Raw genomic sequence first — 106,853 nt, forward strand, 5'->3', positions numbered from 1 at the left:
TATATTCGCACATAATAAAAGCGCAAAGCGACAACAATGAAAATAATATTTAATTTAGATCATTGATAATTTAATCGGCTGAAAGTCATGTCTATATATTCGAATTATAAGAGTGGATATATAGTGTTTAGCATTAAAGAGGATGCAGAAGGTTATTTCATTATTAGCCATGACAGCAATATATATTCGGTTCGCTCTCTACGAACCGGTGAAGTATATTACCATCACAGTGATTATTGAATGCCAGCAGAGTTCGAACCAAAGAAATGGGGATTTATGAAAGTGGCTGATAAAGACTTTGTAAATACTGAGCTATTCATTCATAATCAAGTGTAATTAACCGGATACGAAGAAGGAGGAGTAAAGTAGGATGTAGAGGGTGAAAAAGAATATTGGGAGCTTGACGGAGTGATAGTATTTAGCCATTTCGGTTATCAAGTAAGAAAAGCTGATAGCGAAGAGTGGATAATAGACGGCTCTGAAACCAATGAAGATGGATGCCTAACTGCTTTACAATATGTTCATGAATACCAAAATTTATATTCTGCCGAATTTCCAAACAAAACGCTTAACCTAATGCCAATAACAACGAAACTTACGAAATAATATATGTGCTATCATACCAAATTAACGGCAGATGTCGGCCAGATTGAACTGGCACTTAAAGCCCAATTTATAGAGCGCGATACTTTTACGCCAAAGCAAGAATTCAACGGCTTTCAAAATCCGTTTTATCCGGTTGTCCGATGGGATGAACGCCAGATTATACAATATTATGAGTGGGGGCTGCTAGCTGACTATCTTACATACAAAGGATTCGGCAAGACTACGAAAGATGCAATCAAGGCAAGAAATAATTGCCTGAATGCGCGGGTAGAAGAACTCACCGAAAAGGTCTCTTTCAAAACAAAGATTAATAACCGTTGCCTGATTCCAATGGATGGTATGTATGAGTGGCAATGGGCTGATGTTAATAATCCAAAATGTAAAAAGACAAAGTATCTGGTGACAAAACCCGATGATTCAGTCTTCTGCTGCGCGGGACTTTTTAATGAGTGGAAGGATCCTCTTACCGGATTTACAACTTATTGCTATACGATCTGCACTACAGAGGGTAATGAGCTAATGAAGCAGATTAAAAACGAGGGCGAAAGGATGCTTATCGTATTGAGCCCAGAGGAACACGAAGCCTGGTTAAATCCCAAAGTTTCAGTAATGGAATTTACGGACCGCTCCCACATCGAACTGAAAGCAGTGCCAACAGAGCCAATTCAAGCAACTCTTTTTTAAGATGAACGAATTATTCGGAAATGTTTTTATCGGACTGAAGCCCTTATTCTGGGAAATGGAGGTTTCAACGAACGAAAATTACAACGTTTGGGGGCCCGGCTCTGCGTCTGGCAGGTTGCAGATTATCAACGGGGTGCCTGTAATTGCTTTTTATTTTCAGAATCAGCAGGAAAACTTCTTTATACATATCAACTATCCGTCATACTCCGCGGCTTCTGACGCATGGATGAGCGGTAAAGGCGTTTATTTTCTATTGAAATTGGTTAATGCTGTTACCGATGATCTGCTTGAATCACAAATGATCAGTTTATCGAACGATGAAAGCCGGAAGTTTATTGAGGCTTGTAGGGGACAGATTGGCAAAGACCCGGAAATTATTCAGGCTTCGATAGATTTTCTCTATGATAATGATTTTAGTTCGTACCATTGGCTTAAAAATCGTTGATTAATATTTATTACTATGAGTGAAACAAACCCTTACATACTTGGTGAGCCTGTGTTTCAAACACCGGGTTACTTTCTTGAATTTTTCTGGGAGGAAGGAGATAATAATGTCGAAGTGGAAATGATGAATGATTACTCCCGACTTATCCAGAAATATGTACGTAATCCTTTCCTGTTTATGGTGGATAACGAAAGAGGCGACATTGGGATAACTTACAAACACTTAGTTCAAAGTTATAAATACGTGTTACAGTGCCTGCTTGGCCGAACCCAAACGGATGATACCCGCTACCTGATTGTTCATTACGATTTCCTTTTTAACCAGTATGGAGCAATACTTGAGCGTAAGGGTGTAGATAGTGTTGTCGTATCTACGGAGCGGGTTCTTCAGGACCTGTACTACTTTTTTAAAAACGGTGATAGGTTTGGCTTTCATTACATTTTAGGCACTCCTCAGGAAGTCCTGGACTTATATTCTGCATTTAAACAGCTTTATTTTGGCGATCCGAAGGCATACCTGGATTTGATACCAAAATACTTGTAGGTGCTTTAATGATCCATGAATCATGATAAAATCGACAATATCTACACGGGCAGCCAGTGATCATTGTAAAAGGATGGAGTATGGAAGAAGCTGACATAAAACAGGAATTGGCTGCCCCGATCCTGAATGATATGATTGCTGCAAAGGAAGTGGATGTTATTATTCTGGAAATGCCTGAAACCGGAGTGTATATGTATCAAGTTCTTAATGACGATCCGGATCATGTACATTCGACGCATGCGCTCATAATTGAGCCGGGTTAGATTGCGACGACTTTTTTTCTAGCTGGCGGAAAAATTCAAGAAAACAGATCGGATATAAGTCTGAGGAAATAGAACAATTTCATCCTTGTCACAAATTCAGACTGGCACCATATTTTTATAGGTCGTAATCATCAAACTAAAAGAATATGTCTAAAAAAGATGAATTATACCCTGACCATCAATTATGGAGGGACGGTACGCGCCAGGAATTAATTGCAGATCCGGGAGAAGGCTTATATGAAGCTATCGAATTCATGAAGAATGCGTTAAGGTTCTTTGGCCATAAGGATTTGACCTTTTATAAAAATGAAGTAACGTCACAGGGTAATAAATACTATTTTACCTTACGCGCAACTGATCCCAAGAGAAACAGGCTGTTTAAAGAAGCTACTGATAAAGTCTTGGCTTAATTAGAAGGGTTTAGATTGTATTACTTTTAGCCTGCTAAGAGAATTCGAAATCATATGGTCGACTCGTCCGAATTCTCGAGTAACTATTAGAATCTTTTCCGTATTTACCTAGGTAAGACCAAAGCCTAGGTCAATTTTTAAAATTATATGCAAAATAATACTGAAGAGCGATGATAACTACGAACTTCGATTCTTGACATCGGCCAATTATGTATTTGGGATTCATCGTGCTTTTATTAAATATATGAATTGTATATTTGTGGCATTCATTCATCAATAAACTAACTTGAATTTTGGCGAACCAATTTAAAGTGCTCGTAGTAGATGATGATCCTGATGATCAGCTTTTGATTGAGGAAGCTTTTCAAACCGGAGAAATGCATTGTGAAATGCAATTTGCCAGTGACGGGCGCCAGGCCTTGTCGATACTGGACAAAGGTGAATCCTACATTCCTGATCTAATCGTTTTGGATCTGAATATGCCAGGAATGAATGGTTTTGAAGTGTTAAGTCAGCTACAGGCAACAGATTTATTCCCAAGAATTCCCGTCGTAGTATTAACAACTTCGTCGGAGGCTGATTACATTGATAAATCCTACGACCTTGGTGCAAAAAGCTTTATCGTAAAACCAAAAAGTTTTAGAGAGTTGGAGAACATTGCAAATAATCTGAAGGTTTACTGGTTTAAGACGGTCAGCCTGGCAAGAATTCCTTTTCAAGCCAAGTAATTTATGGCCTTCACTTGGCTTGTAATATCATTAGTTGTATTCAAAGTATAATTCTTCGCTAGCTGGTTTAAATCATCAATTAACATCTTTGCACTAGGCCGTTGGAAGCCTTTCGAATTACTAAATCTATTTAAACCTTACCATGTGAGTTTTACTTGATGCAAGAGCGAAAATCGTTACGATCTCCGCGCACGATTTTGCCATACCAGATGACAAATGTAACATGGACACGGATGTCAGGTATTTTTACATGGCAAAAAAAATTTAACCATCAACTGAATCCCTTAACAATGACTACTGCTTGACTGATTAACGGTATCTATAAATTGGATTTTGATACTGTTTTTTGGCAATTGTTTTAAATGTTATCTTTTGGACGTATACGATATTTATTAACGTCGGAATAGTATTTTTTATCCTGATAAGTTCTGCTTTGTCATTCGTCCTATTGAAGGGGTGATTGTAATCTGGGATATTTTGGTATTGCTATCAAAAATCTTTTCGAATGAGTAAGCGATTAGACCCATCGGGATCCTTACTACCGGTTTCCCAAAGATTCGTTTTACAGGGACAACGCCGGCGTCAAACGGCAGATTGATAAACCTTTATCCAGTTTATCTTTTTACCAGCTTATTGAACTTGTACTGGTAAAGCTGGAAGACGGGCATACGGACCTGGCAATGCCCTTATCTGAATTTTATACGTTGTATCCCAACCCGTTCAGGATACCGGTCAGGCTGAAATTTTCAATTAAAAAACCTTATATTTCTTATCAGGGGCCTATACTGCCTGATCTGGATATCGCCATACCGGTAAATGGAGAGATATTGTTAATAAACAACATCGCGTCCAAAACAATAATAAATGATATCATGAAGATGACCTCGGGAGAAAGTCAGGAGTTTCGCCTTGCCTTTGGGAGCTCATTTTTTCAATTTCATCTAAAACTATTGTATAACATCGATAGCAGCTACACAATTACCTATGCTTCCGGACAGGGAATAAAGAAAATTGCACTTGCTGGTATCAGCGGCAAGGAATTTAAAGCGCGTAAGCCAAAAAAAAGTCAAGCATCACCTAGTCAGGCACCTTATAGTCTGAGACTGGTGGACAGTCTGAATGCGGCCATGATAGACTTCCGAAGTTTTGAAGAGAAACCCTCTTTTCTGCGTTTTGCAGATTCGACGTTTTCTTTGCTTAAACAACAAAAAGTAGACAAACTCATCATTGATTTAAGGTCTAATCTGGGAGGAGACTCGGAAATTGGCGATGAATTTTTACAATATTTTGTCAAATCTGACTTCAACCGGTACGCGAAAGTGGTTACAAAATATAGCCGTCTGCAAAGAGAGAGGTATAAAAACAATGCAAATAAGGATAAGAGCAGCAGTTCGTATGAAGTGATGATCAGTAAAAGAAATGGCAGTATCGAAGTGGAAGAATATCCATTTATTAAAAGAAAGAACCTTTCCAACCAGTTTGATGGCCAGCTCTTTGTACTGACAAGCCCTTTTACATTTTCTTCCGCTGCTGATTTTACGCAGGCGATTCATCACTACAAACTCGGGAAAGTAGTCGGGCAGCAGACAGGCGGACTGATTGTAAGCTTTGGAGATATCATCACCACACACCTTGCGGTAACAAATATGGAGGTTACCATATCGCACAATTTATATTATAACATGGGCGCCAAAGAGACCGATTTCAGAGGGGTGATTCCGGATATTTTGTGGAATACCGGGAGGCTTTAAAGTTTACAATGGATTTAATAAAAAAAACAGCAAATCGTAAAAAGTAAATAATCAACCATTTGTCTGATTATTTTACAACTTTTTGCATTTACCTGTACATTCTAAAAAAGCTGTACAGCTTAGTTTTATCCGGTAAGTTATCTATTTTTACATGTCACCAAGAAATTACTAAACCTTTTATACCTATGAACATGATAGACGAGTACGTTAACAGTTTTAGTAACAGGATACTAACGATAGGTTTATTGGCTTCAATGCTTTCTTTTTCCTGCTCCAAATCTGTAAAGGTGGAACCACAGGAAATGCCTATAGCAGAATATGTCATTCAGGATATTCGCTATTTTATGACTACGGACGATAAAATTGACACAGCAAAAGTAGTATTAAAAGACACCACTTTTTATAATTTCGGCAATGATTTAAAGGTCGGGAAGTTTACAGGAAATCTTAATAAATTAAACAAAACATCACGTTTTCAGCTAACCAATTTAGATGCCTTACCTGATGATGTAAAACTGGATGATTTGTCTGTAAATGTCCCACAAAATTGGAATTCAGGTAACTACTTTGATTTGTTTCCCGAAAAATTCCCGTTAAACCAACTGGGTAACCAAAGACCGTACAATTTAGCATCCCGCAGTACGGAAAACATAACTGTCAATGTTCCCCCACGATCCAAAATTTCAGTTACTTATAGTATAGAGGCCTATTATATGACCTGTTCTTTCAGTGCCGTTTTACAAAACAACACAACCGGAGAGCGTTATCCGCTCACCGGTACCTGGAAAGGCCTTTTGCGTTATGACAATTCACAGACAAAATTAGCAGAGCAGCCGTTGTAATTTCTTAAGGTTTATAAAACTTTTGGCCGAAATTTCCTCATACAAACTTTTTCTCCGATTTATTGATATTTCGGGTTAACATATACGCAACAAAAATATTCGGGATCTAGCACAGTCATGCCACAAGAACATAGGCTTTGATAAAATCCCCGTAAATAAAAATCAGCATGGGTAGCCAGCTAGGCAGTGTTACGGCAGCAAAACATGCTGAGTAACTGTAAACCATCAAACTCTGGTGGCTGATTATCCGCCCCTTTACAATGCTGGCGTATCACATCAGCGTGCCGGTAAACCAGACAGTTGTAAGGCATAGAAATCCTGCTGCAGCGACCTTGCCACCTGCTCCATGAAGCGGCAGATACGCCGCAGCAATAGAACTGCAAAGAGCCAATAACAGATACAATTTTTCCAAGGTTGCGGTGCAGGGGCGGAGTAGTATTCTGTTCCTTTGGTTAAACTGAACCCAGCCCAGATGGAAGGCTAGCCCGCCGGCAGTAATGTGCGTGTAGAAAGCTGAGCTCCACAGCACACTTGCCGGTAACGCACTGTTTTATTGCCCAATACTGGCTAAATTTGTTGATCGGTATAAAAACAGACGTTATCACGAGTCTCTCAATGACCTTACGCCGGCAGACATCTGTTTTGGAAGAGGTAATTTAATCTTATCAAGAAAAGATTAAAAAACAGACCTTGAAACAAAGAAGAAATCAGTATTTAAACCAAAAATTATTAGCATTATAAAACGGAAAATACTCTCCAAGCGTTTGCTCGGCTGGTTAAAAGACTTATAGTATCTCCTTTGAAAAGTCAGGTCTCAAATACAGAAAGATACCTTCATTACTTTAATGCAATGCTATTTACACACCAACCCTTGTTTTACAAAATTTTAAGCCTCAAAGAGAAATATTCTTCTAAATTGATGCAACCCCCTGTTCGCTTTATTGTGTCATGACAACCAGCAGCACATCAGATACAGTAGGATTGCCTAAATCCACAACCACTTTACCAGTGTGCCAGAAAAATTTTATCAGCTAAATTTTAAAGTATGGAACTACGTAAAATAATTTTTTCAGCACTACTGGTGAGTCTATTAATGGTTTCCTGTCATCAGGAATCGATCGATGAAAAAGAAATTCAGCCAGAAGGCAAGCTTCTGCCATCTACGATAGATTATAATGAACATTTTGGCACGCTTTCCCACCTTATCTACCGCGCTAATTTTAAATATAATGCATCGAATCAGCTGGAGTCAGTGACCGATTCCTTATTAACATCTGCGGTACCTGCATCAGGTAAGGCTTTACCTTGGGTCAATTTTTATTATCAGGATGATAGATTAACAGAGATTGTCCTGAGATCCAATGATACCCACGGGAAATATTATGATCCAAAGACGGATCCAAAATCGTCCCGTTTTTATTTTACTTATGGAATTGATTCTGTCAATACAATCCATATGGTCGGTGAGCAGCAAAAAGGTATGTTTAATTTCAAAACGGATGAGAATGGATTTCCTGTTAAGAAGAATGTGAATTATGGATCAACATTTCTGGATGGAACCGGCCACATTGACTTTGTAGCTGAAAACAAAGCAGAGAAGGCACGGAACCCACTTGGCTCACGGGAAATTCTCGAACTGACATATGACCGCAACCAGAATATTTTTTCAAACAGTAAAGAGTTTCAAATATTGGGTGTGTTGCTGGCTGCTTATAATTGTAATATAAACACAAGCCTTGTTCCTGATCTGGGCATACTTTCCTCCAACAATGAGTTAAGCAGAATCCATCGATATTGCAGCATTAAGGAAGGCTGCCGCGATACCGTGACGGATTTAAGTCAAACCTTATCTGTCAATGCCCAAGCACTTCCAACTCGTCGCCTTACGCAGGTTGGTGCAATGGGACGTTATCAATTCATTATTCAATACCGGAGAAACTAGCCACTTTCTATCAATCAAAAGTGCATTCTGTATATGAAAGCTCTTCTTACTTTGTTGGCCGTATCCGCCATCTTACTGGGTTGTAACGCAATCACAGACCCTGGGCCTGAGGATCCTTTGGTTCCTGACAGCGTCTTACAACTTGTTGAAAACAAATATGACAATCCCCAAAATATAATTTTCACCGAAATCCTTGAAAAAAGGATATGGAATGTTGAGTTTGAATCCAGAGCAAAACGATACAGCTCGATAGTAAGCCCGGACAATATCAAAGTCTCTTACTGGCTTGTTGGGCCACATACACCCGACAGCCTGAAAGCCATGATGAATACAAGTGCTGTGGAAGGCGGCACTTTTTCGAACTTTAAAGAGGAAGAATATATTTCATTCAGGAATTTCAGTTACGAAAAGGCCTACCTGGCTGACTATATCTGGAAAGAAAAATCTTATCTGTTGAAGTGGGTAGCTAGTTTCCGAGGTGGTCAAAAGCTGATTTACGACCTTGAGATGTCATCATCTATCTTACAGTTTCCCACTGCTGATCTGGTCGATTTGCCACCAGCCTTAAAGCAATACTTTCAGAAAAAGGAATTCAATTTTTTACGTGCTACTGTCTGTATCGACTCTCATTCCGAGAAATCGTATCAGGTTTGGTTAAGCAAAAACAACTATGATTTCCTGCTGATATTTGACAAAGACTGCAATTTAGTAGCTGGCTCAGACCAACCTGTCCGCATAGATGACGCCCGCGAGCTGCCGGAAAATATAAAGGCATTTATTAATAATGGCAATCAAAACAAAGATTTTGGTTTTGAGGTTAAAATTGGTGGCATTGGTATGAGTGAACTGGATGGTGTAAAAAGTTATGCTGTTACACTTCAGAAACTAAATGCACCATCAGATAACACAGATACCTGGTACATCTTATTTGATCAAAATGCAAAACCCCTACTGAGCAACTATTATTGCACGCTCCGATAGATATTTTTAAGCAGTGTGAAAGGTCAACGGACCAGAATTCAATAAGCCCCTAATGAGATTATTTAAATGGCGTCATTACGCCTCCTTGACCGAGCTTGTGGAAGGATGCCAGCGCCAAGAGCGGAGGGCGCAGAACATATTTTATGACAGGTATAAAAATAGCTTAAAAGGAGTTTGCATCAGGTATGCCAAAACAGAGGCAGAAGCAGACGATATCCTGCAGGAAGCGTTCATTAAGATTTTTAAAAGCATACAACAGGTCTCCCAGCCTGAAATGGTGGACAAATGGGTAAAGTCGGTTGTTGTCAGAACGGCTATCAACTATTACCATAGGATCACTAAAAAAGAGTTACTACATTCATCTATTGAAAGCTCTGAGGCTACAATGGATGTGAGTAATTCCTTCAGAATTATAGAGCAGTTAGATACAGCTCTTTTGCTTTCCGTTATCAGCAGCCTGCCGGATGGTTACCGGACCATTATAAACATGCATTTGATTGATGGCTATTCTCACGCAGAAATTGCTCAGATACTCTCAGTTACAGAAGGCACCTCCAAATCCCAGCTAAATCGGGGACGCACATTATTAATAAAGAAGTTACAGGATATAGGCATTGAATCTCATGAAATCACTGGAAGAAGAAGCTAATCAAGAGCTTGGAAAAAGGCTGCGCGAGAAGTTGGAAGGATACAAAGCACCGGTGAAAGACCAGGTGCGGTCAAACATTTTTGCAGGTCTTGACAGATCAACTTATCGATTTTACTGGGTCATAGGGATTGGTTCGCTTCTTTTAATAACCGGGTATTTTCTTGGTGATCGATTACTGGACCATAAATTTCATGATAAAGCAGTCTTATTTGATTCGGGCAAAACCGAGGCAGCAAGCAAGAAAGGAGATCATACCAAACCGGGTTCAGAAAGCATAGGTACTACAAAGAATCAAACCGATCGTTCATATCTGGAAAAAGAACCGATCGGAGCCATCACATCCGGGGTATTGGAAAAGAAAATGGTGATGCAAAGATCAGCGGTGGATAACGTACATAATAAAAAACGTGATGGGGATAGATCTGCTTCACGGCTAAAATTTAAATCCCTTGTTAATCCCAAAACAGATCTTTTGAACCATATAAAAGAATCTACGGAAAAAGAGGTAGTTAAATTCGATGCTGAAACCAACATAAAAAGTGAAACTGTATTAGTTAGAAGCTCTATGCCTGTTAACCTGATAGCTTCTATCAATCGGATTGCGTTTAGTAACTCTTTAAAAATACCTACGATACCACAGGTTATACAAAGCAATTTGAGGGAAGTCGTGAAAATACCGGGAATAATGGACGGAGTTAAAGCTGTTTTTTCTGCTGCCACAATGCAAACATTCCAACGGATAAACTTGAGCCAGTCTGGTTCTGAACGCATTCAAAATTTTCAGTTCACTCCTTTGTTATCGTCTAAATCTCTATCCTATAAATTTACAGCTGGCCTGGAAAAAAAACATACTCAACTTTTATTGAATTATCAGTATCTGAGAAGCTGGAATGAGTTTGAGATAGGTACTAATCAGGTGATTGCCGAGCAGACCAGCACAAATCAATACACTATGAAAAGGATTGGGGAAAAGCATATAGAAGATGACCGCTCCCATTTGATTGGAATTGGACTTCGGCAAAGTTTTATGCTCCCACAACAAATTTTGCCAAATTCCAACTTTAATTTAGGTATAGACTATACGCGTATACTGCCGATTAGCCAGGATTTGGTTTGGGGTAATCTTGGCATCTGTAAACAAATTTACCAATCAGGCAAAAACCAACTGGAGATTGGGCCTTATTTTCAATACAGCTTCGTTCAACTCAGGGTAGCAGGACAATCGTGGAAATACAGACCGTATCAATTTGGCATTTCAGTGAACTTGAAAGTAAAATGATGTTATCAAGATTGGCTATTGCGGCGACAAACTATACAGATCTTTTGCTTATAAGTCAAAAGCGAAAAATTCGTTGAAACCGACCGTGTCAATACGGTCTTGATGAAAATTCGCAGGATCAAAAGTGATGCTGAGTTTTGTCTGACGGAATAGCGTTGTGCAACAGCCGCATGAGCGTCTGAGAATGGCAGAATGTTGATGACCTGACAAAATTCTCTGGCAGATAAGACATAGCGCTTCGGTCTGATGAACTGTTCTCAAAGTTCGTTTATAAACAGGGAAAGCTGACTTTCTATTTTGGCCAGGAAAAGCTAATCCTAAGCAAGCAGAAGGAAATGGGAGATTTTTTAATATATACTTCGCGCCTAGTTCCAATACAACATCCGGCAAATAATAAACCTTATGATGGAGTCTGTCGATGTGTCGTTCCGTTTTAGAAGCAGAATATTATCTGCAGATAATGGTCAGTCGATCTAAAGAAGCTTACATCCAAACACATTACTATACGTTAGATTCAGAAAAAAGCAAATAATGCGTCCAGGGTACATCCATTTGCGACTACGCCAAGTCTTTCTGATTTGTTCTTTCATTCAAGAAAGGGACGAAAACGCTGCTAGGCTATCTGAATGAAAGAAAATGAACATGAAGTTGAAAACCGGCGCGAGTTTTTTGCAACAGATATTTCTACCGCATATGCAACCGGGACCAGCAAAAACCTGTCTAATGCTTGGGAACGACTCCATTTGCGAAAATCAATTCGTCATTCTGATAAATTCCCGTCTCACAAGTTTCAACATTTAACTTTTTGTAAAATGCACATTCATCGATTCACTATTTGCCTTATGCTGTTGGCGGCCTGGGGATGCCAGACCGACTCCGAAACGATCCTGCCCGGCGAGGCATCTTCTGCTAATGGCCCTCAGGGAGCTACCGAAATTCCCGCGACAAATCTGCGCATTAAACAAATGCTGGTCACCGGCAACAACGGAGGTCTTGGCCCCATGTTCGTAAACACTTATTTTACTTACGCAAAGGGGCGGGAGCTGGAAAACGTGACCATTCCGACGGACACTTACGCTGGCCTGAACACCCGTTTGTATACCTACGACGAGCAGGGCCGCATCACTGTCAGCAGGTCTCTGCGCGAAAATCCCACTAATAACGGAATCAGAGGTTACCAGACGAATTATCATTATACCGACAGCACGATCGTCCAAACAGATTTTCAGGTGGATATCGAAGGAAACTTATCAGTCAACCCTCAGGCACCGAATTATAAGGTCACTTACCGTCTGAATAACGAAGGACTTGTTTATGAAGAATTTGAGGAAGGGACTATCATCTGGGGAAGTGAAACCACTGAACTTCGCAGGCATACGTACGAAAATGGAAATATTGTTAAAACAACAACACTGGATGCATTTGGACAGGTGGTTAGTACCTTCTATTATGAATATGATAATAAAGTTAATCCGTTTTACAAGTGGTCACACATGTATAGCCCAACACTTACTTGCAGCCGTAATAATGTCATTGGCTGGCGGACCGGTAAAAGTGAGCCTCAGCGGAACGAATACACTTATAATGAGCACGGGCTACCGCTAACTAAAAAAAATGTTACGCAAGGAGCAGTACTTACTTATGATTACGAAACGTTTGAGAATTAGTTATTAACACATAATTCAAAATAAAATGCCGTCCAGAATAATCGGGATGGCATTTTATTTCATTGATGGACATATTTATTTCTTCATGATGCAATTGCAACCTTTTCACATCCCAAAGCCTAAATAAACGCACGTCGATCCGCCTCCATGTTATGTCGCTAGTCTTTTCTTGCATTTTGAATCAGTTAAAATTGTGTATGGATAGCTTAAGCCAAGGACTTAATCATGCTTGAAGTGGAGAATTCGGAGCCACTGATCACCCCAATTTGAAAATTGAGGGCAGGCTGTTTGGATTGGAATTGACCAGTGTAAGTAAATAATTATTAATTATTTATCATACGGTGAGTAATAGTCTTTTTATGGTCAATCTGCCACGTAATCATATGCTTAACTCGTCCGAATTCTCCACATTTATCACCTATTCTTTATAAACCCTTTAACACTAACTCCAGCGTATTTTAAAATCTGTAAAGTGTAGGTTGGCTTTTTATTTTGAACATCTCTCTAATTTCATCGGTACTCCGGCTGTTCTTTTTATAAATATCTTTGACTTCCGGAGCAATTTTACGGCAACGCTCGCTTAAGGCTTCCGGTCTGCCTACGGATCTGCCCCGCGCACGAGCTGATTCCAGACCTGCTTTTGTTCGTTCCCTAATGATGTTTCGCTCAGCACACTCGTAAATTGAAAAAACAGATTACCGGTTGTTTTCCTGGAATCAATAGACTCAGATAGTGATTTAAGATTTATTCCTTTATTTTTCAATCAACTCGATGAGCTTAATGGTACTTCTTCCAAGCCGAAACGCGCGCGCGTTTCAGGCTTTTTACGTCGGTTCGGCACGGGGCACAATATCAAAAGTGAAACCCGATGCTAAGCCGAAATTCTCTTGGCGCAAATGGGGTATAAGCGAAAAGGCCAGCAGGCCTGGTCCAGCTGCTTCCGTAATTAAAACGGTTTGAAATATTGTTAACCAATCCCTGGATAAACAAGTGGCTATTGGCCCAGCCTATTCCTGCGTCCGCACGAAACAAATTGGCAATTGGGCTCTGGATATCCTGCGGATACCTACCATTTCGTCCTGCCTGAAACTGATAGCCCGCCGAAACTGAAAATCCGCTGACTTTTTTAAAAGGCAGCCTGTAATGAAGCCAGCTGTTTTGAATATGTTTTACAAGAAAAGGCGATGCGATGCCCACCAGGCGCTCGTCGGCATCCCGGGAGATATAGGAATCCGTGTAAGCATAATTGATAACCAGATTCATCCCGGTAAAAACTTCACCTTTCAGATCAACTTCAATGCCCTTTGATTTGGTCTGACCGATCTGCGATATAACATTGCGGTTGACTGGATCGCTGACAAGAATATTGTCCCGAGTAATGTCGTATACCGACAGTGTAGTGCTTAATTTTCCTGCACGCCAGTCTTTTTTAAGACCTGCCTCAAGGTTATTACCCTTTAGGGGCTTGAAAATCCCACCGCTTGTATTCAAGCCGCTTTGCGGCGTGAATGTTTGATCGAAAAGGCCATAAAAGTAGAAGTTTTTTCGTATCTGGTAGTTAAGGCCGATTCGGGGAGTCAAGACTGCATCGGACACACTGGTTTGTCTGGGTTTTAAAATGCTGCTTTTTGAAGCGGTAAACCGGCCAGCCAGCGATAGGCGTAACCTGCCACCAGCCAGGGCAAGTTCATCCTGCAGGTATGCCGAAAAATACCGGATCCGGTGCTGATTGGTAGCAATATCGGAAAGCTTCCCTTCTTTTTTCTGGGCACTTATGGGGATTCCATAGACTGGGTTTGACAGGTCAAGAAGATAGACTGTAGTACCAGCGGCCGGATCATTGTAACCTGCATACCCCAGAAAGTTTTTACGGTTATAGTCAAGGCTGGAAAGAATACGGTGCTCAATTCGCCCGGTTTTAAAGCTGCCGTTTACAAAGGCCTGAGCTGCCAGCACGCCGGAATTGAATTTTTCATATGTGAGCCGCCTGGGCAGAAGGTTAGGTTTTGCAGGATTATACGAAGAAACCAGAAAGTAATTTCCATCCATATGGTTTTGGGCGCCGCTGGCCTTCGCAGTAAGTGCCCAGTGGCTGCTCATTTGCAGGCGGTAGGTGAGAAAGTAATTGCTTTCCCGCGCGCGGGCAGGAATTTTATTTGGATCACTGATGCTGAAAGAGCGTGGCAGTGAAGCGAAGCCATCCGGCGAGAAGACCGTGGCCAGATACTGCTGAAAGCTTTGCCGGTTGTATTGGTATTCGGCAGTAAGGGTGGATCTGCTATTAATTTGGTAACGGATTACAGGCTGGGCGATGAGTTTGTCCTGAAAGGCAAATTTTTGGAAGGACTTTGCTTTTTGCGCGGCCAGGTTTAGTCTGAAGAGCCATTTTTTGCTTTTATCCAGGTTCCCGTCGAAATCACCGCTTAACCGGTATTGATTAAAGCTGCCGGCCGTCAAGCGGATCTGATTACGGCGAGTGCCCGTGGGACTTTTAGTGACTATATTATATAAGCCTGCAGGATCACCGATGGGACTAAGAAAACCCGCCGGTCCTTTGACAAATTCGATCCGCTCGATGATAGCCGCATCTTCGGGCATCGGCCCGTAATAGGACATTCCCAGATCGATTCCGTTTCGAAGCGTTCCGATCGCAGCTCCCCGCATCATGATCATTGGCCCATACAAATCTGCAACATTACTACGGGTCGCGCCGCTTACGTTCCGGGTCAGGCTTTCGTTTACATTGATGGCCTGCTGGTCACTGATCAGGGTTTTGTCAATTTCCTGAATGTTCTGCGGCACCTGCAGCAGTTTCTGCGCCAGTTTTAGGCTTGCCGAAATACTATCAGTGTGGTAATGGTTAAGACTGGTACTGATTGTCACTTCGCGAAGATTCCTGCCTGCGCTTTCTTGCTGTTCATTGCTTAAATCGTCTTGCGCCAGTACGCTTTTGGAAAGCATTACAGTCACTGCCAGTGGTAAAAGTAATTTCATTAATTGTATAAGGGTAAGTTTAAGTGAGTCAAATCCTTGCGACCGAAACATATAGATGCAAGGCAATGTTTTTTGCAAAAGTAATAAACGATCCGGCCGGATCGGGCATATTCTTTACATAGGGTGGTAAATACATCCCGGGTGATGATTAACTGGCTTTTAATCTTGTTGTATCTCGTTGTTTTGACAACAAATAAGTTTTCTGGTAGTTTAGAAGGATCAGAGTTTTTCCTTTGGTTGCCCGGATGATTTATGATGATCCGCTCATGCGCACAAAATGTATCCCAAAAAGGCCTGATAACCAATTGTATCATAGTTATAGTCGGTCTGCGATTCAGAGGAATTTTTTGAAAGTGACTTTAGCCTTGTTTTCCGTCTTTAAGGTTTTTTTTAGGAAAATTACATATGTATTAGCGTTGTGTTTTTTGATCCAGGATTTATGTCGCGCCAACACAACAGGTCCGAAGTGAATAGCATTATCCAGCGGACCGGGATTAAACCAACGGTTTCAACAGAAAAAGCACAGCGGCAATGCCGCTGCCCTTTTCGTAAAATCCCTCGCTTATGATTAGTTCGTGTGTATAGTAATTGGACGCGGCCTTCCCTGAAACGTCACGCCAGTACTGAGAAATTTTTTCAGGAATTCATGTAATGGACTGACGTACTTATATTTGGCTGAAGTCATCTGCGATCTAAACACTTGATAAATCAGATCGATGGTGCCGCGATACCGAAAAAATATATAAATCATTCTGTTTACTTTGTTTTTCATGTGGCATTATAATATAGGGGCATGCGAGAAAATTTAGGTCATATACCTTCCTCGCTTGAAATTCGTGTGCAAGGCAGCAAATACCTGCTGCTGCGTTTTAGAAGATGATGAAAAGAAGATAGCTCGACTTCGAAGGGATAGTAAGCATGCCTCGGGTTCGGCGCGTGAAAAATATGGCAAGCTCTAGGAAATTTAACTTATTATGCTGCAATGGAATACATCGAAGGTTTAATTTTGGGGAAAATCGCTACGCATTGGTCTTTGGAATATCTCGCGGTGCCGTCAAGACTTGATTATCAAATCTGGTTCTTGGCCTTTAAGCAATAAGCTGAATTTCATGAGCCGGCGCGGTTTGGTATAAACCGGTTATACACCTACTTGAAAAATACGCACCGCTCACCTCAGTATTTGACGCTGCTGTAAAATATCTGTTTTGACGCGGATCAGCTCGATGCACATCACGTTATTTCAGATATGAAGGCCTATATTCACTGGAAAAATTTTGAAAGCCTTTTAGACGCCCTTTTTTTGAAAAGGATGCCCTGAAGGCGGCTAAATACCCAACGGTGGGCTTTGCAAAGTAATTCCGGATTTTTATAGAGCCGGCTGCAAGAGCTGTTTAATCCTTGGCAAAAAGAATGAGTTCGCGTTTGATAATCGATTAAAGAACATAGGGTAATTGTTCGGCTAAGGGATCGAGCCTTACAATTATTTGGAAATGTCGTTAATGAAGAGTAGATCTTTTACCAATAATGCCAGAGCTTATAATTTTAAGCGCCACCTCAGCCGGCCCTTTCTTTTTTATCACCTGAAATGATACACCTCCAATGATAATAAAAGGCCTGATTTAAAGGGTTTGATTCTTGCTTTTTCGGGGGGAGTATTTTCTCTTGATTTTACAGTGTATGAGTTGATCTGCGGATGCGGTCAGGAAAGCTGCACAACCAGAAGGCAAGATTCGTATTTGCGATCCGTATAGGCCGAATCAATTCTAACACAGTGCCAACAAAGTTCGACGTTGTATTCTGTTCAAACGAACTAGATTTGCTCAGTGCAATCTAATTCTGGATAACCCTGTATTCATATGATTTTTCTTTCAGATAGTGCCTACACCAAAGACCAAAAACATACCCGGCAAAAAGCAAATGCCAAACTGTGAAGCTGGCCAGACATCGACGCCCTTAATGATGTGCCTTTCTTTGGCATCGCGTGAATATACCATGGACTATATCGTAATACCCTGAGGTAGTAACAGCTGCGTTTGACAGAACTGCGTACCCTACCTGAATCGTATCGGATTTAATGACTATGCCCATGAAAAAATATGGCCCGGTAAAAAGCTTAGAGGACAAAAAAGCCCCAAGACTCCTGGAGCTGGATGCATTACGCGGACTTGCCGCTTTGGGTGTATTGCTTTTTCATTACAGTTACAATCAACCGGGAATTAAGCCTGACGCACAGTTCCGGGCCGGTGCGGCAAGCGTGGATTTATTTTTTATGATTAGTGGTTTTGTAACCCTCTTTAGCACAAAGTACAGCATGCGGCCAAAAGATTACCTGCTCAACCGCTTTTCAAGGCTTTTTCCAACTTATTGGTTGTGTGTTGGTTGTACGAGTGTAGTAATGGTTTTCAACGAGCCAGCCAGGTTTGATCTCTTGAACAGTTTGGCTAACATGAGTATGCTGCAGACCTTTATGGGCGTTGAAGACCTGGATGGTTCTTACTGGACCCTGCAGATTGAGCTCCTTTTCTATGTTTGGATTTTGAGTATGTGTTATTTAGGCATAATTAAAAATATTGAAAGGGCCGGATTAGTTACCCTGGTAGGAATTGTGTTGTTTCACATGATGCGCCACTCATATCCTGGGGTTTACAGCTTTGTTCAGCATAAGTTTTCGATCACCAACCACTTTCCACTCTTTTTGTCAGGGATACTGTTTTACCAAATCCATCAAAAAGGGTACTCATTTAAATATTCGTTTTTGCTTCTGATGTCTCTGGGCGCTGCCCTGTATTGTCACGACAAGGGAGGCAGAACGATGTATTTGCTATCTTTTGAACAGCACGCGCTAATCATTGTAACATTTCACCTAATTTTCGCTCTGATGCTCAAAGGGAAATTGGCTTTCCTGAAAGAGTCATGGCTGATTTCTCTTGGGCACATTTCTTACAGTCTTTACCTTCTGCATCAATATATCGGTCTATCTATCATCCGTTTGCTGCGTTCTGGCACGGTTATTCCGGTGTGGCTTGCAATCCTATTGGCGTCAGGCTGCATAGTCTTTCTGGCTTATTTGGTGACAGTCTATGTGGAAGTGCCCATTTTGAAACTACTCCGCTACCGGCTTCGAAGTCCGATACGCGCCGACCTTTCACCTAATAATATTAAACCCGAAATAGGTGAGCTGTTGTAATGTACCTGGATTTTGCGTTCCGTAAATAATTAACAATGATTGGTTTACTTCTTTTTTTTTCGGCAGTATGAATGGCCAAAAGGACACTTACCGGTCCCTAAATGATTACGGTCAGCGTTCCCTGTTCTAACTTAAACTTTAATCGTGTGAAGCAATTTGTTTTACCTAACTTTATACTGTGCGATTAACTGCTTTTAAGAAATTGGCACATGCGAGTTTTGTTATGGTCTTCCAATTTGACCGACTTGTATTTAAAATCTCAGTTACCGATGGAGGTTGTATAGCTACCGTTAACTAAAAAAGTTCTGATTCCCTTGCATTTTAAGTGAAATCTACGTCACGATAAAAATGTAGAGCATTAGAATTCATTCGATTTTTGTAGTTTTTTCTCTACTGATAATTTTCAAATTATCCTGTAGTTTTCAAAGTAATAATATTTAGGTTTGCATAAAGGACAATTATGCAAATGAAACCAGTGGATTAAACCCGGAAAACGTAATTGGCAAATTCGACAGCCTTTTTGTCGTTTTTCTAACGGTTCATTGAATAGTGAAGCACTACTGTTCCATACGATACGTTAACCCTCATTCATACATATTGGAAACCTTTTACCACCACAAAAATGCATAACTCAATTTTTTTTCAGATGGAATCCGGCATTAGATGCTACGGGTCGCCAAATTTGAAATCTTCGTCTTTTCTGCTCGATCAGGCGGTCATTGCTCCACCTAAATCCCAAATGTTCGTTTTGGAAAATGCATAGCGTTAGCGGTGCCTATTGATGGACTAAGAAACTTTCCATACAATTCTTTTTCAGGGATTCCAGGGTCTGGCCTAATTGTTGTTAAGCCGGTTTGCCGTGGATACAGAAAACCCATGTTAGTACAAAAATGTTATGTATCGAATCAGTCAGAAAGCCTTTTTTGATATGAGATATGGCTGTACGCAAGGTTTTTGTAATTTTCTTTTGACCGTGGCAGGTTCAGAGAAATGGGAAATTTCGATTTATCCGAAATTTCGGTTTGATAACTATTTACATCGAGTCAACATTGAGCAGCATGAACTTTGAAATGTTTTATAAAGTGAAAGTTTTTTTTCTGAGGCACAAACAAATAGTTTTCCGTGGACTGCTGGTCGCCATCGCAATGCCACTGCTGGTATTGCCTTCAAGAATTGAAAGGCCCGAATTTGAGACGTCCTACAATTTGGTAGGCTCGGAAATTGCCATATTTTTGGCTGGTCTTGGCATGTGGACGGTAAGTGTTCTGCTACTGGCCAAAAAGAGTAAATCCCGGATTGTCCGGATCATGATTTGTGTAGTAGTATGTATGGGACTGTCGACACTCATTTACGAGCTATCACCCTTTGAGGATTATCCTATCTATGCTTTAAAGAGCAGAGAATGGACGTACCGCGTTACGCGTATGATGCTCAGAGGGTTATTCATGGCTGGTTTTGTGATTCCAGCCTATTATTACTTTGAAAACCGGGATCGGCGTAAGAAGGCGCTGCTGGACATCGAGCGCTTAAAGCAAGAGAATCTTGCTATCCAGCTCACGGCCCTTCGGCAACAAATCAATCCTCATTTTCTTTTCAATGCGCTGAACGTTTTAAAATCCGGTGCACAGGAGCCGTGGGTTAAAAATTATGTGATCAAACTTTCAGATATTTACCGGTATATCCTTACACATCAGAATAATCGGAATTTGGTCGGCGTGTCAACTGAGCTCGAATTCATTGAAGCCTATAATTTCGTGCTGCAGGAGCGCTTCGGTGAAGCGCTCGTAATTGAAACGGATCTGGCCTATGAGGTTGAAGATAAGCAGATCCCAATCCTGGCTTTGCAGGTATTGGTAGAGAATGCAGTGAAACATAATATTGTATCGGTCAAAAAACCACTGAGAATACAGATTTATAATGATGAAGACTACATCACGGTCAGAAACAATCTTCAGCCCAGAAAAAGAGGATGGGAACAGACCGAAAGTCTGGGAACAGGCCTTCTTAACCTGCAGGATCGCTACGAATTACTTAGCCAAATGGGCATCTCGGTAAGCGAAGATGCAAACTATTTTACCGTGAAAATCCCGATGATTTATGATAAATGTGTTGTTGCTTGAAGATGAATTCCGGGCTGCTCAGGAAACAAAATACCTTTTGGAGTCCATCAGTACGCAGATACGTGTATGCGCCACACTTCAAACCGTGCAGGAAGCCATAAAGTGGTTCAGCAAAAACGAGATGCCGCATCTGATCCTGTCCGATATACAGCTCGGTGATGGCTTGTGTTTTGATATATTCAGACAGGTGCAAATCACCGCGCCTATCATCTTTTGCACTGCGTACGATGAGTTTGCGCTTAAAGCCTTTGAAAACAACGGGATCGATTATATTCTAAAACCGGTAAAAATGGAAAATCTTGAGAAAAGTTTCAGCAAGCTTCAGCAGTACAGCAGGCTTTGGTCTTTGCCTGAACATGCAAACCGCTTCAATAATATGCTCCAGTCGTTTAGACCTGTATACAAAACGGTGCTTTCCGTTTACCAGGGCGACAGGATAGTTCCCATACCGGTTGCTGAGATTAATTTTGTATATACCAACAAGAGTGTCTGGGTGTACAGACAGCAGCAAGCCTTCGAGATCAGGACAACCTTGGAACGGTTAGCTGATCAGCTAGACCCTGACCTTTTTTACCGTGCGAACCGGCAATTCATAATTGCTAAACACGACATTGAAGCAGTGAAATACATTGATGCGCGAAAACTGGAAGTGGTATTGAAATCACATACTCCGGAAAAGATTATTATCAGTAAATCAAAGTCATCTCATTTTATCAAGTGGCTTAAGTAAGTCAATAAGAAAAAAGTAGGGCCCGTTGCGGAATGCAGCGCTGGCCCTACTTTCTTGTATCCTATTGCCTGTGTAAAACATTTACCCAAGATCGGCTTCGAGGAAAGGATTAGTACTTATGTGTGTATACGTTTATGATTTTAATAAGTTATTCCGCACATACTGTTTAGATTTCAATTTGAAACGGCTCAATCTTTTTTATTAGCTCGATCACATTTTTTACCTGGACCTTTTCCAGAATGCGGGCTTTATGTGTACTAACCGTGGAAATTTTCAGATCAAGGTCATGAGCGATCTGTTTGGTCCACTTTCCAAGCATGAGCTGTGAGAGTATCTGCTTCTCCCGGGAGGTGAGTAGCTCGATGGGGTTATTGATAACAGCAGTATTATTGACAAAATTATCAACAATCTTTTGCTGCACTTCTTTTTTGATGTATTTTTTATTGTTTAATACCAGGTCCACAGCTGTTTCAAATTCGCTGATGGATGCGTCCTTATGTAGGTAGCCATTTGCACCTCCGGCCATGTAAACCGGGGCGTTACTCATCTCATCCCTGCCACTGTAGATTAGAATTCGAGCTTCGTTTTGAAGGGTCCTGAGAATGGAAATCATTTCAATACCCTCTCCTTCGGGAATGCTCAGATCCAATATTACCAGATCCATCCAGTGTGAGCGGAGCATTTCCTTGGCTTCTTTAAAAGTCCCAACTGGGTAGATCCTGCATTGGTTAATCATTCTAAGCAGATTACTTTCTATGGCTAATCGAATCATTGGATGATCGTCGACGATCAATATATTTTTCATAGAATTTGTGGTTGGTTCGTATTGCAAAATTACACCGGTGAGAAAACCTATCCTAGTTATCAATGCCCGTCTTACTTTCGATTTTGCCCGTTTTGTCTTGTAACCTTCTAAAAACAAGTAGGCATTGTCCTAGTTTTGCCGATGAATAAGGTGGAGGATGCCCTTGAATAACTTCGATGCCTGTTCATAGAATTTTAATGCCAATTCTCAATGGCCATTTTTTAAAGCGGCGTTTTCTGACGGTGGTAAGGTGAGGTGCAACTTTCTAAGGCAGATATCTCTAATCTTTAAACGCAGCACTTAAAGAAAGTAGAATACGGGTTTGTTATACTGATCAGCATTTTAATTAATACCTTAATATAGTTATTGTTATGATACAAAAATACACCTTCGCCCTTTTTTGCTTGCTTTTAAATGTTTATGCTCCCTTAAAGCTGAGCATGACCTTAAAAAATCAGATATTATTTACCAACAGACTGCTTGTAGATAGGCAGTCGAAAATGTGGCATAATTCAGGTGAGTCGGGCCAAAATCAGCAAGGCGCTCTGAACATACGAAGGATTGGGCCCCATCTTTTGGCAGAGATTCCTTTGGGTTTGACTGGTTTTAAAAAGCTAAAACGTTTTTTTAACTTGACTGTTCAACAAGGCAGGACCGGGTATGTGTGCCTATCCGGCGAGCAGGAAGTGCTTGGTTTGTCTGGGCTTGCTTCCCAGCCTTTGGCGGCTGAAAATGATAACTCGATACCTTACCATAAAGGTTACGGTCAGTTGCTTGCAATCCGCAGACCATGGAGCAGGTACGGCTGGACCTATTTTTGGACAGGTATTTGCCTTCTTTTATTGCTGTGGGCAGGAGCCTGGCTGTACGGGGACTTTGAAAAAAGAAGATACAGTAACTGGCAGGCCCGGCAGCAGATCGAAAACCTGAAACATGCCATTCAGGCTCTTCATACCGTTAAGGGCCGCCTCGAACAAAAGCTATGGATACAATCGCATCTTCTTGCTTCTATTTCTCATGATATCAGAACCCCGATAGGTTTTGTGAGCCTAAGTGCCAAAGAGATCAAATTGTTGGTAGACACTGGCCAAAAGGAAGCTGCCGCGGAGTTTGCAGAAATGATTGCTCTGAGCTCCGATGAAATCATCGCGCATGTGCAGCATATGACAGCTTTTATCAAAATCAGCTTGCACGAGGATCAAATCCGATTTTCAGATGTTGTCCTCAGGGAACTGTTGCTGCAAAAAAAGAAGCTCTTTGAGCAGGCTATACGCTTTCAAAAAGCTGCACTGTCTATTGAGATTGAAACTGATTTGACGGTTAGAACCAATCCTGAGCTTCTGGGAGTACTGATCCATAACCTGATCGATAATGCACTGAAAGTCAAACAAGGGAACGAAATTAAAATCCTTTCCAGGACTATTTCAGGCAAGCTTCATCTTTTTATCCGTGATAGCGGCCCGGGCATGTCAACGTCTTTGATAAAGTGGTTATGTGATGATCCGCTCCAAAGAGGGTTCTCCAAGGGGGAAGAGCCCAACGTAGGGCTGGGCCTTATCATGGTCAAAGAGATCTCGCGGGTTCTGAGCATTAAAGTTCGGGCTCAAAATGATTCCGGCGCAAATATTTGCCTGATCTTTGAAGGGTGATAATGGCAAATTCAACGCTGTTTGGTCCATTAAAGTGCCCCTTTGTTCTTGAAAGGAGAGTAGGCCTTCACAGCAAAACACATCCGGTTTTTCCGATCACAGAATTGTTTATCCCGTACCTATCCCGTTGATATTGTGTATGTTTATCGAATTTATCCTGCTGCTGATCTCGACAAAATTCGATAATATTAACCACTTTAAAATTCTACATTTGTATCATAGTCCTGCAAATTAGTACGACAAGTGGTAATGCATTACCGGTACAGGTTTTAGCACCGTTCGGGGACGGCTGCTGCAAACAACGCACTATACACACACTACAAACCGGTAACGCTAGGTAGTTCATTCTGCTTTGGACATGGTTCCAAAGCAGATTGTTTTTTACAGAGTGCTGGCATCCTTTAAGAAAATCCTACGTATCAGAAATAAGCTTGCATGACTTTGCCATTTAAGTTTTGTTGATGGTTGTTATTCAGGAAGATTAACCTTGTAATACTGTATTATAAAAAAGGGAAAGTTCCATTGTCAATATTGCGTCATGACAATGAAACTTTTGAATGTAACTGGCGTGTAGAGAAACTCCTGGATGTGTTTTGATATTAAAAAAAAGTCAGATTAAAAATCGAAAAGAAAACAGCACCATCATCAGAAAGGAAATTCTGAAAACGCATCTAGGAGTTCTGTAACACTTTTTACATTTAGTTTTCTGAAAATATTGTGCTTTATGGAGCTTACCGTGGAAGCTTTCCGGCCCAGCATGGCTGAAATCTGGGAGGTTTTCATCCCTTGGGCGATATAGCTCGCTATTTCAATTTCTCTGCGCGTCAAAATAGGTCTCCGCTTCGGTGTTTTCTCTCCATAATTATGGCTCAACGAGTCTAGCAGATGCTCAGTTAGTATAGGCGATAAGTATTTCTTTTGATTTAAAATGGTCTCTATACAAGGTATCATTTCTTCAGCAGTATTTTGACGGAGTATATAACCACTTATCCCTATACGAAAATAGGAGATGGTCAGGTTCCGCATTAAATGTTCGTCATAAATAATCAATGGAAGGTCAGGATTTAATTTTTTTAATTGACGGGCAACTGCCAGGCATTTCTCCTCATCGTTGGAATTATTTCCCAGGATGATCATATCCGGCGTGTGATGACCAAATAATATGTTATACTCCTGAACATTGTTTGCTTCAAGCAGCATGACATCTTGATAATAATTGTTTAAAAGAATAGAAAGGCCAAGACGTGAAATCATAAAGTTGTCGATTAATCCAATAGTAAGCATAATAAGAAAGGTTAGTAGCCAGCGTCGGCTGTCAGCAAAAGTTATTGTTAGTTTGAAGATGATTCCAGGTAGCTTTCTGTTGTTTTTAGTCTTGTAAGCCAAAGTAAGCTCACAAACTGTGGTCAAATAGTTTTAAATAAGGGGTTTTATCAATTTCTTTTTTGCTTGAAACACTCTTTAGTTCGGTGCAGGAAAAAGTATCACGCAGGTGGATTACACTTGCCAGAAATTACAGGCAATTACCGGTATCGTATCGTTGTAATCGAGAGTTCAACTCCGTAAAGAACCGATCACCTGCCTATCCGAATTTAACAGATAAGTTTTTGAAGTGCTGGTGCCTCCCCTTGAAGAGGCATCCTTCCAGCATAAACGTTGTGTAAAGGAGAAGATAATATCCGTTAAATTCAGTCTGCTCAGCAGAGGTGGGTTGTCTATACAAAAGTTATATCAATATTCGGATCAAATGCCGCTAAATGCTTTATCCGCGTTATTCACTAAGATTGCCCTACCTGGACTTACCAGAAAAAAGCTGCGAAGACGCGGCAAGTAGGCTGAGTTATGTCTGACAGCGGCCGGGGAATTTAACGCCGTTCTTAGACTGAATGTCAAACTTTCTATTTTATAGTGTGTATGCATCGCAATGATGTTTTGGTAAATCGGTGCCGAACTATATTCCAGATCCGAGCAACTTAAAGTATTCTCCGCAAAAATAGCAATAGGGGAAAGATATATGTTCGTATTACTGCATCGTGTTTTATCGAATAAATTCGCTTTTCTGAATAAACCATGTAAGCAGTTTTTTGAACACTGTTCCTTAAGTTATCTTTATCATTTGCAGTAACTGTCATTAACAAAAAGCCCTAGTCATGAATGTGTTAATCATCGAAGATCATCCCATTGTAGCTTTCACACTTTCGAGGATCGTTAGGCAGCGTATCGCTAATGCTGAGATAATTCTGGCAGAGTTGTTCTTGGAGGGATTGTCGCTCATGAAGCAAGGTATGGATGTTGGACTTGTGATTCTGGACGTTAATCTGCCTGATACGGAGTTACACCACATGGTCGCTGCTTTGAGAGATATTCAGCAAAATGTGCCGATACTGGTTTTTACCGGAAACGAGCAGCATACAACAGCGCTTGGATTTTTGAATGCCGGAGTGAACGGATACCTGACAAAGAACCAACCTATCCGCGAGGTTGGTATTGCTATCCAGGCCGTTTTAAGCGGGCAGCGGTATATTACCCCAGACGTAAAGAAGATATTTGGTACTGAATTTTTTGCTTTTTTGGGGCTAAACCATGCACCGTTAAAAATTGAGCTTTCGCCCCGGGAAAAAGAGGTGCTTGCAATGCTTTTGGACGGAAAGGCTACCAAACAGATTTCTCTGGATCTGAATCTGAAACTTACCACAGTGAGCGCACACAAGACAAGGATTTTTGATAAATTTCAGGTCAACAACATTATCGAGCTATATAAAAAAATAAAGTTGAACTGAATTTTATTGTGTGAGAAAATAACAATTTGGGTCCTTATATGTTTAATGTTAAGGGGAGTCAGCGGCAAAGCTGACTCCCCTTCATCATTAAACCACTAGATAAAAAGTTTAGCTGGTTGTTAATACAGGATACTACGGTATTTAAGGTAAGTAGGTAATATTTAAACTGGACTGATACACATTGGCATTGGTTGTACTGCTGAATGAAAAGTGTGCATAGATAAGATCCCCAACATTGTAATAGGCGGTTTCAACCAGTGACCGTACACCTCTGTTTCCTGTCCGAAAAGATTCGCTCGATACAGGCCCCAGTTTTCCTCTAAGCATCAAATCAACACGGCCGCCGGTAGCATTGGTACTGATGCTGAACGACGAAACAAGCTCCGCAGGGTAATACCTGGCAACCGGTAGCACATAAGCCTTATTTAAAGCATCCCAGTTGATGGCGTAGGCCGCCACAGGAGTCATTGGTACCCGTGAATCAACGCCGCCATTTGCATCAGCTACCAGCACTGCTCCGGCTGTATGATTTCCGATAAACACCGTAGAGGGTACCTTTGCTTCGCTGAAACTGCGCCAGCTGGCATTTCCGCTCGCGTCCGAAGTCAGCACCTTGTCTGTGCCCTGTGTTCCGTCCTGAATCCTGACCTGGCCGTTGGTTTTGTTTACAATGTTCTTGTTACCGTTAACAGCTTCTATCTCCATGGCACTATTGGTTTCTATGGAAGTAGGATTCGCACCAATTTTGACATGTGCAAATGATATATTTTTAATCCCGACTGTGATCGGTAGGAGAGCGGCTAATCTGAACGAGTTTATTTTCATATAACGTTATAAATAAATCTAAAATGAAATGTATTTAAAAGGAATGAACCAGTGTTATCGATGCCAGTAAACCGCTGACAGCTTCTGATTGTAGTGTTTCAGGAGTTTAGGGAATGTAGGTAATGTTCAAATTGCTGCCATAAATATGGCTGGTTCCCATAGAGCTGGACCACATGTGGGCATATACCTGGTCTCCTGCATTGTAATAGGCGGTCTCCATCAGTGTTTTTACACCGGGTGAAGCTGTTGTGAATGGTTCGTTTACAGAAGGACTTAATTTGGTTCGCAGCATCATGATTGCCGAGCCATCGGCAGCCGAGGAAGTGCTGCACCGTGATACAAATTCTGTTTTGTAATAGCCGGCTACCGGTACTGTCCATGCCTTTGTCGCCGCGTTCCAGTTGGCTGCATAGCCTGGGGCAGGTACGACGGGGGCCCTGGAAGTAACCGCGCCATTACCCGCGGCAGTAACCACAGTTAGCACATCAGAGTTTCCTACAAAAACGACGGTAGGTACCTTGACTTCAGACAGGTTTTTCCAGTTTGCGTTTCCGTCGGCATCAGAAGTGAGGACTTTACCAACTCCCTGCGTGCCATCCAGAATGGTAACCTGCCCATTATTTTTATCGATGCTAAACTTGTTCCCGTTGGTAGCTTCTATTTCTAGTGCACTATTGGCGCCGAGTGCAGTGGGATTCGCTCCGATTTTTACCTGGGCAATTGCAAAATTAACCCTACGCCAGCAACAATAGAGATAAGAATAAAATTTTATTAAAAAAGAATTTCATAGCACGTCCTGAGATTTTGAATTGAACGAATGGGTTGAGTTTATTTGAATAGACATATTGCGCTGAATAGTCTACGCTTCAACAGAAATATGCAGCCGCGCATACTTCTGTTGAAGCGTAGACACACTACTGCGCTTACACTCTTGTTAAATGTTCTGTATATGAATTGATTTCTAACATACCCAAGTATATTAATGTCAAAAGAGCATGGATTAAAGCTCTTGAGATATCAACTATTTTATTGTATTTCCTCCAAAAACACAGACACCGCAGATGCTGCAGCAAATATCCCTCCATTTGCAGGCATATTGCCATTCGCAACTAGTGAATATCTGTATAATTTTTGTGAATTGTAAAGAGCGATATTACCATTTGCAAAATCTCGAAGATCAGCATTGGCCCCAGCCGAAGTGGTCACCCAAGTATCTTGAGCTGCTTGCAAATTATTGTTATAGACAGTACAAGGATTACAACCACCACCACCGTAAATTAATGTGGTATAACCTACAAAAGACCCTCCGGCAGTACTTACTTTTATTTGTAACTGCCCCCCAGTAGCTGATGTGGGAAGATATCGTACACAAAGATCTCCAAGACAAACTGTGGTTTCATTGACTGTATTTGCACTGATAGGAGATGACTTAGCAACCGCATAGGCTAATGCCTTGCTACCTCCCAGCGTTGCTTGGATGGCAGCCCAGCTTTGTCCGTTCCAGGTATACATGGTGTTGGCCGTAACTTTTGTAGCACCTGTTCCAGCATTGGCCGTATTATAGACTAGTAACCCTACAGCCGGCGAGGGAATAGTTGTAATATCAGTGGTACTTGTCAGGGCTATTCGCGGCGGCAGAAAACCTTTATTTGTAGTTTCTATTTCCAAAGCAGCAGAAGGATTAATAAAAGTAGGATTATTACCCACTTTTACCTGTGCATTAGAAATACCAACAGCTCCGAATAAAAAGGCTGCAGCGATGATTGATTTTTTAAATATGGATTTCATGATATTTTATTGATTAATTTTGAAACAAAATAAATAGACAATGGGATAATTTGCCGGCAATACTACTTTTTATGGCGCATTGAGCTTAGCTCGTTAAGCCTCTTCTTCTTATTCACTGACTCGAATCAGTTGCTCATTTTATAAAAGCTGACGGCCATTGGATACGGTGCCAAAACATTGTTAGCGGATGCAGTTGTGATTCTTAAAGTATAGTTCACACCGGCATTGAGCCTGAATAGCCCGGAAATCGTAGCTGTTCCTCCCGCCAGTATTGCACCACTTGGTCCGGTTGTCCTCGAGCATACAGATTGAGCACTTTGACCATCAGCATAAAAGAAAAGGCACACATCATTTTGGGTAGTATTCGCCTGCGTTGCTCCCGTCACCGAAGCTGACATAAAGTATACTCCTGCTGCTGAAGGTGATGTAATTGAAACTACACCGGTAGCAGGTGTGTAGGTTATCCCTCCGTTTACCAGGGAAGTATTATGGTTTATTGCAATGGTAGGATTAGAAGGTACGTTTGTATAAGTCCAGAAGTCACCTTCAAACCTCAAATGAGGAGCCGAGGGAACTGCATTATTAGATATGGTTATCACCTTTCCGGTTGGATCAACACCTATTGCTTTATCAGCAGTGTTGGTCGAAGCTGGAGTATTTTCTATTGTAAAAGTTCCGTCTGTTTTATCAATATAGACTTTTTGACCACCACCGGCTTCCACCTCAAGGTTTCGGTTGGCACCAATAGTCGTAGGACTAGAGCCAATTTTCACTTGTGCGTTTGAAAGATGGGAAGCTCCGAATAAAAAAGCTGCAACGATGATTGATTTTTTAAATATAGATTTCATGATATAGTCTGATTAAGAATAAATGTTTTTTGAATTAAAAAGAACGCCCTGGGAAACCATATTTCTTTCCGGAGGTACGGATGCTACATCCTTAGAAACCTGCCATTTATGTTGTGTTACAGGAAGATATTGCTGCTGCATTGTCGATGTAGATAGCTTGTCTGCCTTGTAAAAATTTGTCAGAATAGCTTTTGCAGCAAAATTAACTGATGGATGTTTTCCGCTTTGCCTGGGTAAGTCAGCAATTCGGGTATCACCCTGAAGAACGGCCCCGTTGAGCAGTCTGACTTTCGTACTGTCGGACACATGCAGTTTTCCGGCTGACAGATCAAGAATGCCGGACTGTACACTCAATGAATGGTTTACCCTTAATTCGCCTTCCAGCCTTAATATGCCATGGGTAATAATTTCAAGGTTGTTTACCTCGCTATGGTCTGATATAATCTTGCTCTGGCTTTCACCCTGTACTACAAGATTCCCTTTACCTAGTACATGCGCCTGGTTCAGGTATACATTGCCATGAATACTAAGAGATGTGTTATTCGCAATAAAAAGGGTGTCGAATATGCTAATCCCGGTCGTCTCCGGCCCATCGGCACCAAAACAGGTGGTCAATACAGCACACCAGCCCAACACAGCACCATAAATCATACGTCTGAGTAAAGTATGTGCCATAGAATAGATTTGATGTGAGGTAGGTATCTTGTAATAATGTGTGCATGATGATTAAATCACTTGGAATAATCCTGAGAAAGCACTGCCTGACTAGCGCAGGCTTTCCCAAGATTATGAAACAGATTTATCGTAGTATAATAAACCTTTTTTATGCTATTCAAACCCTTCTTTTTTCTGTATGAACAGAGTATAATGCTGGTATCAGATTGCAGACGCTTATGCCTTGAAGTATATAAAGCATTAATACATGGATTTACGCATCTATACATATTTATAATACTAGCAAAGTATACACCAATGCAAAGGCGATAAGGTTTGAAAGCGCATCCAGGTAACCTTGTATCGGGGTAGTAACTTTCCAGAGATACGTCGGAAAGGTGCTATGACCGAAATTATCATTTTTATTTTCCTACAACAATCTTCTGAGAAGACGTAAGTCCGTTTGAGCGGTTAACGCGTACCAAGTATATACCTGAGGCCAGATTGCGTACGCTGATCTCTCCGGTGTTGCTTACACCCGATTCAATAACTGCTCTTCCGTTCATATCATAGATCAAAACTTTTGTTACCTGGCTAAAATCGCGGATTTTTAATACATCCACCGTTGGGTTTGGATAGACTGACAGGTCGCCTTCGGTTAGTCCTGCAAATTTTGCACTTTGAATACGGCTGTAAGCAAAGGTCTGGTCTTTGTCTACCATTTTCAGGCGGTACAGGTTTTCTCCATTTAATGGATTTCCGTGATTGAATGTATAATTTTTTAGTGAAGAACTTTCACCACTTGAAGCGACCTGACCTATCTTTGCCCATTCTTTACCGCTTACGCTATGCTGGATCTCAAAATAATCGCTGTTGGTTTCCTCGGTGGTGGCCCATTTAAGTTGTGCAGTTTGTCCTTCTTTTTGAACAGTAAAAGAAACCAGCGTTACAGGCAGTACAGTATTGGTATAAAACGATACCGCATCATCAACTGCTTCGCTCGCCAGCAAATCGCCTGGAGGTGTCAGGTTGGCAATGAAACCTGTATTATTGGATGCGCTGACTTGAATAGTAGGCAGATTTGTAATATTAATTTCAAGAGGGATATCAGCTGGCATAGTCACATCTTTTGAAGACCCTCTGTAGCTGTTTAGAACGGGATCGTACGTCCAGTTAAAAAGATCAGCACCAGGACCCGTAGGCAGGTTCGCTGCACTACCTTGTAAATTGCTGAGTGATATAGAAATAGTTGCGTAACTGATACCCAGGTCATCACTGCTCAAAGGCTGATCCAGGATTTCTGCAATGACTTTGAAACTGATATTGCTAGCTCCGGGATAAACCCCTGGCGAAGGATTAACCGTAGCGGTTTGTAAGGCCATATCAATTGCTTGCGCGTTGGCTTTGAAAGCCACTGATGCAAACAAAAAGGCTGTCAGAAAAATGGTTAGAACGTTTTTCATGATAATATATTATTTGGTTTTTAGTTAGCAAAAAACTGAATTATATCTGTGTCCTGGTTGTTAAGAAGGTTTACTTCGCCGCCACCCTGGCCGGCAGGAATGGTAACCGGCAATGGGAAACTTCCGTCTCCACCACCTGGATTCATCGTTAGATAGAAAACAAGCCTTCTCTGGCTGGCTCTTGGAATGGATGTAGTAGTAGTGAAAATATAATAATTAGCATCCTGTGAAGAAGTCCAGATGTTGTTCTGCACGGAAATATTACCATTGGAAGGTGCAGTAGTCTGGGCCTGGTTCCAGATAAAATTAGAAAGCAGTGGACTTTTGGCTACTCTAACGGTAATCTGTCCGGTACTCGCTACAACAGAACCTACTTCCTGTACTGCTACCAGTACTTCCAAAACTTGGATACCATGTGTACTACCTGGGACTACCGTAATACGTGGTGTAAGATCGGGGCCAAGACCGGCCAGTGTATAAGCAAGGTATGTATCCGGCACAATAGGAGCAGTGGTCGTAATCGATCCACTGTTTACAGCGCTGGTCCCACCCAGTATAGAAGTAGCATCCACGGTCGAAGGGATTCGTACCCAGGCTTGTCCGTTCCAGCCTACGATCGTTAAGGAAGACAGCACACTTGCGGTCAGGGTAGCCACATTGCTGCCTGCATCCCAGGTAAGCGTAATAGGCGTGGCATTAGCGCCGTCGATGTCCCAGTATTCAACGTTACTTACCGCTTTGATTCCTGGCCCTCTGGTTGTCATACCTGTTGGGAAAGGCCCTCCACTAGGAAGTACCGGATAATTGCCGCCTGTGAAGAGATTGCTTGTTATAGCAGTTGCTGGATTGGCACGAAAATATGCTCCCATAGTTCCATCTGCTGATGCTGCAAACGGACCGTCATTTCCATTGTCACCTACTGGGAAGATGAATTGTCCCGCGCCGTATTTTTTTACATAACCATCTACATATCCCGTGTTCGAGATTCCTGTGGAAGTCAGATTATCACCTGAAAAGCTGAGAATTCCAAAATTACCAGTAGCACGCTCGGTAAGTATTACACCTGGCTGCGCGCCACCACCACCTGTTACAAAATTATGATTGCCAAAAAAGGTCATTTGAGCGCCGCCGAAGACAGTGGTGTTACCTTGGGTTCCTTCCTGGGCGCGTAATTGGGTGGCCAATCCCAGCAAGATGGCTAGGATACTGATCTGAATCCAGTCCTTTCTTCTGGAGCTGGGTGTGTATTTGTGTTTCATTTGGATACCTATTTGTAATTGTGTGTATTATTTAGTAAAATCAATTGGTTGTCATGGCTAACTGAGTATTTGCCATTAATTTGAAAGTTTAACAATTGAGCAGTTTGCATCGACAGACATTGTAACATTTGAATTAGCACGGAAACTTAAAGTTTCTCCCTGATTAAGGAAAATCATAAAAGATCCACTTCCCAGGTGAAAAGTATTTGGAATGGCATTACCATTTTGATACAGTACTTGTGCCGAAGTACTACCTTTATATAAGTAGATACCTATTTGATTAGTGACATTGATTGGTAAGAAGGTAACACTAGCCGAAGCAAGATAAAGGCCTGGAGATGGCGCTGTAAAGACGCTTGTTGATACATTGAAATTCCCACCTCTATTAAGAGTAACATTTGGAAACAACAAAGTGGTAAGAGCTCCTGCTTGGAGAACCATATGGTCGTTTATTACTGATGTAGCAACGACCGCTGTTGGAATATTCGGAAGCCAGCTACCAACCCCATTAGCATCCGAAGTGAAAATATTGCCACTGGCTTGTGTTCCATCAGCAATAGTCACTTTCCCTGTTGTTTTATTGATACTTACTTTGTTGCCAGCCGTAGAAGATTCTACCTCCAGATTGTTGGCTGGGTCAATTACCGTTGGATTCGTTCCTACCTTCACCTGCGCGAAAGCTGTAGAGGTGCCGAAAAGCAAAGCAGTTGTAAATAATGCTGTTTTCAGCAATTGTAATGGTTTCTGAATCATATTTATTGTTATGGTTTAAAAATGGATAATTGAATTTATATCATTAGCAATGATCCTTGATCATTCGTTTGTTTTACCCGGGTGTGCTACCATAGAAGAACCAATCGATTACTTTTCTCAAAAGAGTCAATCAAGCGGTTATGCGTTCCATAATGCGCATCCGAAGAAAACAGGTTATTTTAGGATTGACAGATTTTCATACGGTTTTTCAGTAGTATATTGATAATTGGTCACTTCTTATCAATATACTTTGTACATGCTCACCAGATATTCCCAGGTATGATAATAGCCCTGAGTAGAAGCGGTACCTATTCCAACTTTAATTTTATCTCCTGCATTAAGTGAAAACACATCAGAGTTTGATACGGCAACAGTAGATACATCAGGGCTTGCGCTGCAAACCTGACTCTGTTGTACAACATTCACAGCGATATAGGAACAGTGTCGAGAATAGTTTAAATATTGTTCCTGAGAGCATGTGGAAAAGGAAGTAATTTGATACATTCCAGGCTTTGCAATCGTCATTTTTCCCGTGGCAGGAGTGTAGCTAATATTCTCTTGTTGTTGCACAGACTCTTTGGTAATATAGCTTACCGATGTAGCTTGCTGTGACCAGGCAGTAATTGTTCCCCGGGATTTTATGTACGGATTCGCTTTTGCACTACTTTGCATAGCACTAATGTTTCTTCTTCTGACATTTCCGTTCGCATCTATTGTCATAATGCTATCCGCAGGCGCTCCAGAGGGCGTATTTTCGATTACTACGCTACCATTGTCTTTATGGGCAATCACTTTTTTGCCATTGGTAGCTTCCACTTCCAGATTTGAATTGGCTTCAATCATTGTGGGGATTGTACCTATCTTCACCTGAGCGAAAAGATTTGGGCTAAATAGCATGGATCCCACAAGAATAGCTGGTGCAAATACTGTTGCTAATTGTTTTACTTTTTTCATGATAATTTACAGTTGATGAAATAATCCTTCTGTCTGTGCTGGTTAAATTGCTTCAATTACTGGCTTCGAGAAAGCCAGGTATTGTATTTACCCGCTTCGGGTCAGACCTGTGGTGTAGATTTTATTTTTGGCGGGTATATACGATAGTTTTTTTAATTGATTACGCTGTAGCAAAGTTTTCTTTGGACATAATCTTTTTAATAATTTTTAAGTATCGTTAGTTGTGTATAGTGTAAAACAATTTGTTTCAACGCAACTTAGATAGTTTCCATGTTGCTTAAAGGGAAAAAATAACTTCCCGGACATGGGTCATGCAAAGCTGCAGGTTTTCCATAGCAATTACACTGATCCATGACTGGTTTGCGCATAAGACTTCATGCTAACACTTGTCTATATACGTATCAGCGAATGACTAGTTGCTGGAAACAAAAGCTATGGCCTCAGGCCGGTAACACAAGAGTTATTTTGGAGAAGCTTTTTGCATGCGAAGGAATTAGGCAAAAGCTGTATAGTAAGATTGTAATGTTTTTTCATAATAGTGAATGTATGTGTTAGTTGAAAGTTGAAAGCAAGTTTACAAGGAGTTGATTGTCACCTATTAATTTGCTACGACACAAATATAATTCATTTTAAAACCAGACGTTGTAGGAATAATTCATTTTGTTAATAGAGTTATAGTGAGCGAGATGAACCGAATTTTATTAATTCTATGGACGAATTTGTAGTAAGTGGTAAATCTTTGGAGTCATCTTGTCGTATTTGGCTGTTGACTGACTATTTTCAACGATTCGGGCGTGTTGAGTGTATCAAACCCAACAACAAAAGGGTGACCAAAATTTATGACATTTTTATTCTCAAACGCTTCAGTGGCTAAATCGTTTAACAATAAACAAGTTAGTTGACATTTGGTTTTTTTGTGAACTTTGAAGCCTAACGCGAATAAACTCCATAATGATTGCTTCGTATTGGTGTGTAAATATGTCTGGATCCATTCATGACACGACTATTGCGGAAGTTCTTTTAGTTTACAGGATGCGCTGTTTCTGGCTCATTACGATTTTGGTGCAGCGAAATCTTCGCAGCCAGGTCTACAATATTATCTACCCCCATCTTTTTATAGATATTTAATTTGGTTGTGCTTACAGTAGAGACAGCGATATCGAGCTTTTTTGCAATATCGGCAGTGCGAAGCCCTTTGATTAGCAAATTGGCAAGCTGAGATTCCCTAAATGTTAGTTTGCTGATCCTGGGGTGGTCAGCCAAACCGGTTAATAGAAATTCAGCAACCGAGGGGTCCAAAAACTTTTTACCGAGCAGTACGGTGGAATAAGCATGTCGGAAATCATTTTCGCTGATTGACTTCGGGAATACCCCTTCTATTCCTATCTTCAAAAATAAAAGCGTTAGCGGATTGTCTCCGGTTTCAGCCAACAGTATCATTTTCAAGTTCAGATATTTGCTACGGATTTTCTTAAAATCCGCTGCATCGCCAGCGTTACAAGTAGCGCCGTCAATGAAAAGTACATCAACTGAACTCAACATCAAATGTGCTTGAAGTTTTTCCCATGAAGATACCCTGACGATGTTTGCTTCACTGTCTGTACTTTTTATAGTAGTGGCAACGCCCAGACTCAGCAGCTCATTCGTGATCAATATTGCTATTTTGGTCATTGGTTAATTAGGTCAGAAAAACGGTTTAGGATTTGGTGAACCGGCCGGCAAACGCTTATAATCATCTTCATTCGAATGATCTTGCTAAGGGCGGGAAAAATTATTCAAATCTAGAATATCCATTATTGAAAAGTAATAGCAGTTTAACTTGAATTCCATAGAATTATGACGATAGTCGCTCAGGATTACCTTTATTGCTGTTTACATTACCATCTTCGTACATTTTGATGAGATGAGCATGAGGCCTTACTGAAACTGGGGCTTCGCAGCTCTTCATTGCATCCATTCAATGATTCTCCCAGGCTCCAGTTTATACCGAAATCCAATGCCTTATGACTACCTTTTATTTGTTATCAAGGAAAGAAGGAAGCCTGCAAGGTTGTTCATTTTTTTCATTCAAGCTAAGAAAGGCTCGGAAGGGTTAAGGCCCAGCTTGAAAAGCAAAAGCGAAGGGTGCGCTCGGCCGGCTGGGCAGAGTATGATGCATGAGATCTTCAATGGCTCTATAAAATTATTCTCGTATGGCGTACAGATCTTTAGCATTTTTGTAATAGACCACATCGGTCACTTTATCTTCTTACCGTTCAGAAGCTCCTAAATGTCATTGCCATCGAAAGGTTTTCCTGTAAATTGAATAATGCCAGACGATTAAAGAGTTATTGGTATAGGTCCATGCAGGTTGCTAACCACCGAAGACACCTGGTTTGCTTTCAAGGTTCCCGGCATGCATGCTATGTCGGAAACAGGCTTACCTTCCTAATAGATGGAAACTTCCGCTTCGTAAGGCTAACCGGAAGGTGCTCTTTTAATAGATCACCGATTTGATCAGACATTGGCAATTTCTCCTGAAAAGGTAAAGAACCTGTTCTCATCCAGTTTAACCTCTTGGAGTTTAATGAGCACCTGGCCGATCCTGTCTTCGAATTTTCTGCCGAGTCTGCTTTGGCGATACGTTTAGTTTGCTGGCAAATCTGCCGATGCGTAAAAAGGCTTGCGCAACCAATAACAGTGGTTCATTTCCGTTCTTTGTGATCAAATCCGTAGCCGCAGTGATAAATCGTTTGATTGAAAAATCTGGTCAGGCTGGGATTTCAGCACCTTGCTGATTTGGAAAATGGTGAGGACAGGGGCTGCTGTTACGACAGGCGTGCAATCTTTTGGCAGCATGAACCATTCTCTCCACATATAATTCGGTTAATGGATCCCAAGGTAGAAATCACGCCGAAACGGAAGTGGAAACTTCCTTTGCGACCAGTCAGCAAACAATAACAATTGATCTTTTCCTGCTTTTAAATTATTGTTTATTAATACTAATTGAACGCCTAAACTGTTTTGCCGGGTCACATGTATTTTCGCCGATTACGGTTTGTAATTGGACGGAGACTGTGCGCGGGGCTTTGAAATCTCAACTTTTCCAGCCAGCTCAACAACATTATTTACGCACATTTTGCGGTAAATATTGAATTTGATCGTACTTACGGTGGAAACAGCCAGATTTAATTGTTTAGCAATGTCAGCTGTACGGAGGCCCTGGACGAGCAGCGTCGTGATCTGTGATTCCCTTGCAGAAAGTGTTCCAATCCGGCTTTCAACCGCCAGATCCGTTAACAGATATTCTGCCATGTTGTGATCAAGATACTTTTTCCCTTGCATGATCGTGGCATATGCATGTAAAAAATCATGCTGCGTAATTGATTTCATGCAAACGCCTTCTACGCCTTTTTTTAAAAATTCCAGCATCACAGGGTTTCGGTCCTCATCGCCCAGCACGATTGTTTTTAGCGACGGGAACTTTCGGCGTATCCGGTGTAGCGTCGTGACATTTGTGAAATCAGAAATATTGCTATCTATAATCAGAAGATTAAAGTCTGCCTGCGTTAGCATGGTTTGCAGATTGTCCCAGGTATCTGCGTGATAAAAATCTGCGTCCTGTACTTTGGCCTGAAGGCAAGAAACGACGCCCAAACTTAGAAGATCATTTTTTATCAACATCAAAATTTTTGTCATATGTTAAATGGTTGGGTAGGTAAGACAACTTTTCCATGATCCAGACTGAGGCATTGATGTCCGTAGCGCCGCGGCGCTACGGACATCAATGCCTCAGTCTTCGGACCTAAAGAATAATTATTCAAATCTAGAATAATAGTCTTTAAAAACAGGCTACAACATTTCAAAAATGTAGTAGAATTATGACGACAAAAAATCCAAACAATGTTTAAGTAAATACGATCTATCCTGTGTGAATTTTTAACGATATTGACCGGTTTGTCCTTAAGCCGGATAGGTACCGGGTGCTTGTGGTAATTATCAGTAAATGCAATGTAGTTTTCAAAACTGCCGGACCTACTGCGTAAAGGCTTTTTTATTCAAAAATTTAATCCAGGCATGCATTTAAAATTAAGCAATTTCGCCCTTGGGCTAACCGACCCGTGCAATACTTCAAAACCAATACAAAAAAGGATTAGAAAATCTTTCCAATCCTTTATGCATTATCCACACACACTGGTCGCAAACATGCGACAGTTCTTTTAAGACAGAGAAAGCTCGGTTTTGTCACTGACTAGCGCCCGCCTCTGTTGTACAAACGCCATATTTTGAATGATAAGTCAAAAATAATAAAAGCCTTTGAGTCTGTACCCACAAGGCAGGTGCTCGGCTGGGTAAGCATGATAAAAATTTACGTAGAACGAAAAAATAAGGCGGATTCAAATATGTGAATGTAAACCAATACGTTGTGAGCTGTTTGGTGCAGTATGATCCGGAAGGGTCTGCTTTTGCTCAGGTAAAAAAGTAGCTTCCAAAAATGTCCCAGCCAGGCTAAAAAGTTTGAAACCCAAAGATGCGGGGTGCAAACACTCTTTCATTGGCTAGTTTACGTTTTCTTATTTTTCGATCGGGAGATATCGTCAAAATTCTAGGCGTTGTTCGACATCATTCTAACGTGCTTTGAATTTGTAAAAAGACCAATTGAGTAATTTTGTAACTGCAAGTCAATCAGATTGCAGGGGGCGCTGACTTATGCTTTATATATTCCATTATACCTTCCTTTGTTACCATGAAGAAGTCAAATATTTTCGTGCATATTGAGCTTTCCAAATTCGCCCGTGAGTTATCAGCCGACTCTAGCGCAATGAAAGATAGTCTGAAAGCTCAGGCCGGGTATTTTAATATCATCACTTCGAAATACTTTTCTGATATGCTTTCAACCGAGTGGGAAGACATAGCAAGAGAGGTAAAAATCAAAGGTCCTAAAACCGATGAACAGGGCCGCGTGATCGCTAATGCAGTCATTCACACCATTGACCAGATGTCGCAGCAGCAGTGCAGGAGGCTGGTTGAACGGATAACCTCCCTTCAAAAGAAGGTCCAAAAAGAGTTTGACTAATACTGCGGCGTAAGGTACTTGCAGAAAGCAGCCTGAAAGTGAGCTGCACGCTATGGCAGCACTTTAATGCCATCATAGAATACATGAATCGGATAGCATGCAAACAAAAGTAACCGTTTCAAAACTTTAAACGATTATTTACCAACGATTCAACTTAATGCTTCATGGAAGAAGGACTTTTTGACCTGGTAAAATTTCGGAAGTTACTGTCGTTTTGAGTTCTACTGACAGTCAAGCAATTATTCTCATTGTGGTTCTTTAAGACCAGCTTGGTTCTGTCTCGTTTACTTGGGCGTCGACAGGAAGGCTATTGGTAGTTTTGAGCGTGAAAAGGTCCGTGCATTTATGCAGACCCTTTTTGTGATTTTCAATTCCCATTAAAACAGTAATGAATCAGATCATCCATGAAGATTTATATACTAATTGCCCGGATTTTACTGCCGGGCCGATGCATCGACACTTTTGTATTCATACAACCAATTCAATGTCTAATTTATACAGCTGCATTTTTCACACAGAGGAAATAAGATATTTATGGTTTTCTTTAATCGGAAAACAGATCCCCTCAATTTTAGAACCCTTTCCCGACATTACCGTCGATGAAATCGGAGAGTAGCATTTGCGTGTCCTGGCCAGCGGAGATGGAGAAATTTACAGCACGATTAGCAACTTTCAGCTCAGGCCTCGGGTATCCCCGGATCAGTGCATCTGGCATTATAAACCTTAAGAACTAAAAAGAAAGGTATGGAAAGTTTTTACGATTGACGATACATGCGCAGCGCTTCCGGGCATGCTAGAGCCCACCATCGGAAAATTCCGTGCAACTTCTCTGAAACAGCCACTAAGATCGCTTCTTACATTCGTACAACTATTTGTCTTGAAATTAAACAAATATTTCCGCTCACAAGTATCCTCCTGAATTAGCTTAGAGTTCTCATAAGATCACGAAAATTTTAGCATTTCTAAATCCTGTCTTTTTCTTATAAAATAGTTAGTTTAACAGTTTACTAGTCCGTTAACCGTATGGCAGAAAAGAGTTTATCCGTTAGCCTTCGTTCTTTAGTAATAATTTCCGCAGAACCCATAAGTCCATTTCTATAAGGAAGTTTTCTACCTCGCACCGTAATTAGACCATTCGAGAAGGTGACATAACCCCCATACAGACTACCTTGTCTGGGATCATTGGAAATCTGAGTCAGTTGAGCTTTTACAACACTATACTCCCGGTATGGATATCACTCAAGTTTTACGGTCACAGACTGGCTTTTATTTATTTTACCAAGATTTTTCTATGGAACTTTTATTAAACCCCGATAAATAACACTCATTGGCTCGACACTCATTATTTCACGGACGACTTTAAGATACTGATTTTGCTGCTGAGGTTTGGAAAAAGAAACGGTTCCGTTCACTGGTGTGAAGAATTCGGAGCCACTGATCACCCCAATTTGAAAATTGAGGGCAGGCCGTTTTGGTTGGAATTAACCAGTGGAAGTAAATGATATGGTGAACGCGTCCGAATTCTCCAGACCGGATTGCAAAAATTCAGCAAAAGGTCAAAAAACAATTCGAATGATGTTACTTAATTTATCAGTGGATAGTAATTTTTAACCGCTGCGCATATTTAGGGCAGTGCTTATTCTTAACTTAGGATATACTCAAACCAATAATAATTGGAGTATAAGCACGAAAAAATAGCCGTTTAAAATTTTCAAACGACCAGATAATGCCAAGCCGCATAAAACTAAGCCATTGAAAAATTGGTCTTTATACAGAGGATTGTATTAACGTTACTATTGTCATAGAATCTTTACAACCGTTAGTCAGACGGGTCCGATTTGGGCATATGCGGCCCTTGAAGCGGGCTTCTATGTGACCATTCATACTTATCCTCGTACAAAGGACTTCTATTGGTAGCATAGATGCTTAAAGGTTCACACGTTTGCGCGGATCTTTTTTGTCATTCTAAATCTTGCTAGCTACGGCAGCTAATTCTAACATTTTTTCGATTATCAGCGTTTGACCTTTTGTTATAACCTTTAACATTTTAAAGATCATGAAATGCTAAATTTATATACTTGCATCTCGCACACTGAGGAAATAGGCCTTTTATGGTATGCGCTGATTGGAAAACAGATACCCGTTATTTTAGATCATTTTCCGGACATTAGGGTGGATGAAATCGGTGACGAGCATTTCCGTATACTAGCTGACGGTGATGGAGAGATTTACGTAACGATTCGCGATTATGAAATCAGGCTGCGCGTGCCCCATGACCACTGGAGCTGGCATTAGGAAGGTGAAATCGGAGCCAGGATTTGACCTGCTCGATTAGCATAAACAGGATTATGACATGAAAATAGCAGAATGCTTAGAAGCACGTATTTTCCAAAAGTTCAGACCAGAGCTGCTTTTCGACTTGTTTTACATAGGTACTTTTAATAGGGCCACTGGAATTAATTCCCAATTAAAATATTTACGTAATGCTATTTCAGCCAGAATCTGGGACACGTTTTGACGAATATGGGTTGAATCAAATGTATAAAAAGACGGCATCCAATCAAGCGAACGCAGGTAAGCTAAATTACAATTGATGGTGATGGTAGTGATATTGGCCACATTAATAACAGCCATGAAGATTGTTGAAATGTTTTTCCCCAAATAACAACTCAAAAAGAATAGCGAAACTAGCGGCCCGGTTTCTAATGCTTTTGAAAGGGTGCCAAAAGTGTTCGGCATAATGACGGCATTTAATCATTTCAGTTTTTAGCCAGGTGTTGCCGTCAACCCTTCGGGTACTTATTCCGCTTCCTTGTTGGCTTTGGAGCGGGCCGCTTACCGTGGGCTTTCTTTTTTTCTTGTTTTTTTCTTTGGGGAAAAACAATGTTGTTTTTGATTAAGTCAGACAGGACAGAAAGAGAAATGAAAATAATTTTTTCACCCATTTTAATCTTTAATACGATGTCTCACAACCTTCATTTCAACGAAAGTACAGGTAACCACAGTTTTTTTTCAGTAAAGGAAAAAGCCTGGCACGGGCTGGGTCAAATTGTTGAGGCTGCCCCAACAAGCGGGGAGGCGATCGGTCTGGCAGGACTGGACTACCAGGTCGTTAAAACACCAGTCAAAACTGCGCCATTTGACCTGCGTATAGAGCATATCGGTGTAGGTGTCACTGTGCAAGAAATGGTAGTGCCCAATCACTTTGCCACGGTCAGAACAGATTCTATGCAGCCGCTGGGTATTGTTGGTAAAGATTATCATATCGTTCAAAACAAGGAAGCTTTTTCTTTTTTTGACTCGGTCGCTCAGCAGCACCAGATTTCCTATGAAACAGCCGGAGCGCTGGGCCGCGGGGAGCGGATTTTTATAACCGCCAAACTTCCCGGTCACATCCGAGTAGGCAATGATGATCTGATCGAAAAATATATCTTTCTTACCAATTCTCACGACGGGTCAGGCAGTATCACTGCCGCTTTCACACCGGTACGTATCGTTTGTCAGAACACGCTAAATGCCGCCATGGGTAATCTAACTGGTGCTGTAAGAATCCGCCATACCGCCAACGCCAAAGAAAGACTTCTGCAGGCGCATAAAATTATGGGTCTGGCAGGTAAGATAGCCCAGCAGAAGGAAGAACTTTTTAATCACTGGGCTAAAACCCGTATCACTGACAAAGAACTAAAAAGGCTCATTGAAATGGCTATGGCTTCTAACAGCGAAACGCTGGGCAATGTGCTGGACGGAAAAACAGAGCTTTTATCTTCCCAGTATCTGAACACGGTAGACGATGTTTATGAGTACGCGCTCTCAGATCCTTCGCAAAACCTTATTACCACGGCCGGAACTGTTTTTGGCGCTTACAACGCTGTTACCGGTTATTTTCAAAACAGAAGAAAATACGATGATGACGAGGCGAAAGTAAAATCTGTGCTTTTTGGAGGCACGGCCCAGCTTCGTGGACAGCGTGCTTTTGACCTTTGTGATGGTTTCTCTCTAAACGGAAACGGCATATTTCAGCTAAACTAATCATGTCAGGGGAGGGGGCGCTCTCCTCCCCAAAACCCTGAAATGATGAACCGGTATACAGACCTATCCAATACGAGTAAAGCAAGTATACTTTGCCGGCTTTTTCCTTCTGAAATCCCGGCAGTGCTTGAGTTTATAGCGCAGCAGAACGAGGCGCTGCTGGCAGATCCAGCCCGTTTCAAAATGCAGCATGATACACGCCTGTTTAGTTTTGAACGCCTTGTGGACCTTTCCAAAGAGGTGAAAGCATGTTTGAAAAATGCGAGGCGCAAAGATGCAGCCGGCCTTTTTATCTCACTCTTTGATGGTTACAGGGCTTGTTATACCGGACAGCTTTTGATCCGGTATTTAGCTGAAATAAAACCGAAACATGAAATGTTTGCTCTCGCAGTCAGCATGCTCTTTATGATCCAGCAGCCATTCCGGCAGCAAAAACCTTAACGGGCTGCTAATAAATTAATCAAAGGCAATCTGGCAGCTGCCAGACAGTTGGGCATTAAACTTTTTTACCATGATAATTTTAGGAAAGCCATCATACAGTGACCTGCTTTGTCTTCTCTTTGTTTTTCTTGGTTTTACGCTTCGTTTCTGGGTAGCCGAAAGGCGCTTTAAAAGAAAAAACGATGTTCGAAGCCAGCAGTTTAAAAGTTATATTCATGCCGTGGTGATTCTTTTTGCAGAGCTTATCTTAATGCTTATCAGCCTTGTCATGATCGTAGGCTCACTGCTTTAGGTTTTGTGCATCTGATTTATATCTGTCTTCGTGCCGGTTGAAGCGGGCCCAGACTATGCAGGAAGTTTCCTCTGTGATGCTTTAGATTATCATAAACATCTACTTTCAGCAGTCTTCCGCTCGCCGGACTGCTGAGACAATAAAATTGTTGCGGTGAAAGTAGCCAAAACCGTAAAACTGCTGAAAATTGACGCGGCCCTGACCGTGGCCAGGCTGCCTTGGGTAGGATCTGCTGACGGTTTGAAAGCGCATATTTTCAAAGACGCAGCGGCGTCCACAGGTTTCCAGAAGCTGCCAGCGATATTTGTTTTCATGCCGAGGCATGAGCGCTGAAATCTCTTGCCAGTTAGGAAGGTAAAGATCTAGTCTTCGCCCTTGTCTGTTGGGCCAGAGGCACTTAACGAAATCGTAAAGTTCTTCGTGTCTGTAACACATCAGAATTCAGCTGCTGATTGAAAAGGCGATTAAACAAAATATAGCTACGTCGCAAAAGCCTTGGGGAAATCTATGTCTTTTATGTGGATCAAAGCAGTATCACGGGTATAAATAATATTCAGGTGATCGCACACATCGTATAAAAAACTGTAGTATTTCCCAAATCCACGACATTTTAAAAACGAGGGCAATTGCAGCTCTTTGACAAGCACCAGATAGAGCTTTTAACCTCGCTTTTTAACCGTACAGCGGGTAGATTTTTATCTTCTATTTTTATCAGTCCACTTCTTTGGTTTTAATCCAAAGTGCTTTTCAAATAACCTTCCAAAATAACTCAAATTGCTAAATCCTAATTGATAGCCGACTTCTGAAACGGAAAGGTCTTCTTGCTTTAATAATCTTGCCGCCTTTTGCATACGCAGATGATTATAATATTCGTAAATCCCTTTGCCAAAAACTTGTGTAAATATTCTTCTTAGTTTTAACTCATTCATACCACCTAGTTTTACCAGTTCATCTTTTGTGAGTGGTTTTTCCAGATTTGATTCTATCGTATTTCGAACCAAATAAACTGCATCAATTTCAGCATTGCTAAGATGCTGGTGTTCTGTTTTTTCTCTTTTTAATAAATTGCTGAAAAGCAGATAAATAAGTTCAAGTGCCTTTAACCGATAAAAGGCTTCCGATAAAATGTTTTCTGTTGAAAGATTAGCCAATTGAGCAACCAAATCAGTCATTTCAGGAGACATAAATTCTTCTATCCAAAAGGTTTTTTCTACAACAAAAAGATAAGACAATTTATCTGCATCATTCCCTACAAAACGTTTCAGGTATTCCAGTTCGACTAGAATGGTGATTTGCTGTATGTGAACATCTCTGGGAAATAGCACTTCGCTTTCTAAATGCGAAGGCATAATGCGAACATGTGGCTGATTGTTCAAGGCTCTTTTACCAATTGCTTTACCCGTTTCTTCCGTAAGAAAAATATTTTGAAACGAAATGAACAGTCCCTTTTCTATCACCCCGATTGGTTTTCTTTTATAAGCAAAAGTCTGAGTGCTAATTAAGGAGCGGACCATTAGTAACATCTCGGGCATCAAGTCCACAATGTTCAATCGGTTGAAATGCAAAAGTTTTACTTCTTCTTCAATAGAAGTTAGGGAGATGCCGAGTTTTTCAGCAAGTTGTCTCATTTTACGCTTTTCATCAAGCATAATTTATCGGACTATTATTGATTTAATATGGGCTATTTTATCTCTAAATGTAAAATGATATTTGCAGTATAAAAACTAAAACCAATGAAAAAAAATATTGTGATTTCAGGAGGAGGCATCGCCGGATTAACTGCTGCAAAGCTATTAAGCAAACAAGGTCATAACGTTACTATTTTGGAACGAGCTGCATCATTCAGTAAATCTGGATTTCTTATTTCGCTCAAGAGCTTTGGGGTTCGTATTATGGACGAATTAGGATTAGCAGAAAAATTGCAACAAGCATCATCGCCATCAGAATTTGTAAATTTCAGGGAATCAAACGGTACAATTATACAAGGTCTCAGCTACAAGAAAATGAACGAGAACATTGAACGTTCCGTATTGATAACACGAGGCGGATTGCATCAAGTTTTATACAACGACCTAAAGGATGAAGTGGATATTCTTTTTTCATCTTCTGTTGAAGAAATAACGCATGATGAAAACAAAGTCAAAATCTTACTCAACAACGGAACCGTGTTGGAAGCCGACCTGCTTATCGTTTCAGAAGGATTACGCTCTACAACAAGACAGAATTATTTTCCGGAAAGTACGCTTGAGGATTTTAATGTGCTTTATGTAGGCGGACGATTGAAAGGGCATCATTCTTATCAGGTCGGCAAATTCAATATTTATATTGATATGAATAAGATGCTGTCTATTTATCCCATTGCTTCCGATGAAATAGCCATTCAGTGCTATATACATGACACAGGAGATTTAGCATCCATTCAAAACAAAGCCAATGAAATACTCAAAACATCCTTTAACGGGTATAATGAAGATGTACAGCATTTGTTAGATCGTTTCGTGGATAATGGCCTTATGTTTATTGATAAAATGGGCATGATAAATTCATCCACTTTAGTAAACCGCAAGATGGTTTTATTGGGAGATGCGGGCTATTGTCCTACAGCACTATCGGGAATGGGTGCATCGTTATCCATTTACGGAGCAAAAGCCTTGGCTCATTTTATCCACGAAAATCCAAATGATTTAAAAACGGCTTTTGCCCACTATGATACCATCATGCAACCTATGATAAAGAAATTTCAGGGAAATGCAAAAAATAATTCGGCATCATTTATCCCTGATAGTGAAGAAAAATTAAACCGGTTTGTCCATTCATTCAGAGCTGCATCTGATGCCGATGTACAAAAAGTAATGATCGATCCAATTGTATTGACCCAAGACCAGTTGAATTTTAAAATCAGTTAAATAATGAATTACAGAAAGATACTTTCCGTCATAGTGGGATTCGGAACGATAGGAATATTGAGTTCTCTTTTTGCCAGGATCCAAGGGTGGTTGTTTGCGTCATCTTTGGAAATATTTATCAATCAGCAATTAGCTGCCACCAATATTTCTCAATTTGTCATCAAACTTTTTTGTGTCTGGGTTAGCTGTTTTTTGGGTGGGATAGCTACCACAAGGATTGGGGGAAAGGCAAGAGAAAATCTGATAGTTGGCGGCTTAATAATGCTGGTTGTGGGTTGGCTATGGTTGTCGGCTGGGAATCCTGTATGGTTTTGGCTATTATTGGTTTTAGGTATTTTACCTTGCGTATTTTTAGGATATAAAGTAAATTATGACATGTCTAAAACATAAAAATTATTTTAACTAATTATTAAATGGAGAATAAAGCGCATCGTTTGTTTCTAATGCAGCAGCATTAGAAATTATAACTATACCCGCTGTGCGTTTAGATTTTGGCTATCTAAATGGGAGATATAAGTTTGTACATGTAGCTGAAATTCAGCATTTTAAGTTTGATACAACAGGTAGAATCGACAGCACAATTTGGAAACGAATCTCTACAAAATTTCGGCAATCGCCAGAGATTTGCTGGCAAAAAGGTTAAATAAATTTGAGAATCTAGTTTACTACCGGCAAAAGCCGAAGATGTCGGACTTGGTCATCATGGCGTTGAGTATTTCAGCAGAGGCATTAGGTATAGACTCGGAGAATTACTTTTATAGCAAATTAAAATCGGACTATACTGCGCTGTTTTCCCGGCTGCCGCATCGCACAAATCGCCGGAATTCTAAGATAAAAACAAATTTTGAGATATAATTTTTTAAGAAACCTAATTTCTGGCTTCGTAAGAACTTCACATTTTTTATCACAACCCCTCCATGATTATTGGGAGGGGATTTGAATAAAAAATGTTCAAGGAATATAATTAATTCGGATTTATATTTCATGCTGCTCGGCTATACCGAGAATTCAAAGCCGCAGATCAGCCTAATTCGGAAATTAAGGGCAGGTTGTTTCGGTTGGATTAACAGCTTAAGCCATTGGTTGATAGTTAGGTTAGCAGATTGTCAGCAATAGTCTGCCGATGGTCAATCCGCTACGGAACCATATGGTCAACGCGTCCGGATTCTTCGGTGAATATACATTTCAATTGGAAAACTTGTATTTCAATGAGAGCATCCCCTGAAAATAGCCAGTGAATGGATCTGATTGAGCAGAGCCTGCGCCTGGCCAGTAATTACGAACCCTTCTCCCCAGGTAATTGTTTTCTCGAAGAACAAACGATTTTTGGACACTCCAATCCAGTATAGGAGATTTAGTTAAGTTATGCTGGAATCCAACAGTGGCAGCAGGAAATATGATCGTTCCTTTTCTCGAAACGGGGTTATAGATGTTCGAAAACTCCAAATCTTCCGATAGCTCCCGCTGCAAAGCTATTTGCTGATATTGTGAAAGATCAAGTACGCACCTATGAAAAAATGGTTTCTTTTCTGCTTTCCCGAAATCGTTGCTAGGTAGAGCCTTGCTCCAGCTTTTAGGAAAGTTCCGGATGTTCGTCTCTGACTGAACCCATCGTACACTTTATAATCTATCAACCCGGCATGGCCCGTTTTGAAAGTATGACCTAAATTCAGGTTCAAGAATATGCTGGATGACGGCTTAATTCCGAACTGATCTCGGCAGACTTGGCGATGATAGGTGGAATGTTGATCCCTACACTGGTTTTCCATTGTGCATGACATAATGCAGATGTCAAAAAGAACAGCAATAAGAAAAAAGCCCTCATGATGGAAATTGTTTTATTCCAATTTTGACATCACTGTATTCAATTTGGTTGTCTCATGAAAAAATTCACCTCCTTTGTAAGTGTCTCTAAACCCAGACAGTCTGCAGACTTGGTTATTCGAAAACATCTACATTGATCCGGAGATTGAATTCATACTCCAGGCAACACCCCCCTTATATGGCGCTTAGAGAACTAGGTAGAGTTTGTAAAACGCTTCATATAATCCAATATATGGGCGAACCTGCTGTCAGAAAATCTGTTGAAAGGGTTTTAAGTAAAGTTGAGAAGCATAATAAGTTCGCCAAAGCGGTTTTTCATGGTAACAATCAGCAGCTGATCGGAGCTACTTACCGGGAACAGCTTATGGCAGAAGGCTGCAAAAGGTTAATTATTAATTCCTTAGATTAACTGTTGTAATCTGCTTCATTTATCTGAAAGTCTGGCAGAATGTAAGAAGCCAATGATAGAGAAGAATTATTGATAAATATATTGGCCAAATCTACACACAGTTGGGAGCATACCAATATGCTTAGAGGATATTACTTTTCGGAAAAGATAGATTTTCAAACTATTAATCTCGATGAAATCTTCAAAGATGGCGCTGAGATTTAGACACAGCTGATTCTACACGCATCCAACTTTGCTACATAAAACCTGTGGCAATTTTGCGGCGGCCACTGCCGAACTATCTTTTAATTTAACCCTGTAACGGCAATACTCGGGACAACATAAGCCATACGACTCCCATTCTTCCACCGCGCGGCGGACCGTTAAGTCGGCTTTTTGCTGCGAACTAAGCAACTTTCTTCCTGATGAACTCAGGCGTGCATTTTTAATCATATCTGCTTCTCGTTTGAGGCTACAAGCTTGTCCAAGGATTCAAGCGGTTAGGAACAAAAAGATCAAAGCACTTTGTAGAATCACTACTATTCATAATGTAGAAAGGTGACGAAATGATTTAAACATTGAATAAAGCAATAATTACTATGCAATATTTGATCGTATTAATTATGAAAGAAAGTGACGATATACTGAAAATTCGGTACTAACGCTTGACGGATTTCTGATAAAAAAATTTAAAATATTTCGATAAAGGTAATTTAAATCGTAACATGACTTAACCTAATATGATGGATTCTCTACACAAAAAAGATAAGGAAGAAACAAAGCTTAAACTTATTAAAGCAACTGGTGAGATATTTATGGCAAAGGGGTACTCCGGCTTAAACGCCTCTAGGATAGCGGATACAGCCGGAGTCAGCAAGACCTTGGTTTACCGATACTTTGGTAATGTCCAAGAGCTTTTTAAGGCTTATCTGATACATAAAGATTATTGGATATCATTCGAGGATCATATGGACGAATTGCTTGATGCAAATCGCCATGAATCAGGAAAGGAGCTCGCTAAAAGTACCCTGGTGAATCAAATACAGTATTTTCTTCATAGCAAAGAAATGCAACAGATCATCCGTTGGCAAATCACGGAACCAAATGATATTTCACGGAGTGTTGCAGATTCAAGAGAGCAAATGGGTGAACATATGTTTGGGATCATTGATCCATATTTTAAAGATTCAGATGTGAATTTTCGTGCATTAATGGCTGTATCAGTGGCTGGGATATATTTTCTGGTGCTTAACGCAAAGATCAATGGAAGTACTTTTTGTGGCATTGACCTTAATAAGAACGAAGATGTCAAGGAAGTTGAAAAGGCGGTAAAGCAACTGGTAGATTTGGCTTATGAGAAAGTCAAATCCTGAAATTTCATTAAAATATTATTCGTAAACATCGATGTGCCGTTGCATCATGTTGGCTAAAAGGCACATTGATATTATATTTTTCCATGTCGATGAAGCTGTTTTTATGGATTTTTTTTCTTATAAAATTGGTCAGGAAAGCTGTAAATTTTAAATAAGAAAAAATAATTTATCATGTTACGGTTTAAGAAATTCAAGACACATAAATTTCGAGAAAATTCGATAATTCGATTATAAGCGTAGATATTTTTTATGCTTAAATCTAGATTATCGAGTTTATTTATGTGTCATGCAATCCGTTTTTATTTCTGTTTTTTGTCTGTTAACTAACTAATAAATCTAAAAAATCTAATGAAAAAAATTTTATTTTTTTGTCTATGCCTTTGTTTCAACGCGATGTCACAGGAGATCGATCAGCAACAAACAACCATTGTAGATGAAACATTTATTGAGCCAAACGTGATGGGCGGACAGTCTTTTACATCTGGCATTGCTGGCTATCTATGCGCTGTTACAGTTAAGGTGAAGGCATTTGAAGGATTCCCACCACAACAGGTAATAATGGGAATTTATGGGACCGATGAAAGTGGTGTTCCAATTATAGGAACGGCATTGGGAACTTCTTCCATTATAAATGTGGTGGCTACTGAATACACAGACTATACATTTTACTTTACTACCCCGATCATTTCCTCTGTGGGCAGTAAGTTGGCTTTTGGATTAAGAGGCCTGGGTGAAGATTATGTTGGTATAGCAGTTGCGGCGTCAGATGATTCTTATGCATTTGGAAACAGATTTGGTGTAGGCCCTAATGGATTTGTTGTGGGATCAGTGTACGATACATATTTCAAAACATATGTGTGCCCAAGTCCCTTACCTGTTAAAATGTCTAAATTTTCAGCCCAGAAAAGTGGAACTCAGGCTCGTTTGGACTGGACAACAACGATGGAAGAAAACAGCGAAGGATTTGCCATTGAACGCAGTGCTGATGCCCGGAAGTGGCAGACGGTAGGATTTGTTAAAAGCAAACGCTCAAATACAACCGGGGTAACGGACTACGCCTGGCTTGATGAAACACCATTGCCTGCGTATAACTATTACCGTTTAAAGCAAACCGATCTGGATGGATCTACCGAGCTTAGCAGAATTGCTGTCGTTAACTTTGGTAAACAGGATCTGTCAATACTGTATCCCAACCCGGTAACTAACAGGCTTTTTATCAGCGAACCTGCGTCAGCCATCCAAATTATAGACCGGAAAGGGCAAGTTGTATCACAAACTGCTTCATTGCCGGAAGAAGGTATTGATGTGCAAAGTCTGGCAACGGGCTTGTATTTTATTAAGTTTCAGAAGCCGGATGGGAAAGCGCAAAGCCAGAAGTTTATAAAGCAGTAAAATTTATTGTAGCATTTAAGGGACTTTCCTAAATATAACATATTGATATTCATAATTTCAGGTGGTGACATTGTTTGTTATCACCTGCTATGAATGACACACTATTGGCCAAACTTACTCACTTCCATTTGATGGAAACTCTCTGTCAATAAAGGTTTTCGATGATTGACAGAAAGATCAATGCTTGACTAATATAGTAAAGTAAAATAGATATGCTGTTCCTGTTTCATTTAGCAACTGTTATTAAAACTTTACGTAAACCCCTTTAAGTTTTCTTTTGTAACAAATGCTAATCAGCGCTCGACACACATTCCTGCTTGTCATTTCCCGGAATTTTCGGGAAATGATTTGAGTAGTTGGAAGTTAAAATAGATTCTTATGTAATCAGTAATCGTATCAATTTTAAAAAATGATATGCATTAAAGTAACTGAAATAGTCTTGCTTTGCATCGTAATAATATAACTGTAAATTGTTTGCGAATTAAGTAATATACAAAAGGCAACACCTGTTTTTACTTCAAAATATGAAGTGAGTAAACATTTGGAAATAATTAAACATCAGAGCGTTCCAGATGATAGTTTATAATAATATCAGTCAAGCAGAAGAAATTGGATCGCCTGATACCGTTTGAATCTCGTATATAAGTATATGTATTACCCAAATTCATACTCATTACAGTTATTTATAAAGATGGACTACACCGCGGATTAATTCCAGAATAGTAGGTTGCTTGGCAAGCGTGACAAGAGCAAATATTCAGAAAAGTCTCAGAAGACCTATTACGAAATGCTTCGGTTAACCTGAAACCACTTGAGAGAAAGATTGATTGTGCCAAGAAGTGGCATAAGAGCCCGAGTAACTCAAGATCAATCCTATTGGAATAATTGTATAATGATATTACAGAAACACAATGCACTTTGTTGCCTGGCTATCTTAAATATTAAACCTAATAGCAGTGGAGTCTGAAGTTTATTTACTTCCTTCAAGAAGTTTTTTATTACGATAATTAACCAGCAAAAAGTGTAAACAAAACGTGAGATCGATACCGATGAACACCACATTCATACCAAAATACTAATGTTCATTTTTTATTAAACAGCAATCTATCCTTAACAGTACGAATAGAATTATGAAATTACTTGTTATTAGCCATATTGAAATTTTCCTTTTAGGTCTTAGGCGAATTGTTGAACTGGTTATTACTGATGCTGAGGTTATAATTAATCCAAGCATAAACCCCGTCGGCGCTGAAAATGAATGGAATCAATATGATATGCTAATTCTGCATATATCAGACCATTCTGACAATGTATCTGACTTTCTTAAAGTTCGCAAACACTTTCGAAAAGATATCAAGGTACTTATTCTTTCGGATGAAGCCGGATTGATAGAAGCAAAATTTTTATTCTCTTTGGGTGTTAAGGGTTATACCGATAGCAGATCCTCATTAAAATCTATTGAAGAGGCAATCAGAATTGTTTTATCAGGTAAATTATATGCCGATTCCTCCTTAATAATAGAATCCTTTGATTCTCATTTAAAAAAAAATGAATCTGCCGTAGCCTCCTTGTTCAAATTATCTGTTAAGGAATTGGAAATTGCAACATACCTGATTCAGGGATTTGGAACTAACCAGATATCTCAGCTAACAAACAGAAAACCTACCACAATCAGCACACAAAAAACCAATATTTTTAACAAGTTGAAAGTTCGCAATGTTGTGGAGCTGATGAAGCTTATGTAAGTTAGAATAGATCATTAAATTTAAGTTTCGCAGTAATCTTCTTCTCCAAACCTTGGTTTACTGCTCAATGAATGTATCTTCTTACATTAAGAAATTTTGTCTACGGAAATAATACAAAAAGTTCAACTATGCCCCCTTGGGAAAAAAACTTGGCCATAACAACCTGTTTTTTAATGAAGGCGGTAATATTTCAACTTTCAGAAATAGCAATTAGCAAATATCAGATCTGATCTATTAAGGTCAGCAAACAAATTTCATATATATGAAAATCGTAATTATAGATAGATACCCGATTCTTCGCCGTGGACTTTCGGAATTCTTATCCGGTCATTTTTATGACTTGGTAACAATTGAATGCAGCTGCAAGGAAGAGCTTATGGCACATTCATCAGGTGCTGATATTTCATTAATCATTATAGCATTGAATCAGTCACTTGATTTGAATGACATTGATGAGATTAATGGTGCTAGAAAATGGTGTCCTGCGGCAAAATTGGTGGGCTATGTGGACAGTTCTAGCCCTTTCATTATAAAAATGTATGCTAATGCCGGATTGTCCGGTTACTATTTCAAACAAGACAACTTAGAAGACTTTACTTCGTATATATACCAGATACTAAACTTCGAAAATGAAAAAAAAACGCTGCTCTGTATGAAACAGGTGAAACTGTTACATAAAAGTGAACGTGATTACTCGCGATCGTAAGGTTAGCAACTGCCTTTGTTGATCAGCTGAATTTGTTTAAAAGTCCGGCATTTTGGACCTATGAAAATTCATATAGCGAATAGTAGCAACTTTGGCAGAATGTTAAAAATAGCAGTCAAGATATTAGGCTGTTCACCCAGTAAGCTCCTAGAAATTATTCATCTTTCAGCTATTGGATCAACCAAATCGCACATCAGTTTAATATTTCAGGGCCAAGGCTTCGAAAATTCAGTTCAATACTGCAAGTGGCGGGTTGTCCGGAACTATGTTGATTAGAAATTACTTCCATGTCAAATATGGTGCTATTTGATCAACTAAACAATTATTAAATAGTATCTAAACAGTATGCAAGCATTAAAGATATTAATTTACATTCACGCATTTTTTGGAGGACTTGGTTTAATTGCCGGAATCATTAGCATCTTCGGAAACAAGGGAGGGATTAAACATAGAAGGACCGGAAAAATTTTCTCCTATTCGATGCTAATAAGTTCATTGATTTCACTTGTTATCGCAAAAATGCCTGGTCACGAGAACTTGTTTCTATTCCTGATTGGAATTTTTACAATTTACTTGATACTGGCTGGAAACCGGGCATTGAGTTTAAAAAGCAAAACCAAAGCTGACCTGATCGACAAACTTATATCCGGAACGATGTTAGTCACATCAATCGGAATGCTCGGAATAGGGATGATCGGAGTAATTCAAGGAATTGACAACAGCATTTTATATATTTTCTTTGGATGTTTTGGTGCGTTTATGACGGTGAGAGATTTTCTTACCTTTAAAATTTTTACTGAAAAGAAAAGTGCATGGCTGATAAGTCATGTAGGACGAATGGTTGGAGCACTGATTGCTTCCATTACTGCGTTCTTAGTTGCCGGATTACACATAGGAACAGTATCTGTTTGGATTTTACCAACAATTTTAGGAACAGGTTATATAATTTTTTGGAATAAAAAAATAATCAGTTGAATGAGAAGAAGCTATCAGGGTAAATGTAAGATCGGGAAGAAAAACTGTAATCAATTGGATAAGCGCATGGTATATATAAAAGAGAGACTACTCCACGAACCTTCGTTACAACTTCGTGACTTATGGTATGAGCTTCAAAAAAGAGGGTATAATGGAGCATACACAGCGCTATCTGAAAACCCAAAGAAAGCAGGTGTCATGATGAGCAAAAAATCAAAGATTGTTCAATTTTCCAGATTATCAGATTTATTATGGACACAGTCAAAAGCCAGTGTCCTGTTTTTCAAAGATGTAGATGCGCTTTCAAATAAGCAAAAGAACACTTTAATTAGTCTTTGCGAAAAGTCTCATACATAAACAAATCATTGCACCTAGTACGGTACTTCAGATTCCTGATGACAATAAAGGCCGGTAATCGACTAAATGAATGGATTTATCAAGCCATTGACTCGGGCCTCAAAGAAATTGGAGGGTTTTGCAAAAAGTATGAATCCAGATTTTCAAGCGATTCAAAACGCATTTAATCTACCCTGGAGTAACGGACGTGTTGAAGGAAATGTAAATAAAATTAAAACTTTGAAAAGGCAAATGTATGGTCGCGCCGATTTTGAGTTGTTGAAAAGGAGGTTACTGTTAAATTCGGAGTGACCACCAAAAGTGGGGATGAACCAATCTGCCACTGAATCATATGGTAACGTGTCCGAATTCTGCACATTTGATATAGGCTCGGCGGAATTTACAGCTTTTTCAGCATAGTATGTCAAGCTGAACCAAGGCCGTAAATCGTTATGGTAATCTGCAATTGTCAAAATTCTTTCTGTGATTAAATCCCAAACGATTTCACGAGCTCAGTTTTCGTCCTGCTTTTGCAATGAATAATAAATGGCTTGATGCCCAGTTGGATTTGGGTCAGTTACAATATTATTCTTGACGGCTGATAATCCAATAGAATTATAAATGTTTTTAAAGTAGAAACTCTGTCCACCGTTTAAACATTCTAGAACCAGATGTATAGCTGTTAATATGGTATGGCAATATTTGAAACTTGTGTCATATTGAAGGTAAAAGTTTTTGTATGGCGGTGAGGTTAGGGCATAACTTTGTAATATGAAATGTTCTGTTGAAAACTATGAGGGTATTTTATTTTACGAAGATTTTGCATGAAAATAGCAATAAAAAAAGCTTCATTTTCCCTCATTGTTAAGCTCGAAATGTCCGACCCACCAACAATTTACCATCATTTTACCGAAAATCCCACCAACACCAACCAATGATTTATACAACTTATCCTAACCTTCCTGAAACACTCCTCGCACTTGAGATATCTCTTTTTCTTTGCAGGATAATAGATTTGGTCAGTGGGGAAATGTGGGAACCTTGATTTACGGTACTTTGCGAAAGGGAAAGTTAAGTCAGATATTTCACACCTCAACCTGTTCACAGGATATTTCCCTATCCAATTTTCATACAAAAGAATTTTTGGCTACTTTCATTCCAAAGGAAAATTTGAATCGTTATGAGTCTTACCCGATTTTTTGAATCGCAGTCTTTTACACCTGAGGACGCTGCGTGCCTGGCTTCCATCTTTAAAATCGAGCAGGTTTTTAAAGGACAAAAAATTCTTGAACTCGACAATCATGGTAAAAAAGTTTACTACGTTGAAAAGGGGCTTTTGCGTACCTATTATCTGAAAGACGGAAAGGATATTACCCATTATTTTTTTGAGGAAAATACCTTTACCTTGCCGCTGGAAAGCATTTTCTATAACCGCCCTTCGCCTTACGGACTGGAAGCCCTTGAACCCGGCACTGTACTTTCCGTATCTTATCATGAAATTGAAAAAATGGCCGAAACGTATCCTGCTTTGCAGAAAGTAATCAGTTTTCTGCTGATCGATGTGCTGCGTTCTTTTTCTGACAGGCTGCATTCGATTCAGTTTCAGTCGGCACAGGAGCGCTACAAAACGATTGAAGTGCATCAGCCTGGCTTGTTGTTACGCGCCAATCTGGGTCATATTGCCTCCTATATCGGCATCACACAGCAGACATTGAGTGTTTTGAGGGCGCAGCGTTAAAAAAATATTTTTATCCATTTTTCATTTTTTAATCTAGCTTAAAAGAAAACTCCTTCGTTGCCCCGAGCTTTGCATGGTTATTAAAAAAAATCATATTAGCAGCCGGTATTATGGATCACACGCAGCATCATGTTTTTGTAACCGACGAAACGGGGATTACTGAATCTTATCAGCACAAAAAAAAATGTCTGGTTCAGCATCCGGACGATCATGTTTCTGTGCTCTTTTATGCCGAAGATAACAAGGCACTTTTTTCAAAAGAAATGACGATTTTACATAATCATTTCCCTGGACGCTTCTTGGTATACAATCAGCCTCTGAGCACACTACATCCCGGTGTGCTGCCGCAGGAAATGCTGGAATCGGTGATCAATGAAAACACAAGAGACGAAATGTCTTTCTTTATTAAAGGAGATGCCGGTTTTACAGATCTGATCCGCCAGTCGCTGGTTTTTCTCGGCATGGATCCACAGCGGATCGCTGGTCAGGAAATGAAACGTTGACCTTATAAAAATCAGCCAGATACTTAATTTACCCATATTATGAAACAGATTCAGCTTTATACAATTGCGCTGGCCGCGCTTACTTTTGCTTCCTGCAACAAGGGGCAAAAGGATGGCTCGGAAGCACCCGTTAATTCCGTTGCCGTTGTGACATCGACGGTCGAAAACCGCAAATCCGACCGGGAGATATCGATCAGCGGAAACATTGAAGGCGAAAAAACGGTGCGCCTGGGTTTTATGGTCTCCGGAAAGATCAGTTATATCGCTGCCAATGAAGGCCAGAAAATAAACAAAGGCCAGTTGATTTCCAGTCTGGAACCTACCAATTATGCCATTGGAAAAGAAATTGCCGATGTGCAGGTGGCGCAGGTGGCGGATGAATACGAGCGGCTGAAAATCATGCACGACCGCAAAAGCATCAGCGAAAGTGACTTTTCGAAAATCAGCCACGGGCTCGAACAGGCAAAAGCTCAGCAGAAATTACAGGCAAAAAATTTGTTTGATACCAAATTGTACAGTCCCATCAGCGGGGTTTTATTAAAGAAAAATGCCGAGGTAGGGGAGATCACCGGAAGCGGTACTCCGCTGTTTGTCGTGTCCGATATCCGTACGGTGAAGGCCAATGCGTATATCCCGGAAAGTGAATTGCAGAATATCAAAATTGGTCAGGACGCGACGGTGCTGGTCTCGTCGCTGAACGAAACATTTAAGGGCAAAATAACCGAAGTAGGCTCAGCTGCCGATCCTTCGTCGCGGGCTTTCACAGTGAAGATTACGATCAACAATCCCAAGCTGATCATCAGGCCGGGCATGATTGCAGAAGCCAGGATCAATTCCGGCGAGAAAAGCGAGTTTCTGGCCGTACCCACCGAAGCGGTACTCAGAAATCTCAACAATGAAAACATCGTGTACGTGATTGACAAGGCGAAAAATAAGGCATTCGAAAGAAAAGTAAGTCTGGGGCAGCTGACTGACAACTACATCGAAATTCTGTCCGGGCTCAGTCCGGGCGATGTGATCGTAACCTCAGGACAAAATAAACTGACTGACGGCGCAGACATAACGGTAAAATAAATGAAACGGTAGCCAATCACCCAAAACCTGCAAACTGAAATCGCATGAATTTTGTAGAAGCATCATTAAAATACAAACAGGTCACCCTTTCGGTGCTGCTGTTGCTGTTCGCGGTCGGCGTCAATTCGCTGCTCAATATGCCCCGGCGCGAGGATCCTAAAATCACGATCCGGCAGGGTCTTGTGATCGCCTATTTCCCCGGAGCGAACTCTGCCCAGGTGGAAGATCAGGTGACCAAAAAACTGGAACAATATCTGTTTCAATATGCAGAAGTTAATAAGGCCAAAACCTATTCTACAACCTCCGACGGCATGGTGGTGGTGAACGTAGAACTTGGCGAGCAGGTAAAAGAGCCGGATATTTTCTGGAGTAAATTGCGGCATCAATTACTGATCTCAAAACAAATGGACCTTCCGGCCGGTGTAAAAGGGCCGGTTGTGAATTCGGATTTCGGCGATACAGAGGCGCTGGTGATCGGCGTGGAAAGTAATGCAGCCAGCTATCTTCAGTTGAAAGATTATACCAAAAAACTCGAAGACGCGATACGCACCGTTCCTGCCACGTCCAAGGTTAAAAGAATCGGCGAGCAGAAAGAACAGATCGTGATCAGCTCCAATTCGGAGAAACTTTCGCAGTACGGTCTGAGTCTGAGCCAGGTGATCAAAGTACTGCAAAGCCAGAATGCCATTAACGCAACGGGTGATATTAAAACCGAGAACAGCCAGACGCCGCTGTACACCGACGGCTATTACAATTCGGAGAGTGAAATTGCCAACCAAATCGTGGGCAGTTCCAAAACAGGACAGACGATCCGCCTGGGGGATGTAGCCACTTTGACAAGAACCTACAACGACCCCACCAGCAAAACGACCGTCAACGGCAACAAGGCCATGATCCTTTCGGTGCAGATGCAGGAAGGAAACAACATTGTTCAGTTTGGCGACGAAGTACAGAAAAAGGTAGCCGAGGTTAAAAAACTGTTACCGGATGATGTCAAACTGACCACCATCGTGAACCAACCGCAAATGGTCGATTCGAATATCACCCATTTTATCCGGGAATTTTTTCTGGCTATCATTTCAGTGGTAGTTGTCGTGATTTTGCTGCTTCCATTCCGGATCGCAGCCGTAGCCGCCATGGCCATACCGATGACCGTCGCCGTTACTTTTGCGCTGATGAATGCTTTTGGCATTGAATTACACCAGGTTTCACTGGCTGCCCTGATCGTCGTTCTTGGGATGGTCGTGGATGATGCCATCGTCATTGCCGACAATTATGTGGAGCTTCTGGATGAAGGGGTGGACCGGTGGACGGCCGCCTGGCGCAGTGCGAGCGACCTGGTTATTCCTGTGCTTGCCGCCACCGTGACGATCATCGCCTCGTTTGCGCCGATGGTTTTGTTGACCGGGACAGTCGGTGAATTTATTCATGCTTTGCCAGTGACCGTTGCCATTGCGCTGGGTTCGTCCTTTATCGTGGCCATGGTGCTCACACCGTTTTTATGTTACACCTTTATTAAAAAGGGGCTGCACGACCATAGTGACGAAGCAGCAAATAAAAAGAAAAAGGAAAGTTTGCTGGATAAAATGCAGACAGGTTACAACGCCGCGCTGGGCTGGTGTGTGCGACATCCCAAAACCACGGTTATTGCTAGTCTAAGTACGATACTTGTTGCGGGACTGCTTTATACCAAAGGTATTAAACAACAGTTTTTCCCGGCTGCAGAACGCAACCAGCTCGTGGTGGAACTCTGGATGCCGACCGGAACAAAGATGAACCGTACCGGTCAGTCTATTGCCAAGGTTGAAAAAATCGTGAAGGCAGATAAACGGGTGACTTCCTACGCAACATTTGTAGGGACGAGTGCCCCGCGTTTTTATTACAACTTTTCGCCCGAAGTACCGGTTCAGAATTATGCCCAGATCCTGATCAATACCGAAACGGAAGAAACGACCGATGAGCTGGCTGAACAGCTTTCGCATGTGGTGGATCACCTTGTTCCGGAAGGGGTGGTACAGGTAAAACTCATGCAGCAGGGGCAGCCGCTGAAGGCGCCGGTGGAGGTAAGAATTATCGGGGAGGACATCAACCGGCTTAAACAGATCGCTGCACAGGTTGCGGAAATTGTTAAAAAAGCCGAAGGGAACCGGCTGGTCCGCAATGATTTCCGTGAAGATTATTACGGTATCGCCATCCAGCTCAAAAACGACGCGAGCCGTCTTGGGTTTACCACTACCAGCATCGCAAGTTCGGTGTATGTGGGTTTTGCCGGCGCGCCGGTGGCGACCATGTACGAAGGGAACGAGCCGGTGGATATTGTTTTGAGACTGGATGAAAAAAACCGGCGTTCTACCGACGATCTTGAAAATACGTATCTCGAATCTGCTGTGACCGGCGCCAGTGTGCCGCTCAGACAGGTGGCTGATATTGTGCCGCAATGGTTTACCGGAAAAATTATGCACAGAAACGGAGTCCGTACGCTGACGGTACAGTCCGAAACACAGCCTGGCACCTTGCCTTCTCAGCTGCTGAAAGAGATTCAGCCAGAAATTGCTAAACTCACAATTCCGGCAGGTTATCAGATCCAGTATGGCGGGGAGTATGCCAACAAACAGGAAACGTTTAGTCAGATGATCAAGGTTTTGGGCGTGAGCCTGGTGCTGATATTTCTGGTGCTTTTGCTTCAATTCCGGAATTTAAAAGAGGTCGCCATTATCATGCTGACGATCCCGCTGAGCCTTTTTGGCGCCTTGTTTGGCCTTTATGTCACGGGAAACAATTTCAGCTTTACGGCCTTTGTCGGGCTGATCAGTCTGTCAGGGATCGTCGTGCGGAATGCCATCATCCTGATCGACCATACCAATGAACTGATCAGGCACCACGGCATGGATATCCCCACCGCCGCAGTAGAATCCGGAAAAAGACGTCTTCGTCCGATCTTCCTGACTGCCATGGCTGCGGCAATAGGTGTGCTTCCGATGATCATTTCCGGTTCTCCCATGTGGAGTCCGCTGGCGAGCGTGATTGCCGTCGGGGTGATATGGAGTATGATTATGGCACTGCTGACTGTGCCGGTACTCTATATCGGCTGGATGAAACCGTCGGACAAGGAGGAATTATTGAAAAATAGCTTAATGACAGCGCATCATGAAATTTAAGAAAATACATTTATCTGGCTGGCTGGCAGCGGTACTGCTGGTTTTTGCCGGAAATACAATGGCTCAGCAAACACCGTTGAGTCTGGATAAGGCCATCGATAAAGCCTTGCAAAACAATAAATTATACAGTGTTAAATCTTTGCAGCTGGATGAAAAACGGTCCAGAGTAAAGGAGGACCGAATTAAAGCGTACCCGGTGGTTTCTGTCAGTTCGACCTACCAGTATAACGCCAGTATCGGCCAGCTTTCCATTCCGCAGGGGGCACTTGGTGTGATTCCATTGCCGGCAGGAAATGTGGCCTTACCGAACAATGAACTGAATTTTGATCTCGGACAGCATCAGACTTTCAATGCGGGCGCGACGATCTATCAGCCGATCTCCCAGCTGAGCAAGATCCGCACCGGCGTAGAAGTTGCGAAAATGGATGTGCAAATCGCGGACCGTGAGAAAACAAAGGCATCGCTTCAAATCCGTCAGGCGGTGGAAAAGCTGTATTATGGCATACTGATCACACAGAAACAGCAGGAAGAGGCGCGTGCAAAAATGGAATTGGCTAAAATGAAATTTTACGATGTGGAAAGCGGTAGATTATCGGGTAAAACCATTGAATCCAGCGAGTCCGGTTTGCAGGCCAATATTGCCGACGAAGAACAGAATCTTCTGAAACTGGAAATTCAGCAGGAGGACTACCTGGCCGATCTGAGCCGGCTGACCGGTTTGGAACCGGGGCAGATCAGGCTTGAAAATGTATCGCTCACGCCCGTAGAAGCCACCCGAGCGCTGGAAGATTATAAAACCGGAGCGATGGAAAACAACGTGGATATTCAGCTGGCCGATCTTGCTAAATCAAAAAGTGAACTTGGCGTCAAAGCTGCGAAATTGAGCTACCGGCCCGATATTGGCGTATTTGCCGGATACACCTTCCAGAAAGGAAATATCATTTTTCCGCAGAACAATCCCTTTGTCGGTGCCAGTCTGAAATGGAATGTGCAGGATATTTTCAGTAACAAAGAAGTGATCAGGCAGCGGGATCTGGTTTCGCAACAGGCGCAGATGCTTTTGTCCGATAAAAAAGAGGAAGTAAACAACAGCGTTGAAAAAGCTTACCGCAAGATCCGCCAAGCACAGTCGCTCATCGCGGCTGCCGAGCGCGCCTATACGTACCGTCAGCAGGAACTTAAAGTACAGCTCGACAAAAAGTACGCCGGCCTGAACACCGAAGCTGATGTATTGAACACGAAATCGCTGCTTGCCAGATCAGAAGCTGATCTATTCACCGCCCGACTGGCGTACCGGCTTGCTGTGTCAGATCTGACTATATTGACAGAGCGGTTTTGATGGGTTTGGTAAATGTATGGCCGTAAACCGGCTCATTGTCCAGATCCTGATTGATAAATACTGAGCAACATGCTATTATACCACCAGCAGCGCTTCAAATGGAAACGGATTGGTATAGTACAATTATGATACACAACATGTTAAATATGAGTATGTAGCGATTGAGGCTACAGTGCGAGTATCAAAACTGATTGATCCTGAGCAGCCGTAGTGTCGATATTTAGTTCACGGAATAGCTTTTATTAAAGATAATGGGTTACATCAATACGAGAAGCAGATTCAAACCTTCATATTTGGACACAGAAAAATCCGTCTCTATCTAGGCTGAAACCAAGTTTCAAGATTTAATACCGGCATTAAATCTAGCACGGAAGCGGGGCACTGAACAATCTAACCCGATTGATCCAAGGCTGGTTGTTAGTAAGGCAGGAGGATACAAGTGCAGGCAGGCAGTCTTTTATCATATATCATAAATGACAGAGCAATTATCCTTAAATTGCAGAATACTTAAGTAAAGGAGAAAAATTTCCCTGATACTTCTCAACGCTAAGTAAGGAGCCATTTCTGATGGAAGAATATTCGTTTTTCCAAGTTAAAAGATTGGAACTAAATATTGTTCAGCATGCATGGCATCCCCTCAATACCAATCAGGCCGCTGTCAGAAAAAAATCTTCCCCCTAGTGTTTAACCAGAATTAGGTTCTAAATAAAGCAGGCAGACGATTATCTTGGTAAACTTTAGAGCGGTGGCTGTAATGGCTAACGCGTTTAAATCATCACTGGTTGTAATTGACCAGTCTAAGCAGATGTTTGATAATTATTTAGCAAGCGGCCAGTGATTGTCTGTTCTGGGCCAATCTGCCAAGGGAAACCTGTGGTCAACGCTTCCGATTTCCCACGCCGACGCTTTAAGATACAACTATAATGGATTATTTCCTGTGTTTTGGAAACAATCCATTAGGTCTTTGACTTTATTTAATTCATTCCACTTAAATCCGTAGCAAGATGAGGGCTTAAAAAGCTGTGAAGATAATTTTCGCTGTGGTAAATCAAGTTATCGTAAATATCGATTTTAAGTAGTTTCCCCGAGGCAAGACTTGCGGCGATGAAGTTGTTGCGCTGCACGTAACCAAAGCCATAGAACTGTTTAAAGTTGGTTTGTCCCGGACTGTGAGAAGGCTGCCTCGGATGAGTCCTGCTAACGGATTTAAATTCAATGGCATTAAATCCGCAGCTTTGGCCGTAAGACTGTAAGACAGGCCATGCACCACTTTTTTCCAAAGCCGGTATCATCGCTGGAATCTGAGGCCAGTTTGGAAGGTATAGCTCCAGAAGCTCTCCTTTCTGGTGCGGCCGAAGCCATTTTACAAACTCGTAAAGCTCATCATGTTTCCAGCATAGTCCCAATAGCCTCTTCCAGCGCTCACGCAGCTCTTTGCTTAGACCGCAGGGAAACGCGCTTCTTTCCGAGCTGTAGTCATAGCTATACCAGGTTTGAATTTTCAACTGCTGCGGACAGTGCTCATCAGCCCAGCTGAGTTTAAATTTGAAAAGTGATTCATTCGGATCAGGCCGCAGCGCCCGTCCTTTCAGTTTTTTTAAAACCATTTTGAAATGTTTTAATCAGAGAATAGAAAAATAAAATAATTTCTCAATCGCTAGATCGCTTAATCGTTCCATTGAAATTTCTATTGAAACCATTTTATAGGGTTTTGCGCGCAGCGAGCCTGCCGGTATGAAAATACCGGAACATAGTCAGATAGCTCCCAACATTAGAGCAGGGTATAATATGGATATTTAAATGTATTGGGGAGTGCGCTTTCCAGGGCGCGGGAATTATTCGCTCAGCAGCTGGATCCTACTGCCCATTTTAGGATGATAGGACGGGGTATAGACAATATAGCCCAGCGTCTGAAGCTCACCGATATACTTATGGTAGGTAATCAGCCCGCTTATGCGCGCAAGACGCATGACCTTTTTTCGGGAAATGTAAAAATCACCGGCTGTTTCCGATTGCGCATATAGCTCGATCAAAGCGTGGTAGGTCGCAAGATGCCAGACGTTAAGTCGTTGGTCCTGGCAGGCCCTGCGGATCAGGTGAAGGATTTGGTCTTTTTTCATCATCAAAGGTGGCCGTTGGTTAATAACTGCTGTACATCACTATGTTTGTAATAGAATGAACCTGCAATTTTTACCGGGGCCAAAGCACCCGTGATGCGCAGCTTTTGAAGGGTGCCGGGCGAGATTTTTAAAAGCTTTCTGACATCCGCACTTTTCAGCCACTGATCCGGTGCCGCTTCTTTGCTGGACAGGTAAGGTTTTAAATCGCTTAAAAGCTGCTGGCGGAATGTCTCAAGATCCTGCTTTGTGATCATTTCAATCTGCATAAACTGGTATGTTAAGGTGAAACATGTGTTAAAGGTCAAAAGCCCGTCAGCCGGATCCGGCTGGCCTTTCGTTTGTAAAAACAGGGCTCGTAGCGCACATAGCGAAGTTCATCCAGGTCATGCATAAGCCTTACATAGGTAGCGCAGCTTGAGATTTTCGCTGCCGGCATAATCTGGCGGCTAAACATTTCCAAAGGCCCTGACGCTCCCTGCCTTTCCCAAAGTGAAAAAAGGCTCACATAAAGGCCTATATGTGCGGTGCTGATTCTGGGATCGTTTTCGATGCGGTTAAAAAAAACAGTTAACAGACTGGCCGCATCGGGGAGCCCGGGCGCGCTTTTATCTTCTGGGACGGTTTCTATTGACTTTTTGGATTTTAACTGGCTGCTTGTGCTGCACCTGAATGGTCTTGGTTTGCGCGTGCACGGTATCGGCCCTGGCGATGCTGGTTTTCTGATGGTTTTGATCATAGACTGTCAGATTTTTAAACTGGGGGTTTGCTTCTAAAAATATCTTGGTTTCTTTTCCATCCTTTTGAAGTGTGACAGGCGTCCGGTCACCATTTTTTAAGCTTTCAGTCAGCTTTTGGATGTCCTGGCCGAAACCTTCTTTTTGAAGGTTCAGCCTGCTTATTTCTTTTTGGACGTCGTATCCGAATCCCTGGTGAAATTCTTTCACCCGGTACTGTCCCGCTGCATCTTTATCATTGAAATCGAGCTGAATCCATTTTCCCTGGGAGACTGGGCTTCCAGGTTCAGCGTTTTGCTTAAAAAGGGCACGTCCCTGCAAAAGATTTTGAGCCTGTAAGGCGTTGATATCAGAAGAGAAATGCTGGGAGATGCCAGGCGTTCTGCTGCCTTCTTTTTTTAATGCCGCATCATAGCCGGTGAGCTGAAAATGACCGTTTTCATCCTTTGAAAAGTTTAGCTTGTAGTCCATCTTTTCATTTTGGCTTACGTAGCGTGATACGGGCAGCTGAAAGTGCTGCTGACCTGCCGCCAGGTTTTTTGACAGTTCGCCGCGCAGGTCTCCAAAGCCTGCTTTACTGATTTTATCAGACAGTACCGGTAAATTGGCCGCGGAGCGCTGTTTGTCCATACGCTGCTCTTTCTCAACTGCGAGCACCTGGCGGATACTGTTGAAAAGACGCTGAAAAAAATTAGGATACAGTTCTTTTTTTAGCTGGGCGCGCTGGCGGGCAAGAATCTGAAGGGCTAACTGCTCTTCTGGATCCCTGCTTTTTCCATAGCGGCGCTGCAAGTGAACCAGAAAGCTAAGTTTCTGCTCTAAAAAAGCTTTGTCCTTTAAAATCGACGGACTGAAAATTTTCGAGAAACGCTCTTCTTTCTGGCGCCACTGCTCAAGTCCGGTGGCGACCCGGTTAATTTGCTGCTGCATAAGCTTACAGGATTAATTTGGCTTCCAAGAAGCTGTTCACATCTTTTGCCCCTTTGATTTTCTTGGCTGTTGCTGCATGTGATCTTCTGTTTTTGTATGCAATTTTTCAGCCTTATCAGGCGCCTGCTGCTGGCTTTGGGATACAGCATTTTTTTCAGACTGGTTTTGGCGGATGCGCTGATGGTTCTGATCGTAGACCACGATGGATTTGAATTTGGGGCTGGCCTCTACAAAAGCTTTTTGATCTGAATCATTTCCTGAGAGCGTAATAGCCTGCCGGTTGCCTTTTCTGAGCGAATCAAGGAGCTTACTTTTATCCTGCACATTGCCAATTTCTTTGATAGGAAGACGCGACAAGGCCTTTTCAAGGTCAAATCCGTACTGCTCTGAATAGCGCTGCAACTTAAAGTTGCCGCTGCTTGTCGTCTCTTTGAAATTAAGCTCAATCCAGGCATTGTAAAGCTTGCCGTCCTTATTGACAAGGTCTTTGTTAACTGCCCTTCCGTCCAAGAGATTATAGGCCTCCTTGCGAGTCACACTGCCGTCTTTGTGAATTGGAAAATTCTGGCGGAGCGTATTTTCACTGTTTTCTTTTTTCAGCGAAGCATCGTAACTGTTAAAAAAGAATCGGTCGCTCTCGGTTGACTTTTTAAAATGAAGCCGCGAAGCTACTTCATCTTTTCCATAGGTGGCAAGGTGCGAAAGCGTAAACTCGTTTTGCGGCTTTTGTAGGTTTTCTTTTAGCTGCCCGTTTAAATCCACGCCAAAGCCGGTGAATTTCAACTGGTCTTTCAGGTATTCAAAATTTTGCTCGTTCATAGGATATATATTGAAAGTGAATACTCAGGATTTATTGATAGGTTTTGCACGGAGGATTGTTTTATTGGGAACTTTCAGGCTAAGGTGCCTTCCTCCGTTTTTTTCCATCAATTGAATGGTCAGTTGTTTGGCATCTGCAATGGTGAATTTTGAAAGAGCAAACACAAATTCATGGGACTTGTTTGCCTGAATTATGCTTGTATCGCCGCGCACATATAAGGGATTAATTTCTGTTTGCTGAGTAGCAGTCCTCTTTACGCGTTTTCTGTCACTGATAAAAAATCGCAGACTTTCAATGTTATAAGAAATGTTCGAGCGGTTGTCGAGCCTTAATCTGTAAAAAATCACCTCCGAATTAACGTAAAGCCCGCTGAGCGAAAGTCTGGCTTTATGTGAAGAGTCTTTTATTTTGCCGAGAATATTTTGCTGCTCAGAAGCGTGCTGTGATGTATTTTTAAGAAACTCTTCATTAGGCTCTTTTTCCAGCACCGCATCCGCCGGTTTTGATGCATCTGGAATTTTGATCAGTTCAATGTTCAGCTGAGAGGGCTCCTGGCAGTAATTTACGACAAAGGAGTACAGCTTTCCGTCAGAGGTGATAACAGTCAGGTTTGTCTGTTGAAAGTCATTTATCGCCGCTTTTACCTGCAGGATATTTTCAACGCCTTTGGCTTTCTGTGCCAGAATGTCACGGCTGCCCTTATCTACACTTTTTAGCGCATAAGGAAAAATCAGATTGACTGTTTTGTTGTAGGTGATCTCCAAAGGAAAAGGTTCAATGACAAAGAGCTGTACATCCTGTGCCCATGCTTTTGTACCAATAGTCAGGAAAAGCAGGCCAATGATTTTACTTAACTTGCTGTGGTTCATTATGCTTTTATTTTAACTGTTATGGTGAAGTGGGGCTCAGATGGATTTCATGTTTCCATCCTTTAAAAGAATCTGGTAACCGGCCTTGACCGATACCTGCACAAGCCTGGCTTTTTTTCCAAGTAAAGTTTTAGCAGCCTGAATTCCTGCGCTGGCTGCCTGAGCACCTATTGAGGGGTCAACAGATCCAAGTGATAGCCCCTGTATATCCTGGCTTACAGATTGCTTGGCAACATTTCTTGAAATGGAGCCTGGAATGTAGATCCCCGCCTGTCCATCAAGGTCATAGACAGACAGTTTAACAGGGAACAGTGAGTTATTCAGCCGTATAGAAGTGATGTCAATCAGGAGCCGCTCACCATTAACCGAGACGGTGCCGAATATAAGATTATCTTTAGGTATTAATGTTCCGGCCACATGGATATCGGCTGTAAGTCTAAGCTTTATGGTCGAGCCCGTCACAAGCGTCTGCTCTTCATGCACCACCGCTTTAATGGTATTGTCCACACTTGGGCTCACAGGCTCGTCAAGTGAGAAAAATCCATTAGTCTGAAAGCTGACCCTGGAAACTGGGGTGCTCGCTGAATCAGATGCGCCCGCTGAAAAGTTTTCAATTTGCGTCTGGCTGGACGAACTAGTGACAGGGTAGGATAGTGTTTGTGCTGCCGCGTTCTGGGCCTGAATTCGACTTGCAACCCGCTCAGGATGCTGTATGTCAAGAATTTTTTCCAGCATGCTGTTCAGCTCTTGCAACTCAGGATCCTGAGGGTCGATGTTTTGCTGACTATCCAGATTTGCCATCAGAGATTCGAGTTTTTGCAGATTTTCATCAGCAGCGGACACTGCTGCTTTTTGCGTAAGCTCAGACCCGGTAGCGGGCTGGCTGAACTGCGGTTCACTGCTTTTGGCCAGCACAGAATCAAGGGTTTTAAGTTTACTGATGATACGGGCCTGCTGCGCACCGGCATAGGTTTTACCTTTGTAAGAAACGGGTTTTTCTTTTTTAAGTCCACTTGGTGGCGCGCCAAGCCCCTGCATTGAAAGTTCTCCAGCTGATTTATCTGGCTGCGTTAACTCTGCACTGCGGTAAGGATCTTTTTTTAGCTGCTCACGGATTTTTGCAGAATCATCCATTGCTTGTTTATAGTAGGTAAGCTTGTTAAATGCAGTTTCATCTTTCAGCCTGGCGTCTGGAAGGCTTGTATTTAAACCCTGGGGCTGAGTTTGAGTTACCTTACTTTTATGGATCATTTTAATTCCAATAGCCCAGTAGGCCAGCGTCAGAAAAGGTAGTATTAACACAGGCAGATAAGTGTAGAACTTTCTGTTTTGCAAGAATGAGGCAGAGTGCAGTTTTGCTTCCATGATTATTTTGGGGTATGGTTTAATTGATTCAAACTGTCTTTTGATACAGCGTTTTCAAGGCTGTCCAAATAGTTATTTAACTCCGTTTGAGCCCGCAGCTGCTCTTTGATTCCGGAAGGATCAAATACCCGGATGTGACCTTGCCGCGCATCCGCTCCTGTTTTATTTAGAGAAATAAAGCCTTCAAAAATCAGGTAGGCACAGTAGCAGCTACTTACCGTGATCACCGTTACACAGAGTGCTTTGAGCCATGCGCAGGAAAGTTTTTCCGCCCTGGATCCCATGTAGCTTGCCCAGCTGCGCTGCATCGTGATAAGTTTTCGAAAGATCTGTATGGCAAGCTTGGAGTCAGCCTTATCTGCTGGTTTTCTGGCGCGGTGCGCATTGAATTTGTAGAACATACCTGTTGACGTTTAGATATTATGAATTCCCAGATTCTGAAACTGGCTACCGGTTCTGAACACCGATGTCCCTGTTTTCAACTGTGATCCATTTCTCGATCAGAAAGCCGTGTGGATTATTGTCGGATCGGGAAACTGTTCTTAGTGAGCCTTCGGTAATCAGACTTCGGGTGACGATACTGGTCGGTCGAATAATGCGCTGCTGAGCAATACATTTAAAACTGTAAGGATAGCTGCTGATCTGTACGTGGATGCTATCAATCTGAATCTGCTGGCTTATGTTTCCTGAAATAATGCCGGTGTAATAACCAGATTCTCGCAGATCATCATACTGCTTTTTGGCTGAACCATCTGCCAGATACAAAGCCTTGGCAAGACTGGATTGAATGGCTTTATCATCCGGATCCAGCGTGAAAAAGAGCTTATGGAAACTGGCGATATGGTCGCGTGCTTCGACAGGGATATTTTCACTTCTGGGGGAAGCATACGCTTCAAGAATTTTTCCTGATTCCAGAATGTAAACCCTTGACTGAGCCGTTTCAATGCTTTTAAGACTTTTGAAAAGTGTGAAGCAGCAAAAAAACGCGGAGCTGATAAGGGCAATAAAAGTGAAAGTGCGGATATGCTTGAAAGCCGTGTCAATATTTTTTGCTTTTTGAAACATAGCATGTATTGTTTGATAGACAAAGTTGTCTGTTTTAAAAATTTAGCTACTTACCGGGGCCTTTGTCAGCGGCCCTGGGTAACCTTCCAAAGCCACCACCTGCTGGAAACGCTACGTTACCCGCAGCCATGGCCGTATTGGCAAAAAGTGTGGTGACCTTATGCAGCAGGGTATTTTGTCCGCCCGCCTGAATGATGTATCCTGCCACCGATGGGACTGAGAAGTAGCCTACTATCCCAATGATTAAAAAAATCAAGTATGCCATATCGTGGGCATTAAAAAAAGTATCTCCGTTCTCCTGCACTTGCCGGATATCAAGCGCTATCATTTTCTCCTGAATTTTTCCGATGATCGCCCCAAAGATGTTGGCTACCGGAAGCCACAGGTATATATTAATGTAGCGGGCAATCCAGGAAGTTAAAGTGTGCTGAAACCCGTCAAAAACAGCAATTCCAAAAGCAATAGGCCCGATCACAGCCAGCACGATCAGATGAAATGTCCGTATTGTATTGATGCATAAAGCTGCCGATTCAAACACAACACGCAGGATTTCGCTGAGCGCAGCTTTAATTGAGTTTCTGAAATTGTAGCTTTGCTTGGCCATGTAAAATTTGATATCATTGGAGATCCCGTCAGTAAATCCTTCGGAGTAGCCATCACCGTAGGTGTATTTCAGCCACTTCTCCCGGCTTCCCTTCTGATCATCACCCACATACATTTCCCAGAATTTGGATGATTTAACTGCATCTTCCTTCTTTTTTAAAAGCAGGGCAATGGCTTTGTCTGAGTCCTGGACCATGCCCGAGGTGCCACGGACCGTAGGTGAGAGCACCGCATTAAGAAGCGCGATGACCGAGGGGAAAATAAAAATGGCAAAACCCAGAACGAACGGCCGGAAAAGCGGATAAAAATCAATCGCTTCCGCGTTTGCAAGATGCCGCCACACGCGTGAGGCGATGTACCAGATGGCGGCGAATCCTGCAATGCCGCGCCCTACACTAATCAGTTTGCCGCAAAGTGGCAGCATCTCGTTATACAGACTATCGAGCACGCCATTAAGTCCGCGCACCTGCTCAGAGAATCCCTGTGCCTGGCAAAAGCTGGGCAATAGCGCTGCCAGAGTCACAAAAATCGTGACTTTAAAAAATCTCGTTTTCATCAGGTTATCCTTTAGGGGTTTAGCTCGTAAAGCTCTTTGAGCATCAATGCATCCGATAACTCATTTTCTCTTTGTGCTTGCAGTACTGAGGCGCTTCCATTGAAATGCCTTAGAAAGGAAAGCTGGTCGGTAATCTCTTCATGAAGTTTGTCGATGGCCCGAAGCCTTTCATCATCGGATGCCCTGAGCTTTTTGGCGGTTAAGACCGTTGTGAGCGCATCCAGGTTTTTTAGACTTGACGTTGTTAGCTGATCATATACCTTCCCGATATACGTAAGCTCATCCTGCGAGAATTGGCCGGATGCTTTAAAGCGCTGATGCGCCTGACCAAGTTCTCTTGCGATTGCGAGCTGAGCCTGAATGATATCTTTAACGCGGGAGTAGTTTTTAACCGCAGGGCTTACCTGCAACAGGCCGTCTAAAAACGCTTCATGCAGTTTGAAATTTCCTTCTGACAGATCCTTGATCGTATTATATCCTTTGAAAACGATTTCATAACCAGCTTTGAGCTCGTTCAGGATTTTTCGGAGCTCGCTGAGCTTTTCAATATTTAGAATCAACTGCGTGACTTCGGCCGTCTGCGCTTTCAGTGGACAGTTGCTGCCCAGTAAGAAAAGCCAGAAAAAGATGCTTAGTTTTTTCATCTTGGTTCGTTTAATCCGTGAATATTTTTTCGGATGATCATTTCGGATTGTTCATTTTTGAGCTGCCTGGCAAGAAGCTTTGTATTCTGGTCGAATTCTTTGACAAAAACGTAATTGTCCTGCATCTGCTGAAAGCAGAGTTCAATTCGCTCGATGCGCTGATCGTCGCTCATCGAAAGATTTCCATTGCGGATCACAAGAAAAAGATTGGATAGCACAGACTGGCAGTCATCATAAACCAGCGTTAGAACCTTATTAATATACGCCATCTGATCGGCATTGAAAAAGGATTCAAGCTCTGCTGGCAGCCTTTCACAGGTCTGGTTGACGCGGCCGTGTAGGTCGGTGATCTGCTGCAGCCGGCTGGATGATCCGACTTTCGGATTTACAATCAGCAGTGAGTCAAAGCGGTTTTTATGGAGTTTGAATTCGCCCCGTTTGATTTCACCAATCGTGGTCAACCCCTCTTTGGCGATCTTGTAACCTTTTTCAGTGAGCTCAAGATAAATTTTAAGCTGGGCGATCTGCTCAATAAGATACTCTTTCTGAGTGGCATTCTGCCGGAACCATTCCTTGAAAATTTGGGCCGGACAAAGATTTGAAAACAAAAGCATCAAAAGGGTAGTGGCTATTTTTTTCATTGTTTTCCTGGTTACTGGATTCCGTAGAGCTCTTTGACCACTTTTGCGTCAAACTCGCTATTGGCTCGGGACAGACTGAGCACTTTATTTTCGTGATTGAAGCTGCTGAGCTCATCGTAGACTTTGTCAACCTGAGCAGCCGCTTTGTCAATGATTTCAAGGCGTTGGACATCGGACATCTGGGTGGAAAATGATTTTACCACGAGCGTGAGAAGGTCTACATTTTTGGCCGTTTCATCGAGCATCCCCTCATAGACCTTTTGCATGTAATGCAGCTCGGCGGCTGTGAAATGTCTGTCCTTTTGAAACAGGATCCAGGTTTTTTGATACTCTTCCACAATCAAAACCTGCTTCTGGGCGATCTCTTTTATTTTAAAATAGTAAGCGATCACAGCCTTGACTTTTTTTAGCTCATCATAGTACTCCTTGTAAAGGTCGCGCTGCTTTTTAACCCAGTCGGTAATCTCATCAAGCTTTAATTTAGCCATCGTATTTTCCAGCGCCTTTTGGGCATTCTGAAGCTTGATAACCGCATTTTGTCTTCTTTGAATCAGAAGATCAACAGCCTTTACAACCCGTTTGATTGCTTCTTTAATAATCTGGGCCCAGGGGATTGCAGCCTGGGCTGTTCCAACCGGAGTAATCGTGGCGAATGACACCATCAGGACGAAAAGGATTCTTTTTAACATGGTCTGTATTCGTTTATGTTCTGGCAGCGGCCGCCATTTCCTGCGCAAGTAGCTGAATTCCCTTTTTGATGCTTCCGTATTTTCGGGCGTATTCATTAACCTTGACCTTTTCGGTCTGCTCAGTAGTGTAGCTCAAATACTCCTGTGGGCTTACTTCTGTACGGTAAACTTTGGAGAGCACCCCGCCCAGGCTGATGAACACTTCCTTGTATTTTCGCATTGGATCATTGGCCTTGTTTACAGAGAGAACCAAAGTCTTTTCTTTTTCGGTTAGTCCTAAAAGCTCCTGGATCTGATCGAACTTGTTCTGGTATTTGGATTGATCGAGCAGTATCTTGCAGTCCGAATTATTGATGATGGCCTGCTTGACAATAGGGGAGGAAATAATATCTTCCACTTCCTGAGTCACGACAATGGCCTCGCCAAAGTATTTTCTAACCGTTTTAAATATATACTTTACATACTCCGCCATCCCTTCCTTAGCGATTGCTTTGTCGGGTAGGTCAGCGGGATTACTCCCGCTTTCCCCCCTAAGAACCGTACGTGAGAGTTTCCCCTCATACGGCTCAGGTAACTTAAAATTCCTAATTTGGAACCAGCTCATCATAACTTCAATTTTAATTGGTGGTAGCTTCTGCGACAGACATCATGAACAAGGAAGTTTCTCATTTGTCCTTCTTCCATTAGGGCAATGGTGCCCCAGGGAAGTTCTCGTCCGATTAGTTTGCCACAGAAGGGGCACGTGCGTTTTTGCCGCTTCCACAGGTGGAGTAGCGACTTCTTGCCCCCAAGGGATTCGAGCATCTTGTAGGCCTCCCTTTGGTCAAAGTAGTGTTTCCACTCAGGATCGAAGGGATTAGCGTCCTGCTTAATCTGAACGTGGCGGAGTATCTTAGTGTCGTACAGCCTTTTCAGAGAGAACACTTCGTTTCTGTTCTTAAAGTCAGGCGTATCGACGGCGAATGTCCAGTTTCTGTTCTTGACTTTGCGGAAATACTTATTTGCGACCCAGAATTTGCCCTTTTTTGGGTGCCTTCTCATAGCCCATGCCCACAGCTTTTTAAATATCAGTGAATCTGCCTTCCTGAAAGTCTCGGATGCTACACAGCTTTTATAGTAGTTTGCCCATCCCGTAATAATTGGGTTCAACTGCCTGATGAGTACGTCCTGCCGACTAGTTTTATTGGCATCAATGATTGCTGCCACTTTTTCGTAGAATCGCCTCAGGCTATCCTTGGATGGTTTAATCAGAAGCTTGCCGTTGTCGTATTTACGGATGTTGAAGCCAAGAAAGTCGAACCCCTCTGTAATGTGCGTGATCTTGGTTTTTTCCATGGAGAGCTCTAACCCTCTTTCTGATAGAAAATCCTTGATCAGGGGCAGCACTTCGTTTTCGAGTTGCTTTCTGCTAGCAGCCGTGATGATAAAATCGTCAGCATAGCGAACCAGGTTTATCTTAGGAACAATCAGTTCCAGATTAGCCTGTCTCTTTCTGAATTCTTCTGCAAGTAACCCTTGCAAGCCATCCAGGGTCAGATTGGCAAGTGTGGGGGAAATGATACCTCCTTGCGGAGTGCCTTCTTCTGTTGGGAATAGTTTCTTTTCAAATATGAAACCACTTTTCAGCCATTTTTGGAGCATCACCTTGTCTGTTGGCGCATGGTTTTGCAACCACTGGTGGCTGATGTGGTCGAAACATCCCTTGATGTCAGCTTCTAATACCCATTGGGGCGACACCCTTTTAGAAAGCAGATTGAAACAAAGTGCCATGGCGTCAGCTGTACTGCGTTCCTTGCGGAATCCGTACGAGTGGCTGTCCGCTATGGTTTCCGTCACTGGTTCCAACGCCATCAGGTATAAGGCCTGCATGGCTCTGTCTTTCATGGTAGGTATGCCCAAGGGGCGTAGCTTCCCGTTCTTCTTGGCAATGTTTACCCGTTTTAACGGTTGGGGTTGGTATCCCCGTCTTTTCAGGTCGGTAATGGCCCGATACTTTGCATTTGGTGTAGACCAAAGAACTGCATCCACACCTGCTGTATTCTTACCTTTGTTTGAAGTTACTCGTTTCACGGCCAAAGCTTTGGCGTGAAACGAATGCGTCAGCATCCATTGCAGGGCTTTCACCTTGTTATGTTTGCCTTCTTTCTGAGCTTTTACAATACGCTCTTGCAGCTTTCGGACACTAGCCTCGCAGCTGGCCCAGTCTATGCTGTCCCAGTTTTCGGCCTTGTTGGCAGGCGCACACGTCTTATTAATTACGTTCATTTGCTTTCCTCCTTTGAAAGTTCTGTAATGTTATTGTAATAAGTTACCATGCAGAAGTCTGCCCGCTTTCGCGTGGGGTGAGATTCAAACCCCTATCCGTCTTATTATCAGACGGCTTTCGCTTTCTCTGCAATCCTTTACCCGCACCGTTATCAGCTCGCCTTACGGTTTGCTTTCCTGCCTAGAGGGCAGGAACGATACGGGCTTACCGAGTTCCGCATAAGTGACATATGAGTGGGTTAGGCTCCGTCTATCCACCGGCAGTGCTTTGTTCGTGTACCCCATGCATGGACGGGGGTAGCCGACTGCGTCCCATTTTGGGTTAAAGCCTATCAGTATCTTTGGCTTATTCGAAGTTACGGCGGTTCAAACGACGGTTCACTTATGTTAGCCATACCACTCAACCTAGCACCCATATCCCCTGATACTAGGGATAGTTGCTCAGCCTCACAGCTTTTGCTCCTCCTTTTCAGGAAGGCTGCATTGTCCCGACAGCTTCACACACCACCGTTACCAGCGATGCATGTGTCGGTAGGTTACCGCTGACGAAACAGCGGGTCTGGTCATATTGCCAGACAATCACTTATGCGGCGTCTCGTCGCACCCACGCTTCCTCAATCAAAAGGACCTTTCTGACGCCTTCCAGCTTGCGCATCTTGCTGATGAAAAGCTCCATGATAATGATCGTTACAATCGGAAATAAAATGACATGCTCCTTAATATTATCCAGCTCAAAGACGATGAAGCGCTGGTGCAGAAGGTCCAGATTTTTGCTTGCGTTCAAAAGATAGTCAAACTCGCCACCCCGGTAGTAGGGCATCAGAACGTAGAGGAAATTGTGAATATCAAAATCCTTCTCCTTTACATTATCAGTCTTGATGATGCGGATAAAGTCCGTTTTTAAAAACTCATAGAAACTGTTAAAACACGGGAAAATCTCAGCGTGTCTGTCCAGGTGTGAAAAGTACAGGGATAATGCATTAGAGAGCGCTACATATTCACTTCGTTTAAAGGTTTCATCATCCTTTTTCCAAAGCGACAATAGAAGTGTTTTGATACTCTCCTTCTTTTCTGTGTCCAGCTGCTCACCCTCAGGAATAAAAAAAGGGTTAAACTCGATCGGATGCTTTTCATCGTAAGTAAAATAATAGCCACCGACCATATCACAAAGCCCTTTATAGCTGTGGCCAACATCAACAAGCACGATGTGGGCACCTGTTTCAAAGTAGCTTCTGACCATATGATTGGTAAAAAAGCTTTTACCTGAGCCCGACGGCCCTAAGATGAATTTGTTTCTGTTGGTACAGATTCCCATCCGGATAGGCTCGTCGGAAATATCCACATGAATGGGCCTCCCGGTCAGGCGGTCACCCAGTCTGATACCTACCGGGCTGATCGAATTTCGGTAGCTGGATTCCAGGTTCAGAAAACACGCGGCCTGTTCAGTGAACGTATCAAATGTTTCGTTCATCGGAAAATCAGCCTGGTTGCCGGGAATCCCTGCCCAGTAAATTTGAGGGGCACCTACAATCTCCTGCCGTGCACTTGCGTCCATCTGGGCGAGCGCCGAGGTTGTCATATTTTTGATTTCTTTCAGCTCAGTCAGATCATCGCTCCAAACCATCAGGTTAAAATGCGCTTTCACTGGCATGCGCTGCTCTTTGATCGCTTCATTTAAAAATTCGTTGGTCGCATCAAGTCCCAGATGGTTCTCGCGGGCATGCAGCGATAAGGATTGTAGTCTCAGCCTTTTGCTTTCAAGCCGCTTCAAGGTTTTATCAGGGTCTTCAATAAATATGAATTGGTTGTAAATATGATTGCAGGATAAAAGCTGACCCAAACTGCTGGCGAAACCGGTACTGAATTTGGTCCGGTCACTGGAATACTTCTCATAGTGAATCCCCGGGCTGCAGCTGCCTGGCAGATCCGCGGCGTCAGCCAGCGCGTAAAGCTGACAGTACTGGTCGCCGATTTTTATGCCTTTTTCAAAATGGATATCACGAAGGAGCTTCGATGAGCTGTTATCTGATAAATAAAGGTACTGCTCCAATAGCCCCTGTTTGCCTGGTGTGCTAAGTAGCTCACCGTCATCTAGAAGACGCATTTTGACAAACCCTGAATCTTCCATGATCCTTTTGAACTGGCCTGCGCTGCCACGGAATTCCTGAAAGGCTTGTTCATTTAGCGTCTGCTTTGGGAATAAACTAGGCCTTAAAAGATTAGAGAAAATCGAGCTTGACGGTTTTCTGTCGGCAGGTTTTTTAGTTATAAAAACATAGCAGCGGTGATCCAGAAACGGCCGCTCGTTGAAGAAACGTTCCGAGCTATGGGTTAGAAAACTGGTATCTTCCTTTGAAAAGTCAGCCTTATAGGCGCTTTTTAAAAAATAGTCTTGCTTGTGGAAAACACTTCCGACAGGAAGCATTTTCAGCGCTTTGACCCAGCTTTGATGAAAGGCGTCGTACTGCTGGTCTGAGAGTGTGAAAATCTCTGGCAACTGAACCTCAAAGCCCATGGTGACATCGCCCTGCTTGGAGAGTAGGCATCCACCGGATACTTCCAGAATTGGTAGTAAGTCATCAAGTAACTTTTCCATTTGGATTTGAAGTTTTAATGATTGAAAGCCAATTTGCTCGTAGCCAGCTACGGGCTATTGGAATATTCTTCTTGAAAATGAGCGGATGATCTTCGGTGTCTTTCTTTTGGCCATGGCCTTGATTAGCCCGTGTTCACCATACTGCGCGTTCAGATGGTAGACTATGACTGCGATCAAAGCACCCAAAGCCAGTGTAAGTAGCAGCGTGATATAGGTATTGACTTTGAGCGTATACAGGACCGCATAAAACAGCAGGTCAATCAGAAGTCCAAGTCCCATGTATCCGATGTACTGCGCTTTGAGTCCCTTGAAGACAAGACTTTTATTGATTCCCTTATTGATCGGATATTGTTTATTTGACATGATTTCTATTTCTTCAATTGGTTTTACAATTGCACCAGATGGTAACCTATTGGTATGTGAGCGAATTCGGCCCGAACTGTGAGCTGAATTTTCGAGCAGTTCGCTTTGGAAGTAGGTGACGGTTTTCAGCGGCGGTACTTGTTTGACAGCTGGTACAGGTATAGTAACCGGAAAGGGTATGGCAGCTGTTTCTGGTTCAGTAACAACGGCGGATGCGGTTCTTTTTCCAGCAGTATGTTCCCTTGGCTGAGGCGCTGAATTTCTCTTTTTTCTTTTCAGATAATGCCGGATAAAGTTTGATATCGTAATATAAATGCTGTGCTGCTCGGCAGTATAAGAATTAAATTTGAGAAGACTGAATACGGGCTCACAGGCGCTGAGAACATCTAAAACCTGATCAGTGAGCTCATTGATTTTGACCCATTTTAAAAATGTTTTTGGGAATTCGCTGGCAATGACCGCGCAGACATAACCAAAGCGTGAGGGCCGAAGCTCCGATGTAATCAGCTCAACGCTTTGATCGATAATCTCCTGCTGCGGTTGACCCAGGGCAATCATTTCCCTGATTCTGTCACAGGTTTTTTTTACCTTTTTTTTCAGGGAGCGCGGTCTGGAATATATAAGGGGATCTTTGATTAAAATCTCTGGATTATCCAGGTAAAGATAGGGATGGTAATCGGCCGTCAGTAGCTCTTCCATAGTCGTTACAGTTTAGAAAGCATTTCAAAGGGATCTGGAAAGGATTAAAACTGGTGGTTTAATTCTTCGTTTGGTCAGCGGATATTTACCGCTTATTGGCTCAGAAGGCTTTGCGTTAAATGTCTGAGTATTGATTGTTTGCTGTGATTTTTTTACAACCGGCAGAGGCCTGGGCCTCTTACCGGATGTTGCATTAAAGTACTTCTTACGTTATCCCAGGTAGGCTTTTCCCGAAGTTGCTGCGAATGAAGATGTATATCATTGGCTTTAATTTTCTGCGGCCAGCAAGCCAAGGAAACCCCTCAGGGAATTTTAATGGTAGCGGTGAACCTAATCCTAGACCCCGAAGAAGGACTGCAGAACGGTTGCCACCACGACCAGAAAGATGCAGCTTCCAAACCATGCAGCGGCAACTTTATTGGTATCCTGATCGCCAGCATTCCATTTTTGAAATACTTTGACTGCTCCTACCAAACCTAAAACTGCCCCGATTGCATACATCAGATTGGTTCCAGGCTCAAAGTAGGACCGTACCTGACTGTCGGCTTCAGAAATCCCGGCCGCGCCGTCTTGAGCTCTCGAAATGATTGCACCGAGCATAATGCTCCCTGTAAGCAGCCAGCGTCTGCTTTTAAACATACCCCTCATTCTCATCTCCTCTATCTGTTTAAGTTGAACATGCACTGCTATTTTAAAATTCGGTAGGTGTCTTCCCGCAACGCACGGGAAGCTTACCTACGGAAACTGCCCCATCAGTCGACCTGATTCCACATCCTCAACCTGTCTTCACTGCTCAGGTGGATGGAGCCGTATTTTGCCAGTTCCGCTTCAATTAAACGGTTGACCGAAAGCTGGAACGGTGTGCCATATATGGCAGGATATTCCTTGAAAGTCATCTGCGTAAGAAGTACAAACTCATCTTTATTGTACTGTTTATTATGGGCTTCTTCGATGGCTTGTTTTAGGTGAAGTGATAATTCCTCTAGCTGCTGCATCATACCTTCATTCTCCCAGGTCTGTTCTGATTCGATGTCTTCTTTCTGATAAGCCTGAGGAATCTTAAGCTCAGAATTTAGTTGATTAGGCTCTTCTGAATACTGGTTTTCAACCTGTATTGGTCGGAAATAAAGATCGCTAGTTTTAACTGGTGGACTTCTCCACCTCAAAATCCTGGTTTTCAGATCATGGCGGTAGAAAATAAAGCCAACCAGAAGGTAATAGGCTGAAAGTAGCGAGGTAACAAATGATACATAGGCTACCCATGGATTTGCTGTTGACATAGGACATTTGGTTTACTTGTGAACTTGAACTTTTGAGCCCTTTGTAGACTTTCCAATACCTTGACAATGCTACGGCTCGCTTTATTGATGTCACAAAGTAAATGCGCAAAGCGGGTAGCAATAAAGTCCAACTTTTATTGCACCCTTTTAGGACGTTTGAGGTTTTTGGATAGAAATAACGGTCTGAGTGCTGAAATTTAAAGGCTATTCAGCCAAGAATGGGTAAAAGTCAATCAAAAGGGTACAACTTCTTTAGGACCTTTGTAGATGGTGTAAGTTTCTGATAATCAGAGCTAATTATCGAGTTGAAATCAATAAAGCTTTGGCGTGGTTTCGCCAAGGCTTTAAACTGGAAGTTATGTATTCAGGTGCCTAAGCGTGCTGAAGATTTCCTTCTTTAACCTGATTTACAAAGTCATCCGAAGGTTTAAAATGTGGAATTGTATGCGGAGGAACAATGATCGTTGTGTTTTTCGAAATATTCCGCGCAGTCTTCGCAGCTCTTTTTTTGTTTATGAAACTTCCGAAGCCACGAAAATAGATGTTTTCACCATTTGCCATTGAATCTTTAATCGTTACGAAAAACGCTTCCAGTGTTTTTTCAACATGTTCTTTTTGTATCCCTGTTTTTCCTGCAATTTTCAGGACTGTTTCTGCTTTTGTCATTAGTACAATTATATAATTATAGGACAAATGTATGATGAAAAGAGTTATATCTCTTAAATTATAGCGATTTCCGGTTATGGTGAAAGTGAATTTTTTGTTAGAATTTAAACCTATGTTGCTTTTTTAAAACTTAAATGCGAAAATGCTTAATCACGAAGACATTTATCAATTGATCCTTAACAAAGCGTGGCAAGAAATTTTGGAACTGCTTCATACCAGAAAGAAAGATATATTATCTGATTCATTATTACTGCAAGCCGCAAATACGTTTCGACAAGAATCTTAAGGAACTTAGACAGCAGTTCCGGTGGAAATATAGATGGTGAGAGCTTGAATATATTATTTGCCACGCATCACGGACAATATTATGTTCTAAAAGCTGAGAATTTTAAAAAATTGATGGATGAATTGGTTAAGAGAAAATCAATCAGTGATGTAGTCGGCTATTCCAAATTATTTTCTGGTAATGATTATTACAAACATTTTATCGAACAGTTTACCCTGGAATCTCGCAGCAAGGTGAGGGTGGAATTAGTGAGCCGGCAAATCGTTTACCTGAAAAATGGACAGAAATTTATAACAGGCTATTTGAGGTAATCAACGATAGGAATAGTAGTGCTACGTATTTTTCAGATCCTAGATGTATAAATCTAATAAAAGAGTTCAGTCCCTATTTTCCGGATTACCAACAATTTATTGATTCGAGAAATGCAGAAGGGAAGAGCATGGAGCATTCGGACAATGTGACCAACAGATTCCGTGGCAGATTGACTATCAACAGATTGATGCTCATTATGAGTCAAATAACTAACATCCATTTATTTAGGCTCGTCAACCCCAACCGAAACGATTTGTCTTAATTTTCCTAATTGCGGTGGTCAATGGCTCCGAATTTTCCATGCTAGAGACTATCATAAGCGTTTTTCCATCCATGATTTTTTCTTTGCTGAGCATTTTCAGTAAAAATTTTGAGGGTGCAATCAGTTTGATTAAACGTCTGTTGCTCATTAAATTTCTCCACCCAAAATCTAACCTTTTAGGAAAGTGTATTTTGATAGTTAGTCATGAACTTTGGCTTCAAAATGCAATGAAACCTAATTTAGATTTGAAGGGATTCGCAAGGGGGATAGAATCAGACTATGAAGTGGTTAATCAAGCGGTTATTTCTAATGTAAATGGACCCGTTGTAGGACAAGTGAACAAGCTTAAAACGATCAAACGAAACATTTATGGTAGAGCGAGCTTTGATCTATTAAAAATTATGGTACTGGGAAATACATCATAATTCACCAAAAGTGGCGAAGAACCCAACTTCTCCGAAATATCCACCCTCAAGGAAGATTTTGCAATCAGGTTTTTTTTCTTTTTCATTAGCACAAGAAGCTATTGAAAAAGCAATTAATACTTAGAATGCAATGCGGCCAAATTCGTCCTTGGGATATCTGATACCGAACCAATTTCATCACCGAAACGACCCACTCCCACTGAAGTGGTATCTACACAAAAAAAAACGTTTTAGAAATGTCCATTATCCGGATCACTATCAGAGATCCGGATGACTGTCAGCCGAATTCAGTAACATACGGGATACTTTTAAAAGCAGGAAGTAGACAATGAAATGGTGCGAAATGTTCGTTTTTTTAACCTAAATAAATAATTCCTACCTTTGGATTAGGATTAACATCTACTAATTAACTCTAAATTAATAGATTCATGAATAATTCACCTATTGATGATTTTTCCCCCTTTGTTTTCGATAGATATTTGCTCGGGACGGCAACAGTTGCAGAAATAGAAATTGTTGAAAGATGGTATCGTTCATTAGACGGGGAAAAAAGTTTTCTTGATTCCCTGAAAAAAGACGAAGAACAAAATCTAAAGGCAATTGTTTTCGATAATATAAGAAAAAAGATAGAATTTAAATAAGAAATTTCTATCAAACCCTTCAGAAAATCCCTTTTGCCGTTTAAAACTTAAGTGTCCTTTTATGTTTATCCTGATAAAAACAGTGTTCAATTGTAAAATGATTATTTGTATCAGCGACTCGCGTTTTCCCAAAGTGTGACAAATAACTCCCGAATAATTTACTCCGCTACCTGAGTATCGCGCGTTTTAGCGCTTATAAAATCGTAAAGACGTTTCCAGTATTTGCCGTTATGTGGTTCAAGTGCTACACTGTCGTGACTCCTCAATTGATCTAATCTAAAAGCCGACCACGTTAAAAAGGAGCTAGTGCATGCAGAAAACATAAGATTATTTAAAACGAGCGCAAATATTTATTTTACTAAAATTTCTTAGTTTTTGTATAAATCGTCTACTTACAAGAAACTTTTATAAAATGCTAGTAATGTCGATTGGTAAATATGACCAAAATTGATCCGATCACACCTTTCATTGTGAAAGATTAGTTGAACTGCGTGTCTATACATTAGCTTTATGTAGATTCTGTGTTAAAATTGATGACATCGCTCTTTTTTAAATGTCATGTTTGTTAGGAATGGTTTGTAATAATTTTGTTCGCTATCTCGATAAGATCAGATTTGCAAATTAAATGTATGTTTAATCAGGTAATCCTTATCGTAGGTTTCTTCTTTTTCAAATTGTATCGTCATAAGAATTTGAAAAATCTTAAACAAACCTAAGATCACGGCTTAACTTGTTGTTCTCTTTTACGTTGCAATTCCAGATTATTTAATTAACAGAACCTTAATATAACAGATTTGAAAAGAATCTGGAGTTACGGTTACTTTGTTTATAAATATTGATCAATTTAGCTGAGTCGAATTGCGCATTTGCTAGTCGCAAGAGAAATAGGTCTTAGTGATGAACGGACATTCTATGTGGTCAAATTAACGATGGATTCTTCCACGTTATATAAGTTAACAGTAATCGTTTTTGGTTACACTTTTTTGTGACAAAGTTTATTGTTGTAGTAAAAACAATCTTTTTAAAAGTGATTGAAGCTTCGTATAAAGACAATGTCACCGCGGACGACTTTATATCTATATTTACAATTAACAAGATGGTAATATACCCGTTCATATCGCGGCAGGAATTATTAGATATTCAAATATAGCAAGGAAAATTTCTATTCTGAGGTAACATTCTCGAATGGGTTTTCAAAAGCTGAAAATCACTTTGAAAATATAAAGAAAGTAAGCCAATATTTTAATAAAAATGAGTTGCCATGAAAACAAAATCTTTGCTTATAATTTTACAAAATATTCAATTCCATATCAAATTGCTGTATGAGAATAATAAATCTACGGTCTGAGTTAGTGTACGTAAGCGTCTATTTGCATTGTGTTTTAAAAACATCATTTTGAAGTAGAAATATTGGAACTTTCTTTAAATGATCAGTTCATAGATGGGAACATTTTTTTGTATATTAATAGCCGGGATATGCTATCAAAAAGCCTTATTCTTTTTGGTAAGAATTTTTAAAAGTAATTTATCAAGTGAAGGAATCGATAAATTAGATAGTGTATTCTCTCGGTTGCTTTTGGGCAATCGGGCCTTAGAACTTAATAACAATATAGTTAATGCTTTTGGGTGGATGATCGTCGGGAGTCTCTTCATCCTTATCTTGTTTTTTAAAAAACACAAGATGTTATGATTGTAATGCTTTTTTCACTGTTGTAGCATAGCTCTTTATAACATGTCGTTAGCTTCAAGCCAGTTTAAGAAAATTGGCATATTTTTAGACAAAGCAAGAGTGATTGCTGACCATGAAGAAATTTAGATCTTTTTGATACGATTCTGCTTGGTTGACTAACTACCTTCATTATTATCATTTATATTAACATTTAGCTAACACGTATTCCAGAAATAGGTTCTAAATTTATGGCACCATCTCAATAGCTGGAAGAATTGTTGGATTATGCATTGGCTTTGGAAATTAACACTTTAAGAGCACGTTTGGGGCTGCAAAATAACTTATGAACGCTGTAATTTTAGCTGCTGGGTGTGGGTCAAGATTGAATCCACTAACATTGCAATATCCCAAGCCCTTGGTCAATATTAATGGAACTACAATAGTAGAACGACAAATTGAATTTCTGAACAATATCGGTGTTGATGACATCTACATTGTCGTGGGATATATGGCGGAGCAATTTAGTTTTTTGGAGCACAGATATAACGTAAAACTAATCATAAATCCTGAATATAAATCACGAAGTAATTTTTATTCATTATACTTATGTGCAAAAATATTATCAGATACTTGGATTTTTGAGGGAGATGTTTTCTTCACAAGAAATTTCCTCAGTTGCGAGTTACCTACCTCATTTTTTTTCGTTGGGCCAAAAAGATATTTGCAGGGAGATGGAAGATTTGTGATAGATCAGAATAACAAAGTTGCTGAGATTATACCGATGGAATGGACCTCAGAGCCTATCGAAAATAAGCAAAATATTCTAGTTCCAGCGGGTGTTTCCTATTGGACTCGAGATTCGATGAAGATACTTGTCGATGCTATGAAACTAGCGGAAGATAGCGGAAGGGCGTTGTCGTTTAGATCATGGGATTATATTGTTATTGAAAATTTGACTAATGTTGAGCTTTCAGCTAAGGTGATCTCCGAAAGAGATTGGTTCGAAATTGACACGCTCTTCGATTACAAACTTGCGCTTGAATTTCAGCTGGATAAATGAAATATTCTCCCACCTTATATCTCGTTTGCTACGAACCAGCTGATAATTTATCGATATACTGGAAACTAAAATCATTGAATCTAAATTTAGTTGTCGTCCAGATAGATAGTATTGCATTTAATACTATGGATCTGGATGTAGATTATAACTACTACCTCGCTAGACGTGGTTTTACGATCTCACAGTTCGATTTGTCAATAATCGCTGCACATAAAAACATATGGCGCCAATTGATGAAAGATTCTCATATTGGTTTAATAATTGATCAGTACATTAATTATAATGACATTGTTAGTTTGCTTATGAATGGCACCACAAGCGAGCAGATATGCGATGTTCACTTTTTGTATGACGGAGAAAGTCTCGAACATTCGCAGCTTTATTATAGAGATATACGCTTGTATCAATGGGGGCCGCCATATTATTGGATTACACCTAAGGGAGCTCAAAAGTTGCTTAAGGTTTCTACTGCAAGGCAGCCACTTGACGAAGAGATTTTAGCTCAAACAGTTTGGGGGCTTGAAGTTTCGTGCGATGATTCGCGAAATATTAGATTTTCGGAAAACATTCAGTTGGGACATCAAAGGTTAGAACAAATTAGGCTAGCGATTTTTGAGAGTTCTGCATGGAGCGAACCAAATCTTCTATTATTAAGGAAAAACCTAAGGATTTTAAGTGATCTATGTTTACCACTAGGTTGTATCCCTATGCTATTCTTTGGTACACTGTTAGGATATGTTCGCCACAGGGATTTAATGGCTTGGGATGACGACGTTGATTTGGCATTGGAGGAGTGTAAAGTAGACACATTTCTAAATGCGCTTGTGCAGGACGGCAGATTGAGCTACGGAGTATATACTTACCCCAGGGGACAATTTACATATTTCAAAATTTGGTCAGTAGACGGAGACGAGATACCTGGATGCGAGCATAGATTTCCTTTCATTGATGTTTGGAGTTATCGCGTAGAAAATGAGCTAGCTGTATTTTGCGATGGACTTTCAGAGTTTTCAATTAAAGACATGCATCCTACAACCGAAGTGGAATTTTTGTCGGCGCCTCTAATGATTCCTAAAAATCCAATGGGGATTTTAGACACTAGATATGCGAATTGGCGAAGACAAATACAAGTATTTCATTGGTCTCATCGCATTGAAGGATCTGGATTTTTCCCTCTCTCTCTGAATATTTCTACTAATGAAAATGGGTTGATGGTTTGAAAATGTACTATAATAACAATTATCAGAACTGTTAATGGAATGACTGAAAAAATTTACTATATACTCCCCAAGGTTATTTCAAAACCCCACCAATTCGCCGTAATCGCTATTTTGACTGCTCGCACCGGTTTTTTTACTTTTTTGATAGTCTTAGCAAGCCTAACTCGAGTGGACGCTCAGAATTTTAGTTTTGAATTAAGTGGAGCAAAGAATATCCCAAGATACTGGACTTTAAAAAACAAAGGATTTTATACAAGCCTTTCAAATGAGTTCGCATACGATGGAAAGCGAAGTTTCAAAGCGGTTTCGACAGAATCAAGTAGTTCCATTGCGATTTACTCAACAATAGATGGCAATTCAATACCACCAGGGCAAATCACTATAGAAGCGTTTGTTAAGTATGAAAATGTGGAAGGTATCCCAGATGTTTTTTGTCGTCTTGACGGAGAGGACGAGTTACTAGGTTACACGTCAACCAAGAATGAAAGCGTTAGTGGTCAAAAAAGTTGGTACCGGATATCTTGTAGTCTAGACACGAAAGGATCATTTAGAAAACTGGTAGCCGGTTTCACATTCCGAGGTAAAGGAACTGTTTTTGTAGATAATTTTGCCATTTCAATTAATGGTCAAAAGCTTCCAGACGCTACTATTGGGGTAAACGATGCTGATTGTTCCAGCACAATTCACCAGGCAATCCTATCCTCAGGCAAGTACGATACGATTGATGACATGCAATATTCTTCATTATTACGAGGCAGAAGATTAGTGGCAATTGGGGAAGCGGTTCATGGGTCTGCTGAAATATACCGCGCGAAGATAAAATTAACTAAAATGCTAATTCAGCGAAATGGAGCCATAAATCTTTATGTTGAACTTGATCACATGGATGCTTCAAGAATTAATAGTTACGTATGTAACTTAAAAACTGAGGACCCCAAACAAGTTTTAGCAGGGCTAACAAATCAATTTTTAAACAATCAATTTTTTTTCGAATTCATTAAATGGCTAAAAGACTATAATGCGATATCCGGTGGTCGGATATCTTTCATTGGAATTGATTTTCAAGACTCGACTCATAACCTAGAACGTCTTTCACAATTGTGGGGAGACAAGAATCGTGCTCAAATGGACTCAGCACTTTTACTTATTGAAAAGCTTAGCTCAGGTGACCTTCAAACGCAAGCAGTCGCAGCACAGTTGTTTAAACTACTAAAAGAGCTAATTCAAACGATTCCTGATGTTGAAAAACGACAGGAATCACATTACATATGCCGTTTGTTGGAACAAAAAATTGCCTTTGTCAAGTCAAGGGATCGCTTATCTGAGTTGATTAGCAGAGATTCGAGCATGGCAGTTAACGTCCTGACAGAATTGATGCGAGACACGGCAGCTACATCAGTTCTTTGGGCTCACAATATGCATGTGTCAAAAATGCAACCCTATATGGGAAGCCGTTTAGCGAAATTCTTATTGGAGGATTATCACTCACTAGCTATAAGTTTCGATGGTGGTGAGTTTACAACTCTGAACGCCCAAGACGCGTCTTTTCGCCTGACGCAAGCGTTTGATGCTGGGCCGGGTGCAATAGAATATTGTCTTGCTAGTTATGGATATGACATTTTGGTTAATACTGAAAAGCTGACTGGTCGTTACGATATGCGGGTGACAGGTGCTCAGGATTTGGGTCGACAATTCATTTATTCAATAAATCTTCGCGATATATTCGATTTCTTTTATTTGTGTGGTAAGTCTTCACCACTTGTATATCCTCATAATTGATGTTGCCTAACTACTACCTTTTCACTTCTTACTAACGCAGGCTAAATGCAGCCGTTAGCGGGTAAGGTAAATCTTAGTGTCCTGTTAATATTTTGAACGTTGACTTGAATTTGAAGTTTTCCAGATTTTCCTCTATGAGTGTTAGATTTAAAGATCTCAAGAAGTATAGCTTTATCAAGCAGAGAGATGAAAAGGACTGTGGGCCAACTTGCCTAAAAAATATTTTTAAATCCTTTGGAAAAAATTTCTCTATTCAGCTCCTACGTGACCGCTGTGGTATAAACCGTCAAGGGGCCTCCTTGGTGGGTCTAAGCGCAGCTGCCGAAAGTTTGGAGTGCAGAACTTTGATAACTAGGATATCTTTCAATAAGTTAAGTGCAGTTTCGCTTCCAGTTATCGTTAAATGGAATGATCACCATTTTGTGGTGGTTTACCAAATTTCTAAAGGACGCGTTATCGTATCTGATCCAGCGTTTGGGAAGGTAGTGCATAGTAAGGCGGATTTTCTTTCAGATTGGGCTGCAGCAGATGGCTTAGGAACAGTATTAATGATTGAGCCAACACCCAAGTTTTTTCAGCTTGAAAGTGTAAAAGATGGTTTATCGCTAAAATATTTTTTCTCCTATTTTTTTAGCCAAAAGAAACACCTTTATCAGGTACTTTTTGGTGGGCTCAGTACTTTGCTTCTTCAGTTCTTACTTCCTTTCCTAACACAGTCGGTCGTTGATGTTGGAATTAAGAATCAGGATCTTAGCTTCATTCAGTTAATTTTTATAGCGCAAATAGTTCTGTTTTTGTCAAGAACAGCTATTGACTTCATTCGGGGCTGGATATTTCTTTATATGGGGGGCAAAATTGGCCTTGCCATATTAACCGATTTTTTGATAAAACTGACTAGCCTACCTATATCTTTTTTCAATGTCAAAACAATCGGTGATTTGTTTCAGCGAATTGGAGATCATAGACGTATTGAATCCTTCATTTCTTCCGCTACAGTTGGCAGTTTTTTTTCATTCCTAAACTTAATTGTTTTTGGCGCAGTGCTTGCAATGTACTCTATGCATATTTTTGCGATTTTTTTTGCAGGTAGCGCTTTGTATTTAGCTTGGGTTCTACCCTTTATGAAGAGCAGGAAGGCACTTGATTATAAGTCATTTAAGACAAATTCGGATAATCAGAACTCCCTTTATCAATTAATAACTGGAATACAAGAAATTAAATTAAACAACATTGAACGTGAAAAAAGATGGGATTGGGAAAGAAGTCAGCTACTCGTTTTAAACAATACGGCAAAAAGTCTTCGTCTAATTCAGTACCAGCAGATTGGCGGCGGGATTATTAATGAATTCAAAAATTTGATAATTTCATATATCGCTGCTAAGCAAGTTGTAGATGGAGATATATCGTTAGGTATGATGATATCTATCCAGTATATGATTGGTCAGCTGAATGTACCTATAAGCCAAATGATCTCTCTTCTTCAATCGTATCAGGACGCAAAGATAAGCATGGACCGGCTAAATGAAATTCATATGCACGCAAGTGAGCCCTCTAATGAATTTCAATTACAAAAAATTCCAAAGAAAGGAGATTTAACGATTTGTAATCTAGATTTTAGCTTTGACGCAAATCTGCAGAATAAAGTTCTAGCCGACGTAAGTTTCGTTATTCCCAGAAATAAGATTACTGCGATAGTTGGAGGGAGTGGAAGCGGAAAAACATCTCTTCTGAAGTTAATACTTAAGTTTTATGAACCTAACTCAGGTAGTATAAAAATCGGAGATATTAATCTCGAAAATATCGACATAAAGGCCTGGCGAAACTCTTGTGGTGTTGTTTTGCAGGATAGCTTCATATTTAGTGATACTTTGATTTATAACATTACGCTGACAGACGAGGTAGATCATGAACTTTTAAACCGCATACTGGAATTTACTAATATCAAAGAGTTTCTTAGTACTTTACAATATGGAATGAAGACCAAGATTGGAAGTGGAGGTCATAGTTTGAGCCAAGGCCAGCGCCAACGGATTCTTATCGCAAGAGCACTTTATAAAAATCCAGATTTTCTGTTTCTAGACGAAGCGACGAATGCCTTAGATTCAACGAATGAAGCGATAGTTATTGATAGCTTAAAGAATGAATTTAAAGCAAATACGATAATAATGGTTGCTCATCGCCTCAGTACCGTTCGCTATGCAGATCAAATAATCGTTCTCGATAGCGGAAGGATAGTTGAGAGTGGAACACATGATTCTTTAATGACCGAAATGGGGAATTACTACCAACTGTTTCTCAATCAGACCAAATAACGTGACTAATTTAAAAAGATCTGAAGAGAATAGCGACGACGCGTTAGATTTCTTAGGCGATACACCCGGTTGGGTAGTTCGTTTCGGATTGTTAACAATTTTACTGTTTATTCTTGGATTGCTATCTGTAAGCTATTTTGTACAATATCCCGATTCAATCGAGGGAAGAATTACCTTATTAGCTGAGCCAGCTGCATTTGACCTAGTTACTAGATCGAACGGTGAATTGAATCTCTTTGTCTCTGATAATCAACACGTAAGTGCTGGTCAGGTTATGGGTTCACTTGATAACACTAGTCGTTACGAGAATATCCGTGATCTTAAATTAGAACTCTTTCGAATCAAGAACACCATCTTTGCTCTAGATTTTATTGACCCAAACAAACTGAGAATCAATCAGAATGCAAACGTTGGAGATTTACAAGGTGCATATATATCTCTTGTCGAAGCAATTGGAAATTACCGTCGGTTCCACTCCTTAGCAGGAAATAAGAATCTGATAAAGGATATTGAGGATCAAATTGGACACCAAGTTAGGCTATTGACATATCTTAAAAGTCAAAGGAAACTTTTTGAGCAAGCTTTGACGATCCAGTTTGAAAAGTCAAAGATGGACTCAAGCTTGTATGCGCAACGGGCAATTTCTACTTTACAAGCAAAAGAGTCTCAACAAGCCGTTTTTCAAATGTCCCGAGATTTCGAAGGTGCCAACATTTCGATCAGCAGTGGTGAGCTTTCATTAGCTACATTACGCAGCAAGCGTTTGGAATTGGAGCATACAGAGAGATATCAAAACTTAGAATATTCTGAAAAGATTCGTGTGGCATATCGCGTTCTGGAAGCTCAAATTTCGGTCTGGGAGCAGAAGTATTTGTTAATTAGTGGTATAAGTGGTACTGTCAATTTTTATAAACGGCTGAACAATAAACAGTATATTGAAACTAATGATAGAGTTATGGTTGTAATTCCCAGCACGACTGAGATTTTCGGCGATCTAAGAGTCTCGAGACTGGGGTATGGGAAGGTTCGTATCGGCCAAAAGGTTGTAGTTAGATTAGATAGCTATCCATATGAAGAATTCGGAGTTTTAACGGGAGAAGTTGTGAGTATTGCCAATGTACCAAACGAGGAATTCTATCAACTACGTGTCAAACTTCCTTCCAAACTACTGACTAATTTTAACAAAGAGTTGATTTTTAAGGAAAAAATGCAAGGGGACGCTCAGGTGATAACAAAGAGAGTGCGGCTGATCGAGAGATTCTTCCACAACCTAAGGCGGATAACGGAAATGAGGTAACTTACTATTGTAAATTCAACTGACGATGTATGGGGCTATCGCATTAACTATGTGAACTTTTCACTCGAGGTTGAACGAAGTTTATGGCTAATACCATCTTCCAATTTTAATTCAGGATCAGACCTTAGTTTTAAATGGACAGTGTAAAATGGCCGAAGCTTTTCTTACTCAAAAATATACCGATATCAAACCTCCATTTTATTTACACAGAGATTGAGAAAATAGCAAATGCTTAACCAGCCTTTCGGAAATTTTTATGGTTGCCCTCCCTTGTAATCATCCAAAGCCGCAGAAAGAATCTCTGCAACAAGTTCGTTTGAGAAATCTTCCACTAAATCGGTTTGGCGACAAAAAGTCATGAACACAAGCCTGTACGCTTCATTAAAGGAGATCTTGTTAGAAAGGATTTTACATTCACTGAGCCAAAGATCTATCCAACTATTTTCTTTGATAGTATTGGTCTTCCAAATTTCATCAAATAGCGTTGACACGAATCTTGAATTCGCATAAGTCAGTGAGGTGATCGCGTGTTTACGATTATCAAAGTTTTCTGATGAAGAGGTAGATCTTCTGATTGTCCGTTGATGTTGTAGAATTGCTTGTACTGTATCAGTGGCCGCATCCATCCCACCGAAATATGTGCATATCAGCGCTGTTAATAATAAGACCAGGATTGAATATGCCACTTCATCGTCCAGAACTTGTAAAGAAAGCTCCTGAAGAATTATCCAACTTGTAACTATCACAATGCCATTTTCCTTGAACATTTCGAAATTATCAATATCAAAGTGGATAGAATTGTTTTGAAAGTCTTGAAACAAATCCTTTACATGACTAACTCGCTTTTGGGAAGGTCGTGAGATGATGTAGTGATCGATCTCCACAAGTAACTGCATTGTGTATTTACCACTTAATTCCATGTCGAATGGTACCAATGTTATGTGATCGCCCCTTTGAGCACTGAGAAAGATCGCAAATTGATTCTCCTTACGATGGTGATAAAAAGGAAGGATGACCTGGCTGACTAAGGCTGGCCATTGCGCACGGTCGTAAAATACAGATATTGTCATGGCCGTTATTTAATCTCAATAGAAATCACATTTTCGAAATTGCGGAAAACAATGCCCTTCCCAAAGCCATATTTGTTAATTTCCAGGCTAGTACTTGTAGAATTTGTGGCCATTTTGGATTTATTGAACAATTGCGAATAAAGCATAACAGTATTTACTATAAGCACGTTATTGCTGATTTTCTGAAATACAGAAGTTCTAGAGCCATCTTCCGTGAATAGTATATCATTCTTGACATCAAGTGGCGTTACCTCTATTCCAAATTTGTTTTGAAAGCATATCGTCTCCTTGTCACGTTTCCATATGCCCGTGGATCGAGAGCTCGGCAGCAGGGAATATTTGGTTCCATTATCGTTTTGAGAAATCAAGCCTGGTTTTGGGTACTTTTTATATAATTTATTATCAATTATATCTTCTAGCTGATAGTGATTATCCATAAGAAGTAATAAAATTGTAGTCTGAGCGGGATTTTGATGAAAGAAATATAAAGAATGGAGGCCCCTTAAAAGATATTCATTTCTAATTCTTTCATATTGAGAGTGAGTAATTGCTTGAGCAAACTCTGTTGGCATTATCGTTCTAGTTAACCCATTCCCCTCCAAGCGATTTGCAACATCGTGATCTTCAAAGCCATAACCTTGCATAGATTCATCATACCCACGAATCTTAATGAAGTCAACGCGCCTCATTACAATCCTGCCCATGACATCAGGAATCGTATGAAGCGAAGGGTGTATATATGTCAAAAAAGATTGTGGACTTTCTTCAAATGTTTTTCTGATAAAGTCGACTAAGCCCTTGACAACATAGTTATCAACATCCAAATTGCAAATTATGTCCCCAGATGCAAGTTTGAATATCATATTTCTCGAATGACATCGATCAAAATAAGGAGCGTGCTCTGTCCGATAAAAAACGAGCCTACCGCTTTCAATGTAGTGAGAGAAATGATCTTTAACATACATCGCTACATTGTCTCCCGAATTGTAATCCAAAATTAAGAATTCTACGTTTTTCTCATTTTCGGTCGCGGCTAGATTTCGGTGTAGTGTTTGTTTTAAATGCTCAATTCTATCCGTTATAACTGTGCAAAATGATATTCTACTTTCGATCATAGTAACATCTGAATTATCTATCATTCCTGTGTACACATATCAAGTTATTCCAAATATAGTTAGGCTTTTGGTATGGTACGAAAAAAAAGTAATCTTTCATACCACTATACTCTATTTCTAGATATAGTTTATGCAGCATAATAATACCTTTTCTCCCTTACTAGTACTGAATACATTCTGGAAGAGTTTAAAGCGTTCGCATATTATATTATTGTTACCTAGCGTTTTGCAGACCTTCTTTTTCATACTTTAGTAATCAGCAGGCACAAATCACTAATCTCAATTTACATGAAAAAAATAAAACTTAATTTGGATGATCTAAAGGTCGAAAGTTTCATGACATCACTCTCGAATTCAGATTTAAATCAGCGTGGAGGTGATGGTGGATATACGTCCCTTGTCAGCGCGTCAGTAGTTTCAGCGACGGTATCTTGGGCGTTATCGTGTGATGAATATACTTGCAATTTGACACAACATTGTGTTACCACGGCTTGTCCTACGATAAAATACACTGGTTGCGACGGTGACTGTACTCTGGTCTGCTAATGACACGATGTATTAAATTTTGTCATTGAGTTCAAAATGAGAAATTGGTGCGTAACGAAAATGTCTGCTAATCGTTACGTACCATTTCTTGAGTCTAACAATTACTCAAAGAGCTTGAACAAGAGGTAAGATACCAAGCTTTCGTCTTTGTTTTGAATTCCCAATCTGTTATTTAGCATATGAAAATAACTGAGGTAGATATTATTTATTGAATTTATTTCAGGAGAATCTGTATCCGCCAATAATTTAAGCTCATTTAAAGCGGTCAATTCGCAGTGAATTTTGATTGTTCGCTCAATCCAGATATTCATCCAGTTTTCTTCAAATTTTTCATTTGACTCTATTAATTCATCGATTAAATATTTGTACTGATGTAAACTTTTCTTATTTTTTTGAAATAGTGCTTCGTAGCTTTCCTGAATCATATCATAACCAATGATGTTTTCGCCGCTACGATTTAACGCAAACATTGCATGGGGAAGCCATTGATGAAATAAATGCTTATAAAAGATCGTCTTTTCATTTTTTGACTTAAAAACGCATTTAGCAAATGCAAGATTTAAATTGATCGCATGTGCCAAACGCTGTTCATAATCGAAATCGCATGGGCGACAAATAAGCTGCAGTGTTACAGTAGAGGATAATTCGAAGTGTTCTTCCGCTAATTCAATCCCATGATTACCTCCGTATCGCTTGATTTCAGGATTATAGTCAATAAATTGAACTGAGTCATTTGGGTAAATAATTTCGCCGCCTGGAGTGTCTATTCGATTTGAGGGAAATAGATGAAAAAAATCCTCAAATCTATCTCTCAGAAGTTGGCAAATTTGATCGGTGAAGTTCTCATCCAATGGTTGAATACGGAATCTAATATGTTGACCACCTTCCCAATATCTAATAAAAAAGAACCGTCCTACCATCGATTTTAATTCTGTTTCCTGTAGTGTTGGACCAATAGCTTTTTTTATAAGGTCATCGAGAGGTAATGATGAAAATAAATGTACAGAAATCCACTTTTTCATGGTAAAAAATCAATTAGTTTTAGTTAATAGTAGTCTTTCTTTTGACGAAGAAATCAATATCTACTCAATAGTTTTGGAAGGGCAACCCCTGAATTTTGCGATCGTTCCATCGCAACTGCCTGATTTTGATTGGCAAATCAAAGGTCTTGCCGAAATGGTGCTTGTTGAAAAAATTGGTTTTTCCTGTAACTACAGAGATCGAGCTATCCTCCTTCAACAGCATCATTCATTTTCTCAAGGGCAAACTACACAGTTTGATGCAGTGGGATTTGGATCGGAGTTCGTAGCCAGGGTGATTCAGGTAGGTTCAGGTGTAACTAATTTGCAGGTTGGAGATCTGGTCATCAATAGTGGTTCATATCCGTATAATGGAAACGGTGGAAGACCTGGTCTTCCAACAAACTCTGCGTCTCTTAGATACGACGTTTTACATTCCGGTAATCTTGTTAAAGTTCCCAGTAATGTCTCACCTGAAAAGCTCGCCGGTTTTACCATTGGTGCTATCACTTCTTTAAGTATGTTGGAGAAACTAAATTTAAAAGTAGAAGATAAAATATTGTTAACAGCCGCGACATCCAATACTGCTCTTTTTGTCTTGGAAGCATTACGGTGCAGGTACCCGAGTATTTACGTTTCCTCAAGAAGTAAAGAGCACAAGCAATGGTTTTTAGATAAAGGCGTCAAAAAATTTATTTGTCCTGAAAATGGATCACTGGAGTCTGAAATTTCGAAAGTTGCGCAACAAATCGATGGCTTTGATGCAATTATTGATCCGTTTTTTGACATTAATGTTGAAATGGCTGTAACAAACCTTCGACATTTCGGAAGATATATTACATGTGGTTTTTTTGATCAGTTTCATTTCATCGATAAGTCTTTTCGGCGCTATGTGCCGGATGCCAATATCATCTTCGAACATATTTTGATAAAGAATTTAGTAGTTTTTGGAAATTGTCTTGGGCTTGATAGGCATTTAAATTTGGGTATTCAATATCTATCTGAGGGACATATGGATGTTAATGTTGACTCAATTTCAAATGACTCTTCCATACAGAAATTTTTGGATAGATCATTTGTAAGTTCGAATCGTTTGGGTAAGGTAATTTTCATGTATGATTAGTTGAACAATGAATTAACCCAGTGCCAACTCCGTCGATGACAAGTTTTTTTACGACAACGCGGAGTTGGTCCTTGAGGTGATTTTCCAGATTATACACTTCAAAGAGACTAAGAATGAGTTCTTCGAAAGTGCGCAATTCACCCAGTAAGAACAAGATGTAATAACTTAGTTCACTAATTTGTTGCTCCTTAATCCCAAGTGCCGTGCTTCTAAGCCCGTAGTAGTGTAAATCATCATAAGTAAATTCGATTGCTTTAAGAGGGTTATGAAATACAGACCAATTCCACGAGGTTGTTGCCAAATTCACAAAGCGACTTCTTTTATATTTATAGAGACATATATCAAATGGGTCACTGGTTATTCCATGAACCCACTTTACATTTGCTCGCTCCGAGAAGTATATGAGGCTGTTACTCGCAATGGAATGGTCTTGATCGAGTTTTTGGCGCTCGAATTGAAACGCTTCACTTACTTTCACAAAATCAATTTCGTCAGCATAACTTTTAACTATTAAGGTAAAATTTTCCAGTAAAGATTCAACACTGAGTACATCTATCTGCTTTTCAAACTTTTTATTGTAAAGATTGTTCAATATCTGAGCGGTCCGAGGGAATGCTCGTTCCAGTAGTATTAATTTATCGTATATGCTGTTTCTAAATCGACCAACTTCAGGTGATAATGATGTATTATCTGAATTCAGGGAAGGAAGCAAGATAGAGCATTCCTTATTTCCAGAGTTAAGTTTTTGAAACATATAACCAATACCTGCGGTGCCCATGAACAAGCTTTTATCTTCGTCATCATTAAGGAAATTGTAGCCGGATCCAAATCCACCCTTTCTACGGCGGCTATCTAAGATATGTTGGCATAAGCGATTAATGGCATTCTGATTTTCTAAATTTCCCAAAGCCAATAATACAGCTAGATTACCTGCTCGTCCATGACAAAGAATATTGGAATCATGGGTAATTCTGTCGACATCCGTCTCAATTATTTTCGATACTGATTTTACAACCTCATCAAAATATTTTTTCTTACTCGTGATTTCAAAAGCACGAAGTCGTGTAAGACAAATACCGGCTGCACCGTGACACCAAAGGTTACTATCTAGCGGCCGGCAAAATTGGTCATAATTACCCTGATCAAAAGCGTCATCGAATTCTTGTATTCGTTCCTGCCTGCCAACATATTTTCTTAGATCAGGCCAATTTGAATGTGTAGTGTCGAAATGTGATTCCTCATAAGTGTAGGCAAGCTCTCCAATACTTATTAAATGTGGCTGTCTAAAATAATTGCCAATTTCTATTAATACAAAGCCGATTCCCGCAGCTCCATGGGATAGGCCGCACAGACCGTGAATTTGATGAATACTTCTGTCCCAATATATCCCGACTTCCCAAATTTCCGCTTCGCTAATAACTCTCTCTACCCCATCCCTGAGATATTCGAGTATCCAAGCTTCAGGCGAAATTGAGTACAGATGAAGTAGAGTAAGCAAGGTTCCGGATATTCCATTTAAATATTCCATCAAGCCGTGTGTAGCGATGAAAGCGCGGCTTTCCTTTGCAATTCCTTTAGCTTTGTTTAAATATTCGTCGTTTTTGAACGTATTATAGAGCTGTATGTAGTAGTAACAAATACCCATTCTACCTGTTAAAAATGCGTAATTGTCTGTTGGATTCTGTGTGCAATACCAATGCAGCCACTTTTCATTGCTCAGGACAATCTTACGATACTTGTCCAGATTTTTTTCCTTGTATAAGTCTAAAAAGAACAGACTTATGCCTGCCACTCCGTTATAAATTGTTTCATGAATTTGCTCGGTTTTTTTTCCGTTGACTAAATCAAATGTCACCCAAAATGCCCCGGTTTCATCTGTATGCAAATCTCTCTCGAGTGTTTTAATAATGCCATCTAGCATTTCATTTATGGCAGTTGGGTTCACAGGTCAGTAATTATAAGATTGAAAAATAAACTCCATAACATATTTATCCTTTCCGATTGATAAGAGTTGATTAGAGTTTGGCAGCATCTCCACAACCTTCAATCTTACTGGAACCTTTTTCATTAAACGGCCTAATAAATTTACTAAATGTGCATTGCTAAAAGAGATATATTGTGGTTTGTAATCGTCACGACTAATATATTTCGAGCGAACTTGACTCTCTCTTTCGTGTACATATATGAAAACTTCGTCAGGTATACTGTGTTTAAGACGCCAAAGATTTATGCGGCAAAAGTACTCCCAGCTGGCTTCACTAGGATTTCGTAATGGCAATTTTGATTTGTCGAAAATCCAGGTTTTTCTTTGGAGAATTACTTTTTCATTGAGCACGATTCTCGGATGACAATCAAAATCGAGCCCTTCTCGTCGGTTTTGTGCTGAAGCAACGGCGTTTACGGAGTTTAGCACAGAGAAAAACGCTACGTTTTCTATAAATGTGAAGTTTTCAAGCAATTGGAAAAGCTCGGAGCGCCTCTTAAGAGAAAGAAACCCAAAATCTACGACATGTACCTGCTTTTTACTTGGAATATGAACAAGTTCAAGTCGTTGCTTTTCTTTATTTAGCCAAATTTTCAGATCGGTAATGGGGATTTGCGCTTCGGCATTTAAGGAATAATTCGCATTGGGAACCAAAATCTCGAGCGGTAGTAGTGGTGGGTGCATGTTTGCGTTAAAGAACGAGGCATCGCAATTCTCCAAGAGCAATGCTTTTTCGTTAAATTGGCTATTAAGATTTCTCAATGCCTTTGTTATATCTGCTGAGAATAGATGAAGAAACCGACTAAACCATTTCCCATATCCGGCGGAAATTCCCGTCAACACGAAATACTCAATTCCGTTTTCTTGGAAGCTCTGTGCAATAAAACCGAAGGATCTTTTTCTTAAGATAGGTTCGAAATCAAGCTCTTTGTTTGTTGATTCAATTTGGTCATGCTTAATTTTTACAACTTCATTGTTTATGCGATTTACTATTTGCCTATGAAAAGCTTCACACCATGTTCTAAACTTTTCGTTTCGCTGTTTTAATCCATCTATCTCTTCATCCAGAGGTGCATCTTTAATAGGCCTATTATTATCCAATTGCGACTTCGGTACTTTCACATCTCTGTAGTAAACCTCATAGAATTGAAGTATATCAACCTCCGAATCGGGGAATTTGTCTATAAAGTAGGTTAACATTTTTTCTCGCTCGTCAAAGTTTCCATCGAATATGGTTTGACTCTCAGCTAAATCGAAACAAATATTCAAATGCTCAATGATTGATTGTGATATAGATAGGTCCAGATTCAATGTCGTGTCTTCGAAAAAAATCTGCTCCGCCTTGTAGGGAAATACAATATTAACTTTCAATGCAGCCGGGTCTGACTCACTATTATCATGTATGCAGTTTTGCGTAAATGTTGCTAATGATACAAGCAGTTGATATGCTGCATCCATCAGCATCAACCGATCAAGAGGTTGAGCCAATTCGTAGTTTTTGGCTATATTCCTGACTTCTACCAGTGTATATACAATTTTATCGCCAATTGGAGTTTGTCTTAAATTTTTTAATTTTTGGATTAGCTTATGATCCCAGAGATCCGATAACCCAGAAACGCCGATATTATATTCCAAAAATCCAATTCCGATAAGACTGTTAATATATTCGTTAATTATATCAAGTTCAGTATCTATATAGTTGTTTTTCAAAAGTAAGGAGAGCTCTTCCCAACTTAAACCGCTAGTCCCATATAGGTTGAAAATAAATTCCAGTGCCTCAAGAGCTTCATTTTTTTTAAGTGTTTGGAAAGTTTCAACATTGCCTTTATTTATGAGAAACTTGTAATTACCATCAACATGATTAACTGTTGGATTTAACCGAAGTGTTAACTGACACTTTATGGGTTGATAACGCTTTATTATACTTAAACTCCAATCAAGAATTGAATTATTTATTCTTATATGACTTTGTGTGGATTTTGGGGACGTACTATTACTATTCACTAGCAGAATGCCGTCCAACTTTTGGTCAGAAATTTTTGCAATTGCAAGATTTGTGAATGTGCTAAATGGCGATGTTTTGCAGTAGATTCTAGACAAATATTTTATTACACCATCTTCTACTTCTTCCCATCGCTTCGATTGTTTAGCTTGAGGGTCTAAATCTTTAATTATCTCTTTCAGCAATGTTTGACTGGAGAGCACTAATCCATTCCACAGTGACTTACCACTTGATAAGATTTTTAATTTTTTCTGGGATTCTTCAACTTCAGCGATATATTTTTCCTTTATCAGTGCTCTCTCATTATCTAACTTTTCTAGACTTTTATCAAAGAGAAATATGTTTTCTTTCAACTCGGTAGGAAGTTCGATATCGCCAAAACTTACGCGCTTCCGGTTAAATATTTTTCTCTTATTATTTATAATAAGAGTCCTTGATTTATCGTCCTCACAGGCCTTCGCGAAGATATATAGTTGATCGCAAATATCTATCTTCAGTTCGTCTGTTTTGATTTCAAGCTCTCGAAGATTTTTTACAGAATTAAATGTTTGGGTCAATTCTAGTTGCTTAAATTCGCTGATCGGCTCGGCCGCTACGCGCATCAAGACATGTGGAAAATGCCGCATTGCAAGAGATGAAATAGATTTTTGATTCGGCTTAAAGTTCACGTAAGTCAGTGGTATTTTTGGGCAATCTAGTTATATTTTGAATTCCTTTGTGTTGTGAAATTGTTATATATAAGACTGGTTACCTGGCGCATTTTATCTTCCCATTGTAAGTATTTTTAGTGGGATTTTTCTGTGATATGGAAAAAGCATATCGAGTAAAGTGTTAACTATATATTTTTTTGACATAAGAATGGACGCTTTGTATTAACAAAACATTATGATTATTGGGCAATTATTGATACAAACTTTATGTTTAGGTAACTAAGTTTTTAGCAGATTGGATTTTCGGTTATACAACGGTTATGTTTTTGCAAAGCCTTGACCTTTATATAGCAATTAGTATTATTGACGAAAGTATTTTCAAGGCTATTTCTATAAAAACTTTTACATTTGAAATTGGGTTGAGGTGTTGTAAGACAGAATTATTGAAATGCAAATTGAATCGTTTCCCGTGTGTTGCATGTTGGAATACTGACAGGGTTTTTGCGTATAGAATTTTGCCGCAACATTCTTATGCTCTCCGAGGCCTCATGTATGTAGTTGTTATGCGATGTATTTAAGAAATTATAATTTTTATTATTGTTGAAGCTTTGATACCAAAAATTATACATCAATTTTGGATAGGTCCAAAACCGATGCCGCGTTCATTTATGCAATCTTGGAGGGACAAACATCCAAATTGGGATTATATGTTGTGGGATGAACATCTTTTAAATAGCTGGTTTAAAGGTGGTCTGCAAAATCAACGTCAGTATAATGAGATGCCAGAACTTTGTGGCAAGTGTGATATTGCGAGATATGAAATTTTGCATAAGTTTGGTGGATTTTACGCGGACGCGGATTCTATTTGCCTTGAGTCTTTGGATGATTACTTGTTGATAAATCAATTTTTTGCCTCATATGAGAATGAGTTTGTTCGGGGCGGCCTGGTTTCAAATGCATTCATGGGGAGTGTTCCAGGCCTTACTTTCACACAATCGATAATGGATGCAATAGGTGGGAAGTCAGGTAAGGCGTTATGGGACGGTCATCCATCAGCATGGCGAACTGTAGGACCGGTTCTTTTGACATCCGTATTACATCAGACGCGATTCACTAATGCGTCTATTTACCCTAGCTATTTCTTTACTCCTCATCATTACACTGGGGTTGAATATCTTGGACCCGCAAAATCCTACGCTAGGCAATATTGGGGCAGTACACCAAATTCAGGATATGATTACCCAGATAGATATCCTAAATAGGCTAGCTTCACATCTACTGGGTATCCCTTTCCATACTGCTTCTTCGTTGCTTTTGGTGCATTGTTATGATTTAGCTAGTACCATTTTCCTTAACAATGCGAAACCGGCTCAAAGGAAGGAGAAGCTATATGCGAAACAACGAATATATTGAACTTTGGCCGTCACTTGAAGTATGTATAAAGTCTTAAAATCTGCATTTCCTTCGTGAAAGAACGAGGAAATAAAGCCGGTTGGGTTTTGGACGATTGAAAGACCTTCCACCAATCTTTCTTGAAATTAATAATTACAAAAAAAAACAGTACAAAATACCAGCCTTTAAATATTAACCCTGCTTTCATTAGAGGGCATCACCTAGTGCAGCTGCGGATCTTGAACCAGTTGAGTTAAACTAAAAGAACGTGCAAAAAGCGCTACGAGTTCGATAGCAAAACAATTTTTTGCTATCGTATTGCATCTCATTATTGAGCCATGAAGTCTGTATTTTTCTGTAAATAGGGGTACAATCAACCAAGCACCTAATCAATAACGTTAACAGATAAACAATATCAAACGAGCTAGGTATCTTTGAAAGTGCAATGCCCATGTGAATGAGGGCCCCCCAATTCTTGGACAGCTAAAACTGGAAAATCGGGTCGGTCTGAGGTCCTCCCTGGTTTTCAGACGGTTGAAAGTAGAGTTTCCGGTGTTTCGTGATGTAAATTAACAAATTCTTTTGGAGTTAAATCGTTAAGCGTACTGTGCGGTCTGAAATGGTTATATTCCCACCGAAAGTCTTCGATTTTTCTTCTGACGTCGTCCAAAGATAAGAACCAATTAACCGAAAGGCATTCATCCCTGAACTTTCCATTAAATGATTCAACATATGGGTTGTCCGTTGGTTTTCCTGGTCTTGAGAAGTCGAGCGTTACGCCATTCGAATACGCCCATAAGTCCATTTCCTTCGAAATAAATTCACTACCGTTATCGCATTGAATTCGCTGTGGAAAACATCCTTCAACCAGGCAGATTCGGCTTAATTCCTTAACAACATCAATCCCTCT

91 protein-coding genes and 3 pseudogenes are annotated in these 106,853 nt (G+C 40.8%); 50 read left to right on the forward strand and 44 right to left on the reverse strand.

The annotated features are described in order from the left end of the window. Positions 1-609: 609 nt before the first annotated feature. The 8 genes from BMY70_RS29250 to BMY70_RS29285 all read left to right on the forward strand — a co-directional run bounded on the left by BMY70_RS29250 (position 610) and on the right by BMY70_RS29285 (position 6,272). Positions 610-1,290: an SOS response-associated peptidase gene (locus BMY70_RS29250; RefSeq protein ID WP_090341791.1), complete on the forward strand. Its 681-nt coding sequence runs from the start codon at positions 610-612 to the stop codon at positions 1,288-1,290. Position 1,291: 1 nt separating this feature from the next. After that, positions 1,292-1,735 carry a hypothetical protein gene (locus BMY70_RS29255; RefSeq protein WP_090341793.1) on the forward strand — a complete coding sequence of 148 codons (444 nt, stop codon included), beginning with the start codon at positions 1,292-1,294 and terminating at the stop codon, positions 1,733-1,735. A 15-nt stretch (positions 1,736-1,750) separates the two neighbouring features. Then, the gene (locus tag BMY70_RS29260) at positions 1,751-2,278 is read left to right on the forward strand and encodes a hypothetical protein (RefSeq protein WP_090341795.1); all 528 of its coding nucleotides are present in this window, start codon (positions 1,751-1,753) and stop codon (positions 2,276-2,278) included. A 56-nt stretch (positions 2,279-2,334) separates the two neighbouring features. Beyond that, on the forward strand, positions 2,335-2,541 hold the full coding sequence (locus BMY70_RS29265) for a hypothetical protein (protein ID WP_143072168.1): 207 nt from the start codon (positions 2,335-2,337) through the stop codon (positions 2,539-2,541). A gap of 146 nt (positions 2,542-2,687) precedes the next feature. Continuing rightward, positions 2,688-2,951, forward strand: a complete 264-nt coding sequence (locus BMY70_RS29270) for a hypothetical protein (RefSeq protein ID WP_090341799.1) — start codon at positions 2,688-2,690, stop codon at positions 2,949-2,951. Between the two features lie 293 nt (positions 2,952-3,244). Then, positions 3,245-3,679, forward strand: coding sequence for a response regulator (locus BMY70_RS29275; protein WP_177197160.1), 435 nt, complete (start codon positions 3,245-3,247; stop codon positions 3,677-3,679). Between the two features lie 680 nt (positions 3,680-4,359). Then, the gene (locus BMY70_RS29280; protein WP_090341803.1) at positions 4,360-5,430 is read left to right on the forward strand and encodes a S41 family peptidase; all 1,071 of its coding nucleotides are present in this window, start codon (positions 4,360-4,362) and stop codon (positions 5,428-5,430) included. 185 nt (positions 5,431-5,615) lie between these two features. Next, on the forward strand, positions 5,616-6,272 hold the full coding sequence (locus tag BMY70_RS29285; RefSeq protein WP_143072169.1) for a hypothetical protein: 657 nt from the start codon (positions 5,616-5,618) through the stop codon (positions 6,270-6,272). Between the two features lie 115 nt (positions 6,273-6,387). On the opposite strand, the pseudogene BMY70_RS31410 reads toward BMY70_RS29285, so the two are convergent. Further along, a pseudogene (locus BMY70_RS31410) lies at positions 6,388-6,801 on the reverse strand (DUF2306 domain-containing protein). Positions 6,802-7,317: 516 nt separating this feature from the next. Here BMY70_RS31410 and BMY70_RS29300 point away from each other — a divergent pair. The 5 genes from BMY70_RS29300 (at position 7,318) to BMY70_RS29320 (ending at position 12,790) form a co-directional block, all read left to right on the forward strand. After that, the gene (locus BMY70_RS29300) at positions 7,318-8,214 is read left to right on the forward strand and encodes a hypothetical protein (RefSeq protein WP_143072170.1); all 897 of its coding nucleotides are present in this window, start codon (positions 7,318-7,320) and stop codon (positions 8,212-8,214) included. Between the two features lie 33 nt (positions 8,215-8,247). Continuing rightward, positions 8,248-9,195, forward strand: a complete 948-nt coding sequence (locus BMY70_RS29305) for a hypothetical protein (protein ID WP_090341818.1) — start codon at positions 8,248-8,250, stop codon at positions 9,193-9,195. Positions 9,196-9,247: 52 nt separating this feature from the next. After that, a complete protein-coding gene (locus BMY70_RS29310) occupies positions 9,248-9,844 on the forward strand; it encodes an RNA polymerase sigma factor (RefSeq protein ID WP_090341820.1) in 597 nt (198 codons plus the stop codon). Beyond that, positions 9,819-11,123 (forward strand): hypothetical protein, encoded by a 1,305-nt coding sequence (locus tag BMY70_RS29315; protein WP_090341823.1) that lies wholly within the window; start codon positions 9,819-9,821, stop codon positions 11,121-11,123. The genes BMY70_RS29310 and BMY70_RS29315 overlap by 26 nt, the downstream gene beginning before the upstream one ends. 812 nt (positions 11,124-11,935) lie before the next feature. Further along, the gene (locus BMY70_RS29320) at positions 11,936-12,790 is read left to right on the forward strand and encodes a hypothetical protein (protein WP_143072171.1); all 855 of its coding nucleotides are present in this window, start codon (positions 11,936-11,938) and stop codon (positions 12,788-12,790) included. An 852-nt stretch (positions 12,791-13,642) separates the two neighbouring features. On the opposite strand, the gene BMY70_RS29325 is transcribed toward BMY70_RS29320, so the two are convergent. After that, entirely contained in the window at positions 13,643-15,784 is a 2,142-nt protein-coding gene (locus BMY70_RS29325; protein WP_177197161.1) for a TonB-dependent siderophore receptor, read from the reverse strand. A gap of 2,086 nt (positions 15,785-17,870) precedes the next feature. On the opposite strand from BMY70_RS29325, the gene BMY70_RS29335 reads away from it, so the two are divergent. The 3 genes from BMY70_RS29335 (at position 17,871) to BMY70_RS29345 (ending at position 21,821) form a co-directional block, all read left to right on the forward strand. Continuing rightward, on the forward strand, positions 17,871-18,971 hold the full coding sequence (locus BMY70_RS29335) for an acyltransferase family protein (protein WP_177197162.1): 1,101 nt from the start codon (positions 17,871-17,873) through the stop codon (positions 18,969-18,971). A 1,058-nt stretch (positions 18,972-20,029) separates the two neighbouring features. After that, positions 20,030-21,091, forward strand: coding sequence for a sensor histidine kinase (locus BMY70_RS29340; protein ID WP_090341838.1), 1,062 nt, complete (start codon positions 20,030-20,032; stop codon positions 21,089-21,091). Continuing rightward, complete coding sequence (locus BMY70_RS29345; RefSeq protein WP_090341841.1) at positions 21,069-21,821, forward strand: LytR/AlgR family response regulator transcription factor; 753 nt, start codon at positions 21,069-21,071, stop codon at positions 21,819-21,821. The genes BMY70_RS29340 and BMY70_RS29345 overlap by 23 nt, the downstream gene beginning before the upstream one ends. Positions 21,822-21,987: 166 nt before the next feature. Here BMY70_RS29345 and BMY70_RS29350 read toward each other — a convergent pair whose 3' ends face one another. Then, a complete protein-coding gene (locus tag BMY70_RS29350) occupies positions 21,988-22,626 on the reverse strand; it encodes a response regulator (RefSeq protein WP_090341843.1) in 639 nt (212 codons plus the stop codon). A 371-nt stretch (positions 22,627-22,997) separates the two neighbouring features. Between BMY70_RS29350 and BMY70_RS29355 the strand changes: the two genes are divergently transcribed. After that, a complete protein-coding gene (locus BMY70_RS29355) occupies positions 22,998-24,275 on the forward strand; it encodes a sensor histidine kinase (protein WP_090341846.1) in 1,278 nt (425 codons plus the stop codon). 645 nt (positions 24,276-24,920) lie between these two features. Here the strand turns inward: BMY70_RS29355 and BMY70_RS29360 are convergent. Beyond that, on the reverse strand, positions 24,921-25,529 hold the full coding sequence (locus BMY70_RS29360) for a response regulator transcription factor (protein ID WP_177197163.1): 609 nt from the start codon (positions 25,527-25,529) through the stop codon (positions 24,921-24,923). Between the two features lie 896 nt (positions 25,530-26,425). Between BMY70_RS29360 and BMY70_RS29365 the strand changes: the two genes are divergently transcribed. Then, positions 26,426-27,055, forward strand: coding sequence for a response regulator transcription factor (locus tag BMY70_RS29365; RefSeq protein ID WP_090341850.1), 630 nt, complete (start codon positions 26,426-26,428; stop codon positions 27,053-27,055). A 141-nt stretch (positions 27,056-27,196) separates the two neighbouring features. Here BMY70_RS29365 and BMY70_RS29370 read toward each other — a convergent pair whose 3' ends face one another. The 11 genes from BMY70_RS29370 to BMY70_RS29425 form a co-directional block, all read right to left on the reverse strand. Then, positions 27,197-27,880 carry a hypothetical protein gene (locus BMY70_RS29370; protein WP_090341852.1) on the reverse strand — a complete coding sequence of 228 codons (684 nt, stop codon included), beginning with the start codon at positions 27,878-27,880 and terminating at the stop codon, positions 27,197-27,199. Positions 27,881-27,986: 106 nt separating this feature from the next. Then, positions 27,987-28,355, reverse strand: coding sequence for a hypothetical protein (locus tag BMY70_RS29375; protein WP_090341854.1), 369 nt, complete (start codon positions 28,353-28,355; stop codon positions 27,987-27,989). Positions 28,356-28,906: 551 nt separating this feature from the next. Beyond that, positions 28,907-29,668: a phage tail-like protein gene (locus BMY70_RS29380; protein WP_090341856.1), complete on the reverse strand. Its 762-nt coding sequence runs from the start codon at positions 29,666-29,668 to the stop codon at positions 28,907-28,909. A gap of 125 nt (positions 29,669-29,793) precedes the next feature. Next, on the reverse strand, positions 29,794-30,516 hold the full coding sequence (locus BMY70_RS29385; protein WP_090341857.1) for a complement C1q domain-containing protein: 723 nt from the start codon (positions 30,514-30,516) through the stop codon (positions 29,794-29,796). Between the two features lie 12 nt (positions 30,517-30,528). After that, entirely contained in the window at positions 30,529-31,191 is a 663-nt protein-coding gene (locus tag BMY70_RS29390; protein WP_143072173.1) for a hypothetical protein, read from the reverse strand. A gap of 401 nt (positions 31,192-31,592) precedes the next feature. Then, positions 31,593-32,633 carry a T9SS type A sorting domain-containing protein gene (locus BMY70_RS29395; protein ID WP_090341864.1) on the reverse strand — a complete coding sequence of 347 codons (1,041 nt, stop codon included), beginning with the start codon at positions 32,631-32,633 and terminating at the stop codon, positions 31,593-31,595. A gap of 20 nt (positions 32,634-32,653) precedes the next feature. Beyond that, positions 32,654-33,892, reverse strand: a complete 1,239-nt coding sequence (locus BMY70_RS31415; RefSeq protein WP_229209824.1) for a hypothetical protein — start codon at positions 33,890-33,892, stop codon at positions 32,654-32,656. A 75-nt stretch (positions 33,893-33,967) separates the two neighbouring features. Next, a complete protein-coding gene (locus BMY70_RS29405; protein ID WP_090341866.1) occupies positions 33,968-34,645 on the reverse strand; it encodes a C1q-like domain-containing protein in 678 nt (225 codons plus the stop codon). A 240-nt stretch (positions 34,646-34,885) separates the two neighbouring features. After that, a complete protein-coding gene (locus tag BMY70_RS29410; protein WP_090341869.1) occupies positions 34,886-35,599 on the reverse strand; it encodes a hypothetical protein in 714 nt (237 codons plus the stop codon). A 1,020-nt stretch (positions 35,600-36,619) separates the two neighbouring features. Continuing rightward, positions 36,620-37,270, reverse strand: a complete 651-nt coding sequence (locus BMY70_RS29415; protein WP_090341872.1) for a LuxR C-terminal-related transcriptional regulator — start codon at positions 37,268-37,270, stop codon at positions 36,620-36,622. A 1,359-nt stretch (positions 37,271-38,629) separates the two neighbouring features. Continuing rightward, complete coding sequence (locus BMY70_RS29425) at positions 38,630-39,277, reverse strand: LuxR C-terminal-related transcriptional regulator (protein WP_090341876.1); 648 nt, start codon at positions 39,275-39,277, stop codon at positions 38,630-38,632. Positions 39,278-40,325: 1,048 nt separating this feature from the next. On the opposite strand from BMY70_RS29425, the gene BMY70_RS29430 reads away from it, so the two are divergent. Next, positions 40,326-40,655 (forward strand): hypothetical protein, encoded by a 330-nt coding sequence (locus BMY70_RS29430; protein WP_090341878.1) that lies wholly within the window; start codon positions 40,326-40,328, stop codon positions 40,653-40,655. A 2,061-nt stretch (positions 40,656-42,716) separates the two neighbouring features. Continuing rightward, positions 42,717-42,950, forward strand: a complete 234-nt coding sequence (locus BMY70_RS29435; protein ID WP_090341880.1) for a hypothetical protein — start codon at positions 42,717-42,719, stop codon at positions 42,948-42,950. A 129-nt stretch (positions 42,951-43,079) separates the two neighbouring features. Here the strand turns inward: BMY70_RS29435 and BMY70_RS30740 are convergent, their stop codons facing one another. After that, on the reverse strand, positions 43,080-43,394 hold the full coding sequence (locus BMY70_RS30740; protein WP_143072174.1) for a hypothetical protein: 315 nt from the start codon (positions 43,392-43,394) through the stop codon (positions 43,080-43,082). A gap of 222 nt (positions 43,395-43,616) precedes the next feature. Between BMY70_RS30740 and BMY70_RS29445 the strand changes: the two genes are divergently transcribed. From BMY70_RS29445 to BMY70_RS29460, 4 genes are all read left to right on the forward strand, one after another. Beyond that, a complete protein-coding gene (locus tag BMY70_RS29445; RefSeq protein WP_090342029.1) occupies positions 43,617-44,684 on the forward strand; it encodes a DUF932 domain-containing protein in 1,068 nt (355 codons plus the stop codon). Positions 44,685-44,726: 42 nt separating this feature from the next. After that, positions 44,727-45,125, forward strand: a complete 399-nt coding sequence (locus BMY70_RS29450; protein ID WP_143072175.1) for a hypothetical protein — start codon at positions 44,727-44,729, stop codon at positions 45,123-45,125. 70 nt (positions 45,126-45,195) lie between these two features. Then, positions 45,196-45,417: a hypothetical protein gene (locus BMY70_RS29455; protein ID WP_090341885.1), complete on the forward strand. Its 222-nt coding sequence runs from the start codon at positions 45,196-45,198 to the stop codon at positions 45,415-45,417. 153 nt (positions 45,418-45,570) lie between these two features. Then, the gene (locus BMY70_RS29460) at positions 45,571-45,750 is read left to right on the forward strand and encodes a hypothetical protein (protein WP_090341887.1); all 180 of its coding nucleotides are present in this window, start codon (positions 45,571-45,573) and stop codon (positions 45,748-45,750) included. A 362-nt stretch (positions 45,751-46,112) separates the two neighbouring features. Here BMY70_RS29460 and BMY70_RS29465 read toward each other — a convergent pair whose 3' ends face one another. Further along, on the reverse strand, positions 46,113-47,066 hold the full coding sequence (locus BMY70_RS29465; protein WP_090341889.1) for a helix-turn-helix transcriptional regulator: 954 nt from the start codon (positions 47,064-47,066) through the stop codon (positions 46,113-46,115). Positions 47,067-47,150: 84 nt separating this feature from the next. Between BMY70_RS29465 and BMY70_RS29470 the strand changes: the two genes are divergently transcribed. The 15 genes and pseudogenes from BMY70_RS29470 to BMY70_RS29555 all read left to right on the forward strand — a co-directional run bounded on the left by BMY70_RS29470 (position 47,151) and on the right by BMY70_RS29555 (position 64,874). Further along, entirely contained in the window at positions 47,151-48,323 is a 1,173-nt protein-coding gene (locus BMY70_RS29470) for an FAD-dependent monooxygenase (protein ID WP_090341891.1), read from the forward strand. Positions 48,324-48,326: 3 nt separating this feature from the next. Beyond that, the gene (locus BMY70_RS29475) at positions 48,327-48,713 is read left to right on the forward strand and encodes a hypothetical protein (RefSeq protein ID WP_090341893.1); all 387 of its coding nucleotides are present in this window, start codon (positions 48,327-48,329) and stop codon (positions 48,711-48,713) included. A gap of 1,552 nt (positions 48,714-50,265) precedes the next feature. Then, positions 50,266-50,556 (forward strand): annotated as a pseudogene (locus BMY70_RS29485) (Tn3 family transposase); the annotation flags it as partial. A 719-nt stretch (positions 50,557-51,275) separates the two neighbouring features. Further along, on the forward strand, positions 51,276-51,908 hold the full coding sequence (locus BMY70_RS29495) for a TetR/AcrR family transcriptional regulator (protein WP_090341902.1): 633 nt from the start codon (positions 51,276-51,278) through the stop codon (positions 51,906-51,908). A 393-nt stretch (positions 51,909-52,301) separates the two neighbouring features. After that, positions 52,302-53,300 (forward strand): T9SS type A sorting domain-containing protein, encoded by a 999-nt coding sequence (locus tag BMY70_RS29500; protein ID WP_177197165.1) that lies wholly within the window; start codon positions 52,302-52,304, stop codon positions 53,298-53,300. A gap of 1,130 nt (positions 53,301-54,430) precedes the next feature. Continuing rightward, a complete protein-coding gene (locus BMY70_RS29505) occupies positions 54,431-55,045 on the forward strand; it encodes a response regulator transcription factor (protein WP_090341906.1) in 615 nt (204 codons plus the stop codon). A gap of 262 nt (positions 55,046-55,307) precedes the next feature. Then, positions 55,308-55,751: a helix-turn-helix domain-containing protein gene (locus BMY70_RS29510; RefSeq protein ID WP_090341908.1), complete on the forward strand. Its 444-nt coding sequence runs from the start codon at positions 55,308-55,310 to the stop codon at positions 55,749-55,751. A 345-nt stretch (positions 55,752-56,096) separates the two neighbouring features. Then, positions 56,097-56,726: a DUF2306 domain-containing protein gene (locus BMY70_RS29515; protein ID WP_090341910.1), complete on the forward strand. Its 630-nt coding sequence runs from the start codon at positions 56,097-56,099 to the stop codon at positions 56,724-56,726. Beyond that, positions 56,727-57,083, forward strand: a complete 357-nt coding sequence (locus BMY70_RS29520) for a hypothetical protein (protein ID WP_090341912.1) — start codon at positions 56,727-56,729, stop codon at positions 57,081-57,083. A 66-nt stretch (positions 57,084-57,149) separates the two neighbouring features. After that, complete coding sequence (locus tag BMY70_RS31420; RefSeq protein WP_090341914.1) at positions 57,150-57,374, forward strand: transposase; 225 nt, start codon at positions 57,150-57,152, stop codon at positions 57,372-57,374. A gap of 868 nt (positions 57,375-58,242) precedes the next feature. Beyond that, entirely contained in the window at positions 58,243-58,800 is a 558-nt protein-coding gene (locus BMY70_RS29535; protein WP_090341918.1) for a Crp/Fnr family transcriptional regulator, read from the forward strand. Positions 58,801-58,910: 110 nt separating this feature from the next. Then, entirely contained in the window at positions 58,911-59,303 is a 393-nt protein-coding gene (locus BMY70_RS29540; protein WP_090341920.1) for a ferredoxin reductase domain-containing protein, read from the forward strand. A 39-nt stretch (positions 59,304-59,342) separates the two neighbouring features. Next, entirely contained in the window at positions 59,343-60,377 is a 1,035-nt protein-coding gene (locus tag BMY70_RS29545; RefSeq protein WP_090341922.1) for an efflux RND transporter periplasmic adaptor subunit, read from the forward strand. A 44-nt stretch (positions 60,378-60,421) separates the two neighbouring features. Continuing rightward, positions 60,422-63,535 (forward strand): efflux RND transporter permease subunit, encoded by a 3,114-nt coding sequence (locus tag BMY70_RS29550; RefSeq protein WP_090341924.1) that lies wholly within the window; start codon positions 60,422-60,424, stop codon positions 63,533-63,535. Then, positions 63,525-64,874, forward strand: a complete 1,350-nt coding sequence (locus tag BMY70_RS29555; protein ID WP_090341926.1) for a TolC family protein — start codon at positions 63,525-63,527, stop codon at positions 64,872-64,874. Before BMY70_RS29550 ends, BMY70_RS29555 begins: the two co-directional genes overlap by 11 nt. Before the next feature lie 974 nt (positions 64,875-65,848). Here the strand turns inward: BMY70_RS29555 and BMY70_RS29560 are convergent. From BMY70_RS29560 to BMY70_RS29655, 21 genes and pseudogenes are all read right to left on the reverse strand, one after another. Beyond that, a complete protein-coding gene (locus BMY70_RS29560; RefSeq protein WP_090341928.1) occupies positions 65,849-66,481 on the reverse strand; it encodes a hypothetical protein in 633 nt (210 codons plus the stop codon). A gap of 228 nt (positions 66,482-66,709) precedes the next feature. Further along, positions 66,710-66,997 (reverse strand): hypothetical protein, encoded by a 288-nt coding sequence (locus tag BMY70_RS29565; protein WP_090341930.1) that lies wholly within the window; start codon positions 66,995-66,997, stop codon positions 66,710-66,712. Beyond that, on the reverse strand, positions 66,997-67,260 hold the full coding sequence (locus BMY70_RS29570; RefSeq protein WP_090341932.1) for a helix-turn-helix domain-containing protein: 264 nt from the start codon (positions 67,258-67,260) through the stop codon (positions 66,997-66,999). The genes BMY70_RS29565 and BMY70_RS29570 overlap by 1 nt, the downstream gene beginning before the upstream one ends. Before the next feature lie 35 nt (positions 67,261-67,295). After that, the gene (locus BMY70_RS30750) at positions 67,296-67,499 is read right to left on the reverse strand and encodes a hypothetical protein (protein ID WP_143072176.1); all 204 of its coding nucleotides are present in this window, start codon (positions 67,497-67,499) and stop codon (positions 67,296-67,298) included. Between the two features lie 100 nt (positions 67,500-67,599). Further along, positions 67,600-68,658: a hypothetical protein gene (locus BMY70_RS29575; RefSeq protein WP_090341934.1), complete on the reverse strand. Its 1,059-nt coding sequence runs from the start codon at positions 68,656-68,658 to the stop codon at positions 67,600-67,602. A gap of 36 nt (positions 68,659-68,694) precedes the next feature. After that, entirely contained in the window at positions 68,695-69,477 is a 783-nt protein-coding gene (locus BMY70_RS29580) for a hypothetical protein (protein WP_090341936.1), read from the reverse strand. Positions 69,478-69,501: 24 nt separating this feature from the next. Then, positions 69,502-70,347, reverse strand: coding sequence for a conjugative transposon protein TraN (gene traN / locus BMY70_RS29585; RefSeq protein ID WP_090341938.1), 846 nt, complete (start codon positions 70,345-70,347; stop codon positions 69,502-69,504). Positions 70,348-70,383: 36 nt separating this feature from the next. Further along, positions 70,384-71,712: a conjugative transposon protein TraM gene (gene traM, locus BMY70_RS29590; protein ID WP_090341940.1), complete on the reverse strand. Its 1,329-nt coding sequence runs from the start codon at positions 71,710-71,712 to the stop codon at positions 70,384-70,386. Positions 71,713-71,714: 2 nt separating this feature from the next. Next, entirely contained in the window at positions 71,715-72,113 is a 399-nt protein-coding gene (locus tag BMY70_RS29595; protein ID WP_090341942.1) for a hypothetical protein, read from the reverse strand. Between the two features lie 46 nt (positions 72,114-72,159). Then, positions 72,160-72,777 (reverse strand): conjugative transposon protein TraK, encoded by a 618-nt coding sequence (gene traK, locus BMY70_RS29600; RefSeq protein WP_090341943.1) that lies wholly within the window; start codon positions 72,775-72,777, stop codon positions 72,160-72,162. A 46-nt stretch (positions 72,778-72,823) separates the two neighbouring features. Continuing rightward, entirely contained in the window at positions 72,824-73,936 is a 1,113-nt protein-coding gene (gene traJ, locus BMY70_RS29605; protein WP_090341946.1) for a conjugative transposon protein TraJ, read from the reverse strand. Between the two features lie 11 nt (positions 73,937-73,947). Then, entirely contained in the window at positions 73,948-74,580 is a 633-nt protein-coding gene (locus tag BMY70_RS29610; protein ID WP_090341949.1) for a hypothetical protein, read from the reverse strand. Next, positions 74,577-75,221, reverse strand: a complete 645-nt coding sequence (locus BMY70_RS29615; protein WP_090341951.1) for a hypothetical protein — start codon at positions 75,219-75,221, stop codon at positions 74,577-74,579. Before BMY70_RS29615 ends, BMY70_RS29610 begins: the two co-directional genes overlap by 4 nt. Positions 75,222-75,232: 11 nt before the next feature. Next, the gene (locus BMY70_RS29620; RefSeq protein WP_090341953.1) at positions 75,233-75,910 is read right to left on the reverse strand and encodes a conjugal transfer protein TraI; all 678 of its coding nucleotides are present in this window, start codon (positions 75,908-75,910) and stop codon (positions 75,233-75,235) included. 13 nt (positions 75,911-75,923) lie between these two features. Next, a pseudogene (locus tag BMY70_RS29625) lies at positions 75,924-76,403 on the reverse strand (TraG/VirB4 family ATPase); the annotation flags it as partial. Between the two features lie 110 nt (positions 76,404-76,513). Beyond that, positions 76,514-78,175 carry a group II intron reverse transcriptase/maturase gene (gene ltrA, locus BMY70_RS29630; RefSeq protein ID WP_090341956.1) on the reverse strand — a complete coding sequence of 554 codons (1,662 nt, stop codon included), beginning with the start codon at positions 78,173-78,175 and terminating at the stop codon, positions 76,514-76,516. 583 nt (positions 78,176-78,758) lie between these two features. Further along, positions 78,759-80,771, reverse strand: a complete 2,013-nt coding sequence (locus tag BMY70_RS29635) for a TraG family conjugative transposon ATPase (RefSeq protein WP_090341958.1) — start codon at positions 80,769-80,771, stop codon at positions 78,759-78,761. Between the two features lie 54 nt (positions 80,772-80,825). Next, on the reverse strand, positions 80,826-81,833 hold the full coding sequence (locus BMY70_RS31425; RefSeq protein ID WP_229209825.1) for a DUF4133 domain-containing protein: 1,008 nt from the start codon (positions 81,831-81,833) through the stop codon (positions 80,826-80,828). 336 nt (positions 81,834-82,169) lie between these two features. Next, on the reverse strand, positions 82,170-82,472 hold the full coding sequence (locus BMY70_RS29645; RefSeq protein ID WP_090341960.1) for a DUF4134 domain-containing protein: 303 nt from the start codon (positions 82,470-82,472) through the stop codon (positions 82,170-82,172). Between the two features lie 113 nt (positions 82,473-82,585). After that, entirely contained in the window at positions 82,586-83,113 is a 528-nt protein-coding gene (locus BMY70_RS29650; RefSeq protein ID WP_090341962.1) for a hypothetical protein, read from the reverse strand. Positions 83,114-83,485: 372 nt separating this feature from the next. Then, a complete protein-coding gene (locus BMY70_RS29655; RefSeq protein WP_090341965.1) occupies positions 83,486-83,779 on the reverse strand; it encodes an HU family DNA-binding protein in 294 nt (97 codons plus the stop codon). Positions 83,780-84,109: 330 nt separating this feature from the next. Here BMY70_RS29655 and BMY70_RS29660 point away from each other — a divergent pair, with 330 nt between their 5' ends. The 8 genes from BMY70_RS29660 to BMY70_RS29700 all read left to right on the forward strand — a co-directional run bounded on the left by BMY70_RS29660 (position 84,110) and on the right by BMY70_RS29700 (position 95,042). Further along, positions 84,110-84,376 carry a hypothetical protein gene (locus tag BMY70_RS29660; protein ID WP_090341967.1) on the forward strand — a complete coding sequence of 89 codons (267 nt, stop codon included), beginning with the start codon at positions 84,110-84,112 and terminating at the stop codon, positions 84,374-84,376. Between the two features lie 334 nt (positions 84,377-84,710). Further along, positions 84,711-85,064 carry a hypothetical protein gene (locus BMY70_RS31165; RefSeq protein WP_218148691.1) on the forward strand — a complete coding sequence of 118 codons (354 nt, stop codon included), beginning with the start codon at positions 84,711-84,713 and terminating at the stop codon, positions 85,062-85,064. A gap of 428 nt (positions 85,065-85,492) precedes the next feature. After that, positions 85,493-85,705 carry a hypothetical protein gene (locus BMY70_RS29670; RefSeq protein ID WP_090341971.1) on the forward strand — a complete coding sequence of 71 codons (213 nt, stop codon included), beginning with the start codon at positions 85,493-85,495 and terminating at the stop codon, positions 85,703-85,705. Positions 85,706-87,717: 2,012 nt separating this feature from the next. Beyond that, positions 87,718-88,434 carry a phosphocholine cytidylyltransferase family protein gene (locus tag BMY70_RS29680; RefSeq protein WP_090341978.1) on the forward strand — a complete coding sequence of 239 codons (717 nt, stop codon included), beginning with the start codon at positions 87,718-87,720 and terminating at the stop codon, positions 88,432-88,434. Next, positions 88,431-89,654 (forward strand): LicD family protein, encoded by a 1,224-nt coding sequence (locus tag BMY70_RS31170; protein ID WP_218148688.1) that lies wholly within the window; start codon positions 88,431-88,433, stop codon positions 89,652-89,654. Before BMY70_RS29680 ends, BMY70_RS31170 begins: the two co-directional genes overlap by 4 nt. Positions 89,655-89,693: 39 nt before the next feature. Beyond that, a complete protein-coding gene (locus BMY70_RS29690; protein ID WP_090341981.1) occupies positions 89,694-91,433 on the forward strand; it encodes an erythromycin esterase family protein in 1,740 nt (579 codons plus the stop codon). 134 nt (positions 91,434-91,567) lie between these two features. Then, complete coding sequence (locus BMY70_RS29695; RefSeq protein ID WP_090341983.1) at positions 91,568-93,745, forward strand: peptidase domain-containing ABC transporter; 2,178 nt, start codon at positions 91,568-91,570, stop codon at positions 93,743-93,745. Between the two features lies 1 nt (position 93,746). Beyond that, complete coding sequence (locus BMY70_RS29700) at positions 93,747-95,042, forward strand: beta-barrel domain-containing protein (RefSeq protein WP_090341985.1); 1,296 nt, start codon at positions 93,747-93,749, stop codon at positions 95,040-95,042. 254 nt (positions 95,043-95,296) lie between these two features. Here BMY70_RS29700 and BMY70_RS29705 read toward each other — a convergent pair whose 3' ends face one another. After that, a complete protein-coding gene (locus BMY70_RS29705) occupies positions 95,297-96,112 on the reverse strand; it encodes a hypothetical protein (RefSeq protein WP_090341987.1) in 816 nt (271 codons plus the stop codon). A 5-nt stretch (positions 96,113-96,117) separates the two neighbouring features. Further along, positions 96,118-97,227, reverse strand: coding sequence for a glycosyltransferase family A protein (locus BMY70_RS29710; protein ID WP_177197166.1), 1,110 nt, complete (start codon positions 97,225-97,227; stop codon positions 96,118-96,120). A 288-nt stretch (positions 97,228-97,515) separates the two neighbouring features. On the opposite strand from BMY70_RS29710, the gene BMY70_RS31740 reads away from it, so the two are divergent. Then, on the forward strand, positions 97,516-97,773 hold the full coding sequence (locus BMY70_RS31740) for a pinensin family lanthipeptide (protein WP_374754732.1): 258 nt from the start codon (positions 97,516-97,518) through the stop codon (positions 97,771-97,773). Between the two features lie 101 nt (positions 97,774-97,874). On the opposite strand, the gene BMY70_RS29715 is transcribed toward BMY70_RS31740, so the two are convergent. Beyond that, positions 97,875-98,795: a thiopeptide-type bacteriocin biosynthesis protein gene (locus BMY70_RS29715; protein WP_090341993.1), complete on the reverse strand. Its 921-nt coding sequence runs from the start codon at positions 98,793-98,795 to the stop codon at positions 97,875-97,877. On the opposite strand from BMY70_RS29715, the gene BMY70_RS29720 reads away from it, so the two are divergent. After that, positions 98,794-99,915 carry an MDR/zinc-dependent alcohol dehydrogenase-like family protein gene (locus BMY70_RS29720; RefSeq protein ID WP_090341996.1) on the forward strand — a complete coding sequence of 374 codons (1,122 nt, stop codon included), beginning with the start codon at positions 98,794-98,796 and terminating at the stop codon, positions 99,913-99,915. The two genes, BMY70_RS29715 and BMY70_RS29720, sit on opposite strands and share 2 nt — an antisense overlap. Here BMY70_RS29720 and BMY70_RS29725 read toward each other — a convergent pair. Both BMY70_RS29725 and BMY70_RS29730 read right to left on the reverse strand, forming a co-directional pair. Then, the gene (locus tag BMY70_RS29725) at positions 99,902-101,860 is read right to left on the reverse strand and encodes a lanthionine synthetase LanC family protein (RefSeq protein ID WP_143072177.1); all 1,959 of its coding nucleotides are present in this window, start codon (positions 101,858-101,860) and stop codon (positions 99,902-99,904) included. The two genes, BMY70_RS29720 and BMY70_RS29725, sit on opposite strands and share 14 nt — an antisense overlap. 3 nt (positions 101,861-101,863) lie before the next feature. Continuing rightward, positions 101,864-104,569 carry a lantibiotic dehydratase gene (locus tag BMY70_RS29730; RefSeq protein WP_143072178.1) on the reverse strand — a complete coding sequence of 902 codons (2,706 nt, stop codon included), beginning with the start codon at positions 104,567-104,569 and terminating at the stop codon, positions 101,864-101,866. A gap of 650 nt (positions 104,570-105,219) precedes the next feature. On the opposite strand from BMY70_RS29730, the gene BMY70_RS29735 reads away from it, so the two are divergent. Next, positions 105,220-105,813: a glycosyltransferase family 32 protein gene (locus BMY70_RS29735; RefSeq protein WP_262485761.1), complete on the forward strand. Its 594-nt coding sequence runs from the start codon at positions 105,220-105,222 to the stop codon at positions 105,811-105,813. Between the two features lie 656 nt (positions 105,814-106,469). Here the strand turns inward: BMY70_RS29735 and BMY70_RS29740 are convergent. Further along, positions 106,470-106,853: integrase core domain-containing protein (locus BMY70_RS29740; RefSeq protein WP_143072179.1), on the reverse strand; the 384-nt coding region annotated here is incomplete at its 5' end.

The sequence above is a fragment of the Dyadobacter koreensis genome (assembly GCF_900108855.1).
Lineage (GTDB): Bacteria > Bacteroidota > Bacteroidia > Cytophagales > Spirosomataceae > Dyadobacter > Dyadobacter koreensis.

Excerpts from the sequence above, each read along its gene's own strand:
- BMY70_RS29250 (WP_090341791.1), top strand. The coding sequence starts at position 610 with ATGTGCTATCATACCAAATTAACGGCAGATGTCGGCCAGATTGAACTG.
- BMY70_RS29255 (WP_090341793.1), top strand. The coding sequence starts at position 1,292 with ATGAACGAATTATTCGGAAATGTTTTTATCGGACTGAAGCCCTTATTC.
- BMY70_RS29260 (WP_090341795.1), top strand. The coding sequence starts at position 1,751 with ATGAGTGAAACAAACCCTTACATACTTGGTGAGCCTGTGTTTCAAACA.
- BMY70_RS29270 (WP_090341799.1), top strand. The coding sequence starts at position 2,688 with ATGTCTAAAAAAGATGAATTATACCCTGACCATCAATTATGGAGGGAC.
- BMY70_RS29280 (WP_090341803.1), top strand. The coding sequence starts at position 4,360 with ATGCCCTTATCTGAATTTTATACGTTGTATCCCAACCCGTTCAGGATA.
- BMY70_RS29285 (WP_143072169.1), top strand. The coding sequence starts at position 5,616 with ATGAACATGATAGACGAGTACGTTAACAGTTTTAGTAACAGGATACTA.
- BMY70_RS29300 (WP_143072170.1), top strand. The coding sequence starts at position 7,318 with ATGGAACTACGTAAAATAATTTTTTCAGCACTACTGGTGAGTCTATTA.
- BMY70_RS29305 (WP_090341818.1), top strand. The coding sequence starts at position 8,248 with ATGAAAGCTCTTCTTACTTTGTTGGCCGTATCCGCCATCTTACTGGGT.
- BMY70_RS29310 (WP_090341820.1), top strand. The coding sequence starts at position 9,248 with ATGAGATTATTTAAATGGCGTCATTACGCCTCCTTGACCGAGCTTGTG.
- BMY70_RS29315 (WP_090341823.1), top strand. The coding sequence starts at position 9,819 with ATGAAATCACTGGAAGAAGAAGCTAATCAAGAGCTTGGAAAAAGGCTG.
- BMY70_RS29320 (WP_143072171.1), top strand. The coding sequence starts at position 11,936 with ATGCACATTCATCGATTCACTATTTGCCTTATGCTGTTGGCGGCCTGG.
- BMY70_RS29325 (WP_177197161.1), bottom strand. The coding sequence starts at position 15,784 with ATGAAATTACTTTTACCACTGGCAGTGACTGTAATGCTTTCCAAAAGC.
- BMY70_RS29335 (WP_177197162.1), top strand. The coding sequence starts at position 17,871 with ATGAAAAAATATGGCCCGGTAAAAAGCTTAGAGGACAAAAAAGCCCCA.
- BMY70_RS29340 (WP_090341838.1), top strand. The coding sequence starts at position 20,030 with ATGAACTTTGAAATGTTTTATAAAGTGAAAGTTTTTTTTCTGAGGCAC.
- BMY70_RS29345 (WP_090341841.1), top strand. The coding sequence starts at position 21,069 with ATGATAAATGTGTTGTTGCTTGAAGATGAATTCCGGGCTGCTCAGGAA.
- BMY70_RS29350 (WP_090341843.1), bottom strand. The coding sequence starts at position 22,626 with ATGAAAAATATATTGATCGTCGACGATCATCCAATGATTCGATTAGCC.
- BMY70_RS29355 (WP_090341846.1), top strand. The coding sequence starts at position 22,998 with ATGATACAAAAATACACCTTCGCCCTTTTTTGCTTGCTTTTAAATGTT.
- BMY70_RS29360 (WP_177197163.1), bottom strand. The coding sequence starts at position 25,529 with ATGATTTCACGTCTTGGCCTTTCTATTCTTTTAAACAATTATTATCAA.
- BMY70_RS29365 (WP_090341850.1), top strand. The coding sequence starts at position 26,426 with ATGAATGTGTTAATCATCGAAGATCATCCCATTGTAGCTTTCACACTT.
- BMY70_RS29370 (WP_090341852.1), bottom strand. The coding sequence starts at position 27,880 with ATGAAAATAAACTCGTTCAGATTAGCCGCTCTCCTACCGATCACAGTC.
- BMY70_RS29380 (WP_090341856.1), bottom strand. The coding sequence starts at position 29,668 with ATGAAATCCATATTTAAAAAATCAATCATCGCTGCAGCCTTTTTATTC.
- BMY70_RS29385 (WP_090341857.1), bottom strand. The coding sequence starts at position 30,516 with ATGAAATCTATATTTAAAAAATCAATCATCGTTGCAGCTTTTTTATTC.
- BMY70_RS29390 (WP_143072173.1), bottom strand. The coding sequence starts at position 31,191 with ATGGCACATACTTTACTCAGACGTATGATTTATGGTGCTGTGTTGGGC.
- BMY70_RS29395 (WP_090341864.1), bottom strand. The coding sequence starts at position 32,633 with ATGAAAAACGTTCTAACCATTTTTCTGACAGCCTTTTTGTTTGCATCA.
- BMY70_RS31415 (WP_229209824.1), bottom strand. The coding sequence starts at position 33,892 with ATGAAACACAAATACACACCCAGCTCCAGAAGAAAGGACTGGATTCAG.
- BMY70_RS29405 (WP_090341866.1), bottom strand. The coding sequence starts at position 34,645 with ATGATTCAGAAACCATTACAATTGCTGAAAACAGCATTATTTACAACT.
- BMY70_RS29410 (WP_090341869.1), bottom strand. The coding sequence starts at position 35,599 with ATGAAAAAAGTAAAACAATTAGCAACAGTATTTGCACCAGCTATTCTT.
- BMY70_RS29415 (WP_090341872.1), bottom strand. The coding sequence starts at position 37,270 with ATGACCAAAATAGCAATATTGATCACGAATGAGCTGCTGAGTCTGGGC.
- BMY70_RS29425 (WP_090341876.1), bottom strand. The coding sequence starts at position 39,277 with ATGACAAAAATTTTGATGTTGATAAAAAATGATCTTCTAAGTTTGGGC.
- BMY70_RS29430 (WP_090341878.1), top strand. The coding sequence starts at position 40,326 with ATGAAGAAGTCAAATATTTTCGTGCATATTGAGCTTTCCAAATTCGCC.
- BMY70_RS29435 (WP_090341880.1), top strand. The coding sequence starts at position 42,717 with ATGCTAAATTTATATACTTGCATCTCGCACACTGAGGAAATAGGCCTT.
- BMY70_RS30740 (WP_143072174.1), bottom strand. The coding sequence starts at position 43,394 with ATGCCGAACACTTTTGGCACCCTTTCAAAAGCATTAGAAACCGGGCCG.
- BMY70_RS29445 (WP_090342029.1), top strand. The coding sequence starts at position 43,617 with ATGTCTCACAACCTTCATTTCAACGAAAGTACAGGTAACCACAGTTTT.
- BMY70_RS29450 (WP_143072175.1), top strand. The coding sequence starts at position 44,727 with ATGATGAACCGGTATACAGACCTATCCAATACGAGTAAAGCAAGTATA.
- BMY70_RS29455 (WP_090341885.1), top strand. The coding sequence starts at position 45,196 with ATGATAATTTTAGGAAAGCCATCATACAGTGACCTGCTTTGTCTTCTC.
- BMY70_RS29465 (WP_090341889.1), bottom strand. The coding sequence starts at position 47,066 with ATGCTTGATGAAAAGCGTAAAATGAGACAACTTGCTGAAAAACTCGGC.
- BMY70_RS29470 (WP_090341891.1), top strand. The coding sequence starts at position 47,151 with ATGAAAAAAAATATTGTGATTTCAGGAGGAGGCATCGCCGGATTAACT.
- BMY70_RS29475 (WP_090341893.1), top strand. The coding sequence starts at position 48,327 with ATGAATTACAGAAAGATACTTTCCGTCATAGTGGGATTCGGAACGATA.
- BMY70_RS29495 (WP_090341902.1), top strand. The coding sequence starts at position 51,276 with ATGATGGATTCTCTACACAAAAAAGATAAGGAAGAAACAAAGCTTAAA.
- BMY70_RS29500 (WP_177197165.1), top strand. The coding sequence starts at position 52,302 with ATGTCACAGGAGATCGATCAGCAACAAACAACCATTGTAGATGAAACA.
- BMY70_RS29505 (WP_090341906.1), top strand. The coding sequence starts at position 54,431 with ATGAAATTACTTGTTATTAGCCATATTGAAATTTTCCTTTTAGGTCTT.
- BMY70_RS29510 (WP_090341908.1), top strand. The coding sequence starts at position 55,308 with ATGAAAATCGTAATTATAGATAGATACCCGATTCTTCGCCGTGGACTT.
- BMY70_RS29515 (WP_090341910.1), top strand. The coding sequence starts at position 56,097 with ATGCAAGCATTAAAGATATTAATTTACATTCACGCATTTTTTGGAGGA.
- BMY70_RS29520 (WP_090341912.1), top strand. The coding sequence starts at position 56,727 with ATGAGAAGAAGCTATCAGGGTAAATGTAAGATCGGGAAGAAAAACTGT.
- BMY70_RS31420 (WP_090341914.1), top strand. The coding sequence starts at position 57,150 with ATGAATGGATTTATCAAGCCATTGACTCGGGCCTCAAAGAAATTGGAG.
- BMY70_RS29535 (WP_090341918.1), top strand. The coding sequence starts at position 58,243 with ATGAGTCTTACCCGATTTTTTGAATCGCAGTCTTTTACACCTGAGGAC.
- BMY70_RS29540 (WP_090341920.1), top strand. The coding sequence starts at position 58,911 with ATGGATCACACGCAGCATCATGTTTTTGTAACCGACGAAACGGGGATT.
- BMY70_RS29545 (WP_090341922.1), top strand. The coding sequence starts at position 59,343 with ATGAAACAGATTCAGCTTTATACAATTGCGCTGGCCGCGCTTACTTTT.
- BMY70_RS29550 (WP_090341924.1), top strand. The coding sequence starts at position 60,422 with ATGAATTTTGTAGAAGCATCATTAAAATACAAACAGGTCACCCTTTCG.
- BMY70_RS29555 (WP_090341926.1), top strand. The coding sequence starts at position 63,525 with ATGAAATTTAAGAAAATACATTTATCTGGCTGGCTGGCAGCGGTACTG.
- BMY70_RS29560 (WP_090341928.1), bottom strand. The coding sequence starts at position 66,481 with ATGGTTTTAAAAAAACTGAAAGGACGGGCGCTGCGGCCTGATCCGAAT.
- BMY70_RS29565 (WP_090341930.1), bottom strand. The coding sequence starts at position 66,997 with ATGATGAAAAAAGACCAAATCCTTCACCTGATCCGCAGGGCCTGCCAG.
- BMY70_RS29570 (WP_090341932.1), bottom strand. The coding sequence starts at position 67,260 with ATGCAGATTGAAATGATCACAAAGCAGGATCTTGAGACATTCCGCCAG.
- BMY70_RS29575 (WP_090341934.1), bottom strand. The coding sequence starts at position 68,658 with ATGCAGCAGCAAATTAACCGGGTCGCCACCGGACTTGAGCAGTGGCGC.
- BMY70_RS29580 (WP_090341936.1), bottom strand. The coding sequence starts at position 69,477 with ATGAACGAGCAAAATTTTGAATACCTGAAAGACCAGTTGAAATTCACC.
- traN (WP_090341938.1), bottom strand. The coding sequence starts at position 70,347 with ATGAACCACAGCAAGTTAAGTAAAATCATTGGCCTGCTTTTCCTGACT.
- traM (WP_090341940.1), bottom strand. The coding sequence starts at position 71,712 with ATGGAAGCAAAACTGCACTCTGCCTCATTCTTGCAAAACAGAAAGTTC.
- BMY70_RS29595 (WP_090341942.1), bottom strand. The coding sequence starts at position 72,113 with ATGTTCTACAAATTCAATGCGCACCGCGCCAGAAAACCAGCAGATAAG.
- traK (WP_090341943.1), bottom strand. The coding sequence starts at position 72,777 with ATGTTTCAAAAAGCAAAAAATATTGACACGGCTTTCAAGCATATCCGC.
- traJ (WP_090341946.1), bottom strand. The coding sequence starts at position 73,936 with ATGAAAACGAGATTTTTTAAAGTCACGATTTTTGTGACTCTGGCAGCG.
- BMY70_RS29610 (WP_090341949.1), bottom strand. The coding sequence starts at position 74,580 with ATGAAAAAACTAAGCATCTTTTTCTGGCTTTTCTTACTGGGCAGCAAC.
- BMY70_RS29615 (WP_090341951.1), bottom strand. The coding sequence starts at position 75,221 with ATGAAAAAAATAGCCACTACCCTTTTGATGCTTTTGTTTTCAAATCTT.
- BMY70_RS29620 (WP_090341953.1), bottom strand. The coding sequence starts at position 75,910 with ATGTTAAAAAGAATCCTTTTCGTCCTGATGGTGTCATTCGCCACGATT.
- ltrA (WP_090341956.1), bottom strand. The coding sequence starts at position 78,175 with ATGAACGTAATTAATAAGACGTGTGCGCCTGCCAACAAGGCCGAAAAC.
- BMY70_RS29635 (WP_090341958.1), bottom strand. The coding sequence starts at position 80,771 with ATGGAAAAGTTACTTGATGACTTACTACCAATTCTGGAAGTATCCGGT.
- BMY70_RS31425 (WP_229209825.1), bottom strand. The coding sequence starts at position 81,833 with ATGGAAGAGCTACTGACGGCCGATTACCATCCCTATCTTTACCTGGAT.
- BMY70_RS29645 (WP_090341960.1), bottom strand. The coding sequence starts at position 82,472 with ATGTTTAAAAGCAGACGCTGGCTGCTTACAGGGAGCATTATGCTCGGT.
- BMY70_RS29650 (WP_090341962.1), bottom strand. The coding sequence starts at position 83,113 with ATGTCAACAGCAAATCCATGGGTAGCCTATGTATCATTTGTTACCTCG.
- BMY70_RS29655 (WP_090341965.1), bottom strand. The coding sequence starts at position 83,779 with ATGACAAAAGCAGAAACAGTCCTGAAAATTGCAGGAAAAACAGGGATA.
- BMY70_RS31165 (WP_218148691.1), top strand. The coding sequence starts at position 84,711 with ATGATTTTTTCTTTGCTGAGCATTTTCAGTAAAAATTTTGAGGGTGCA.
- BMY70_RS29670 (WP_090341971.1), top strand. The coding sequence starts at position 85,493 with ATGAATAATTCACCTATTGATGATTTTTCCCCCTTTGTTTTCGATAGA.
- BMY70_RS29680 (WP_090341978.1), top strand. The coding sequence starts at position 87,718 with ATGAACGCTGTAATTTTAGCTGCTGGGTGTGGGTCAAGATTGAATCCA.
- BMY70_RS31170 (WP_218148688.1), top strand. The coding sequence starts at position 88,431 with ATGAAATATTCTCCCACCTTATATCTCGTTTGCTACGAACCAGCTGAT.
- BMY70_RS29690 (WP_090341981.1), top strand. The coding sequence starts at position 89,694 with ATGACTGAAAAAATTTACTATATACTCCCCAAGGTTATTTCAAAACCC.
- BMY70_RS29695 (WP_090341983.1), top strand. The coding sequence starts at position 91,568 with ATGAGTGTTAGATTTAAAGATCTCAAGAAGTATAGCTTTATCAAGCAG.
- BMY70_RS29705 (WP_090341987.1), bottom strand. The coding sequence starts at position 96,112 with ATGACAATATCTGTATTTTACGACCGTGCGCAATGGCCAGCCTTAGTC.
- BMY70_RS29710 (WP_177197166.1), bottom strand. The coding sequence starts at position 97,227 with ATGATCGAAAGTAGAATATCATTTTGCACAGTTATAACGGATAGAATT.
- BMY70_RS31740 (WP_374754732.1), top strand. The coding sequence starts at position 97,516 with ATGAAAAAAATAAAACTTAATTTGGATGATCTAAAGGTCGAAAGTTTC.
- BMY70_RS29720 (WP_090341996.1), top strand. The coding sequence starts at position 98,794 with ATGGTAAAAAATCAATTAGTTTTAGTTAATAGTAGTCTTTCTTTTGAC.
- BMY70_RS29715 (WP_090341993.1), bottom strand. The coding sequence starts at position 98,795 with ATGAAAAAGTGGATTTCTGTACATTTATTTTCATCATTACCTCTCGAT.
- BMY70_RS29735 (WP_262485761.1), top strand. The coding sequence starts at position 105,220 with ATGCAATCTTGGAGGGACAAACATCCAAATTGGGATTATATGTTGTGG.